We start from the raw sequence: 112,009 nt of genomic DNA on the forward strand, positions 1-112,009 counted from the left end.
CGCGACACCTTGCTCCCGCCGACCCGGTAGATGTGCGCGGTCCGGTCGCAGTCCTGATGCGCGAGGTAGACCACGACGGGGGTGACCTTTTCCGGATCCAGATCCTTCACCACATCGGCCATGGTGTCCTCGGTCATCCGGGTGCGGGCGATCGGTGAGACCGCATTGACGTGGATGTTGTTGCGAACCCCTTCGATGGCAAGCACATTCATCAAACCGATCAAACCGGCCTTGGCGGCGCCGTAGTTGGCCTGGCCGAATTGACCGAACAGGCCAGAGCCCGAGGTGGTCATGACGATGCGGCCGTAGTTCTGCTGCCGCATGGTTGGCCACACCGCGCGGGTCACATGGAAGGCGCCATGGAGGTGTACCTGCAAAACGGCGTCCACCTTTTCAGTGGTCAGATTTTTGAACGCGGCATCACGCAAAATGCCGGCGTTGTTGATCAACACGTCGATGCGGCCGAAGGCGTCCAGAGCGGCAGCGGCGATGGCCTGTCCACCCTCAAAGGTGGACACCGAATCGGTATTGGCGATGGCCGACCCACCTGCGGCGGTGATTTCCTCGACGACGGACTGCGCAGCCGATGACGACTGTCCGCTGCCGTCGACGGCAGCGCCGAGGTCGTTGACCACGACGTGGGCCCCGCGGCGGGCGAGCTCCAGCGCATGGCATCTACCCAGTCCGCCGCCGGCTCCGGTGACGATGGCCACGCGATCGTCGAAGGTCATGGTTGTCACGGCAGCTCCTTGGGTTCCGGTGATGATAACGTAGTTCTCGTTTTATGAGATGCATGTTCTTTACAGAGCTATATTGCATTACCACTTGCCGAACACCTGACGACGCTCGACATCGAATCGCAGGCCCAGGAAGGCAGAGCGTGATGACGTCCCCTCTTCAAACGTCCGATTTCTACCACGTCGGTATCGTCGTCCCCGATATCGATTCCGCCGCAGCACGATTGACCGCGGCCGCCGGCTACCAGTGGACAAAGCCCGTCGAGTACAGCCTGGCGGTCACCACCGTGGCGGGGGAAGTAGAACTTCGGAACCGCTTCGTCTATTCACTCCAGGCACCGCATCTGGAGCTGGTCCAAGAGGTGCCGGGCACGATCTGGACCGCACCGGCCCATCACCTTGGCTACTGGGTGGATGGGATCGGCTCGGCGGCTGCGCATCTGGAACAGCTGGGGTACGTCCAGGAGGCCCGTCCCGCTGGTGACACCCTGACGACGTTCGCCTACTACACCGACGTGGCCGGTATCCGGATTGAGCTCGTGGACCGTGCCTTGTTCCCGGACTGGCCCGCTTTCCTGGCCGCGATGTCGGCCTGAGGACGGATCTCGACGAGGGCACCTGACGAAACCATGCACAGGGGTTATCCACACTGTGGATGAATTACATCCATGTATTTTCGCCCGCTCGGCGTGTGCCCGCCCCAACATCGGGTGGCCGTCGTTCGGCGATTAACTGGTAGCGCAACTATCGTTTCGTCCGTACGGTGGTGTGATGACGCAGGCACCCGAAGTTCCCGTGTACATGCGGCGCGATGTCCTCGACCCAGACCCGGAGCTCGGTGAGATCCGCGAGACGACGGCGGTCCGTGAGCTCGTCACCGCCTTCGGAATGTCCGCCTACCTGGTGACTCGTTACGAGGATGTCAAGGCTGCGCTGGCTGATCCGCAGCGATTCTCCAACCAGAGACCGCCCGGTTGGGCCGGTGGTCCGCGCTTCGATCCCGAGCAGCACGCGAAGTTCACGGCGGGAAACCTGCTAGCCCTCGATCCGCCCGAGCATCAACGGGTTCGACGTTTGCTGACCGCGGAGTTCACCATCCGGCGGATGAAGCGCCTCGAACCGCGCATTGTCGAGATCGTCGATGAGCACCTGGACGCGATGGAACGCACCGGGGCACCCGCTGACCTGATTGCGGGGTTCGCGCTGCCGATCCCGTCGCTGGTGATCTGTGAGCTACTCGGCGTGCCGTATGAGGATCGGGCGGACTTTCAGCGGCGCGCCACCCGGCAGCTGAACTTCAGTGTTCCCATCAAAGAGCGGCTGGCGCTCGGCGAGGCCGCCCGCGAACACATGATGTCGTTGGTGCAGCGCGCCCGACGCGATCCCGGCGAGGACATGCTGGGGATGCTGGTCCGCGAACACGGCACCGAGGTGACCGACTGGGAGCTCGTCGGCATCGGCGGACTGCTCCTGTTGGCGGGACACGAGACGACGTCAAACATGTTGGGACTCGGCACGATTGCTCTGCTGCAACGGCCGGAGCAGTTGGCGGCCGTGCGAGACGACCCCGAGGCGATCGGGCCTGCCATCGAGGAGCTGATGCGCTACCTGTCGGTGGTGCAGAATGCGATCGCCCGCGTCACCACCACCGAGGTCGAGATCGGTGGGGTCGTCATCCCGGAGGGGCAGCTCGTCATTCTCTCGCTGCCGTCGGCCAATCGGGATCCGAATTTCATCGATGCGCCCGACACACTCGATATCAGCCGCGGTGCGGCCGGGCACCTGGGTTTCGGGCACGGCGTGCACCACTGTCTGGGCGCACCGCTGGCGCGGATGGAAATGCGGATCGCCTTCCCGGCGCTGTTCCGCCGGTTCCCGAAACTGGCTCTCGCCGAGGATGTTCACGACATCCGCTTCCACGCTTACAACCTGATTTACGGCGCGCAGGCTCTCCAGGTGACGTGGTAACCGCCGAGGCGCCCGCGCTGCGGTCGGACGCAGTGCGTAACCATCTGAGGATCGTGACCGCTGCCGCGGTGGCGTTCGAAGTGGATGGGCCCGCTGTCTCCCTCGACGATATCGCCCGTCGGGCCGGCGTCGGGATCGCGACGCTCTACCGCCGCTTCGGCACTCGCGAGATCCTGATCAAAGCTGTTGCCGAACACATATTCGCCGCGGAGATCGCCACCGCGATCGTCGAGGACGGCCCGGATCCCTGGGCTGATCTTGTCGCGACCATCACCCGCACCGTCGATGCTTTCGCCGCGCACCCCGTCCTGGTGTCATTGGCCAGGGAAAACGCGGTGATGGAGATGGACACCATGGCGGCCTACCGGGCCGCCGCGCAGCGGGTGCTGGTGCGCGCCCGGGACGCCGGTGTGGTGCGGCCAGACCTGACTGCGGCGGATCTGAAGGCTGTCGTCGTGATGGGGCTGGCTATCGCTCATAACGCGGGGTGCAGCGGTGTCGGTAGCCGCCGCTATCTGGCCCTGCTGGCTGACGGGTTGAAACCTACCGGTCGGCCTCTTCCTGAGGCGTAGGTTCTTACCCGTGCTTTCCAGGGGTTTACCCACAATGTTGGTGGTGTCCGGCGTGCTGCTGCTATCGGCCTGCGCAGGCCATGCGCCCGACCCGTCGGAGCCGTCATCGACCCCGCTGACGGCGGTGTCCGCCAGTGCCCTGCCTGCGCGGCAGGGCGAGCTGGGGGGATTGACCGCAAAAGGTCTGATCGACGCGCTCAACAAGGCCGGCCTGCCCGCCCCGAATCCGGTGAACGCGACGGCGCAGGACTGTCCGAACGCCGGGTGCGACCAGTCGGTCGTCACCGACACCGTGAGCGTCAAATCGTTCGACACGACCGGTAGGGCGGAGATCTATGCCAAGGATCTCGGTCTGTTCCAGGTGACCACTCTGGTGGTGTCATTCGCGCCACCGATGACATCTGCCGAACAGGACAGGTACCGGACCGAAATTGTGAAACTCGCCAACTGATTTGCGGCGCGGTCATAGGTCTGGCTGCGCGTCAACCCCGCCGCGCAATCATCCGGATAGGCAGGCGTTCGTGGCGTCGAATGATGTTGTTGACCGCCCAGACTGGACTACCGGTCAGCTCGATACGCTCCACCCTCTCGGCTAGTGCGCGCAACATGGCTGCCGTCTCAAGGCGCGCCAAACCCTGTCCAGCGCAGGCATGCGCGCCTTGGCCGAAACCGAGCTGACGGTTGGCGTCGCGGCGGATATCGAAGGTATCGGGGTCATCCCATTCGCGTTCATCGCGGTTGGCCGAGGCATAGATCACCAACAGTCGGGCACCGCCTGGAATCGGCATGCCTGCGATCTCGGTGTCGTGGCGGGTGTAGCGCGAGAAGGCGCGCAGCGGCGATTCGTAACGCAGGACCTCGTTGATGGCATTGGGGATCAGCGCGTGGTCGTCGCGTAGCAGCTGCCACTGCTGGGGGTGCAACGCAAACAGGTGCAGTGCACTGGAGATCGCACTGATGGTGGTGTCCAGTGATGGACCGATGTAGTCCACCATCAGTGGAGGACAGTCGGCGATGGAAATCCTGCCGTCGTCGGCGGCGAGCAGGACGTCATGGCCGAGGCTGCCCTCGGTGATCTCCCGGCGGCGCACCACCCGCCGGGCGAATCGCATCATTTGAAGGCTGCCGACGAACGAGGTCATGGCGTGCCGGTTGAAGGGGCCGAGGACATCGAAAGTGGCTCCGCCCCAATCTAATAGGCTGTCCCGCTGATCCTGGGGCCAGCCGACCAGATCCGGGACCACCGCCATCGGTAGAGCGGTAGCCACATCGGCGACGCCGTCGACCACCCCACGCGCCAGCGCCGCATCCACCACCGCGGCGGCCTGCTCGTCGACGCCGTCGCTGATGGCGCGTAGCGCTCGTGGCAGCATCCGGTGGGCGACGAGCTTGCGACGCTGATCGTGTTCGGCACCGTCGCTACTGAGGGTGGTCCCGCGGGACAGCCGATTGATCATCCGGTTGAGCGCCACCCCGTTGCCTGAGAGGAAGGTCTTATCGTCACGCAGGACGGCTTTGCACTCGGTGTAGCGCGGCAGTGCGTAAACGCGGTGCCGGGGCAGCCAGACCACCGGGCCGAGTTCACGTAACCGTGTGTAGTGCGGGTAGGGATCGACGATGGCATCGGTGCGGTAGATATCAGGGCGATAGGTGGGAACACCCTTTCTTGCCTTGATCATTGGTGGATCTGCTTCCGTCGTGGGCTGTTCGGCAAGACAGCACAGAGGGCGGCGATGTTGCGGCCGCAGGCCATGACAGTCCGGTCGGGGCGGACAAGGGCGGCGGTGGCGTGGCCTCGATGCAGCCAGGCCGCCAGTGCGGTGCCCGGTTCGACGATGTGCACGACGGCACCGCGCTGCTCGGCGACGGCGCGCTCGGGCGGCGTTGGTGATGTCAGGGTGAGCAGTGCGAAGCCGATGCCGAGGACGGCATCGAGACGCTGACCGTCGGCGAGTTCGGGGTTGGGGCACAACAGCCCGGCCAATTGCGTTGGCCGGTGGGTCTTGTGCACCAAAGCGGACCGGCGCAGCGCCGGGGTTCTGCTGTCGACGATTTTGCCGCTGAGACCTGGCAGCAGGTGTAGGCGCGGCACGATGAGCCGACGGGCCAGGCTGCCGACATCGCCACCAGCGGTCATCGCCCGTCCGACAACCAATGCCAGGTTGATCATGGCGCGCGCGTGCGGTTTTCGTTCCTGCTGATAGCTCTGCAGCACCGTCTCGGGCAGGGTGCCGTTGAGTACGCCGGCCAGCTTCCACGACAGGTTCATTGCGTCGCGAAGGCCGGCGCCCATGCCCTGGCCGATGAATGGCGGAGTCAGGTGCGCGGCGTCGCCGAGCAGAAAGACATTGTCTCGGCGCCAGTGGTCGGCCAATTGGGCCCGGAACGTGTACTCGGTGACACGTACCAGCTCCAGGTCGCTCACCGTGAGGTGCGCGACCCAGGGCTGGATCAGGGGCAGCAATGCATCGACGGTGCCGAAATCGGCCGAGGTTTCGCCGTCACGCAAGCGGAACTCCCACCGGTAACGGCGCTCACCGATGCGCATATAGGTGCCCGCGCGGTAGGGGTCGCAGACCTGGTGCACGCCTTCCCACTGCCTGAGGTCCGCGGCGGTCGCGATATCCACCACCAGCCAACGCTGTTCGAACTTCAGGTCGACCATGCTTGCGTCGATCCGCGAGCGCACGATGCTGTTCGCGCCGTCGCAGCCGAGCACATAGTCGGCCTCGACGACGTGTTCGGCGCCGTCGGCATCGTTGGTGGTGCGGTCGGTGTAGGTCACCCGGGTGGCACCACATGCAACCGAGATGTCGGTGACCTCGACGCCGCTGCGCAGCCGCGCCAGCGGGTAGTGAGCGAGATTGGCGCGCAAGAGCTCTTCGAGATCGGGTTGGTCGAACATATTGGCCTGGGGAAAACCGTTGCAGCTCAGACCTGTATCGCGGGTGAACTCCGACAGGGTGCGCATATCGCTGCCGAGCAGCCGTAAGCCGAGCGCGGGTCGGGAGATCCTGGTGAACGGTTCGGCGATTCCGATGCGGGCGATGATCCGGAAGACCTCGTCGTCGAGGTGGACTGCACGTGGTTGGGGGTAGACGCCGTGCCAACGGTCCAGCAGCAGACTCTCGATGCCGTACTGCGCGAGCAGGGTGGCGGCGGTGACGCCGGTGGGACCCGCGCCGACGATGACGACGGGGACGCGTTGCGGAGTGTTCATCAGTGCTCCACGACGGTGTACTCGATGGCGAAGCGCCCAAGGATGTCGTGGACGGCGACCTCGTCGATGGCTGAACTGACGATGATCCGCACCGCCGTGGAACCGTCCACCACGTCGGCTTCGACGGCCTCGATGCCGGCGATCCCGGCCAGTGCGTCGGCGACCGCGCTGCGGGTGGCGTCGGCGCGTAACGGAAGTTTGAAGGGCTTCCCGACCGCGGTCACGGGCAGTGTGCTCACGATCGTCACCGCCTTCGGGGCCGCAGCGCGTTCGATGACGTGGTCGCAGGCCCAGGCGGTGAGATCGTCGCCGGTCGTGCCGGCGCCGGGGCGAAGCGTCACATAGGCGACCGGCACCTCACCTGAGTGGACATCGGGTCGGCCGACTGCGGCGGCGCCGGTGACGTCGGGATGGGCGAGCAACGCATCTTCGATGACGGCCGGGTCGATATTGTGGCCGCCGCGGATGATCAGGTCCTTGGCCCGGCCGGTGAGGTGGATGAAACCGTCGTCATCGACCCACGCCAGGTCTCCGGTGTCTAGCCAGCCGTCGACCAGTTTGCCCAACCCGTCGAGCACGTAACCGTCACTGCCACAGGCGATCACGTAGCCGGGGAAAACCGTGGGACCACTGATCGCCAGGGTGCCGATTTCGCCGGCGGGCAGGTCTGTCCATCCGCCGCCGTCGTCGATGCGGACCGTCTTGACGCGTTGATACGGCAGCCGTTGGCCTACCGAACCCGCTCGGTGGTGGTCGGGAAAGCTGCGGGCGCTGGCGCAGGTGGCCTCGGTCAAGCCGTAGCCCTCGACCAGGGCTATCCCGGTGCGGGACTCGAAATCAATGCGCACCGAATCCGGCAGTGCTGCCGCACCGACCACGGCGAGGCGCATGCTGGAAATATCGGCATCGACGGGGCATTGCGCCAGCACGGCATATACCGTCGGCACTGCGCTCATCGTCGCAAGCCGGTAGCGCGCCACCATCTTCCAGAAGTTCCCGTACAGCGCCGGATCGCGGTAGCCGAGCGGACCGGCCCACACCACGTGTTGTCCACGAAGCAGCGCCGCGAGCAGGGTGACCACCAGGGCGTTGACGTGAAACAGTGGAAGTGCTGCGAAAAGCGTTGAGCCCTCCTCCAAAACGCCGCTGATGCCGATCATCCAGGCGTCGGCGACTTCATTTGCGTGGGTGTGCGCGGCCAGTTTCGGGGCGCCGGTGGTGCCGCCGGTGTGGAACAGCGCGGCAAGGTCACCGGCGACAGGAGGGGTGCCGATGAAGGCGTCACCGGCCTGATCGGCGGCCAGGTCGCGGAGGTATCCGACGAACACGCCGTCGATTACCGGGGCAGAGGTGCAAGTGTGGTCACCGGTAGCGCGAAGAAGCAGGATGGTGTCGATGAGACCGTTGGCGGCCAACCCGGCCGCGATCTGCCATGATCGCTCGTCAAATTTCGGCTCGGCCGCAATGACGACACGGGCGCCGGATCGGCGCAGCAGTTCTGCGACGTGCTCTTCGGACAGGCCACCGTTGATCGGTGCGGCGATACCGGCAAGTTGAGCCGCCAGCGAGGCGGTGATCAGCTCATCGCAGTTGGGTGAGAGTAGCGCGACGGCACTATTGCGTTGTACACCAAGATCTTTGAGAAGATTGGCGGCTTGGTGCACGTCGGTACGCAGTTGGGCGAAGGTGCGCCTCAGCGGGTGTTGCCAGTGCTCGGCATCGGGGAGCACAGATACCGCTGTCCGGTTGGGCCAAAGATCTGCCGCGCGGGACAGTACGGCATAGGTGGTCGTCGGCACGCCACGCCGCGCAAGTGGCACAGCTTCGATGGCTGCGAGATCCGTTGGGGCCGAGGCGGTTGGCCACAACAGGTCGTCGGTGATCACGCGTACCGCACGACGGAGCGTTGTGCGCCAAGATCGATGGCGCCGTCGTCGGTGGCGACACTGGCATGGACGACGTCGCCGTGCCGGAGATACTTGACGTTCTTGGCCTGGCTTTTGAAGAAGGCTTTCCACTTCAGCGCGGGCGGAAGCAGTGCGCCGATCATCTCGATGGGTTTCGGGGGAGCGCTCAGCGCTGTGCCGACAGGGGTTCCCGTCAGTACCAGATCGCCGGCATCGAGGTGCTGGAACCGGGTCAATGCCTGCAGGGCCTGCACCGGCGGATACAGCATATCGCCGCCGACGGTGGCGTTCTGGCGTTGCTCGTCGTTGACACTGAGGGTGAGTCGCAGATCGCGGAAGCGAGCGAGTTCTTCGGAGTTCAGCAGCACTAGGGCGGGCCCGACCGGGGTGAACGTCGGATACGATTTCGCTTCGTAGAACTGGGTTTTCGGCAGTTGGATATCGCGGGCCGAGACGTCGTTGGTGACTACGAGCCCGGCGATGAACTCCCCGAGGTTGGCGTCGGTGACCGCGGTCCCGACCGGGATGTCGCGACCGATGACCAGGCCGATTTCCACCTCGTAGTCCAGGAAGCGGACATGACCGGGTTTGACGATCTCATCGGTGGGCCCGACGATCGATCCGGAAGCCTTGCGGAAGAACGTCAGTGGCACCGACTTCGGGTCCATCCCGGCGTCTTTGACATGCGAGGCAAAGTTCGTCATCTGTGCGACCACACGGCAGGGTGCGGTCACCGGCGAGACGAGGTCCAGGCTTTCGACAGGGACCGGGCCGCCGGCAGCACCGGTGGTCGCCTCGATCGCCCGGCGATCGGCCAGCAGCTCCCGCGTTGTGGTTGCGGAGGTGTCGATCTTCGTTGCGGTGGAGCCGTTCTGGACGTACCAGGCATCGGCGGTGTGCAGGATGGTGGTGGTCATGACGTCGCTACTTTCAGGAAGCCGCGGAGGCGGTCGGGGGTGAATTCGTTATCGTGGGCGCGCACGGTGGTGAACATGGACCGGAGTTCGTCGAGGCCGTCGCGGCCAGCGGAGATGCCGAGGAAATCCTTGGTGACCGGCGGGCCCCACTGCGACAACCCGGAGGCGCTGAACTCGGCCCACCCCGGCTCGAGCGTGTTGTCGAACATGTCACCGTCGGCGAAATGCTCAACCAAGAATCCGTCGGAATCGCGCCAGTAGTCGAAGATTTGGCTGCCCTGGATATGACGGCCGATTCCCCATGAGCGTTGGTATCCGCGCTCACGCAGATATTCGCCACCGGCGGCCAGCGCGTCGAGATCGCACACCTGATACGCCGAGTGCACGTAGCGGTTCGACGGGCCGAGGGCAATGGCGAGGGTGTGGTGGTCGGCCGGGGTGGCGCCTCGGTCGCAGCGGATGAAACTCATGGTCGGGCCGAGCTCGCGCTGACCAGGGAAGTACAGGAAGTCGCTGACGATCATGCCGAGGTGGTCCAGATACCAGTTGAGTGTTTGGAGGTATTTCGTGCTTTGCAGCACCACATGACCGAGCCGCTGCACGCGGGCGGGCAGTCGCGGTGGCCGTTGGGTCGAATTGGTGCGCAGCAGTTGATGTCCGACGTTGACGGTGTGCTGGGTCTGCGCTGGCAGCGAAGCCAGCGCATGGGTGCCTGCGATCACGCGGACCGGGATACCGCTGGGGTCGGTCAGGTCCACCGCGAGACCGCCGATGCTCTCGGGTAATACCCGGGTGGGCGCACCGGTCGCATCCGCCAGTCGCAGCACGTCGACCTCGTCGTGCGCGCAGAACGCGACGCCGGTGAACTTCGATCGCGGGCCCTGGCGCACGATCACGCAGGGCGCACCGGGGTCGGTACCGCGCAGGTGGAGCTCGCCCGGTGTGCGCAGCTGCGTGGAGAACCCGAATGCCTGCGCGAACGCTTCGGCGCGAAGCAGGTCGGGTTTCTCGAATTCCAGCCAGGCGATATCCCGGATTTTGATCACCGGATTGCGGGACCGGCCAGGGTGCTCGCCGGCGACGGCGCCCTGTTCGCTGTGTAGATCCTGGTGTGCTTCGACAGTCTGGCTCATGCCGGACTCCTCTCAACTGACGAAATCGTCACATACGATGTTATCGTCAGTCAACCGTAACTGACGAAATCCTCATAACTGAGGAGATCGCGGTACCATCGGTTCGGCGTGGAGGGATGGCGCAGTGACAGCAGATGTGGACGACGGGCGCACCGGGTCGGCAAACCGGATGGACCGGCGCAAGCAGCGGACCCGTGCCGCGCTCATCCGGGCAGCTCAGGCGTTCATCGCCGCAGGGAAGATGAATGTGCCGGTCTTGGAGATCACCCAGGCCGCAGATATCGGGATGGGGTCGTTCTACAACCACTTCCAGACCAAAGAAGAGCTGTTCACCGCCGCAGTCGCGGACGTGTTGGACGTGCACGGCGCTCGTCTGGACAAGCTGACCGAGTCGTTGGACGATCCTGCCGCGGCGTTTGCGCAGAGCTTTCGCTTGACCGGGCGGCTGTTCCGGCTACGGCCGCAGGAAAGCCAGGTGCTGCTGAGCAACGGCATACCGCTGTTGAGCTCGGATCGCGGCCTGGCGCCGCGGGCACTGCGCGATATCGTCAGCGCCAACGCGGTCGGCCGCTTCCACGTTCGCGATCCTCAGGTTGCCCTTGCCGTGGCCGGTGGCGCACTGCTCGGTCTTGGTCAACTGCTACACCAACAACCCGAGCGTGACAGCGGGCAGACCGCGGACGCCGTCACCGAAGACCTGCTTCGGCTGTTCGGGATGACGGCCGACGACGCGCAGCTGTTGTGCCAATTGCGACTACCGGATATCGACGAGCTCGGTGTACCTGATTCCGCGGCTTGACACGTGCGCAGTACGCGGAATCAGGCAAATGCCCAGCAGCGGCGGATACACTTCGATTCCCTCGGTTAGGAGCCACCACATGCGGTATTGGACTCGGGCAGCGGTCGCCGCCATGTCGCTGGTGACTATCCCCGGCGCGATCGTCACAATCGCGCCGACCGGTGTGGCAGCGGCCGACGTGTGCGCCAGCGCCGGTCGGCGCGTTCAGGTCAGCGGCTGCGCCAGCCTTGCCGATGTGATGGCGCCGTACGTGCCGCCACCTGCGTACTACGCACCGATTCCCGAGGACTATTACGCGCCCCCACCGCCGCCGCCTCCGCCACCGCCGATCAACGGATGCATCGGCTACAACGGACGGCGTATCAACGTAGCTGGCTGCAACTAACGGCGAAACCTGGTCAAGCCCAAGCCTCGTGGAGGAGATTCGACACATGCCGCCGACGATGAGGTCCTGTGCTTTTGCTCTTATCCTGACGTGTCTCCCGCTGACGGCGGTGGGGATCGCCCCGCAGGGTCGTGCCGACGAGGTCTGTCCGGCCGGGATGTACTGGGACATCTACACCGAGCAGTGCCTGTACTACGACATCGACGTCTACATCGACCCCAACCCTGTCCTGGGGCCGGTAGGTCCCGTAGGGGTTGGCGGTCCGATCGGACCCGTCGGACCCGGACCCGTCGGACCCGGACCGATCGGGCCAATCGGCGGCCCCGGCCGACGCTGACGACCGCACGCTCGATCTGCACTCCCACTGGTGATCCCCATACCCTGTAGGGATGGGTTTCCTCGATCCTTCGGCGTCCGAACCAGTCATCACCGACCCCGGTGAGCTTCGAGCGCATCGCAAACGGCGACTTGCCTTGGCGTACCGCGTGTTCGGCGCCGCCGGCTGGGGCACTTTCGGTGACGGACACATCTCGGCGCGGGATCCGGAACGCCCCGACTGCTTCTGGTTGGGCCGCTACGGGGTGCCGTTCCGCCAGATGACCACAGATGATCTCGTCCTGGTCGGGCCCGACGGCAGCGTCACCGGCGGTGGCTTTATCAATCCGGCGGCGTATTACATCCACGCGCCTGTGCACGAGGCGCGTCCCGAGATCGTCGCCGCGGCGCACTGCCATACGCCCTACGGGACGCCGTTCTCGACGTCGGTCACCAGGCTGGAGCCGATCTCACAGGAGGCCTGCGCCTTCTTCGACGATCACGAGATATTCGATGACGAAGAGGTCGATATCAAGTCCACTGACGGCGGCAAGCGCATCGCGGCGGCGATCGGTGACGCCCGTGCGGTGATCCTGCGAAACCACGGACTGCTGACCGTCGGCACGTCCGTCGACGCCGCGGTCGGTTTCTTTCTCTTGATGGAACGGTGCGCGGAGGTACAGGTGAAAGCCCACGATCCCCAACTGATCAGCGCGCAGGCAGCTCGGCAGGCACATGACGGCTACGACGAGGGAGCCGCCTGGCAGGTCTTCCAGTGGGCTCAGCGCACCCTGGTTCCGGACGTGAGCGTCCGTTAGCTGGCATCTGCCCGGGCACGAAATTCACAGCGCCGTTTCCGTCAGACCCCAGGTTTCTCCAAGGTCGGCGGGGTGTTCTAACGCTCTAGGAGGGGCTTTCGTAGTGTGCGCAGCGTTGCGCGGCCTTCCTTTCGACGGAGCGAAGGAGATTTTCAGATGACACGCAGTAAGCGCAATGGGACGAAGTTGCTGGCCGCGGCCATGGGCGGGAGTGCACTGGTGGCGATGGGGGTTTTCACCGCGGTCGTCGGCGGCACGCCCGCCTCGGATGGTCCGTCCAGCATCGCAGGGCCGATGACTGTGGGCGCAACGGTTACCGAGGGTGTGGAGACAACGACGGCACCGGTATTCGTACTGGCCACCGAAAAGGCCGTGCCCCCGGTTAAGGCGCAGGCGTACAAGTAGGCGTTACGGCGGGCTAGACGGCGTCCATTGGGGGCCCGTTGCCGGCGTTCTGATCGGCGAGTGCGGTGGCCACGGGGATGCCGTTGTTCATCACGCCCAGGACGGTGATGGTCTCGTTGACCGAAAACAGCGGGCCGGTACCGGGATTGGCGCTACCGTCGGTGCTGATCTGCGCGGTGGTCGAGGTGATCGCGAAAGTCGTTGTGGTCCCGTCGGTTTGACGGGTGGTGATCGACTGCGGGGATATTGCTACCACCTGGCCGACCAGTTGCACCGTGCCACCTTGGGTGACGGAACTGGAGCGGGGTACAGCAGGTGACTGCTGCGTGATATCGAGCAGTGCCCAGACCGTAGCCGCGGTGACGCACGCGGGAAGCACGGTGAAGACGGCCAGACGCTTGGCGCGACCGATGCTCTGGGAAGCCGCTGACTCCATGGCCTCGCAGGTACCCGTGGCCACCGGGTGGCAAACATCAAGGACTGTTCACCCTGCCGGTCGCCTGCAGGCGGGTGATCAACAGCGTCTCGATCTCCGCGCGGCAGGCCTGCAGATCCACCTGTTCGTCGAGCAGTGATTCCAGTGCGACACCGCGCAGCATCGCCATCACCACGGTGGCCAAACCGGCTCCGTCGATATTGCCGGAGAACTCCCCGGCCTCGACGCCCCGGGTGATGCCGTCGATGAGTGCGTTGCGAAATTCCCTGTCGGCGGCGATCATCGCCTCGCGGACCTCAGGTGCCGGGGTCGCCACCGCATCGGCCCACAGCACCAGGCGCGCGCGGTTGATCGGTTGCAGGTCGGCCAGCGCTTCGAAGTAAGTATCGAGTAGGCCGACGAACTGGGCACGTGCCGAATCTGCCTGGTGGTCAAGGTATATCGACCGTTGAAATTGTTCGGTGACGGTATCGACCAGCCGCTGCATCATGGCCCCCTTTGACCCGAAGTGGTGGGTGGCCAGCCCCCGGCTGTACCCCGCCCGCTCGCCGATATTCGCCAGCGTCACCGCGGTCGGTCCAATCTCGCCGATCAACTCAGCGGCGGCACCGAGCAGTTTTTGCTCGGCTTCGGTGCGTCGCGCTTCCTGGGTTCGCCTGGCGGCTGTGACGCCATCAACCATGCGCGGTTGCCAGGAGTTCACTGCGGCCGATCTGGGTGACCAGGCTGGCCGAGTCGAAATAGATCCGCTCGTTGATGATCCGCTCACCGTCGAAGAAGAACACCGCGATGATCGGTACCCGGAACGATTTCCCGGTTGGCGGGAGTCCGTAGAACTCACCGAGATTTGTTCCAAGAAGGTCGAATTCGACGATGACAGTGTCATCGGAAACGTGGAACCGCGCGTTCTCATGGCGCTGGTCGGGAAACGCGGTGCGGGTGGTGCGGTAGTAGGTCATCACTTCGTCGTCACCGTCGAAGATCTGGCCGGTGGCCATGATCTCGTAGTGCGGGTGCCCGTTAAAGGTGGCCAACGTCTGGTCGAAGTCCTGCGTGACCTCGGTTTCCATGTGTTCTGCGATGACAGCAAGCCGAACCTGTCGTAGCTCGTCGGATATCACAGGGTCTCCTCGAAGGGCCGCACAGCACTAACTTGTTGATCAACAAGCTAGCATTCATTGTCCGGCTGTCCACAGGTCACATGCGTACTGTCGAAGCCATGCCAGCATTCGGTGATTTCAGCACCAACCGGCGGACGGTTATCACGGCTCTGCCCGGGGTGATGGTGCTGCCCTGCGTCATCGCGGGGTGCTCGTCAGGATCCCCCAGTTCGTCGCCCAGTTCCGCTCCCGCCGACGGCGGCACCAGCTCGCCGACCGAGTTGGGGGCGCATATTGACGCGGCCAAGGTTGCGGTTGGCTCGGCGGTCGTTGTTGCCGGGGAGAAACCGATTGTCGTCGCGCAGCCCACCGCCGGGACATTCGTAGCGTTCTCCGCCTCCTGCACTCATCGGGGTACCACGGTGGCCGCAGAACCCGGCAGCACCACTCTGGTCTGCCCCGCACACGGCAGCGAATTCGACGCCGCAACAGGACAAGTCCTCAAGGGGCCGGCCACGGCACCGCTCGCCTCGGTCCCGGTGGCGAACGCCGATGGAGTTCTAACCCTCGGGTAAGAGTCTGTTCCGTTTAGGCGTGCTCGCGTGTCACCGCGGGTACTAATTGCTCATGCAGTTCATGTCGCCCACAGACTCGGTGTTCCTTCTCGGTGAATCGCGTGAACATCCGATGCATGTCGGTGCGTTGCAGTTATTCGAGCCGCCCGCCGGCGCCGATGTGGACTTCATGCGTGTACTCCATGAAGGCATGGTTGCGCAGACCGATTTCCAGCCCACCTTCCGCAAGCACCCGGCGACCATCTTCGGGGGCATTGCCAATATCGGCTGGGCCTTCGAAAAAGAGGTCGACGTCGACTACCACCTGCGCCGCTCGGCGTTGCCGTCCCCGGGCCGGGTGCGCGACCTGCTGGAGTTGACCTCCCGGATGCACGGCACGTTGCTCGACAGGCATCGTCCGCTGTGGGAGGCCCACCTGATCGAGGGCCTGGCCGATGGCCGGTTCGCGGTCTACACCAAGGTTCACCACTCGCTACTCGACGGTGTCTCGGCCCTCAAACTGACTCAGCGCACCTTGTCGAAGGATCCGACCAATACCGAGATCAGAGTGCCCTGGAGTCTGCAGCCTGGACCTTCGACGGAACGCGAACATTCGGCGGGCCCGTCGCTGCTGCAGTCGATCACCGGTGCGGTGGGAACGCTTGCCGGCCTGGCGCCCTCGGCATTGTCCGTGGCCAGGGCCGGACTCTTGGAGCAGCAGCTGACTCTTCCATTCGGTGCGCCCAAGACGATGTTCAACGTCAAGATCGGTGGCGCCCGGCGGGTTGCCGCGCAATCGTGGCCGCTGGATCGCATCAAGCGGGTCAAGGACGCTGCGTCGGGGGTGACGATCAACGATGTGGTGCTCGGGATGTGTGCCGGCGCGCTGCGGACCTACCTGCTGGAACAGAGCGAACTGCCCGATGCTCCGCTGATCGCGATGGTGCCGGTGAGCCTGCGCTCGGAATCCGAAGCCGATGCCGGCGGCAATATGGTCGGCGCGATCCTGTGCAACCTGGGTACCGATATCGAGGATCCGGCGAAGCGGCTGGAAATCATCAGTGCGTCGATGCACCGCAACAAAAAGGTGTTTTCGTCGCTGCCACGGCTTGAGGCGCTGGCACTGTCCGCGTTGATGATCGCGCCCCTGGGGTTGTCGGCCGTCCCCGGGTTTGTCGGGTCGACGCGGCCGCCGTTCAATATCGTCATCTCGAATGTGCCAGGGTCGCAACAGTCCATGTATTGGAACGGTGCCCGGCTGGACGGTAACTACCCGCTGTCCATCGTGTTGGACGGGCAGGCGCTGAACATGACGTTGGCCAACAACGGGGACAATCTGGACTTCGGCCTGGTCGGCTGCCGGCGCAGCGTGCCCCATCTGCAACGACTGCTCGGCCATCTCGAAACCGCCATCAAGGACCTCGAACGCGCCGTCGGCGCCTGAACCGCCGGATGCCGAAACTCAGTGCAGCACTGCTGCTTTACCGTATCGCCGACGGCTTTGTCGAGGTCCTCATCGCCCACCCCGGCGGGCCGTTCTGGGCTCGCAAGGACGACGGAGCCTGGTCGATTCCCAAGGGGGAGTACAACATCGGCGAAGAACCGTGGGAGGCGGCTCGACGCGAGTTCGGTGAAGAGCTCGGCCTGCCCGTACCGGAGGCGGAGCGCATCGATCTCGGGGAAGTCCGCCAGGCCGGCGGCAAGGTCGTCACCGCCTTCGCCGTGCACGCCGACCTCGACATCGCCGACGCCCGCAGTAACACCTTCGAACTGGAATGGCCCAAAGGCTCCGGCCGGATCCGGGAATTTCCGGAGGTGGACCGGGTGGACTGGGTTCCGGTCGCCGTCGCGCGGGTCAAACTCCTCAAAGGACAGCTGCCATTCTTGGACGCCCTGATGGGCCACCCGAGCGTGGCAGGTCTAGGCGAAGCCTGACTGCTGAATCGACTCCGCTGAATCAACAAAGGCGGCGCCCGCGATGGGCGCCGCCTCTGTCAGAAAAGGCTGAATTATGGGCAGGTGACTGCGATTTCGAACGCCTTGGTTACCGGAGTCATCGGGTTTGCGACGTCGACGCCGGTGGCCTTGCCGGTGATCTTGTAGGTGCTTCCATCTTTGGTGGCGGACGCTTCACCGCCGGGCACGCCGGTGGTGTACCCCAGGACCACGCCGTTGACGTTGCCCAGACCCACCTGCTTGACCTCTGGCGGGTCGGCGTCGGACAGTTGGGCGCCGAGGCCACCCGTCGCATTTCCGATCGCGATCTGGATGTTGCCGCCCATGTTGGTGCACACCACGGTGCCGTCGACGTTCTGTGCCGCGCCGTCGATGCTCAACGTGGCCGCACCGGCGGGCGGATTCCCCTTGGCGGCGTCCGTCGCAGAGGTCACTGCGCTGGTCGCGGAGCTCGCGGCCGTCTTGGCGGTCTCGGTCGCCGAGCTGGCGTTCTCCGATACCGATTTGTCACTGGAACAGCCAGCCAGGCCACCTGCCACAATCGCCGCACTACCTACGGCGATGACTAAAGCACGCTTCACCACTGTTCTCCTTTGGTTTGTGATCCGTCAGTGGCGGCGGATCTGCATTGCAGTATGGGTCGCACTGGATATGCAAACCGGGAAATGGAGTAAATGAGTGTCTCTCCCAAGTCTCGCAATTTGCCGCGACCTGTGACATAGATCGCCAATTTGCGTAGATCTGAAACCTTGCACCAGTGCGCAAGCTTGCGCGAGGCTGTGACGATGACAGCAGGCCTGCGTGAGCGCAAGAAATCCGCGACAAAAGACGCGTTGAGCCGGGCCACGCTGGACCTGGCCCTCGAACGTGGGCTCGCGGGGGTGACCGCCGACGCCATTGCCAATGCCGTCGAGGTATCGCCGCGAACATTTCATAATTACTTCCCGAGTAAACAAGACGCCATTCTGTTCGTCCTGGAAAAGGCCGTGCGCTCACTGGTAAGTGCATTCTCCGCACGCGATCACACCGAATCGGTGCTCGATTCCCTAGAAGCGGTGTTATGCGAGCTGGTCGAATCCGCCGGCGCCCTGGACAGGATGGTCGCGGTGACCCGTCTGATGGTTGAGCATCCCGCCCTGGTCGCCCGCCACATCGGCACCCTCGAGGGCACCACCGACGAATTGCTGGCTGAAATCGGAAGGCGCACAGGGACGAATCCGGACACCGACCTCTACCCGCGACTGGTTTACCACGCCACCAACGCGGTGGTCAGGGCGGTGGTCGAGCTGCAGGTCAAGTCCCAGCCGGGTAGCGCCGCTAGGCCGACTCCTGTCGACGTTGTGCACGCCGGTTTTTCACAGCTGCGCAACGGCCTGCCGCAGCCGGTTTAGCACGCCACTTTGATGGTGAAGGTGCCGTTGCTCCGGAAGCTGGGGTTGTCGGTCTTGAAACCGTCGGCAGTTCCGGTGATCGAGTACGTCGAACCCGTCATGCTGACGGCGGCGTCGCCCGCCAGATCCTCGGTGTAGCTGCCGGTGAACCCACCAAGATCGGTGATGGTGACGGCCTTGACAGTCTGCTTATCGCCGTTGGCAATCAGTGCTGTGGTGCCGGAGGTCGAACTGCCGGTGCTGATGGTCATGGTGTCGCCCGCGGGTGTGCAGTCCACGGTTTTGAACTCGCCGAGCTTTTGATCGTTGATGGTGACCTCGGCGGTGCCCGGTATCAGGGCGCCGGCCTGGCGTTGCTGCTGTGGCGGTGATGAGCAGCCCGCGGCGATACCGACGACCAGCACGGCCCCGGCTAAAGACAGTGTCTTTTTCACCGGTCGAATGTATCGGCGCAGGCGGCGTAGCGACACCGGTTCGTCACATCGGGCTGCCGGGCGGTTGAATGACGGGGTGGGCAACTTCTTCACGCTGCGCGACGATCTACCGGGACAGCGCGGCCGGACCGGAGTGATCCATACGCCGCACGGTGACATTCACACCCCTGCGTTCGTGGCCGTGGGAACCAAGGCGACGGTCAAGGCAGTCCTGCCCGAGACGATGAAAGAGCTTGGTGTGCAGGCGGTTCTCGCCAACGCCTATCACCTGTATCTGCAACCGGGCCCGGATATCGTCGACGCGGCGGGCGGGCTCGGCGCGTTCATGAACTGGCCGGGGCCCACGTTCACCGATAGTGGCGGTTTCCAGGTGCTGTCGCTGGGGTCGGGGTTTCGCAAGGTGCTCGCGATGGATACCGGGCGCGTCCAAGCCGACGACATCATCGCCAAGGGCAAGGACAGGCTCGCCCGTGTCGATGACGACGGTGTCACGTTCACCTCCCATCTCGACGGTTCCACGCACCGGTTCACCCCCGAGGTGTCGATGCAGATTCAGCATCAGCTCGGTGCCGACATCATGTTCGCCTTCGACGAGCTGACCACGTTGGTCAATACCCGCAGCTACCAGGAACAATCGGTACGACGTACCCACGACTGGGCGGTGCGCTGCGTCGACGAGCACCGCAGGCTCACCCTGGAACGTGCCGACAAGCCGTATCAGGCGTTGTTCGGTGTGGTGCAGGGCGCGCAGTACGAGGACCTGCGGCGTGAAGCGACCAGGGGACTCGTCGGCATCAAGGACGCTGACGGCCGGGGCTTCGATGGCTATGGCATCGGCGGGGCGTTGGAGAAACAGAATCTGGCCACCATCGTCGGCTGGGTGACCGACGAACTCCCCGACGACAAACCGCGTCACCTGCTCGGGATCAGCGAGCCCGATGATCTGTTCGCCGCGGTCGCGGCAGGCGCCGACACCTTTGACTGCGTCTCACCGTCGAGGGTCGCCCGCAATGCCGCGGTGTATTCGAACGACGGCCGGTTCAATATCACCGGCGCCCGCTACCGGCGTGATTTCACCCCCATCGACGCCGAATGTGATTGCTACACCTGCGCGAACTACACCCGCGCCTACCTTCATCACCTGTTCAAAGCCAAGGAGATCCTGTCCGCGACGCTGTGCACCATCCACAACGAGCGGTTCATCATCCGGCTGGTCGACCAGATTCGGGACTCGATCACCAACGGCGAGTTCACTGAGCTGCGTGAACACGTGCTCGGTCGGTACTACGCGTAGGGCCCTGGCTGATCCGGTCGGGGATGTCGAGCCAGACTAATCGGTGTCACTTACACTGACGGCAATATTGACTTGCTGAGTCCGGCGCGCCGCGGAGAACTGCTTGCAGGGTGGGGATATGTCGTGAGCGCACCGGACCTGGTAAGGGTGTGCGGCAGTCGCGCGAATTCGCAGCGCACGACTGCCGTTCCGGTCGCCGTCGGCGTCGCGTTGGCTCTGACGTTCCTGTTGGTTTACGACTGGGGTGGCGGCGGAGTTCTCAACGTCAGCAGCCGCTTACCCCTGTTGGCGTTATCGATCTATGCCACAGTTTGTGCGGTGCTTGCCGCGCGATTCGCCCATGGGTCAGCGAGGCGAGCGTGGCAGACCATGGTGGTCGCGCTCGCAACCTGGGCCACGGGCGACGTCATCCAGGTCCTGTACGTGCTCGGACTGCCGAGTGCACCGTTTCCGGGCCCGTCGGCGTTCATCCATCTCATCTCCAGCTGGCTGATCGCCGTCGCGATGGTCGTATTCCTGGCCTCACAGACGTTGGGGTCGAGGCTGCGCTTCCTGCTCGACGGAGTGACCGCGGTGCTGTGCCTGTCATTGGTGTTCTGGGTGACTGCTTTGCACCGGGCGTTCGACGGTGGCCCGCGTCCGACCGCCGCGCTCGTGGTGGTGGCGCTCTTTCATGCGGGTGACCTGTTGGCGCTGACGATCAGTGTGCTGGTTGTCGTGCGTTCCAATGCCCATGATCGGGCTGCGCTGTGGTTGCTGACCGGTGCGATCGCTTTGGTGGCGATCACGCACAACGCGTTCGCGTACCTCGTCGTCAGCGGTGGCCGTACCGGCGGTGGCAGCCCGGCCGAAATCGTCTGGGCCGCAGCGCTGATCACCTTCGCCGCGGCCGCGTTACTGAGCCGGCGGGTGTCGCCACCACCGCCACCGGCGCCACCGGCACCCTCGAAGTCGTCGCTGTGGTTGCCGTACATCCCGTTGCTGTTGGCCGGCACCGTAGGACCCGCGCTTGTGATGTCGGGCTCGGCGCGATTCCTCGTGCCCCTGGTCATGGTGGTCGTCTGCCTGCGACAGACGATGGCGGCGTGGGAGAACCGGCGGCTGTTGGTGGCGGCGACCGAGCAGGCGCTGCGGGATCCGTTGACAGGTCTGGCGAACCGCATCCTGTTCCAAGACCGACTAGAGCGCGCAATGATGAGCCGTCAGCGAGACGGCCGTTCGGTGGCAGTCGTGTCGCTGGATCTCGACGACTTCAAGCTGGTCAACGACAGCCTTGGTCATGCGGCCGCGGACACCATTCTGATTCACGTCGGCCAGCGCATCAGCGCGTGTGTCCGCCCCGGCGACACCGTCGCGCGTCGGGGTGGTGACGAATTCGTCCTTCTCCTCGAGGGCCACGCCGAGGAGTGCCACCTGGTTGCCGAACACGTGGTCGACGCGTTCCGTGAGCCGTTTCTGATCGATGGGGAGAGATTGCTGCTACATCCCAGCGTCGGCATCGCGGTCGCATCGCCGGCCGAGCCGGAGCTGACAGCAGAGACGTTGGTCAAGCGCGCAGATGTCGCGATGTACGCGGCCAAGCGCGCACAGGCCAATATTTTGCGCACCTTCAGCCCCGACATGGCACTACCCACACCAGACCTGGTGCAGACGACCAACGGAATTACCGAAGGTCGGTCACTCGCCGGCGACGGGGCCGCGCAGGTTCGACTGCTGGGCGAGCTGCGCCACGCCACACACCACAACGGCCTGGACGTGGTCTACCAGCCCAAGGTGGACCTCAACACCGACCGGATCACCGGGGTAGAGGCGCTGTTGCGCTGGCCGCATCCACAGCTGGGTGAACTCCAACCTGCTGCGTTCATATCGCTGGTTCGAAAGCATGGCCTGATGCGGCCGGTGACCGATTTGGTGCTGGGTAGAGCCTTGGATGACGCCGCGAGCTGGGTGTCACAAGGAGTGCGCATGCCGGTCGCAGTGAACCTGTTCGCCCCGTTGCTCAGCGATGCCCAACTGCCCGATGAGCTGTGTGCTGCGCTCGATGAACGCAATCTTGCTCCTGATCTACTGACCATCGAGATCACCGAGGATCTGGCCCTTAGTGAGGTAGGTCGGGTGACCGCGATCTTGGCGCGGCTGCGTGAGTACGGCATCCGGGTGGCCATTGACGATTTCGGCAGCGGCTATTCGGCGCTGTCCTATCTGCGCGATCTACCGATCGACGAGGTCAAGCTGGATCGCCACTTCATCGAGTCGGTGACGCGCGGCGCGCGGGCCGCAGCGGTGGTGCGATCGGTGATCGACCTCGCTCGCGAGCTCGATATCACTGTCGTAGCTGAGGGCGTGGAGGACGCCGACACCGCGACCTGGTTGCGGGAGCACGGCTGCAATGTGGGGCAGGGCTACTACTTCGGCCGGCCAGTCACTGCCGCGGGGATCAGCCGGCTGATGCGGAAAGAAGGCGTCGTTCAGGGTTCGCGGGCTACTTACGAAGTGTAAGTTCCCGTCATGGGTGCAGATCAGCGGCAGTATGTGGTCATCGGCGGGGGATTGGCCGGGTTGGCGTCCGCTGTGTGGTTGGCCGAGGCGGGAAAGAAGGTCACCCTGCTCGAGCGTCGCGGGCAACTCGGTGGACGGGCACACGCGATGCGCGCCGATGTGGGGGGCTCGTCACCCAACAGCGATGTACCCGACAACGGGCAGCATGTCATCGCCAGCGGTTACGAGCATCTGTTTCGTTACCTGACAAGCATCGGGACCCGTCAGCATGTCGCCTTCCCGAAGCACTCCACGCTGCGTTGGCCGGACGGTCGCAAGGTGACCATGCAGACCACCGGGTTCGGTGCCGTGCGGACCTTGTTCGGGGTACATCCCGACGCCAGCGTCGGCGACCGGTTACGCGCCGCCCGCGCCACCCTGCGTTTGGGTTGGCAAGCGCTGCATCCGCCCGCCGATCTCGCTGACCTCACCACCGAACAATGGTTTGAGCGGGTAGGGATGCCCGCTCCTGCTCGAGAAGCGTTGTGGGACTGGCTGGCTCTGGGTATCGCGGCCGAGCCGGTGTCGCGCGAATCGGCGAAGGTGTTCGCCAATGTGCTGGCCACCGGTTTTCGGCTGGGAGTCAAGCATCGAACCCCGGTTACCATCGGCTATCCCACAGTGGATCTCGACACGCTGTACATCGCCGGTGCGCTGAGATTCTTCGAAGAGCACGGTGTTCAGCTGCGCTATCGCGCCGTTGCTCGCCGGATTCACATCGCCGACGGTGTGGTCACCGGAGTGCAACTGGCCGACGGAACGATGGTGGCGGCCGATGCTGTGGTGTGTGCGGTGCCCAACTCGAATATCGGCGGGCTACTGGACGATCTCCCTGAGCATGCCGAAATCTATTCCGCAGCAGATAAATTGGGGTCTACTCCGATTGTCAGCACCAATCTGTACCTGGATCGGCCATTGGGCACCGAGTCTGCATTCGAAGGACTGATCGGCGGGACCGGGGTCATCGACGAGGTATTCGACCGGCAGATCATGCACGGCAGGCGCACCGACGGCGGCGCCTGGTTGTACTGCCTGACCACCAGCGGTGCGTATGAACAGATCCACAAGACCAATGACGAGATCGTGGCGGAGCAGATGGCTCTTCTGCGCCGCTATTATCCCGCTGCTGCACAGGCCAAAGTCGTTGAGGCGCAGGTCGTGAAGATGCCAAAGGCGACCTTCTCCCAGGTGGTCGGGATGGATTCGCTACGGCCGCCGCAACGTACCTCGGTGCCCTCGCTGGTCCTGGCCGGCGACTGGACAGCCACCGACTGGTCGGCGACCATGGAGAGCGCGGTCCAAAGTGCTTCCAGGGCCGTTGATCTGCTCCTGAAGTCGCCGTCGGCGTGACAGTGCAGGGCACGGCCGCCCGCCGTCGCATGTCGGGTGCGCAGCGCCGAAACCAATTGCTGGACCTGGCAAGGGATATCGTCGCTGCCGATGGTTTCGCGTCGCTGAGCATCGACCGGCTCGCCCGCGCGGCGAACGTGACCCGAACCGTCGTCTATCAGAACTTCCAGGATCTGCCCGGGGTGATGGATGCGCTCCTGGAACGAGAATCAGCCATTGCCGTCGCGGGCATCAGCAGTGTCGACTGGTCGGAACCCGACGCAGCAGATGTCACAGACCGAGTCGGGCGCGGGATTCTGGCGTATCTGCGCGCGGCGCCGAACAGTTGGCGCATCATCCTGTATCCGTCCGACGGCGCGCCGCCACAACTACGGGGCCGCATCGAGATTGGCCGCTCCTACGCGCGAAGAGTCGCCGCGCGGCACCTCTCGCAGGCGATCGAGGCGCAGGTGGATCCCGACGGCGTTACAGTGCGGATCGTGCTGGCAGCCATCGAGGAGTTGGCTCGACTACATCTCGGCGACCCGCAGCGCTACCCCGATGACGTGGTTCTACGTTATCTGCAATCTCTTGTCAGTTGGGCTGCTCACACCGAAATGGGCTAGGCAACAGGACGATCCGAGATCTCCACCGTCGATCCCACTCGAATGGTGCCCGAGGTGAGGACCCGGCAGATCGAACCCGTACGCCCCCGCAGCGCTGCGCCGGCACCGAGTCCGATGGAGTCGTCCAACAGCCGGCATGGCGCTGACGGGCGGACGACTTCGAGTTCGACATCGTCGATCGTCAGGTGAGTACCGTGGCGGGTGGGGATGTCACCCGCGTCGACGGTGATATTGCGTCTGGTCCCGCTGGGATCGAATTCGTGACCCAGTGCCTCCACCGCACCGTCGAGCATCTCCTGCGATTGGATCGTCACTTGCAGGCGGCGACTACCGTGGTAGCGGTCGCCCACCAATCCGCTATCGGCTTCGGCCACCACCAGGTCGACCGAGCGCATTGGCAGCCTGCGGCCCGGCGCGATATGCAGTGCCGACACTTTCACGCCGCAATTCTACGAAAATGGGGACACAGCGCGGCGGCCAGGGCCCGGGCGCACTACCGCTAGACATCCCAGGTTCGTAAGTGTCAAGCGGCCTGGGTGTCAGGGTTAGTTTGGCGGTGCGCCCAGGCCTTGTGTTCGTTGTAGTGGGTGTGGTGGCGCAGACAGCCGTGGAGGATGCCGACGAATCGGTTTCCGACGGCTCGAAGGGCTTGGTGGTGAAGGTCGCCAGCTGCGCGGTGTTGGTCGTAGTAGGCGCGGGCCCCAGGGCTGGACCTCAGCGCGCAGAAGGCCCACATGTCGATAGCGTCGTAGAGGCGGCGATTACGTACGTGGCGGGCAAGCACAGCGCGTTTTCTGCCCGAGGCGATGGTCAATGGTGAAGTTCCGGCGTAGTTCTTGCGACACTTGGCGGTGGTGAATCGGTTCGGATCATCGCCGAGCTCGCCGAGCACCCGGGCGCCGAGGATGACACCAAGTCCTGGCAGGGAGAGGTAGATGTCGGCGTCCGGGTGTGTCTCAAAATGTGTTGCCAGCTCAACCTCAAGGTCGGCGACCTGATGGTTGAGCTCATTGATGATGCCGACCATGGCGCGGGTGCTCGCCGCGAACGCTGCGGTCACTGCGGCGGGGGCGGTCAGCTGTTCGCTGCGTAACGCAGCCTGAATCTCTTGAGCGCGAGTATCCAGATTGCGTTGTCGCCCAGCAGCTTTGAGTGCCGATCGGATTTTGGCGAGACTCAAGGTAGCGGCTTGAACCGGGCTCGGGGCGCGACCTAGAACTGCCAAGGCGTCGCGGTCGTGTAGATCGTCGAATGCCTCCAGTGCACCCGGGTAGTACTCCCGCAGCGCCGACCGCAGGGCGTTGGTGTGCTGGTTTCGGGTCCAGATCAGGTTCTGATGCGCCCGGGCCAACACCTTGACCGCTTCAGCTTCAGCGGTATCGCCAGCGACGAGTCGGTGGTTGTGCCGGTCGGTGCGCACGAGATCGGCCAGGAGTTTGGCGTCGGCGGCATCAGACTTGGCTCCCGAGACGTGGTGGCGGTCGCGGTAGCGGGCGGCCGCCATGGGGTTGATGGCATACACCTGGTAGCCGGCGGCTACGAGTGCGGTGACCCATAAGCCGCGGTCGGTTTCGATCCCGATGATCACCTGGCCGGGTTCTGCGGTGTGTCTGGCCAACAGTTCATGGAACTCGCCAATTCCGGCAAGTCCCTCGGGTAATCGACGCGAAGCCAGTCGCGTCCCGGTCTCGTCCATGAGATGGACGTCGTGATGGTCCTCGGCCCAGTCGTCGCCGACGAAGATCATGTAGCACCCTCCTTGGTCGTCAAACATGTTCGAGCCCAGGGGTGCCCGGCGACGAGCTAATGGATCAGTGCTCAGGTGGCACGACATCCCATCAGTGCTTGTAGGAACCCTTACCACCGGTCGGGGCGTGATCTAGCTTTAGAAGTCGATCATCGCTTCAGCAGGTAATGACGCTCACCGACCGGCGGCTCGGTGAACAGCGTCCCTCTCACCATTCGATATCACGAGGAGGCGCGCTGTTCAATACCCATTAGCAGGTACCCGATACTGGGCGTCAGCACGGGCGACGTCAGCCGTCGGTGACGGCATGATCGGTGACACACAGTTCCGACGCTCCGCCCGCCGAGAAGAGAAGAGTCATCTGATGAACTGGAACCCAAGCGACACCGCCGTCGTATTCATCGACCCGCAGAACGACGTCCTGAGCCCCACCGGGATCAACTGGGGGGCCACCGGCGCCAGCGTCACCGAGAATGACACCGTCGCGCACATGCTCGCAATCTTCAAGGCCGCCAAGGAAGCGTCGTTCGGGATGTTCATCTCACCGCACTACTTCTATCCCACCGATCATGGCTGGTTGTTCAACGGCGCACTGGAAGCCGACGAGTTGCGCACGGGCACCTTCGACCGGCCGGGCCCCTTGAACCTCGACGGGCTGACCGGCTCTGGCGCCGACTGGCTCGAGGAGTTCAAGCCCTATATCAACGATCCGGACACCGTTGTTGTCAGCCCGCACAAGGTATTTGGCTCGCAGACCAACGATCTGGTTCTGCAGTTGCGTAAACGACGAATCAACAAGGTCCTGCTTGGTGGCATGCTCGCCAACATGTGCGTCGAATCGCATTTGCGTGATCTGCTCGAGCAGGGGTTCGAGGTCTACGTGATTCGTGACGCCGTCGCCGGTCCCCGCCACCCTGAATGGGGTGACGGCTACCAGGCCGCGTTGGTCAACTATGCGTTCCTGGCTCACGGGGTGGTCTGGACCGAGGACGTTGTCACTGCGATGCACGCCACGGTCACAAGTGGCGCTCAGCCCGGCTGATAGATCCACGGCTGCCTGGGTAGCCGCCCTGGGTCGAACTCGTCGAGCATGCCCGAAAGCGTCCGGGCGCCGAAGCCCAGTGATTCGGCGATCTGCGATAACGCCTTATGCTGACCGATATCCGAAAGTGTCACCGCACCATCACGTTTCGCCAACCGCTTACGGGCAGCATTGAGCACCAGCGGTACATGCGCGTAGCTGACCGGCGGATAGCCCAGTAAGGATGCGAGGTACGCCTGCCGCGGCGACGAGGACAACAGGTCATCGCCGCGCACCACTTGATCGATGCCTTGCGCGGCGTCATCGACCACCACTGCCAGGTTGTACGCGATCACACCATCGCCGCGCCGCAGCACGAAATCATCGACCACCCCGGTGTAGTCGCCGTGTAGAAGGTCGGTCCCGGTGTACTCGTACGTGTCGGATCGCAAGCGCAGCGCCGGTGGCCGACCGCGGGCTCGTCGCTCGGCTCTGGCAGTATCGGTGAGGTCACGGCAGGTGCCGGGGTAGGCACCCTCCGGTGCGTGCGGCGCCCGCGGTGCCTGCAGGATATCCCTTCTGCTGCAATAACATTCGTAGGTCAGACCACGTGTAAGTAGACCGTCGACCACCGCTTCGTAACGCGCGATGTGCTGGTGCTGGTATTGCGGCGGTTCATCCCAGGTGACACCGATCGCGGTCAAATCGTCCAGCTGTCGCGCCGCGGTGCTGGCGGCGGCACGGTCATCGAGATCCTCGACCCGAAGCAGGAATCTTCGCCCGGTTGAGCGGGCAAACAACCAGGCCAGGGCGGCGGTGCGAAGGTTGCCGATGTGCAGATCAGCCGACGGGCTGGGGGCGAACCGGCCCCCGCCGGCGATCAGGTTCGGCACCACGTCTGGTGATCCGTCTCGACGAAGCCCGCGCACCCGTCGGCATCGGTCCGTGATATCGCGGAGTAGCCGGCGCCGTCGCCGGTGAAGTAGTAGTAGTTCGCGCTGTCCCTACCGTAAATCCAGTAGTTGCTTGAGCCTTCGTTGATGACGGTGGGGTCGAACGCCCACAACGACGACTCACGCGGGATGTGGTTGACCGGCTCGACGGCCAACAACCACAGGTTCGACCCGAGGTTAGTGCCGGCCAGGACTATCGCCGCGCAACAGATCACCGCGATGGAGATGGCGCGCAACATCGCCCGATGCTAGCAATCTCCTCCACCACTGCATCTGGACAGACCGTCGCAATGGTAGACAACAGGGGACAGTACCGGGGTTGGCACGGGAGGGTACCGATGAAAGTTCTTATCACCGGGGGCACCGGCTTCGTTGGGGCGTGGACAGCGAAGGCCGTGCAGGATGCCGGGCATCAGACCCGATTCTTCGTGCGCACGCCGGCCAAACTGGGTACCAGTGCCGAGCAGATTGGCGCCGACGTCAGCGACTACGTCGTCGGTGACATCGCCGACGCCGGAGCCACTGCGGCGGCGCTGGATGGCTGTGACGCTGTCATCCACTGCGCAGCAATGGTTTCCACGGACCCGGATCGCGCCGATGAGATGCTGCACACCAATCTAGAAGGTGCGCGCAACGTACTGGGCGGCGCGGTCGCGGCGAAGTTGGATCCGATCATCCACGTCTCGAGTTTCACTGCGCTGTTCCGTCCAGGACTGGAAGTGCTACACGCGGACCTGCCCGTTGTCGGCGGTTCAGACGGATACGGCAAGTCCAAGGCAGTGGTGGAGGCCTACGCGCGCGGTTTGCAGGACGCCGGTGCACCGGTGAACATCACCTACCCCGGGATGGTGCTGGGATCGCCTGCCGGCGACCAATTCGGCGAAGCTGCCGAGGGTGTGGAGGCCGCGGTGAAGATGCACGGCGTGCCGGGACGTGGGGCCGCCTGGATCGTGGTGGATGTCCGTGACCTGGCTGCCATGCACACCGCACTGCTGGAGCCCGGCAAGGGTCCGCGCCGCTACATGGCGGGTGGCCAGCGCATCCCGGTAGACCGGATTGCGTCGCTGATCGGCGCCGCGGCCGACCGCCACCTCGTGGTGGTCCCGGTTCCAGATGTCGCGCTGCGGGCACTGGGATCGCTGTTCGACGTCATCGGCGACCAGCTGCCCTTCGAGACGCCGATCAACTCGGCAGCAATGCAGTACTACACCCAGATGCCAGAATCGGATGACTCCCCGAGCGTCCGGGAACTTGGTGTCAGACAACGTGATCCGGCGGAGACGGTGGCCGATACCGTCGAGGGGTTGCAGCGGGTCGGCCGTATCTAGCCGCCAAGGCCGGAGACGATATCGCCGAGGCTGAACGCGGCCGGCTGTTCGAGCTGCGCATAGGTGCAGGACCGCGGGTCACGGTCGGACCGCCAGCGGTTGAACTGCGCGGTGTGCCGGAACCGCTCGCCTTCCATATGGTCGTAGCGAACCTCGACCACCAGCTCAGGTCGCAGTGGGACGAACGACAGGTCCTTTCCAGCGTTCCAGCGCGATCCTTCGTTCTTGCGTGGTGTGCGCTCCCCGCCCATGTGCGCGGCCCAGTTCCACGGATGGTCGTCGAAGGTGGTGACCAGCGGTTGAAGTTCGGTAAAAAGGTTGCGCCGCTTGGCCATCGGGAACGCACCGATGACCCCGACCGATGCCAGCACGCCATCGTCGCGGTAGAGCCCGAGCAGGAGCGAGCCGATCGCGTCGGGACCGGATTTGTGGAGTCGGTAGCCGGCCACCACACAGTCCGCTGTCCGCTGATGCTTGATCTTGAACATGACCCTCTTGTCCGGCTGATAGGTGCCGGTCAGCGGCTTGGCGACGACACCGTCGAGACCAGCCCCCTCGAACTCGGAGAACCATCGTCGCGCCGTGTCGATATCGGTGGTGGCCGGGGTGAGGTGTACCGACTGTCCGGCACCGCGCAGCGCCGACACGAGTGCGGCACGTCGCTCGGCGAATGGTCTCGTGGTGTAGTCGTCCTCGCCGAGGGCAAGTAGATCGAAGGCGATGAAGGAGGCCGGGGTCTTCTCGGCGAGCATCCGCACCCGCGAATCGGCCGGGTGGATGCGCTGTTGCAGCGCTTCGAAATCCAGTCCGCTGGCAGTGGCGACGACGATCTCGCCGTCGATGACACAGCGCGTCGGCAACTCGGCTTTGATGGCGGCAACCAGTTCAGGGAAGTAACGCGTCATGGGGCGCTCGTTGCGGCTGCCCAACTCCACCTCGTCACCGTCGCGGAAGCAGATCGACCGGAAGCCATCCCACTTCGGTTCATAGGAGGCATCGGCGGGAATGGTGTCGACCGACTTGGACAGCATCGGCGATACCGGGGGCATGATGGGCAGCTCCATCGGACCATTCTGGCCTCCTGGGATTGCGCCTACTGGGTGGCTTGGTTGAACAAGCCGGTGATGAAGCCGTTTTGGGCGTCGAAGAACCGTGGCCCGACCTGATCCCAGCCGCCCAGATCGGCGACCGTCCAGATCGTTTCGGGGGCGGGGAATTGGTCGGCGAACTCAGCGGCGATCTGGGGATTTGTGGGCCGATAACCCTGCTCTGCCCAGATGCGTTGGCCGGCGTCGCTGAACAAATAGTTGACGATGCGCGTCGCGTCTTCGTAATGGCGACTGGTCTTGACGACTGCGACGGGGGAATCCATCTGCAGCGTCTGCGGCGGCACTATGCGCTCGACTGGCAGGCCCTGGCGCTGCATGTCCAGGGCGATGCTCTCGGAGGCCAGGAGCACGTCACCGCGGCCGTGCTCGAACTCGTCGACGGCGGCCTTGACGGTGGTAGGACCCAACATGACGTGCTCGAGAATGAGGCGGCGAAGGTAGTCTTTGCCGGCTTCCGGGTTCTGGTTTCCAGCGCTGGTTGCCGCATAGGCCGCGAGCAGCGCCCATCGCCCGGAGCCGACTTTCACCGGGCTCGGGGTGAGCACCTCAAGGCCAGGCTGCAGCAGATCGGCCCACGTGGCTATGCCGCGGGGATTGCCCTTGCGGACCACGATGGTGGCGATCGAACCGAACGGGACTCCGCCCGTAGGCCCGCTGTTCCAGTCGGGGGAGATCAGATTCGCCCGCACCAGCGCGGTCATATCGGACTCAGTGCTCAGATGCACAACATCAGCCGGCTTGCCGGCCAGCACAGCGCTGACCTGGTCGCCGGAGGAAGCGAAGTTTGGTGCGAGCGCGATTCCGGCGCCCTCCGACGTGGCGTAGAAGGCATGCACGGTGGCATTCCAACCGGGCTCTGAGGCATTGAAGGCAACGATCTGCACCGCGGCGTCGTTGACCGGCGAGCTGGCCACGCTCGGCTTGTCGGCACACCCCGCCAGCACGGTCGCAGCTACCACGACCGCAGCAGCTCGAAACAAGAAAGTGCGGGACCTTATTCTCCGCATCTGTCCTCCGACAGCAACATGACAATTCACGATGCATCGGAGTCTACCTCGTAGTTAGCGCAATAATGTCGATGTAGCGAACTCTGAGCCCCCGGCGCTTTGTATGCACTTGATCGCGGGATTGCCCCATTGACGCCGTCAGCAATCTCATCCGATGAGATTGCCCGGTGTCGGCTGTCTAGGTAACTATGGACAACGTGCCCCTGCCGGTAATGCCGCCGATCGAGCCGATGCTGGCCAAGGCGGCCGCCCAGGTGCCGGTCGACCCCGGGGTGTGGTCCTACGAGCCCAAATGGGATGGCTTTCGGGCACTGGCCTTCCGTGACGGCGATGATGTGATGCTGCAGTCGCGCAGCGGTAAGGAATTGGGCCGGTACTTCCCCGAACTGCTGGTCGCGCTGCGCGACGAGCTCGCGCCACGCTGTGTGCTCGACGGTGAGGTCGTCGTCCCCCGTGAGATCGACGGACGGGTCAGGCTCGACTGGGAGTCGCTGAGCCAACGCATCCACCCGGCCCAGAGTCGCGTGAGCATGCTCGCCGAGCAGACGCCGGCGCATTTCATCGGCTTCGATGCCCTGGCCACTGGTGATCGATCGTTACTGGATCAACCGTTTCGGGTCCGACGTGATGCGCTGCGGGAACTTCTGACCGAGAAGAGCTGGTGTCATGTCACCCGCACCACCGAGGATCCTGAGCTGGGGACGACGTGGCTGCAGGAATTCGAAGGTGCCGGGCTGGACGGGGTGATCGCCAAACGGCTCGACGGTCACTACCTGCCGGGCAAGCGTGAGATGGTCAAGATCAAACACGCCCGCGATGCGGATTGCGTCGCCATCGGATACCGCATCCACAAGAGCGGTGAGGGTATCGGCTCCATTCTGCTTGGCCTCTACCGTGATGACGGCGAGCTTCAGATGGTGGGTGGCGCAGCATCATTCACTGTCAAGGCGCGTGCCGAGCTGCTTGCCGAACTCGAACCGTTGCGCGAGGGCGAAGACCTGGTCCGCGACGGAGAGCCGAGCAGATGGAACTCGGCGGCCGATAAACGCTGGATTCCGATCCGGCCCGACCGGGTATGCGAGGTGGCCTATGACCAGATGGAGGGCAACAGTGCATATGGGGTGCGGTTTCGGCATGCGGTGAAATTTCTTCGCTGGCGACCGGATCGCGATCCGTCGAGCTGCACCTTTGCTCAGTTGGACGTACCGCTGACCTACGACCTGTCCGACGTATTGGAGTCATAATGGCCACTGCTGCAGAAGAACTCGACGTCGACGGCGTCAAGGTGCGGTTGTCGAACCCCGACAAGATCTACTTCCCCAAGCTGGGGGCCGGCGGTACCAAGCGCACTCTTGTCGAGTACTACCGCACGGTGGCCTGCGGCCCGATGCTGGCGCCGTTGCGCGATCGCCCCACGCACCTGCAGCGTTTTCCCGACGGTATCGACGGCGAGGAGATTTACCAGAAGCGGGTGCCGCAAAAGCATCCCGACTATCTGCAGACGTGTGAGATCACCTTCCCGTCCGGCCGTACCGCCGATGCGCTGAAGGTGACGCATCCGTCGGCGATCGTGTGGGCTGCCCAGATGGGTACGGTCACGCTGCATCCCTGGCAGGTGCGCTGCCCCGACACCGAACATCCCGATGAGTTGCGCATCGATCTGGATCCGCAGCCGGGTACTGATTTCAGGAATGCCGCCGACGTAGCTGTTGGCGTGCTGAAGCCACTCCTCGACGAACTCGGTCTGGTTGGGTACGCCAAGACATCCGGCGGCCGGGGTGTCCACGTCTTCCTGCGGATCGCCACCGACTGGGATTTCATCGCGGTGCGCCGGGCAGGTATCGCCCTGGCTCGCGAATTAGAGCGTCGTGCACCGGATCTGGTGACATCGTCGTGGTGGAAGGAAGAGCGGGGCGAGCGCATCTTCGTCGACTTCAACCAGAACGCCCGCGACCGGACGATGGCCTCGCCGTACTCGGTGCGGCGCACTGCAATTGCCACCGTGTCGACGCCGCTGTCCTGGGACGATTTAGCCGACGCGGACCCTGACGACTACACGATGGCGACCGTGCCGAAAATCGTTGCCTCTCGCGATGATCCGTGGGCTGATATCGATTCCAACGCCCAGTCGATCCAGCCGCTGCTGGACATGGTCGCTGCCGACGAGGACCGCGGACTCGGGGACATGCCGTACCCGCCGTCGTATCCGAAGATGCCGGGGGAGCCGCCGCGCGTGCAGCCGAGCAAAAAGGTGGCAGCCAACTGGGATAAAGACGAGTAGCCCGAAATCGATTTCAGGCGGCGAAGCTGTACGTCGGGCGGGCATCCGATAGCCTCCCGCTGTGCTTGTGCTGCTGCCGCCGTCGGAGACCAAACGCGTGGGTGGCCATCGGCCCCCGCTGCAGCTGGAGTCGTTGAGCTTCCCCTCGCTGATGCCGCTTCGCGCAGCTCTGGTCGACGAGGTCGTCACGCTGGCGGCCGACGTGCCGGCCAGCCGCCGCGCCCTGAAGATCGCGGCCACCCTGGACGGCGAGATCGAACGGAACGCGGCGCTGCTCCATTCGCCGACGCTGCCCGCGATCAGCCGCTACACCGGGGTGTTGTACGACGCGCTGGACGTCGAATCGCTCAAAGGCGCCGCGGCCGAGCGGGCGCGCAGTCGGCTGGTCATCTCCTCGGCATTGTTCGGTCTGCTGCGGGCCGATGATTCGGTGCCCGGCTACCGGTTGTCCGCGACATCGGCCTTACCTGCCGGTGGCACGCTGGCGGCCCGCTGGCAGAGCGTGCTGGAACCAGAACTGGAACGGCTCGCCGCCGCCGAGCTGATCGTCGATCTGCGGTCGGGGTCGTATGTGTCGCTGGGCAGGCTGCCGGGCGCGGTGCGGGTCGACGTCGTCAACGAACACGCCGGTGGGACCCGAAGCGTCGTCAGCCATTTCAATAAAGCGCACAAGGGCCGGTTGGCCCGCGTACTGGCGGGCACCAAAGCCGAGCCAACGGATGCGGCCGCGGTCGCCACCATCGCCCGTCGCGCCGGCTTTCAGGTGGAGCGTCGCGGTAACGACCTGACGATCGTGCTACCTATCAGCTGACCGGACCGCTGCCCAGCGTCACCTTGGCCTGGCGATCTTGGCCCGAGGCGTCCCGCCATGTCATATCCACGACATTGCCCGGGTAGCGCTGGTCGAGCACATCGGTCAGGGCGTTGGCCGAGCCGATGGGAGTGCCGTCGATGGTCGTGAGTACGTCACCAGGGCGCAGTCCGGCCTGATCAGCGGGCCCGCCGCGCAGGATGGTCCGCACGGGAAGGCCGCCACCGTTATCGCCCGGCCCGGCGCTGATCCCGACGCCGAGGATGGCCGACGGGCCGATATGCACTGCCGGCGACGGTGTTCCCGAGCGGATCTGGTTGACGATGCCGAGCGCCTTGTTGATGGGGATCGCGAAGCCTTCGCCGCCAGGGGTGCTCCTGCCCATCTTGAAGTTCAAGGTGGCAGCGGCATTGAGCCCGACGACCTGGCCCGCGCTGTTGACCAGCGCCCCGCCCGAATCGCCGGAGCGCAGGTTGGTCGAGGACTCGATCAGGTCACCGAGCTGATGTGAGCTGCCGGTCAGTTCGTCGTGGGCATCGATGCTGCGCCCGAGTTGGGTGACCGCACCCTGCTCATGGGTCAGCGGGGCCCCTGTCCCGTTGGCGTTGCCGATCGTGATGACCGGATCCCCGATCGCGACGGTGGCCGAATCACCCAGCGGAGCGGTCGGCAGTCCCGAGGCGCCCCGCAGTTGTAGCAACGCGATGTCGTCGTCGCGGTCGTAGCCGACCACGTCGGCGTCGAACGTTTGTCCCGTCGCGATGCTGAGCACCTGGATGGTGTTCGCGCCCTGGATGACGTGGTGGTTGGTCAGAATCTGGCCATCCGGGCTCAGGATGATGCCGGTGCCGTTGCCGATCACACCCTGGTAGTCGACGGTCGTGGTGATCTGGACCAGACCGGGCTCCACCATGGCGATCAGGGCGGCCGGATCGACCGGGGCCGCCGGTGCCAGATCGATTCCGCCCGCAGTGAGTGCAATATCGCGGTGCGTTCCAGCTGGGGCACCCAAGGCCAGGACGGTCAGCGCCATTGCGGGCACTGCCCAACGAAGCAGACGTGTTCGCGCGGTCATGCCCTGCCTCTCGGCGATCCGGGGTGGATCGTTACCCCCTCCTATATAACCTGACCCCGGTGAAATGAATCAGCTGGCTAACTTGTGGGCACCACGCCGCGGGGCAGGATCAGCGGTAGATCGTTGTAGGTGACGATGCCCGGCGCCGCGGCGACGACGGCAGGGATCGCGTTCAGCGGGGGTGTCGCGGTCATGATGTGCCCCAGCACCATGAACTCTTCCAGCGTGGTGGCCTCGAAATCCGGCGGCGGCAGGAAACCGACCTTCATCGTCACCGTCGGGCGGCCCGCGACCTCGATCACCCAGCCGTCCTGCTCGATAGGCCAGTCCGGGTCCAGCGTCTGGCCCTTCTTCCACAGCAGGGAGAGTTCGACCCGGGTGACGCCGCCCACGATGCCTTTCCACACGGCGTGCACCCCGGCGACCCCGCCCGCGGGAATGGTCCATGAGCCCAGGTCGAGATCGGCTGTCGTCTGGGCGTACTCGGCATCGCAGCGCACCTCGTCGAATTCGATACCGAGCGCGTCACCGATCATCCGGACCGCCTCGCCGAACACCCCGGTGCCGTGGGCGGTCATCGCCTGCAGATCCGGGTGGTCGATGGGTTGGCCGAAGCCGACCGGTTTCTCGGTGTCGGGGGAGTCGTAGAAGGTGGTGTCGGCGGCCTCGTTGACAGTGATCTTGTCGACGCGGTCGCAGATCCCGGCCGCCACGATGGCCAGTTGGTTGACGTAGCCGGGGCTGATGCCGGAGCCGAACATCGTGGCTCCGCCACGCTCGCAGGCCTGCGCGATCCTGTCGCGGCCCTCGCCCTGGTTGTGTCCGGTGATGAACGACGCGGTCGCGACGACGTTGACGCCCGCGGACAGGATCTGGACCAGCTCGTCGACGTCGATCCACATCGGGTTGTAGACGACGACATCGGGTTTCAGCGCAAGTAGCGCGTCGATATCGTTGGTGGCGCTGACGCCGAGCGGTCCGATACCGACCAGTTCACCGACGTCCTTGCCCGTTTTGTCCTTCGACCAGGCGTAGCAGCCGACGAGTTCGAGGCTGGGGTTGATGGCGATGGCCGCGACGGAGCTTTTGCCGACGTTGCCGGTGGTCCACTGAACGACCCGGTAGGGAGCGTTATTGCGCGTGTTGTTGAGCACTCGCACAGCATAAGGTCGCCCGACGGATTAGCGAGGCTAAATGATTGGCGATTTTCAGTCGTCGGAAACGGCCACAGATCCTGAGCCGCCGACACCACGACGCGGTTTGGCGTTGACGCCACGGGTCTTGCCCAGCGGGCGGCGGTTGCGCAGCCCGGCCGGTGTCTTCTCGTCAGCCTCGACTTCTTCGGCCTCGACTCCGGGGGCTTCCTCGGTCTCGAGGTCGGTCTCTGTCTCGGCGGCGGGCTGGGCGTCGTCGGTGGTGTCGTCTGCGTCGGAGGCGTCAACATTTGTTGACGCCGTTTCGGGGGACGCCTTCGCCTTCTTCGGTTTGAGCGGCTTCGGCGGCGGTGGCGGCAATTCGGCGACGAATGCCAGGTAGAACGCCAACGCACCGAGGACGGCGATGGCGGCGGCGCCGCCGTAGACCCCGAAGATCCAGCGGCCGACGTTATCGAGGTTGAGCCAGATCTCGGCGATGGCGGTCCCCACGATCAGCACGGCAGCCAACACGTGAGCCACGATCGACCACAACCGCAGCGACAGCGCCAGCTGCGGCGTCCCGAACTCCGGCCTGCGGGTCTTGATCAGGGTGAAGACCACCGGAAGGGCGGTCAGCCCGATCAGTGCGCCGGTGACGATCCGCATCGTCGTGCCAAGTCCGTGGGAAACATCACCAGTCAGCTCCCACCAGCGCGGGAGGACGAACAAGAAGAACAGAACGGCAGCGACGAGGAAGGACAAGCCATGCCACGACATCGCGAGACCGCGCCGCATACCCCTCCTTGGGTTTGTGTGTGCCCGGGGTGTCAACCGCATCCGCTGGCCTCAGCCAGACACACGGTCGACACCCCGGGAACTGTGCGCGGAGGATAGGGGATTTGAACCCCTGAGGGCGTTAACCCAACCCGCGTTCCAGGCGAGCGCCATAGGCCACTAGGCGAATCCTCCGTCGGCAATGGTAGCCGAGGCTGCTGAGTGCACCGTCACGGCTGCGGTGCATCCGCGTCTTGAGAGGCATCGGAGCCGTATTAGACTCGCTGTGGACCCCGCGCGGCGTCTATCCTGTGAACTCCCCCAGGGCCGGAAGGCAGCAAGGGTCAATGGGCTCTGGCGGGTGCGCGGGGTCCCCTGGATTTTGGTTCCGGATCCCCCGTCTTGACGGTGAAAGGCCCACGGTGTCGTTCCTCTCCCTTGGCCTCGCGGAACTTCAGGCCGAACACGAACAGCAGCAGCGCAACTATGTCGAGCTGCAGGCCAAGAAGCTCACGCTGGACCTGACTCGCGGTAAACCGTCACCGGCGCAGCTCGACCTGTCGAACGCGCTGCTCGGATTGCCCGGGTTAGCAGAAGGGGCATATCGCGACGGGGAAGGCACCGATACCCGCAACTACGGCGGGCAGCACGGGTTACCCGAGTTGCGGGCGATATTCGGTGAGCTGCTGGGCATTCCGGTGCCGAACTTGATCGCGGGCAACAACGCCAGCCTCGAAATGATGCACGACATCGTGGTGTTCTCCCTTCTGCACGGCGGGGTCGACTCGCCCAGGCCGTGGCTGGATGAGGTCCGCGATGGAAGCGCACTCAAATTCCTGTGCCCGTCACCGGGTTACGACAGGCATTTCGCCATCACCGAGACCATGGGTTTCGAGATGATTGCGGTGCCGATGCTCGAAGACGGCCCCGATCTCGACATGATCGAAGAGCTGGTTGCCGTCGACCCCACCATCAAAGGCATGTGGGCTGTGCCGGTGTTCTCCAATCCCACCGGTGCGGTCTATTCCTGGGAGAAAACCCGCCGTCTGGTTCAGATGCACACGGCGGCAAAGGATTTCCGAATTTTCTGGGATAACGCCTATCCCGTGCACACGCTGACCCACGATTTCCTGCGCCAGATCGATGTACTGGGGCTGGCCGCGAAGGCCGGGAACCCCAACCGGCCTTACGTATTCTCGTCGACGTCGAAGATCACCTTCGCCGGCGCCGGGGTCAGCTTCTTCGGTGGATCGCTGGGCAACATCGCCTGGTATCTGCAGTACGCCGGGAAGAAGTCGATCGGCCCGGACAAACTCAACCAGTTGCGCCACCTGCAGTTCTTCGGTGACGCCGACGGGGTGCGGCTGCAGATGCAGCGTCACCAAGAGCTGCTGGCCCCGAAGTTCGCCTTGGTTGCGGAGATCCTCGAAGACCGACTCGGTGAGTCGAAGATCGCGTCGTGGACCGATCCCAAGGGTGGCTACTTCGTCAGCCTCGATGTACTGCCGCGCACGGCGCGACGGACCATCGCCCTGGCCAAGAACGCCGGTATCGCCGTCACGGAAGCGGGCGCAGCGTTTCCTAACCGGAAAGATCCGGAGGACAAGAATATTCGGATCGCGCCCTCATTCCCGTCGCTACCGGAGCTGCAGGCGGCGATCGACGGCCTTGCCACGTGCGCGCTGCTGGCCGCCACAGAGTCCATGCTCTCGGAATAATCGCCAAGGCGGTCTGGCTATTCTGCGTGCGGTAAATCGGTAGCTCCGCGGAGATGCAGACCATGACGATTGCTTACGCCGTCCTCGTCGTCCTGACAGTGGCGGTCCATTTCGCCTTCATCGCCTACATGGTGACAGGTGGATTCCTGGCCCTGCGGTGGCCGAAGACCATTTGGGTGCACGTTCCTGTGGTGATCTGGGGGATCGCGATCGAGCTGATCGATTTCGTCTGCCCGTTGACCGCGTTGGAACGATGGGCCCGCCCCAGGGCGGGTTTGGGTCCCATGCCCGCCGACGGTTTCATCGAACACTATCTGACCGGCGTGGTGTACCCCGCGAGCTCGGCCAACCTGGTGCTCCTGCTGGCGCTCGTGACCGTTGTGACGTCGTGGGTGATGGTGTCGCGGTCACGGCGACGGCAGCCGGTCCCGGCCGGGCGGAACTAGTCGGCCGGGGTAGGTAGCCTTCTCCCGTGGCTCTCTACCGCAAGTATCGACCGGCAACCTTCGCCGAGGTGGTGGGGCAGGAGCATGTCACCGCACCACTGTCGATTGCGCTGGAGGCGGGGCGGATCAACCATGCCTATCTGTTCTCCGGTCCGCGCGGCTGCGGCAAAACCTCATCTGCGCGCATCCTGGCCCGCTCGCTGAACTGTGAGAAGGGGCCTACTGCTACCCCCTGCGGTGTCTGCGACTCGTGCGTGGCGCTGGCACCCAACGGGGGAGGCAGCGTCGATGTCACCGAACTCGACGCGGCCAGCCACGGCGGCGTCGATGACACCAGGGAACTGCGCGACAGGGCCTTCTATGCGCCTGCGCAGTCGCGATACCGCATCTTCATCATCGACGAAGCGCATATGGTCACCACCGCCGGTTTCAACGCCCTTCTCAAGATTGTCGAAGAGCCGCCGGAGCACCTGATCTTCGTCTTCGCCACCACCGAACCCGAGAAGGTGCTGCCCACCATCCGGTCGCGCACACACCACTATCCGTTCCGGCTGCTGGCGCCGCGCACCATGCGCACACTGATCGAGAAGATCTGCGTCGCAGAGAATGTCGACGTCGACGACGCGGTGTACCCGCTGGTGATTCGCGCCGGCGGTGGCTCACCGCGTGACACCCTCTCGGTCCTCGACCAGCTGCTTGCCGGTGCCGACGGTAATCGGGTGATCTATCAGCGGGCGTTATCGCTGCTCGGTGCCACCGATATTGCGCTCATCGACGATGCCGTCGAGGCATTGGCCGCCGGGGATGCCGCTGCGTTGTTCGGCGCCGTCGAGTCGGTGATCGATGCCGGTCACGATCCGCGCCGCTTCGCTATCGACCTGTTGGAGCGTTTCCGCGATCTCATTGTGCTGCAAGCGGTTCCGGATGCGGCGGCCCGCGGGGTGGTGGATGCCCCCGAGGACGTGCTGGAGAAGATGCGTGGACAGTCAGAACGGATCGGGACCGCGACCCTGACCCGATATGCCGAGGTAGTGCATGCCGGGCTGGGCGAGATGCGGGGCGCCACCGCGCCACGGCTGCTACTCGAAGTGGTGTGCGCCCGACTCCTGTTGCCCTCGGCCAGCGATACCGAGGCTGCGCTGCTGCAGCGGGTCGAGCGCATCGAAACCCGGTTGGACATCTCCATTCCCGCCGACCAGACGGTGGCCGCGGCGCCGCCGCCGGTCGCCCGGCCCAAGTTCGTCCGCAAGACGGTCGCCGAGGCGACGGCTCCGACCCCCGCGGTCCCGACGCCTGCGGCCCCGACCCCTGCGGCCGCGGTGGTTCCCAAAGTTGTTGAACCAGAACCAGAACCAGAGCCAGTTCCAGAAGAACCTGACTTCGAACCAGCACCGCCCCCGGAGTCCGATCCTGCCCCGGTGACACCGCGACCCGTGACACCGCGACCCAACGTCGAACCACCGCCCGCACCGGAACCGGAGCCGCCGGCCCCGCCGGTGCCGCCACCGCCGCCGGTGGCCGGGGAGCCCGACGCGGCCGCCGTGCGCAGTATGTGGACCACGGTGCGCGAGAAGGTGCGCCAACGCAGTCGCACCACCGAGGTGATGCTGTCTGGCGCGACGGTGCTCGCGATCGACGGTGACACCCTGGTGTTGGCCCACGAGTCCGCGCCGCTGGCCAGACGGTTATCCGAACAGCGCAACGCCGACGTCATCCGGGAGGCACTCAAGGATGCGCTCGGGGTGGCCTGGCGGGTGCGCTGCGAGCTGGGTACCGGTGCAGCCGCTGCCCCGGTGACCGCCACGACGCCGACCGCCGCGCCCGTGGTCGACGCGGGAGCCGTCGTGCGCGCCGAAGAAGAACGGATGCTGGCCGAGGCTGCTGAAGCAGGCGAGGTCGGGCCCCGCCGCGATCCTGAGGAAGTGGCGCTGGAACTACTTCAGGCAGAACTGGGCGCGCGCAAAATCGACGGGTAGCCCCCCGTCAGGCCGACCACCAGGGGCGTAACGGCAGTCCGCCGTCGCCGCCGTGGGCGTCCAGTTTGACCGCCAACACCTGGTGCAACTGGACGACGTTGGTCTCGAAGCCGACTCGTGAGCCGGCCATGTACACCCCCCACACCTTGGCGGTGGGCAGGCCCACCTCGGCGACCGCTTCGTCCCAGTGTTCGACGAGATTGCGGTTCCAATCGCGCAGCGTCATGGCGTAGTGGTGCCGAAGGTTCTCCTCGTGGATGACTTCGAACCCGACGTCCTGGGCCTCGGTGATGATGCGTCCTGACCCGGTGAGTTCGCCGTCGGGGAAGACGTACCGGTCGATGAATCCGCCCGCACTGGCCGTGGCCCGGTTGTCCGGTCTGGTGATGCAGTGGTTGAGCAGCAGGCCGCCGACCCGCAGTTTCGACTGAAGGAACCGGAAGTACGCCGGGTAGTTGGCCACCCCGATGTGCTCGGTCAGCCCAATTGACGAGATGGCGTCGAACTGGGTCTCCCTGACATCGCGGTAATCGCTGTGCCGGATCTCGGCGAACTCTCCCAGGCACTGCTCGTCGATAGCTTTCTGGCCCCAGGCGGCCTGTTCGGCCGACAGCGTCACACCGATCACCTTCACGCCGTGCTTGGCGGCGTAGCGCACCATGCCGCCCCAGCCGCAGCCGACGTCGAGGAGCCGGTCGCCGGGTTGCAGGCGCAGCTTCTCGAACACCAGCCGGTACTTGTTCTCCTGCGCCTCCTCGAGCGATGCATCCGCCGTCGGGTAGACCGCGCAGGTGTAGGTCATCGACGGGCCGAGCACCCACTCGTAGAAGGTGTTGGACACGTCGTAGTGGTGGTGAATTGCCTCAGCGTCACGAGTCTTGCTGTGGCGCAGTCCTTCTGCCATCCGGCGCCAGCGCGGCAACACCTCCTGCGGAGGCGGGGCGATCGGCAGCAGATGCTCGACACCGATCGACCGGATGATGTTGGCGAGCACCCGGGCTGGCGGCCGCCTGAATTGCAGCTTGTCCGACAGCGCGGCAAGTAGGTCATAGGGGTCGCCAGGATGCACGCCGCGCATCTCCATGCCGCCCGAGACGTAGGCGCGGGCCATGCCGAGGTCACCGGGGGCCGTCGCCAGGTATGTCGTGCCCTGTGGGGTGACCAGATCCAGCCCCAGCGACGCGTCGTCGGGTCCCGCGCTGCTCCCGTCGTACGCGGTGAACTTCAGCGGCAACCGGCTGCCCTCGGCGAAAATCTGCAGGATTTCTGCCAGCGAGAGCTTGCCTGCCTCATTGGGCACCTGGTCTTTGAATGTCGTCATCGTCGTTGAACCGCCTTCGCATAGAGATCGAGCAGCCGTGAGTCGGGATCGTAGGCCTTTTTCACCGTCGTGTAGGCCTCGCCGCCATAGAGTTCGTCGAATTCCTCGTGTGAGTAGTAAGCGTCGGAGTACAGCGATTTATGTCCGTCGAGTTCGCTGACTTTGTGCTCGATGAGCCGGTTGGTGTAGCCCTCGTCAGGCCCCATCGGTACCGACGACCAAAAGCCGACATTGACGTAGGTGTGGTCCGCGCGGATGGGATACAGCGGCCAGGTGCCTGCGTGACCGTGGTCCCGCAGCCGCAGGGGGCACAGCCAGAGCGGCTCGATCGGTACTTCGTCGAGGAACCACTGCAGGAATTCCGCAGTGCGTTCGATCGGCAGTTCGACATCCTGCACGACCCGCTCCCGCGGCGGTCGGCCGTTGCGTTTCTCGATCCGGTCGGCGATGTTGAAGCGCTGGTCGTAGCCGATCAGCTTCCAGTAGAAGCTGCTGCGCCTCAGTCGCCGCGGCCACAGTCTGCGGATCGCCGGGTTCTGCGCGCCGAATGCCCGTGAACACCAAAACCAGTCGGTGTCCCAGCGCCACAGGTAGTCGTGGATGGTCAGGCGGTCGTCTTTTTCGGCCCCATCGTCGCCGGGGTGCTGGATCGACCGGTAGTAGATGTCCTTTCCGGTGTAATCGCTGACCGGCCCTGGCGTGGAGGTCTGCATGCCAAGGCACAGGTAGGACTCGTCGGCACTGAACACGACACCGTCGAGGTAATCGACGCGGACCCCGTTGTAGCCACCGGTCTCGATGATGCGATCCATCGCCGATATCAGGTCATCAAGTGCGTTGAACCGTAGATGCTTGAGCGAGACAAAGGGCCGCACCGGCTCGAGTTCGATCCGCAGTCGAACTGAATAGCCCAATGTGCCATAGGAATTGGGAAAACTGCGAAACAGGTCGGGGTGTTGGTCCGCCGATGCCGTGATGACCTCGCCGGTGCCGGTCAAGATGTCCATCTCCAGCACCGATTCGTGCGGTAGACCGTTGCGGAACGACGCCGACTCGATACCGAGCCCGGTCACCGCGCCGCCGAGGGTGATGGTCTTCAGCTGCGGGACTACCAACGGGGACAGGCCAAAGGGCAGTGTCGCCGCCACCAGATTCTCATAGGTACACATGCCCGCAACGTCGGCGGTGCGTGCGTCCGGATCGACCGAAATCACTCCGGTCAGGCCGGAGACGTCCAGACCCGGAGCATTGACCTTGGCACGGGCGCGGAACAGATTGGACGTCGGCTTGGCCAGTCGGACGGTGGCATTCGACGGGATGGCGCGATAGCTAGCGAGCAGTCGCTCGACGCCAGCGGCGTGAGCGGCCAGTGCCTCAGATGCAGGAACAGACACAGGGATACGCTAGTCCGCAGCAGCAGCCGATGCGACTGCACGGCTAGAGAATCACAGTGCGGCAGAGTGCCGCGGCTATCGCAACACAAGGAGTCTTCCCCGATGGGACAGGTCAGCGCGTCCAGCACCATTTTGATCAACGCGACGCCGGATGCGGTGCTCGCCGCGGTCGCCGATTACAACGTGGTGCGCCCGAAGATTCTGTCGCCGCAGTACAGCGAATACAAGGTGTTGCAGGGCGGGGTGGGTGCCGGGACTGTCGCAACGTGGAAACTGCAGGCGACCAAGTCGCGGGTCCGCACCGTGCAGGCTTCGGTCGACATTGCGGGCCACACCGTCATCGAGAAGGACGCGAATTCGTCGATGGTGACCAACTGGACCGTCGCGCCCGCCGGACCCGGCTCCAGCGTCACCGTCAAGACCTCATGGAACGGCGCAGGTGGAATCGGGGGCTTCTTCGAGAAGACCTTCGCCCCGCTCGGGCTGAAGAAGATCCAGGGCCAGGTGCTGGAGAACCTCAAGAAAGATGTCGAAGGCTAGCTTTCGGTATTGAGATAGAGCTGAGTGCGAAGAATTGCGAGTAACTCTCGCAGCCAGCTCTATCTCAATGACACACTCGTCGGTTGTGACCGACTTCGCGCTGTCAGAATCGATTCTTGTTGCGGCAACGCCGGACGAGCTCTACGCCATGGTGTCCGATGTGACCCGGACGGGCGAGTGGAGTCCGATCTGCAAGGCGTGTTGGTGGGACGACGGTCCGGCTGGGCAGGTCGGGTCGTGGTTCACCGGCCGCAACGAGACATCCGAGCGCACCTGGGAGACTCGCTCCCAGGTGGTGGTGGCCGATCCTGGGCGGGAGTTCGCCTGGGAGGTCAACAACGGCTGGGTGCGGTGGGGCTACACCTTTGAGCCCGACACCACTGAGTCGGGCACAGCAGGCACCCGGCTCACCGAATCCTGGGTGTTCCACCCCAAGGGTCTCGCCGGCTTCCGCGAGCGGTTCGGCGAGGTGGCGGACGAGCAGATCCAGGCGCGCCGCGAGGCTGCCGTCAGCGGTATTCCGGTGACTTTGGCCGCGATTAAGCGGGCCGCCGAAGCAACTTAGGCCGTCCGGGCTGGCTGGGTGGCCAGGAATCCGGCGATCCCCTTGACCACCGCGTCGGCATATTTTTGCTGGCCCTCTGCGCTTTGCATCAGGCTGGAGTCGGCCGGGTTCTTCATATTGCCCAACTCGACCAGGATCGACGGGAACTGCGCCAGGTTCAGACCGGTCAGGTCGGAGCGTCCGTAGAGCCCGTTCGAGCCGATGTAGTTCGCCGCCGGGATACCGGAGGCCACCAACTGGTCACGCATAATCTGAGCGAACCGGACCGACGGGCCTGCCTGGGCGTTGTTCAGCGGCGGGTCCGAGTAGTTCACATGGAAGCCACGACCGGTGGCAGGGCCGCCGTCGGCGTGGATCGACACGATGGCGTTGGGTTGCAGCGCGTTTGCCATCGTGGCGCGTTCGTCGACGCACGGTCCCAGACCGGTGTCATCGCCCCTGGACATCGCCGTCCGCACGCCGAGCGCGCTGAGCTCCTGCCTGATGCGCAGGACCGTCTGCCAATTGAAGGTGTGCTCGGGGAAACCGTTATCGGTGGCGGTGCCACTGGCCTGGCAGTCCTTGGTGCCGCCGCGGCCGGTGGTGACCTGGCGGCTGATCGAACTGTCGTTGGATCCGTTGTGGCCGGGATCGAGGAAGACGATCATGCCGGCGATATTGGCGGGGGCCGCGTGGGCAATGGGGCTGGCGGCCGGTCCGGCGACGATTGTCGAGGCGGCGACGACGATGCCGACGGCGAACGCCGCGCCGACACGAAGGCAGGCTGGTACGTGCACGGCGCCACCGTAGCCCGGCCGCGTCTAGGCTTGAAGACCTGAGCGTGTGAAAACGCAGATGCGCAACCAAGTCGAGACCAATACGCAAGGGGACTGTCATGCAACCGGGTCAACCCGACATGTCGGCGCTGCTGGCCCAGGCACAGCAGATGCAGCAGCAGTTGATGGAAGCTCAGGAGAAACTCGCCAACACCGAGGTGCACGGACAGGCCGGCGGCGGCCTGGTGCAGGTGACTATGAAGGGCAGCGGCGAGGTGCTGGCCGTCGCGATCGACCCGAAGGTGATCGACCCCGACGATCCCGAGACGCTGCAGGATCTCATCGTCGGCGCGCTGGCGGACGCCTCCAAGCAGGTGACCATCCTGGCGCAGACGCGGCTCGGGCCGCTCGCCGGCGGGATGGGCGATGCACTGGGTATCCCGGGGTTTTGAGTGTTTGAAGGCCCGGTCCAGGATCTGATCGACGAGCTGGGCAAATTGCCGGGCATCGGCCCTAAAAGCGCGCAGCGCATCGCCTTTCATCTGTTGTCGGTGGAGCCGCCCGATATCGACCGGCTGACGGCGGTGCTGAGCCGGGTGCGTGACGGGGTGACGTTTTGTGCGGTCTGCGGCAACGTCTCCGACGATGAGCGTTGCCGCATCTGCAACGATCCCCGCCGCGATGGCACGCAGGTGTGCGTCGTCGAGGAACCCAAGGATGTTCAGGCCGTCGAGCGCACCCGCGAATTCCGCGGGCGGTATCACGTACTCGGCGGCGCGCTGGACCCGCTGTCGGGTGTCGGGCCCGAGCAGCTGCGGATCCGCGAACTGCTCAACCGCATCGGTGAACGCGTTGATGGTGTGGATATCGCCGAGGTCATCATCGCGACCGATCCCAATACCGAAGGCGAGGCCACCGCGACGTATCTGGTGCGGATGCTGCGCGATATCCCCGGGTTGACCGTCACCAGGATCGCGTCCGGTCTACCGATGGGCGGTGACCTGGAGTTCGCCGACGAGCTGACCCTGGGCCGCGCCCTGTCCGGCCGCCGCCAAATGGTCTAGATCCCCGTTTACGCCCAAACCAACAAACGGGCGTGAAAGTGCGAGTAAAACCCACCATTTCGTCGGTCTCGGCGAGCTGTCGGACCCGTCGGCCACGATGCGGCCATGACTGAAATATTTCTTGGACGCGAGGCACTCGGCGACGGGCTGAGCCGGAACGACTTACGTCGCTGGTACCGCCCCCTCTACCGGGGTGTGTACATCCCAAAGGGGGCGACGCCGACGCTGCAGGACCGAACGGTCGGGGCATGGCTGACGTCGGACCGGCTCGGTGTGATCGCGGGAGTAGCCGCATCAGCACTGCACGGAGCGGACTGGGTTGATCGCCTGGAGCCGATCGAGATTCTCGAGCCGGAACGTCGGCGGCAGGCAGGATTGATTGTCCGAATGGATCGCGTGACGGATGACGAAGTCATGATGATCGACGATCTTCTCGTGACTACCGCGGCCCGGACCGCATTCGATATGGGGCGCTATCGCAAGCGCTACGAAGCCATCGGCCGTCTCGACGCTTTGATGCGGGCTGCGCCGTTCGAATTCGAGGAGGTGGCGACCCTGATACATCGGTACGGCCCGGTCCGCGGCGTTCGTCAGCTACGCGAGTTGATGCCCTTGGTCGATGCCGGTGCGGAGTCGCTTAAGGAGAGCTGGCTGCGACTTCTGTTGATCGACAACGGATTTCCGATACCCGAGACCCAGATCCCGGTGTTCGACGGCAGCGCTGACGAACCGTTCGCGTTCCTCGACATGGGTTGGCGTGCGATACAGCTCGCCGTGGAGTACGACGGCGATCAGCATCGGACGTATCGGCCGCAGTATGTGAAGGACATGCGGCGGCTACCGAAGGTCGAGAAGCAAAACTGGGAAGTGATCCGCGTGATCGCCGAGGATCGTCAGTCCGAGATATTGGAGCGGGTACACGAGGCGTTCGTTCGGCGAGGCGGCGCCGAGATCGACGAAATGGTGCGATCCACTCGACGTTTCGCACCCAAACGTTGGTTTGGGCGGGAAAATAGAGAGGCGGCCTAGACCCGGCGGGGGGCCGCCAGGCGTTCGCGGCGCAGCAACTCGACTTCGGACAGCTGCAGTGGCGGCAACTCACCGACCACCCTCGACAGCAGCAGGTCAGCCAGTTCGGGATTGCGGGCTAGGCACGGACCGTGCAGATAGGTGGCGACGACACTGCCCTGGACGGCGCCGTCATACCCGTCGCCCAGACGGTTGCCCGCGCCCTTCGTGACCGCCGCCAGCGGCCGGGCGTCAGGGCCCAAAACCGTTCCGCCGCGGTGGTTTTCGAAACCGGTCAGGGGCTGGGTCAGGCCATCTACCAACGGATTCGACGCCACCTCCCCGATGGTCCGGGCCGCCTGTGGCGAGGTGGTCACGTCGAGCATCCCGACGCCTTCCACTCGTTCACCGGCGGAAGTTTCATACCAGTGGCCCAGCACCTGGATGGCCGCACAGATCGCCAGCACCGGCGCCCCTCGCAAGGCCGCCTGTTGCAGTCCCGGATAGCGCAGCAGATGTTTGGTGGCGAGGCGCTGTGCGTAATCCTCTGCGCCACCGAGGGTGTAGAGATCCAGCGAGTCGGGGACCGGGTCGGCCAGGGTGATGTCCACGATCTCGGCGTCAAAACCCCTCAGCCGCAACCGTTGTCGCAGCACTACAGCGTTGCCGCCGTCACCGTAGGTGCCCATCACGTCGGGCAGCACCAGTCCGATCCGGATCGTTGAGTCAGCCACTGCGTTCCACCACCCGGTTCAGCGCGAGGAAGGCGGTGTAGTTGGCGACGACTTCGACGTGCCCGGGCGGGCAGGAAGCGATAGCGGCCACGGTGTCGTGGATCAGGGTGTGCTCGACGCCGGCGTAGCCCAGCCGCACCGCGAGGTCGGTGCCGCGCTCGCCGGCGGCCACCACTGGTGTCTTTTGTGAGTGCGCCTCGAACTCCTCGAAGTGGACGTCCCAGAGCCAGGACAGGTCTTCCCCGTCGGGCACCTGGCCGTTGGCGGCGATGACCACACCGGCGGCGTCTTTGTCGACCATCGACAGCGCTTCCTGCCAGCCGGCCGGGTTCTTGGCCAGCAGCATCCGCACGGTATGCGTGCCGAGTTGGACGGTTCGGTAGCGACCGGCCACCTCGTCGACCAACGACACCGCGGCGACGGCCTCGGCCGCGGAAGCGCCCAGCGTGACGGCGGCGGCGACAGCTTGCGCCGCGTTGCCCCGATTGATCGAGCCGGGCAGCGCGAGCCTCATGGGGAGGGTCAGGCCGTCGGGCCCGTAGAGGGTGTCATCGTCGAACCACCACTGCGGGTTGGGGCGCTTGAAGTCGGTGCCGGTCGAGTACCAATGCTGCCCGCCATCGCCGGCCTCGCGCACGATGATCTCGCCGCTACGTGGGCAGCTCACCGAATCGGCCGCCCAGCCGCCGCTGGCCGCCACCCACACCACATTCGGGCTGTCGTATGCGGCCGATGTCATCAGGACGTCGTCACAGTTGGCGATCACCACCGCCCGCGGATGCTTGGCCAGACCGGCTCGCAACGTCCGTTCGATGTGGTTGATCTCACCGACGCGGTCGAGCTGATCACGAGAGAGGTTGAGCAACACGATGACCGCCGGATCCACCGCATCCGCCACATGCGGCACATGCATCTCATCCACCTCAAGAGCGGCCAATGACGCATCGCGTGCGGCGGCCAAGGCGGCGATCAAGCCGGCATCCATATTCGCGCCCTCGGCATTGGTCGCGACGGGCCCTATGGTCGCCAGCGCTGCCGCGGTCATCCGCGTGGTGGTGGACTTGCCGTTTGTGCCGGTCACGACGACGGAACGGCGTTCACGGCCAAGTTGGCGCAGGATCGATTTGTCCAGTGTCATTGCCACCAGGCCACCGATCATGGCGCCCGCGCCGCGACCGCTGACCCGCGACGCCCACCGCGCGCTGGCGCCGGCGGCGAGCGCGAGACGTCCACGGGTGGTGATCACCCGGGCAGTTTAGTGCGACGGCGCCGACACGCATTTGTGCAGCGCTGGATTGTCGGCGGCCCGTGCCATTCTGAGTTTGTGAGTCACTTGTGGGGCCGGCCTTCCGCAGAGCCGGGTGACGGCTGGGCGGTGATCGATCTCGAGACGTCCGGTTTCCAGCCCGGGAATGCGCGGGTGATCAGCCTGGCGGTCCTGGCTTTGGATGCCGATGGGTGTGTCGAGCAGTCCGTCGTCAGCCTGCTCAACCCGGGCGTCGATCCCGGACCAACACATGTGCACGGCCTGACCACTGCGATGCTCGAAGACCAGCCCACCTTTGACGAGATTGCCCCCGATGTCATCGCCCTGTTGAAGGGCCGGACGCTGGTCGCGCACAACGTGGGCTTCGACTACGGGTTCCTGTCGGCCGAAGCAGAGCTGGCCGGCCTCGAGCTGCCCACCGACACCGTGATGTGCACTGTCGAACTCAGCCGCCGCCTCGCGCTCGGGCTGGAGAACCTGCGGCTGGAAACGCTCGCCAAACACTGGGGTGTTGCCCAGACCCGGCCGCACGACGCGTTCGACGATGCGTCGGTGCTCGCGCGGGTGCTCACCCCCACGCTGCAGCGGGCGGCCGACCATGACGTTTGGCTCCCGGTCCGGCCGGTCAGCCGTCGACGGTGGCCCAACGGTCGGGTTACCCATGACGAGCTGCGCCCGCTGAAGATGTTGGCGTCGCGGATGCCCTGCCAGTATCAGAACCCCGGCCGGTATGTCCGGGGCCGGCCGCTGGTCCAAGGCATGCGGGTAGCACTGTCCTCGGAGTGCGGCCGCACCCATGAGGAACTCGTCGAGCGCATCCTGCACGCCGGACTGGCCTACTGCGACGGTGTCGATCCCGAGACGTCGCTGGTGATTTGCAATGACGTTGCACCTGAGCAGGGCAAGGGATATCTGGCCCGCGAGCTCGGGGTGCCGGTGGTGCCCGACGCCGAGTTCATGGCCAACGTGAATCGCGTCATCGGTGGCACCGGTATCGAGGAATTCGCCGATGCCACTGTGAGCGGCGACCAGTTCGCTTTGTTCTGATTGTCCGATTCCTCCGCCCGGCTCGTACCTCGCCGCGACTCGTCATCGGACGGTTCTGATTGTCCGATTCCTCCCCCCGGCTCGTACCTCGCCGCGACTCGTCATCGGACGGTTCTGATTCTTTGATTGCCAGGCCGTGTTGAAGGGGTTATCGATTGCGCCATTCGCGCGGTGAGCGACCATAGGTGCGTCGGAACTGCCGGGCGAAGTATCCGGGGTCATTCATCCCGACGCGTCGGGCCACGTCGGCGATCGCCAGATCGGTCTCTTCGAGTAGTGCCCGGGCCCGCGACATCCGACCCTCGATGATCCAGTCCTGAACCGTTCGCCCGGTCCGGCGCCGCACCAGGGTGGTCAGGTGCCCGGGCGTCATCCCCACCTCATCTGCCACGTCGCGCAGCGAGAGCGGTGCATCGATGCGGCGCTCGATGACCGAGAACACCTCGGCCATCAGGGGTTCGCCATTGCGCCGGAGATCACCGACCACGTCAACAGCCAAGCGAGCCAGGTCGATCAGCAACAACGTCACGTGGGCAAGCGCGGCCTGCCGATGCCCCTCGAGACGGTCGGTCAATTCGACATCGATCGCCAAAATGGTGGAATCCCAGAAGGATCGCCGTTCAGGGGGCACCTGCAACCGCAGCACGCCACCTGAGCGGTTATGGAGAAACGGGAACAGCAGCGGATGCGTCCGCCATGCCGGCGCGGGTAGCCGTGCGTCGTCGCCGAGCGCCGCGGGGTCGAAGTACACACCGATACCCCCGCCGAACTCGTGGAGCGCATCGGGTTCGAGGGTCTTGCCGGCCGCCGCGATGGCGACCAGACCGGTCTCGGGCTGGTAAGACAGGGCCGGGAATTCGTGAATATGGCGACCGCGTCCGTCGGGGGTGCCTGTGGGCATTCTCAGCACCGACACTGGCGGCATGTCCAGATCGACGGGGTACCGATAGACCGGGATGCCATCACGATTGTGAACCAGTCGAGCCATCTCGGCCATCTGCCAAAGATAATCCCAGTAACGGCGAAGATGGCCCAACATCGTTGACAGTAACCAGGCCACGATGGGAACCATGACCGAAAATGATCCATCTTCCGCGACTCGCGATTCAGGCCACGGGCACGATTACCTGCCTGCCGCCGGCCTGCATGTCCTGCTGCCCGGATATGACCTCTTGACCCGGGTGCTGGGGTCGGGCCGGGTATACGACGCGCTGGCGACCTGTCAGGAAATGACTGGCGCCCGCCGCATCCTCGAGATCGGCTGCGGAACCGGCAATGTGGCGCTGCGGGTCGGTGAGGTGCACTCGGCGGCGCAGGTAACGGGTATCGACCCCGACCCCCGTGCCCTGGCAATCGCCCGACGCAAAGCGCGTGCCCGCACCGGGCTCACCTTCGACCAGGGGTACGCGCAGGAACTGCCCTACCCCGATGGCGCGTTCGACCGAGTGCTGTCGTCGATGATGCTGCACCACCTCGATGACCGCGCGAAGGCCGCCGCCGTGGCGGAGGCATTCCGGGTGATCGAGCCGGGAGGGATGCTTATCGTCGCCGATATCCATGCCAGCGGCGACGCCGTCCCTCGGCTGTTCGAGGGTGCCGGGTTCGATCACCGCGCAATCGGCCGTACCCGGTTGCGGGTATTCGGCGATGTCGTGATCCATTGCGGCACTCGCCCGGCCTGACGATGTCTGTCGAGGCCGGGCGGCGCCGCTTCTCATCGGAGCTAGGCGAGCGCCTTCGTCTTCAAACTCTCGAACTCGCCCTGCGTGATCGTCCCTGCTTCGAGTAATGCCTTCGCGTCGGCGATCTCTTGAGCGGGGGAGCGACCAGCGGCCGCCTTGATGTAATCGTCGCTGGCCTGCTTGGCATGCATCGCGGCCGCACGGGCCCGCTCGGCCATGCCGTTACCGCGGGCGATCAGATAGACGATCGCGGTCAGGTAGGGCAACAGGATCAGGAAGATCACCCAGATGGCCTTGATGAAACCGGACGTCTTGTGATCACGCCAGAACAGGTCGGTCAGGATGTTGAACAGGATCATCAGGTACGCGATGAACGCGAAGATGACGATCGTCGACCACAAAAAATGCCAGAAGGTATCCCACATGTCGGCTACTCCTTAACCGTTGAGCAGGCGCAGAGCAATTCTGACGCCGGCGCAAAGTCTAGTCAGACCTCCGCGTTATCGAACTAGCCAGCGACTAGCGCGACGCCCGGTTCGCCGCCGACACCACTGCTCGCAGCGATGCCGTGGTGATCGATGTAGCGATGCCGACACCCCAGACGGTCTTACCGCCGACGGACGCCTCGACGTAGGCCGCGGCTTGCGCTTCCTCACCGGCGGACATCGCGTGTTCGGAGTAATCGAGAACGTTGACATCGAAGCCGACCGTCGACAGCGCATCGACGAAGGCCGCCAGCGGGCCATTGCCCTCGCCGGTGATCTCCCGCTCCTCGCCGTCGACCTTGACCACGGCGCTGATGGTGTCCGTTCCACCGTCGACCTCGGCGGCATCGACGCGTTGACGGATGCGCTCCAGCGGCCGGATCGGCGCCAGGTATTCCTCGGCGAACGCGTCCCACATCTCCTTGGGCGACACCTCGCCACCCTCACCGTCGGTGATCTTTTGGATGGCCTGGCTGAACTCGATCTGCAGCCGACGCGGCAGCGACAGCCCGTGATCGGCCTTCATGATGTAGGCGACGCCGCCCTTGCCGGACTGCGAATTCACCCGGATGACGGCCTCATACGTGCGCCCGACGTCCTTGGGGTCGATGGGCAGATACGGCACCTGCCACAGCAGGTCGTCGACATCGGTATCGGACTCGTCGGCGGACACCTTCATCGCGTCCAGGCCCTTGTTGATGGCGTCCTGATGGCTGCCCGAAAAGGCCGTGTACACCAGATCGCCGCCGTAGGGGTGCCGCTCGGGGACGGTCAGCTGATTGCAGTACTCCACGGTGCGGCGGATCTCGTCGATATTGGAGAAATCGATCTGCGGGTCGACCCCACGGGAGAACAGGTTCAGCCCCAGCGTCACCAGGCACACGTTGCCGGTGCGCTCACCGTTGCCGAACAGGCAGCCCTCGACCCGGTCGGCCCCGGCCTGATAACCCAATTCCGCTGCCGCGACGGCAGTTCCACGGTCATTGTGGGGATGCAGCGACAGGATGATCGAGTCCCGCCGCGCCAGGTTGCGACTCATCCACTCGATGGAATCGGCATACACATTCGGTGTCGCCATCTCGACGGTGGCAGGCAGGTTGATGATCAGCGGCGCCTCGGGGGTGGGGTCGATGATCGCGGCGACCGCATCGCAGACCTGCTTGGCGTATTCCAGCTCGGTACCGGTGTAGGACTCCGGTGAGTACTCGAAACGCCATTGTGTACCAGGGTGTTTGGCGGCTTCCTCGACGCACAGCTGGGCCCCGTCGGTGGCGATCTTCTGGACCGCCGCCCGGTCGGCCCGGAACACCACCCGCCGCTGCAGGATGGACGTCGAATTGTAGAAGTGCACGATCGCCTTGGGTGCGCCTGCGCACGCCTCGAAGGTGCGGGTGATCAGCTCGGGGCGGCACTGGGTCAGCACCTGGATGGTGACGTCGTCGGGAATCGCACCTTGCTCGATGATCTCGCGGACGAAGTCGAAGTCGGTCTGTGACGCCGACGGGAAGCCGACCTCGATCTCCTTGTAGCCCATCCGGACCAGCAGATCGAACATGCGGCGCTTACGGGCCGGGCTCATCGGGTCGATCAGGGCCTGGTTACCGTCGCGCAGGTCGACGGCACACCACATCGGTGCCGCAGTGATGACACGGTCCGGCCAGGTCCGGTCGCTGACGGAAACGGGTTCCACCTCGGCGGCGAATGGGCGGTACCGGTTGACCGGCATCGACGACGCACGCTGGGTGTTCCACGCAGGCTGGCCGGGATTGGGCTGGCCGGCCGGGGTCTTGATGGCGCGGACTGACGAGAAGGCGTCAGAGGAATCTGAGGTGTTGGCAGAACCTGAGAAGTTAGTCATGGTTGCTCCGGGTGGTCGAGGGGGGACACTCAGACCGGCGGATCGTCAAACACCCGCGACGGGAAGCCGGTCTGGTTCAGACCCCGCCGCGGCGTCCGAGGAGGAGCACCCGCTGCACGCAAAGGACTGTACTCGCCCCCGCGGTTTCGCCAAAACCCGGTCGATCACCGGCTATGCCAGACTGAGCCGGTGAAGCGGCTGGTCGCTGGTCTGGGCGCCGCAGCCATCGTGGTCACCGGGTGTGGGCACGATGTCGACGGGGCGGCCCGGGCCGGCCCGCGCGCCGCCGATGCGGGCTTCTTCTTCGCCGGCGATGTACCGGTGTACGGGCAGACGGTCAGCGCCAACGATAAGACGGTGCTGGCCTATCTGCGCGCGATGCGGCGGGTCGACATCTGCGGGTTGGCTGACCAGAAGTCGTTCGCGAGAATCGGCGAAATAAGCTCTATGGGAACGCTTTACGCGCTCGACGAGTGCGACATCGAGGTCAAGACGCCCGGGGTGGCGGCGACCAGATTTGTCAGTGTGCAACTGACGTTGAGCCGCGCCAAGGGCGCGCCTGCTTTTCGTGCGGCGGGGTCGCCGGTCTATGAGACCGCACAGGATTCGTGCGAGTACCAGCTTCCGCTGGACCTCTCGGGCCTGCCGGGTGCGACTCCGCTGCGCAAACCAGACCAGCCGTTTGTCCGGTTCGGCTCGATCGGGACGCCGGACTGCGAGCTGGTCAAGAAGGTGGCCCACGCCGTCGCCGAACGCCTTGACACCGCGCCGCTACCGGCACGCGACGGTGCCGCGGTCTATCCCACCCCGCTGGCTGAGCGGGACCCATGTGAGGTGCTGGCTCCGCTCGGGGCCGAGATTGACCACTGGGATGTCAGCCGGACGCGACCGTATGAGTGCGAATTCGGGATCTGGCGCGACGGCATGACCGACGTGCTCTCCACGCGGGTGGCCCTGGAGCCCAAGATCGTCGATATCGCCACCGCCCAGAAGGAACACCGGGTCACCGGTGGCACCGATGTCTACCTGGATACGACTTTCTGCTCGGCGCTGGCCTTCGTCGGGCCGCCCATGCAGCGTCGGTTGGGCGGTGGCGACTTCGTCGATGTCGCCAACGTCGTGGTCCGCCCCGCGGTCGTCGTGGACAGTGGCGGTCAGAACTGCCAAGCCGTGGTCGATATCGCGGCGGTGGCCGCCAAGCTGTACCGCTAGACGTGCGAATCCGGGAACGCGATCACCGACAGGAACCGGATCGGCAACTGCACCAGATCGATCGGCCCGTGGGCGCCTTCGCCGTCCATCTGTAGCGAATCGCCGGGACTGAGCCGATACACCGAGCGGCTGTGGCTGTAATCCATCACGCCCTCGATCATGTAAATGAACTCGGTGCCCGGGTGCTGGAACATCGGGTACGTCTTGCTCTTGGCCGTCAGGGTGACCATCAGGCATTCCAGCCGCTTGTGTTCGCCGCGCAGCGACCCCAGCAGTTCGTATTCGTGGCCCTCGCGGGTCCCGTTGCGAACGATGCGCGCACCCGTTCCGGCCGTGACGAACGCGGCGGGCCGCTCCACCTCCGCGCCGCGGAACAGGCTGGTGACCGGCACGTCGAAACCCTTGGCCAGCAGGGCAAGGGTGGACAGGCTGCAGGAGGTCTGCGCGTTCTCGATCTTCGACATCATCGCCTTGGAGATGCCGACCCGGGTGGCCATCTCCGCGACGGAGAGTCCCTGCTGTTGGCGCAGTAACCGCACGTTGCGCCCGATCGCCGCCTCGAATTCGAGCTCGCCGACGTCCTGCTGCGGGTCGCGGTCACGGGCGGTGCCGGACTGGTTGCGCAGCAGGTCGGTCACGGCACAAGCCTAAGCACTAGCGCATCTCCCCGGCGCCGACGTACGGGTACGGCGTTTTCAGCAGATCGCCGTCGGCGAACCGGGACGACCGGAAGTCCGATTCCGGGATGCGGGCGTCGGTGCTGTGACCATCGATCACCAGGTCGGCGATCAAGCGGCCGACCGCGGGCGAGATCTTGAAACCGTGTCCGGAGAAACCGGCGGCGACGATCAGGGCGTCGAGGCCGGTCCGGGAGATCACCGGATTCCAGTCCGGGGTGATGTCGTAACAGCCGGCGTAGCTGCTGGTGATCGCCGCGCGGGGGAAGCCGGGGAACCGGGTGCCGACCTTGTCCACGGTGATGTCGACGAAGGCTTCTCCTGCGCGGTTGAGGTAGTTGTCCGGATCGACCACCTCGATCTCGGCCAGATCGCTGTTGCCGAACAGGATCTCCCCACCAACTTCCGGACGGACGTATTGCAGTGACACCAGGTCGGAGAAGACGGGGACGGGTCCGAGCTCTATGCCGGGGGAGATCATCACGATCTGTTCGCGGTGCACCTGGATCGGGACGTCGAGATCGTGTTGCGCCAAGAACGGTCGGGTCCAGACGCCGGTGGCGACGATGACGGTGCCTGCCGACACCTCGCTGCCGTCGAGCAGTCGGACGCCGGTGACGCGGTCGCCGTCGATCATCAAACCCGCCACCGGCGTGCCCTGCCGGATCCGGGCACCGGCAGCTCTGGCGGCGACGGCGAACGCCTGGGCGGTCCGGTAGGCGTCGCCGTACCCGCCACGCGCCTCCCACCCGAAGGCCGCGAACGGTGACAGATCGGCGAACGGCCACAGCCGGGCGACCTCGTCGGCGTCGATCTCTTCGGTCTGCACTCCGACCGCACGCTGGGCGGCCAGGCTCTTGCGCATCGATTCGACGTTGGGTTCGCCGACGCCGACGACGTAACCGGTCTGCCGGAAGCCGATATCGGTGCCGAAGATGTCTTCGGCATTCTCGAAGACGTCGAGCCCATCGGTGGCCATCGCCGCCAGCGAGCTGACCCCGTAATGGCACCGCACGATACCCGAGGACTTACCGGTCATTCCCGAGCCGACGGTATTGCGTTCCAGGACAAGTACATCGGTGACGCCGCGCTGGGTCAACGCCCAGGCCGCCGCAGCCCCTTCGAGTCCGCCGCCGACGATCACGACCTCAGCGGTCTCCGAACTCATGTACCCGGAATCCAGGACGTCCCGGCCAGCGGCACCCGGGCCATCGCGGCCGCCTCGATCGTCACGGCGACGAGATCCTCTGGCTCCAGATGCAGCAGATGTGCCTTACCGCAGGCGCGGGCGATGGTTTGGGCTTCCATGGTCAGCACCCGAAGGTAGTTGGCCAGCCTTCGACCGCCTTCGAGCGGATCGAACCGGGCGGCCAGCTCGGGGTTCTGCGTGGTGATCCCGGCCGGATCATTACCGTCCTGGAAGTCGTCGTAGAAACCCGCTGCGCTGCCGATCTTTTCGTACTCGGCGGCGTAGCGCGGGTGGTTATCCCCGAGTGCGATCAGCGCGGCGGTGCCGATTGCCACTGCGTCGGCGCCGAGTGCCATCGCCTTGGCCACATCGGCTCCGGTCCGGATTCCGCCGGAGACGATGAGCTGGACAGATTTGCGGTGCACACCGAGTTCCTGCAGCGCCTGCACGGCCTGCGGAACGGCGGCCAGGGTGGGGATGCCGACGTGTTCGATGAAGACGTCCTGGGTGGCCGCGGTACCGCCCTGCATACCGTCGACCACGACGACGTCGGCACCGGCGGCCACGGCCAGCTTGACGTCGTAATAGGTGCGGGTGGCACCGACTTTGACGTAGATCGGTTTTTCCCAGTCGGTGATCTCGCGCAGTTCGTTGATCTTGATGGTCAGGTCATCCGGGCCGGTCCAGTCGGGGTGGCGGCACGCCGAACGCTGGTCGATGCCTTGGGGCAGGGTGCGCATACCGGCGACCCGCTCGGAGATCTTCTGTCCCAGCAGCATGCCGCCGCCGCCGGGTTTGGCGCCCTGGCCCAAGACGACCTCGATGGCGTCAGCCTTGCGCAGGTCATCGGGGTTCATCCCGTAACGCGACGGAAGATACTGGTAGACCAGGTGTTTGCTCTGACCGCGCTCCTCGACGGTCATCCCGCCGTCGCCGGTGGTGGTCGACGTGCCGACCTCGCTGGCGCCGCGGCCCAACGCCTCCTTGGCCGGGCCGGACAACGCGCCGAATGACATCCCGGCGATGGTGACCGGAATATCGAGGTGCAGTGGATATTTTGCGGCCCGATTACCCAGGATGACATCGGTCCCGCATTTCTCGCGGTACCCCTCCAGTGGATAGCGGGACATCGACGCGCCGAGGAAGAGCAGGTCATCAAAATGGGGAAGCGGCCTCTTCGCGCCCCAGCCCCGAATATCGTAGATACCCGTATCGGCGGCGCGCTGGATGGCGGCAATCGTGGCGCGGTCGAAGGTGGCGGATTCGCGTAAACCGCGAGCAGCGTAATCAGTCATCAGTAGGCACTCGCATTGTCGACGTGGAAGTGGTAAAGCGTGCGGGCCGATCCGTAGCGGGTATACGCGGCGGTGTCGTCATCGTCGAAACCCGCTGCCTTGAGCAGGGATTCGAGCTCTTGATGGTGATGCGGCAGCATTTCTTTGGCAACACAGTCAGCGCCGAGTGAGGTGACGGTGCCGCGCACATAGATATGCGTCTCATAGATCGAGTCACCGAGCGCCTCACCGGCATCACCACGGACCACCAGGCGACCGGCCTGGGCCATGAACGCGCTCATATGACCGATGTTGCCGCCGACGACGATATCGATGCCCTTCATCGAAATACCGCACCGCGCAGCGGCATTGCCCTCGATCACCAGTAGGCCACCCTGACCGGTGGCGCCCGCGGACTGCGAGGCGTTGCCCTTGACCCACACGGTGCCGCTCATCATGTTCTCGGCCACCCCGGTGCCTGCGTTGCCGACGATCGTGACCTCGGCCTGCTGGTTCATCCCGGCGGCGTAGTACCCGACGTGGCCTGCCACGGTCACGGTGACGGGGGCGTCGAGGCCAACGGCGACGTTATGCGCACCCGCGGGATGTTCGATGACGAAATCACCGGCCAGGTCCTTGGCGTGCAGCGCCGCATTGACCTCACGCAGTGGGGTGGTCGCCAGATCGAAAACTATCGGGTCCATGCTCACCTCGTCCATGCGTACACCACCTCGGGCTCGGGTTCCCAGATGGTGGCGTTCTCGACACCGGGAAGTCCTGCCAGCGCGCGATATTCGCTGGCCATCGCCACCCAGTCGTCAGTTTCGGCGATCACCGCCGGCTTGCAGGCGATGGCATCGCGCACGACGGCAAAGGAGTCGTGGTTGGACACCAGCAGGGTGTAGAAGCCATCGAAGGTGGCGCAGAGCTCCTTGAGCGCTGTCTCCACGTCGCGTCCGGCGGCCAACTGCTGCGCCACAAACCGGGCACCGACCTCGGTGTCGTTCTCGCTGTCGAAAACCACTCCGGCAGCGCGCAATTCCCGCCGGATGGTGGCGTGATTGGCGAATGAGCCGTTGTGCACCAGGCATTGGTCCGGCCCGACGGCGAAGGGGTGACAGCCAGAGGCCGTGACCGCCGATTCGGTCGCCATCCGGGTATGCCCGACCCCCTGCCAACCCTGCGCCTTGGTCAGGTCCCAGGATTCGGCCAGCCGGGCGGGATGCCCGACGCCTTTGAGGACAGCGAGGTCGGCGCCGAAACCGGCGACCAGCGCGTCCGGGTAGGCCACCCGGGCAGCGGCTAGCAGCGTTTCGGAATCAGCGTCGGCTGACAGCAGTGAGGTGATATCTACCGTCTTAACCGTTACCGCAGAACCCAATTCGGCCCCGACTGCCGCCGCGATATCGGCGTCGGGAACACCGACGTCGACCAGTGACACACACCCTCGGCCGACGGGTGACCAGGACGGGTCGCCGTAGACGGCAACACCGGTGGAATCCGAGCCGCGGTCGCCCATCTCGCACAACATTGCGGCCAGCAGCTCGCCGAGGCGTGGGTGCAGTTCAGGATTGCGCAGGTGCAGTCCGACGATGCCGCACATCAGAAGGCCGTCAGATACTGGTCGATCTCCCACGCACTCACCGTGGCGTGATAGGCGAAGAACTCCTCGCGCTTGAGCGCGGCGAAGTATTCGGCAATACCGTCTCCGGCTGTGTTGAGCACCCCGGAGATCACCGAATCGGCCGCCAGTTCGTCGGCGGCATGTAACAGGGTGGCGGGCAAGGCAGCGCGTCCCGCTGCCACCGAACCCACCCCACCGGGATCCAGTGAACGTTTGATGCCGTCGATCCCTGCGCCGAGTGCGGCGGCGATCGCCAGGTAGGGATTCGCCGATCCGTCGCCACCGCGAAGCTCGACGCGCTGGTCATCGGGTACCCGCACGTAGTGGGTGCGGTCGTTACCGCCGTAGGTCGCACTGCGCGGTGCCCATGAGGCACCGGACGCCGTCGTCGTCGCACCGGTTCGCTTGTAGGAGTTGACTGTTGGCGCAATGACGGCCTGGAGCGCGCAGGCGTGCTCCAGGATGCCGCCGATGAAGGAGTATGCCGTCGGCGACAGCCCCAGACCCCTTTCATCGGGGGTGCTGTCGGGTCCCGCACCACCGGGGAACACCGGTGTGCCGCCACTGGTGAGCGACAGGTGTAGGTGCAGGCCGCTGCCCGTCCGGTCGGCGAACGGTTTCGGCATGAAGGTGGCGATCATGCCCCGTTCGGCGGCGATCATCGACAGCAGGTAGCGCAACGTGATGACGCGGTCCGCGGTGGTCAGCGCGTCGGCGAATTGGAAGTTCTGCTCGAACTGGCCGTTACCGTCTTCGTGATCGTTGGCGTAGTTCGACCAGCCGAGGGTGTTCATCGCCGTCGAGATCGCCGTCAGGTGGTCATACATCCGGGTGACGCCGCGGGCGTCGTAACAGGGCTGGGCCGCGGTGTCGTCGGCATCGGCGGTGACCAGGGTGCCGTCGGCGCCGCGGGTCAACAGAAAGTACTCGACCTCGGCGCCCACCCACGGCTCGAAACCGGCGTCAGCGGTGCGCTCGATCAAGGATTTGAGGATGACGCGTGGCGCGTACGGCCATGGCGCCCCCAGGACGTGCGGGTCGCAGTGCACGATGGCGAGCCCGTCCTTGACGAACGGGATGGGCGTGAACGACGCGGTGTCCGGCATGGCCATCAGGTCGGGATCTTTGGGCTCCTGGCCCATTGCGCCGACCGCATAACCGGCGAATCCCACACCCTCAGTGGCTAATTGGTCGACGGCTTCGACGGGGACCAGCTTGGCGCATGGTTTGCCGCGAAGGTCGACGAATAGCGCCAGAATGAACTTGGTGCCAGATTCCGCGGCGAGCGCGGCGAGCTCGGAACTATCGGCCATCTACGTCCTGTCTCTTGTCAGGAATCAAAATATAACAGCAAGAAACACACCTCGCGAGCCGAAAGCCCCGGCGTTGAGCGCATGCGCCAACGGCCGGGGCTTTCAGTTCAGGTTGAGCCGAGCTCAGGCGTATTCGAGCTCGTACGCCGAATCGCGGTGGGCATGGGAGTCGATGCCCTTCTCCTCTTCCTCTGCCGAGATGCGGATGCCGATCGTCTTCTTGATGGCGAACGCGATGATGAACGACACCACGAACGAGTACGCGAGCACCGCACCTGCGGCCACCGCTTGGCGCCACAGTTGATCGAAACCGCCGCCGTAGAAGACACCGCTGACCGCGCTGGGCATCCCGTCGCTGGCGAAGAAGCCGATCAGCAGGGTGCCGATGACGCCACCGACGAGGTGGACGCCGACGACGTCAAGGGAGTCGTCGTAGCCGAACTTCGACTTCAGGCCGACCGCGTAGATGCAGATGGCGCCGGCGATGGCACCGACCGCGATGGCGCCGAGGGGCGTGACGGCACCGCAGGCGGGGGTGATGGCGACCAGGCCGGTCACCGCGCCTGAGGCCGCACCGACACCGGTGACGTGGCCGTCCTTGAACTTCTCGACTGCCAGCCAGGCCAGGGTGGCCGCGCAGGTCGCGACGAACGTGGTGACCATGACGATGGATGCGGAATTGCCCGCAGCCAGCGCCGAGCCGCCGTTGAACGCATACCAACCGGCCCACAGCAGGCCGGCACCGAGCAGCGTCAGGGGCACGTTGTGCGGCTTGCGCAGCTGACCGAACATGGCGGACTTGCCCAGCACGATGGCCACTGCCAGCGCGGCGGCACCGGCGTTGATGTGCACTGCGGTACCACCCGCGAAGTCGACCGCGTGCAGCTTGTTGGCGATCCAGCCGCCGACGGAGTCCTCGGTGACCACACCGTCGAACGCGAACACCCAGTGTGCGACGGGGAAGTACACCAGTACGGCCCAGATCGCCGCGAACAGCATCCACGCGCCGAACTTCATCCGGTCCGCTGCGGCGCCGGAGATCAGGGCGACGGTGATGGCCGCGAACAGGGCTTGGAACAGTGAGAACAGACTTATGGGCAGCCCGGAAATGGTGGTCTGCGATTCCAGGAGGTCCTTCATGCCGGCGAACTCGGTGAAGCTGCCCACGAACCCGCCGTAGGACGTTCCGAAGACCATCGAGAAGCCGAACAGGACCCAGAGGACGCCGACGATGGCGACTGCGCCGAACGTCATCATCATCATGTTGGTCGAGCTCTTGACCGAAACCATGCCGCCGTAGAACAGCGCGAGTCCCGGAATCATCAGCGTCAGGCCAATGATGCAACACAGCATGAATGCTGTGGTGCCTGTGTCAACTGGATCCATTACTTCTCCTGGGTGGTGCGGCCGCCCCTCGGCCGTTCACCCCAAGTGACCGATGTTTCTGTTACGTGGACAGGCGTTCAATGTTGCGGGCGCGTTAAAGTCCACAGTCAATCCACAGCGACATCCACAGCGACGACGCCCGTGTACGTTCGGGACTCTCGGCCAACGTGCGGCCCGTAGGCGGATGAGGACGGTATGAGAATCGATCGGCGCTGGTGGCTTGCGATTGTCGTCGCCGTAATCGTTGCCGGTGTCACGCTGTGGCAGACCGTCTTCAATAGACCGTCCGAAGACTGCAAGCCGGTCCGGGATCTGCTGGACTTCAACCACGCGCAGGCGGGCATCATCGCCGAGAAGACCGGTGACGGGGATGCGCCCATCGCCAACTATCAACTGTGGGCCGATGGGCTGACCCAACGCGCCGAGCGGGTGAACTCCGCAGACCTGTCACAGCACGCCATCCGGGTGGCCGAGCTGGCGACGCAGTTCGTCACCAAATTGCCCCAGGTGCAGAACCCGGCGCCCGGGCAGAAGGCGCCGCCGGCCGCCTACGAGATGATCGCGCTCAACGACCAGATCACCGCCGAGCTCAAAGAGCTCACCGATAAGTGCCCGGCCTGACGGACGCGGTTTACCGCGGCCAATTGAGCACGATCTCGTCCAGCCCCAACCGCTCCCTGGGTGCAGCGTCGCGCTCGGCGATGTCCGGTGCGACGGCGGCGTAGTCGCCGAGTGTGCCGACGGCGATGATCATCAGCGGCCGCATCCCGTCGCTCAGCGCGAAAGCCGTCCGGGCGCCATCGACGTCGAAGCCGGCCATCGGATGTGCGACGAGACCGCGCGCGACCGCCTCGGTGAGCAGATTGGCCATCGCGGCCCCAGCGTCGACGCCGGAGTACAGGACCGTCTTCTCGTCCGGGCCCTCGTCGGCGCATAACAGGATCAGTGCGCTCGCCGCGGTCGCGTAGCTGTTTCCACGCCTGAGCAGGCCGGCCAGCGTGAGGAAACTCTCCGTGCCACGGATTCCGACGAGAAAACGGACCGGCTGTCGTTTACCCCAGGTGGGTGCCCAGCGCGCGGCCTCCAGTAGGCCGGTCAGGTCATCACGAGACAATTCCGCGACGGGATCGAACGCCCTGGGGCTCCAGCGTTGGGCGATCAGCGGGTGGACCGGGACTTCGGTTTTAGCCAGGCGATCGCCTGGGGCATCGGGCACTCGGCCAAGCTATCGGCATATGCGCGGGCCGCAAGGGCAGCCGGGAAAAACGAGCAGGAAAAAGCGGTCGCTGTCCTCCTTTATCCTTATTGCGATCAGAGTTCGGACTGAAAGGGCAGATAGTGGCGCTCGTCGTGCAGAAATACGGGGGATCCTCGGTGGCTGACGCCGAGCGCATCCGTCGCGTCGCCGAGCGAATCGTCGAGACCAAGAAGGCGGGCAACGACGTCGTCGTCGTCGTTTCTGCGATGGGCGACACCACCGATGACCTGCTGGATCTGGCCCGTCAGGTATCTCCGGCGCCGCCGGCGCGGGAAATGGACATGCTGCTGACCGCGGGGGAGCGGATCTCCAACGCGCTGGTCGCGATGGCCATCGAATCCCTCGGCGCCCAGGCCCGGTCGTTCACCGGATCGCAGGCCGGTGTGATCACCACCGGTACCCACGGCAACGCCAAGATCATCGACGTCACCCCGGGCCGGTTGCGGTCCGCGCTGGACGAGGGCCTGATCGTCCTGGTCGCCGGATTCCAGGGCGTCAGCCAGGACAGCAAGGACGTCACCACGCTTGGCCGTGGTGGCTCGGACACCACGGCGGTCGCACTGGCCGCGGCCCTGCACGCCGATGTGTGTGAGATCTACACCGACGTCGACGGCATTTTCACCGCTGATCCGCGGATCGTGCCCAACGCCAGGCATCTGGACACGGTCAGTTTCGAGGAAATGCTGGAAATGGCGGCCTGCGGCGCGAAGGTGCTGATGCTGCGCTGTGTGGAATATGCACGCCGCTATGACGTTCCCATCCACGTCCGGTCGTCGTACACCGACAGGCCCGGCACCATCGTCACCGGATCGATAGAGGATTTGCCCATGGAAGACGCCATCCTGACCGGAGTTGCCCACGACCGCAGCGAGGCCAAGGTCACCGTGGTCGGCCTGCCGGACGTGCCCGGCTATGCAGCCAGGGTGTTCCGTGCTGTCGCCGATGCCGACGTCAACATCGATATGGTGCTGCAGAACATTTCGAAGATCGAAGACGGCAAGACCGACATCACGTTCACGTGCTCGCGCGACAGCGGTCCCGGCGCGGTAGAGAAGCTTGCCTCATTGCAGGACGAAATCGGTTTCACCCGAGTGCTTTACGACGATCACATCGGCAAGGTCTCGCTGATCGGTGCCGGTATGCGTAGCCACCCCGGTGTGACGGCGACGTTCTGCGAGGCGCTGGCCGAGGTCGGGGTGAACATCGACTTGATCTCCACCTCCGAGATCCGAATTTCGGTGCTGGTCAAGGACACTGAGCTCGACAAGGCTGTCGTCGCTCTCCATGAGGCGTTCGGCCTCGGTGGCTCGGAAGAGGCGACGGTGTACGCGGGAACGGGACGGTAAGCATGGTCAACATTGGAGTAGTGGGCGCGACCGGTCAGGTCGGCCAGGTGATGCGCACTTTGCTCGAAGAGCGCGATTTCCCGGCCACCTCGGTGCGGTTCTTCGCCTCGTCGCGCTCGGCCGGTAAGAAGCTGTCCTACCGGGGGCAGGAGATCGAGGTCGAGGACGCCGAGATCGCCGATCCGACCGGCCTGGATATTGCCCTGTTCTCGGCGGGCGCGACCATGTCGCGGGTGCAGGCGCCGCGATTCGCCGCCGCAGGCGTCATCGTGATCGACAATTCGTCCGCGTTTCGCAAGGACGATGACGTGCCGCTGGTGGTCAGCGAAGTCAACTTTGCGCGGGACGCGGGTAACCGTCCGAAAGGCATTATCGCCAACCCGAACTGCACCACCATGGCCGCGATGCCCGTGCTCAAGGTGCTGCACGACGAGGCGGGTCTGACTCGGCTGATCGTGTCGAGTTATCAGGCTGTCTCCGGTAGCGGACTGGCCGGTGTCGAGGAGCTCGCGGGCCAGGTGCGGGCGGTTATTGACGGCGCCGAGCAGCTGGTGCATAACGGAGGGGCACTGGACTTTCCGGCGCCGAACAAGTACGTCGCCCCTATCGCGTTCAACGTGATTCCGCTGGCCGGGTCATTGGTCGACGATGGCTCCGGTGAGACCGACGAAGATCAGAAGCTGCGCAACGAAAGCCGCAAGATTCTCGGGCTGCCCGACCTGGCGGTCAGCGGAACCTGTGTGCGGGTACCGGTTTTCACCGGCCATTCGCTGTCGATCAACGCAGAGTTCGCCCGGCCGCTCTCGCCGCAGCGGGCCCGGGAGATCCTGGCCGATGCTCCTGGGGTGACGCTGGCCGATGTGCCGACGCCGCTGGCCGCCGCCGGTATCGACGACTCTCTGGTTGGCCGGATCCGCCAGGATCACGGTGTGCCGGACGGCCGCGGGCTGGCGCTGTTCATTTCGGGTGACAACCTTCGTAAGGGCGCTGCGCTCAACACGATTCAGATCGCCGAACTGCTGGCCGCGCAGGCTTAACGACGAATGTGGACTTTTTCCACGGCCGGGAACCTGGCCGCGTGTATGAAGTCCACGCTCGCGGTGATGTTGGTGGCGTCGGCGCCCGCCCACGCAGACCCGGCTGATCCTGCACCCGAGCCGATCCTGGGGCCGTTGGCGCCCGGGCAGGTGGTGCGCATCGGACCGACTGCAGGCACCGGAACCCCCACCCGTGATTACGGTATCGGCGCCACCGATCTGTGCGAGTTCATGGAGTTCCCGACCGAACTGCTGCAGGTCTGCGGGGACAGTTTCGCCGGCCAGGGCGTCGGCTTCGGCGGCTGGTTCTCACCGATCGCCCTGCATGTCGAGCGCTCGTCGATCGCCGACCCTGATGGGGTGCGCTACACCGGTGTCACCGGCGTCGACACGCCGCTGTTGGCCGACCCCACGCCGCCGGGGGCATCGCAGTTGCCCGCAGGGGTGGTCTCGATCAACCGGCAGAACTACCTGTTGGTGACAACCACGAAAAGTCTGGTCCCCGCAACGTCGCGGTTGGTGAAGGCCGAAGCAGCGCAGGGTAATTGGCAGACGATCAAAGGCTCCCAGCGGGACGCGGGCTTCGCCGGCGGCGGGCAGTCGCAGATCAGCGGTTACTACGATCCGATCCCGACGGCGGAATCGGCAAGCGGCTGGGTGTTCGTCATCGCCAACAATTTCGACCGCACCGGCCCGGTCACGTTGTACCGGGTGGCGCCCCAAGATTTCACCGACCGCGCGAAATGGCAGGGGTACTCCGCAGAGCCGGGGCGCAACGGCGGCTGGAACCGGAAGCCGACACCACTGTGGGATGACCGGGTCGGGGAAATGAGCGTCGAGCAGATCGACGGCAAGACCGTGCTGTCGTATTTCAATGCCAGCAACGGCAACATGGAGATGAGGGTGGCTGATGATCCGACATTGCTCGGCAGCGCGCCCGTCACGACAGTGGTCCGGGCGTATGCCTGGCCCGACCCCGCCGAGAGTCTGCCATCGTCGGACGACAATCAGCTCGCGCAACCGTACGGCGGGTACATCTCGCCAGGCTCCACGCTCGATGAGGTGCGGGTGTTCGTCAGTCAGTGGAATACCGAATCGCGGGACCGCGCGCCGTACCGAGTTCTGCAATTCGCCGTGAACCCGGTCAAGCCGGATTCACCGCCGAGCCCCTAGTCCATTGAATGGTTCGGCCCCGCCACGGGGGGACTGGCGGGGCCGAACCGGTGCCCGCTTCGGGGGGGAGTCGGCGGGCACCTGTTGACCAGTGTGGCACCGCTGGCAGTGCGTGAGCTGGCATCTGACTGTGCGCAAGCTGTGAGCTGCTCAGTTAACCAACATTGCAGGGAACTGTGAGAAAAGTTGCCAGATCCTTAATGGTGGACATCTTTGGGCAAACGAGGGATAGTTGCTGAATTAGCTGTGGAGGCCGAGAATTGCAGTTGACGCTGAAGTCAATATTGCAGGTCAACGTTATTTTCGCCCAGGATAATTTGTGAGCGAGGAGATCGAATGACCAATGTCATGCAATTGCCGAGCTTCAAGCGGCAAACATCGCGACCCGAAAAAATTGGCTCCCCCGAACGCCTGCGCGAACTTGGCGATGTTTATCTAGGATCCCTGGCCAGGGCCAGGGAACTCAGCGCCGAGCTGGAGCGCGAAATAGTGGTGGCACGGGATGCCGGGCAGTCATTGGCCGAGGTGAGCACATCCTCGGGCCTGTCCATCTCGCAGGTGGAGTACGTGCTGGCCTCCATAGATTTCCAGCGCCGGGCCCCCTCGCTCTGACGCTCATCTCCTGCGCTTACTGCCCGGGCGATGGTCGTTGAGGGTCTGCACCAGCTGCCACGATCCGGGGCCGTAGTACGTGACTTTCAGGCCCTCGGTCACCCGCAGGATGCCGTCTGTCAAAAACTCGAAGGAATCGTCGTCGCCGAACTCCTTGCCGGCCATCGTCAGATCGTTGAGCTTGAGTGCGAAGGACATGCTCGGAGTGTGGCACGAGCATGCGCGCGGCCTTTCACAGCAAGTTCATAACGGGGACCTAACCGGTGCATGAGGTACTGCGAGGATCATGCAGGCATGAGCGAAACACCCGAACACGTGACCGAACCGGCGACGGGGCCGGTTGTCACCGCGCACCCGGCGACAACCTACGACGAGCGGCCCGCCTACGTTGAGCCGACGACACGCAAATCCAACCGGCTGTATCAGGCCGCAGCGTGGGTTGCCATCGTGGCGGGTTCGGTTTTCATCGTGGCGGTCATCTTCTTCACGGGGTTCGCCCTGGGCGCGCATTCCGGTGGCGGGCACCATGGCGGGGGCCGTCACCAGGAGATGGACAACGATCGTGACGGCGGCCCGCCGATGATGCCGATCCGGCCCGGCTTCATCTTCCCGGGTGGACCTGGCGGATTTGGGCCAGGAGGCGGTCCAGGAATGTTCCCCGGTGGTCCCGGCCCCGGTAATTTCGGCCCTGGCCAGGGGCAGCAGCCGCCCTCGCCCAGCACGCAGCAGCGTCCGTCGTAGCCATCGGGTAGCTCTTTTCTTGACTCATTCCAGAAAAGGGGCATACTCGAAAAGGTGACCACGACGACCCACGAGCCCAGCTCCCTGTTGAAGGGCGCTGGGCTTCGTGTTACCCGGCCCAGGGTCGCCGTGCTCAATGCCGTTGCAGCCCAGCCTCATTCGACGGCGGATGAGATTGCCGCGCAGGTGCGGGACACCCTCGGCTCGGTGTCCACCCAGGCCGTCTACGACGTGCTGCGCGTATGTATCGGCGCCGGCCTGGTTCGCCGGATCGAACCCGCGGGTGCCTCCGCGCTGTATGAGACGCGGGCCGGCGATAACCACCACCACCTGATTTGCCGGGCGTGCGGTGGGGTAACCGATGTCGATTGTGTAATCGGCGCTGCCCCGTGCTTGGACCCCAATGATCTAGGCGATTTTGAGCTTGACGAAGCGGAGGTCCTGTTCTGGGGCACCTGCGGATCGTGTCGGATCAGTCAACCAGTTGAAGGAGACCGAAGATGACCGGAAGTTTCACCACCAGCAATACCGGCGTACCGATCGAGGACGACAATCAATCGCTGACCGCCGGTACGCAGGGCCCGATCCTGCTGCACGACTGGTACCTCATCGAGAAGCTCGCGCAGTTCAACCGCGAACGGGTTCCGGAGCGGATCGTGCACGCCAAGGGATCTGGTGCCTATGGCGAACTCGTCGTCACCAGTGACGTCAGCAAGTACACCAAAGCCAAGCTGTTCCAGCCCGGTGCCAAGACCGAGTCGTTGGCCCGGTTCTCCACCGTCGCCGGCGAGCAGGGCAGCCCCGATACCTGGCGCGACCCGCGCGGATTCTCGCTGAAGTTCTACACCGAGGACGGTAACTACGACCTCGTCGGCAACAACACCCCCGTCTTCTTCATCCGCGACACCATCAAGTTCCCGGATTTCATCCGCAGTCAGAAGCGCCTGCCGGGATCGGGACTGCGCGACCACAACATGCAATGGGACTTTTGGACGCTGCGTCCGGAATCTGCGCACCAGGTGACCTGGCTGATGGGTGACCGCGGAATTCCAAAGTCCTACCGCCACATGAACGGTTACGGTAGCCACGCTTACCAGTGGATCAACGAAGCAGGTGAGCGGTTCTGGGTGAAGTATCACTTCAAGACCGATCAGGGCATCGACTTCCTCACCCAGGAAGAGGCCGACAAGCTGGCGGGCAGCGATCCGGACCTGCACCGCGCGGATCTGTACAACTCGATCGAAAAGGGAGATTTCCCCAGCTGGTCGCTCAAAGTCCAGATCATGCCCGTCGACGAAGCCGAGGGTTACCGGGTCAATCCGTTCGATCTGACCAAAGTGTGGTCGCACAAGGACTACCCGCTGATCGACGTCGGCACCTACACGCTGAACCGCAACCCGGAGAACTTCTTCGTCGAGATCGAGCAGGCGGCCTTCGAGCCGTCGAATATCGTTCCCGGCGTGGGCTTTTCGCCGGACAAGATGCTGCTCGGCCGGGTGTTCGCCTACGCCGACGCGCATCGCTACCGGATCGGAACCAACTACGCGGAACTGCCCCCGAACCGGGCCCGCGCCGCCGAGGTGAACTCCTATGCCAAGGAGGGTTCCATGCGGCACACCTTCAACGCACCCGACGTGCCGGTGTACGCGCCGAACTCCTACGGCGGGCCGCATGCCGACCCGTCGCGCGCCGGTGACGGCGGTCTGTGGGACTTCGACGGTGCGGCAGTCCGGGCCGGCTACATTCAGCACCCCGAGGATGACGACTTCAGCCAAGCCGGCGTTCTGGTCCGTGAGGTGATGGACTCCGCGGCCCGGCAACGGTTGGCGGACAACATCATCGGGCACGCATCGAATAATGTGACCGAAGAAGTGTTGGCCAGGGTCTACCAATACTGGACCAATGTCGATGCCGACCTCGGCGCCAAGGTGGAGGCCGGCGTGCGGGCCAACCTCGCCAGTGCGGAAGGCGGCGATTCTCCAGCGAAGCCGCAGGAGGGTCAGAGCTCCGCTCCTGGTACCTCCGAGGAGCGCAGCGCCGTGCAGGTCGGCGCACAGGCTTAACTTCTCTGCAGCCACGATGGTGCCCCGGTCCGATGCGGACCGGGGCACCGTTACGTTGCGGGCTGGCATTATCGAAGCCATGACTATCGAAGCCATTTACACCGCAGAGTCGACAGCCACCGGCGGTGGCCGGGACGGCCACGTGAAGTCATCGGATGACCGACTGGACCTCGACACCCGTCCGCCCAAGGAAATGGGCGGTAGCGGCGAGGGCACCAACCCCGAGCAGCTTTTCTCGGCTGGCTACGCTGCCTGCTTCCTCAGCGCACTGCGGCTGGTTGCGGGCAAGGCCAAGATCAAACTGGACGACGCCACCGGCATCACCGTGCGGATCGGCATCGGCAAGACACCCGAAGAGGGTTTCGGCCTGACGGCGGAGATCGTCGGATATCTGCCGGGCCTTGAGCAGGACGTTGCCGACGACCTCCTGGAGCAGGCGCACGAGGTGTGCCCGTATTCGAACGCGACGCGCGGCAATATCGACGTCGACATCTCGGCGAAGGTCTAGCGCGCTGATGCGGGTCGCTGTCACCGCCGTGGTCATCGGTGTCGCGCTGACGCTGGCCGCCCCGGTCACGGTCGCGGGGGCCCGGCCGTCTGACCCCGGCGTGGTGTCCTACGCGGTGCTCGCCAAGGGGTCGGTGGGCAATATCGTCGGCGCTCCGATGACAAGCGAATCGGTGTTCACCGACCCGTTTCAGGCCTATTCGGTCGATATTCCGGTGTGCAACAACTGGGCTGATATCGGACTGCCCGAGGTGTATGCCGACCCCGACCTGGCGTCCTTCAACGGTGCCACGGCGCAGACATCGCCCACCGATGACACCCATTTCGTCAAACAGGCGATCGGGGTGTTCGCGACGGTCGACGCCGCGGCGCGGGCGTTTCACCGTGTTGTCGACCGGACGGTCGGGTGCGCCGGGCAGACCGCGGTGATGCGCCTCGACGACGGTAGCTCGCAGGTGTGGACATTCAGTGGTGGCCCGGCCGGGCCCAATGACAGCGCGTGGACCAAACAGGAAGCCGGCACGGATCGACGCTGCTTCAGCCAAACCCGGCTGCGCGAGAATGTTCTGCTCCAAGCGAAAGTCTGCCAATCTGGCAACGGTGGTCCTGCAGTGAACGTGCTGGCTGGAGCCATGCAGAACACTTTGGGGCAGTAGCCAGCAAGGTACGGCTGCCGGGATTTGGGTATGCGTCAGCATCTCGTCACCCATATCAGGGGGAAATTTGTCGGTCGTCTCACCCAAGATGGACAGATGACGTTCCCTGCCACGTCACAGCTGGACCACCTGCCCCGCACTGAGGTGCGGGAACTCGCCAGTGCTACCGATGCCGCGGGCCTGATCGCCAGCGCCAGTCTCATCGACGCACCGCTGGGCCGGGTCGGGTTGGAGATCGAAGCGCACTGTTTCGACCTGACCGAGCCCGGACGCCGGCCCAGCTGGACAGAACTTCGTGAGGTCATCGATGGGTTGCCGGCCCTACCCGGCGGCAGTGCGGTCACTGTCGAGCCTGGCGGCGCCGTCGAATTGTCCGGTCCGCCCTGGGAGGGCGTGGTGCCCGCTGTGTCGGCGATGGCCGCCGACCGGGCCGTGCTGCGATCGGCGTTCGCCGACGCGGGGTTCGGCCTGGCGCTACTGGGCGCGGATCCGCTTCGGCCGCCCAAGAGGGTGAACCCCGGCGCCCGCTACGAGGCCATGGAGCAGTTTTTCGCCGCCAGCGGCACCGCGGATGCGGGCGCCGCGATGATGACGTCGACGGCGTCGGTGCAGATCAACCTCGATGCCGGACCTCAGGAGGGCTGGGCGGGAAGGGTTGCGCTGGCACACGCGTTGGGACCGGTGATGATTGCGATAGCCGCGAACTCGCCGCTGCTCGACGGGCAGTTCACCGGCTGGCAGTCCAGTCGCCAGATGGTGTGGAGTCAGCTGGACTCTGCCCGGTGCGGACCGATCCTGACCGCCAGCGATGACGATCCCGTAACGGACTGGGCGCGGTACGCGCTGAAAGCACCGGTGATGCTGGTCCGCACGCCACCCGACGATGCTGCCCCGGTGCTGGAATGGGTGCCGTTCGCTGAGTGGGCCGACGGCGCCGTGGCGCTCGATGGGCGTAAACCCACCACAGCCGACCTGGAGTACCACCTGACCACTCTCTTTCCGCCGGTCCGTCCGCGCGGCTGGCTGGAGATCCGCTACCTCGACAGCGTGCCCGACGAGCTGTGGCCCGCGGTGGTGTTCACCTTGACCACCCTTCTGGACAATCCGGCTGCCGCTGATATCGCCGCCGAGGCCGTCGAACCGGTTGCCACCGCCTGGGATACCGCGGCGCGGGCCGGCCTGGCCGATCGGCACATCGCTGCCGCCGCCAACACGTGCGTGGCCACCGCCGCGCAACTCGCGCCACCGGAGCTCCTCGACTCGATGCAACGGTTGACCCGACTTGTCGAGCAGGGCCGCTCGCCCGGTGACGACTTCTCTGACCTCGTCATCGATATCGGCATGGTGCCCGCGGTGACCCGGGTCGCGAGGGGGCAGGCGTGAGCGACCGCCAGGCACTGGCTGACGGGTTGAGTAGGGCACGGGAGCGCACCCTGCGGCTCGTCGATTTCGACGACGGCGAATTGCTCCGCCAGTACGACCCCCTGATGAGCCCGTTGGTGTGGGACCTCGCCCATATCGGGCAGCAAGAGGAACTGTGGCTGCTCCGCGGTGGAAACCCGGACACGCCAGGAATGCTGCCGCCGGCGATCGAAGATCTCTATGACGCCTTCGTGCACTCCCGCGCCAGTCGTGTCGCGCTACCGCTGCTCTCAGCTGCCGACGCGCACAGGTACCTGCAGACAGTTCGCGCCAAAGCGCTCGACTCGCTCGATGTGCTGCCGGCCGAGAGGGCGGATAACCCGCTGCTGGGTGGACCCGATCCCGCTTTTGCCTTCGGGCTGGTGATCAGCCACGAAAATCAGCACGGCGAGACCATGCTGCAGGCTCTGAACCTGCGCGCGGGCGCACCGATACTCGACGCAGGGGCACGGTTGCCGACGGGCAGACCGGGTGTTGCCGGAACGTCGGTAGTGGTTCCCGGCGGCCCCTTCGTGCTTGGCGTCGACGCGCGGGACGAACCCTATTCGCTGGATAACGAGCGGCCCGCACACGTCGTCGATGTTGCCGGTTTTCGGATCGGCCGGGTACCGGTCACTAACGACGAATGGCGGCAGTTCATCGCCGACGGGGGCTATCACCGCGAGGAGTTGTGGTCGGAACGCGGTTGGGAGCACCGCCGCCAGGCCGGGTTGGTCGCTCCTGGGTCCTGGCTGCCGGACGGCGCCCGCGTCCGGTTCGGCCACGTCGAGTCGATTCCCGGTGACGAGCCGGTGCAACACATCACGTTCTTCGAAGCCGAGGCTTACGCGACGTGGGCGGGTGCGCGGCTGCCCACCGAAATCGAATGGGAAAAGGCCTGCGCCTGGGATCCGGCCACCGGAACCCGACGGCGCTATCCGTGGGGTTCGGCGCGGCCGGATACCGATCTCGCCAATCTGGGCGGGGACGCCTTGCGCCCGGCCCCGGTCGGTGCCTACCCCGCAGGGGCGTCCGCCTACGGTGCCGAGCAACTACTCGGAGACGTCTGGGAGTGGACCACGTCGCCGCTGCGGCCATGGCCCGGCTTCACACCGATGATCTACGAGCGGTACTCGCAGCCCTTCTTCGACGGTGACTACCGGGTGCTGCGCGGCGGGTCCTGGGCGGTGGGCACCGATGTGCTGCGTCCGAGCTTCCGCAACTGGGACCACCCGATCCGTCGGCAGATCTTCTCCGGTATCCGCCTGGCCTGGGATCTCTGATGTGCCGTCACCTCGGTTGGCTGGGTGCACCCGTGTCGGTGGGCAGCCTCGTGCTCGACCCGCCGAGTGGTCTGAGCGTCCAGTCATATGCACCGCGCAGGCAGAAACACGGTGTCGTCAACGCCGACGGATGGGGTGTCGGTTTCTTCGACACCGCAGGCGGGGCACCACGGCGCTGGCGCAGTGCGTCGCCCATCTGGGGGGATGCCTCGTTCGCATCGGTAGCGCCCGCACTCTCCAGCGGCTGCGTGATCGCCGCGGTCCGCTCCGCCACCATCGGCATGCCGATGGATGCCAGCGCCGCGGCCCCGTTCACCGACGGCCAATGGCTGCTCTCGCATAACGGTGTGGTGGACCGCGCCGTGCTGCCGACGAGTCGGACGGCGGAGTCGGTGGTCGACAGCGCCCAGCTGGCTGCGCTGATCTTCGACCGTGGCCTCGACGTGTTGGGTGAGACCGTCAGCGAGGTCGGCGCCGCGGATCCGTCGGCCCGACTGAACATCTTGGCCGCCAACGGTTCCCGGCTGCTAGCCACCACCTGGGGCGACACCCTGTCGATCCTGCGCCGCAGTGACGGCATCGTGCTGGCCAGCGAACCCTACGATGACCACCCCGACTGGCAGGACCTGCCCGATCGTCACCTCATCGAGGTATGCGGTGACGACGTGACGTATGTGCCCCTGACCGCGTAACGAAAGGCTCTGATCGATGGCGAGTCGCACCAACCTGTCCTTGGCGAATCACCTGGCGGCCGATTATGCCGCCCAGGCACTGCGCCGTGATGTCGCGGACGGTTTGACGCAGAACCCGAAGTCGTTGCCGCCCAAGTGGTTCTACGATGCCACCGGCAGCGATCTGTTCGACCAGATCACCCGGCTGCCCGAGTACTATCCGACCCGAGCCGAGGCGTCGATCCTGGCCGAGCAGGCTGGGGCCATCGCGGCGGCCAGCGGTGCCGACACCCTTGTCGAACTCGGCAGCGGCACCTCGGAGAAAACTCGGATGCTGCTCGACGCGCTACGCGAGCAGGGGTCGCTGCGCCGATTCATCCCGTTCGATGTCGATGCCTCGGTGCTGGAAATGGCGGGTGCGGCACTGCAGGACGAATATCCCGGTGTCGAGATCGACGCGGTATGCGGCGATTTCGAAGAGCATCTCGGCGAGATACCTGGCGGCGGAAGGAGATTGGTCGCTTTCCTGGGGTCCACGATCGGCAATCTGACCAGTGAACCGCGCGCTGAGTTCCTTGGCACCCTCGCCGATGTGCTGCAGCCTGGTGACTCGCTGCTGCTCGGTACCGATCTGGTCAAAGATGCCAGCCGGCTGGTGGCCGCCTATGACGACAGTGCGGGGGTGACGGCCAGGTTCAACCGCAACGTGTTGGCCGTGGTGAACCGGGAACTGCACGCAGACTTCAATATCGACGCCTTCGAACACGTCGCGAAGTGGAACACCGAGGAGGAGCGCATCGAAATGTGGCTGCGGGCCCGCGGCGCGCAGCAGGTTCGCATCGCCGATCTCGACCTGTCCGTCGACTTCTTCGATGGTGAGGAGATGCTGACCGAAGTGTCGTGCAAATTCCGGTCCGACGGGGTGGCTGCCGAGCTGGCCGCGGCCGGACTCAGGCGAACCCACTGGTGGACCGACCGCGCCGGAGATTTTGCGCTCTCGCTGGCCACGAAGTGAACCTCGCCGGTCGATGATCACCGAAAACGACCTCGCCCGCGAATGGCGGGCCGCGCGGCCCGTCGCGGCCGGCGTGCATGTGGATTCGGCGGCCTGCTCCCGGCAGGCCTTCGCCACCATCGACGTGGCGGCCCAGCATGCCAGACACGAAGCCGAGGTCGGTGGCTATGTGGCAGCGGCCGCAGCGCAGGCGGTCCTCGACGCCGGCCGCGCCGCAGTCGGTGCGCTCACCGGGATGGCTGCGGCCGATGTCGTGTTCACCACCGGGTCGAACCATGCGCTGGATCTGTTCCTGGGCAGCTGGCCGGAACCACGCACAGTTGCCTGCGTCCCCGGCGAATACGGCCCGAACCTCGCGCTGATGATGGCCAACGGCTATCGCGTGTCAGCACTTCCGGTCGACGGCGAGGGCCGGCTGCGGGTGGACGAGGCCGCGACCGCATTGCGCGCCGACCCACCGGCGTTGGTGCACGTCACAGCCATCGCCAGCCATCGGGGGATCGCGCAACCGCTGGCCGAGATGGCGCATGTGTGCCGCGCTGCCGGGGTGCCGCTGGTGGTGGACGCCGCCCAGGCACTCGGGCAACTCGACTGCGCGGTGGGGGCCGACGCGGTCTACTCGTCGTCGCGGAAATGGATCGCCGGACCACGCGGGGTCGGATTCCTGGCGGTGCGCCCCGAGTTGGCGCAGCGGCTGCGTCGTCGTATCCCGCCCCCGGAGTGGGACCTGCCGATCTCAGCTCTGCAGAGTTTCGAGCAGACTGAGGCAAATTTGGCTGCGCGCGTGGGTTTTTCGCTCGCGCTGGGACAGCACCTGGCTGCCGGGCCCGCCGCGGTGCGCACCAGACTTGCCGCCGTCGGTTTGGCCACCCGGACGCTACTCGACGGGATCGGCGGCTGGCACGTGATCGAGCCGCGTGACGAGCCGACCGCCATCACGACGCTGACCCCGCCGGAGGGTGTCAATGCGCATGCGGTGCGCGAGTGGCTGATCCGCGAGCGCGGTATCGTCACCACCGTGGCTGACGTCGCGCGTGCACCGTTCGAACTGCACGGCGCGGTACTGCGGATATCACCGCACGTCGACGTCACGGCGGCCGATCTCGACGCGTGCGCCGCGGCGCTGGCCGAGGTTGGTAGTGCCTTAAAGGTGTGATCGGGGCCACTTATGGGCACCCTCCTCGCACCCTGACGAGGAGTGGCGATGAGCAACGATGTGGATTCTGGGCGGGACAGCAAGGCTGAGCCGCCATCGGACCCGAAACCCAAGCGTAAAGACCGGACACACTGGCTCTACATCGCCGTGATTATTGCGGTGGTCGGCGGCGTCATCGTCGGCCTGGTCGCACCTGAGCTGGGCACCTCGCTCGGCGTTCTGGGCACCCTGTTCGTGAACCTGATCAAGATGATGATCAGCCCGGTCATCTTCTGCACCATCGTGTTGGGCATCGGCTCGGTCCGCAAAGCCGCCTCCGTCGGCAAGGTCGGCGGCCTGGCTCTGGGGTATTTCCTGGTCATGTCGACCTTCGCCCTCGGAATCGGCCTGCTGGTCGGCAATCTGATCAGTCCGGGAACGGGACTGAATCTGCAGGGCGACCCGGCAGCCGGAGCGGACCTGGCCGGCGAGGCCTCGTCCGAGGGCGGCATGCTGGAGTTCTTCCAGAACATCATCCCGACGTCGCTGTTGTCCTCGTTGACCGAGGGCAATGTGTTGCAAACGCTGTTCGTGGCGCTGCTGGTCGGATTCGGGCTCCAAGCCATGGGTACCGCGGGCGTGCCGCTGCTACACGGTGTCGCGCTGCTCCAGAAGTTGGTGTTCCGGATTCTGGCCGGCATCCTGTGGCTGGCGCCCATCGGTGCGTTCGGGGCGATCGCAAAAGTGGTCGGCGACACCGGGTTCGAAGCGGTGATCCAGATGGGCGTCCTGATGCTGGCGTTCTACCTGACGTGCGCCATCTTCGTCTTCGGTGTCCTGGGACTGCTGTTACGGCTGGTGGCGGGCACCTCCATCTTCAAGCTGGTGCGGTATTTGGCGCGCGAATACCTGCTGATCGTGGCCACCTCATCGTCGGAGTCGGCGCTGCCCCGGCTGATCGCCAAGATGGAACACGCCGGTGTCGAGCCGGCGACCGTCGGAATTGTTGTCCCAACCGGATATTCGTTCAATCTGGACGGTACGGCCATCTACATGACCATGGCGTCACTGTTCATCGCCGACGCCATGGGCAACCCACTGGCCATCGGCGAACAGCTTTCGCTGCTGGTCTTCATGATGGTGGCCTCCAAGGGTGCGGCAGGAGTCAGCGGGGCCGGACTGGCCACCCTGGCCGCCGGGCTGCAGAGCCACCGCCCCGAACTGCTGGACGGTATCGGCTTGATCGTCGGTATCGACAAGTTCATGTCCGAAGCCCGTGCGGTGACCAACTTCTCCGGTAACGCGGTGGCAACGGTCTTGATCGGAGCCTGGACCAAAACCTGGGATCCCGCGCGAATGGCGGCGGTGCTCAGCGGGGAGAAGCCCTTCGACGAGCAGACCATGGTCGATGATCATGACGCCCCGTCGAAGACGTCGGCGACAGAACTCCCGCCCGAGCGGCGGGAGGCGGCGGTGTGAGGTCCCTCAGGACGCCCAGACGTACCTGACCTGGGGGCGGCCCGCGCGGCCGTACTCGGTGGTGCGCCCTACGGCACCGTCGTCGGCGAGGCGTTCCAGGTACCGCCACGCGGTTACCCGCGAAATACCTAGTCGGGCAGCAGCTTCAGAGGCATTGAGGCCTTCCGGTGTTTCCCGTAGCGCTCGCGCGATGAGATCGAGAGTGTCCGCCGAGACCCCCTTGGGCATCGACGAGCGCTGATCGGCGGCGCGCAACGTGTTGATAGCCCGGTCGATCTCGTGCTGGCCCGCGGCGGGGCCACCGGCACCCAGAGCTGCCCGGTACTCGCGGTAGTGCTCCAGCTTGTCGCGAAATGCCGCAAACGTGAACGGTTTCAACAGGTACATCGCCACGCCGTGGGCGACGGCGGACCGGACCACCGCCAGATCGCGCTCCGAGGAGATCGCGATGATATCCGGGGCGGGTCGGATACCGCCGAGTGCTGACGCCACATCGATACCGCTGGCGTCGGGCAGCCCGATATCGAGTAAGACCAGATCGATCGGGGTCTCGGCGGCCGCCGCCGAGGCAGCTGCACGCAGCGCGGCCTTACCGGTGCCCGCGGTCGCATGCACGACGAAACCCGTTATGCGTTCGGTGTATTGGCGATGGGCCTCGGCGATCAGCGGATCGTCCTCGACGATCAAGACACGGATCACCGCTTCGGCGCCGCTGGCAGGTGGGCGGGAATCACCGCGGTGATCACCGAGCCGTAGGTGTTCTCGGCTTCGATGGTGCCGCCGTGCGCGGCGATGACCTGCCACACCAACGCGAGCCCGAGACCGCGCTCACCCGATTTTGTGGAGTAGCCGCGGATGCGGGCCAAGTCGAACGCATCGGGGGACATTCCGGGTCCGCTGTCGGCGACCACGACCACCAGTTCCGATTCGGTGCCGCGCACAGTGACCTCCACCCAGCCGGGAGCTTCCGTTCTAGCGGCGGGTCCTGTTGCGCCCGGCCCTTCCTCGCCCTCGTTCCTCGGGCTCGTTGACCGGGCGGGGTCTGTTGCGCCCGGCCCTTCCTCGCCCTCGTTCCTCGGGCTCGTTGACCGGGCGGCGTCGATGGCGTTGTCGACCAGATTGCCTACCAGCGTGACCAATTCGCCCTGCGTCAGCGCCACCGTGGCAGGGTCGTCGAGCATCGACTCCTCGGTGACGGTCAATTCGACACCGTGATCACGGGCCTGGCTCATCTTGCCGAGCAGCAGTGCCGCCAGGGCGGGCTCGGCCACCGTCGACATCAGGCGGTCGATCAGATGTTGAGACACCGCCAATTCGGCAGTGGCGAAATCGACCGCATCGGCGGATCTGCCGAGTTCGACCATGGTGACGACGGTATGCAGCCGGTTGTCGGCTTCGTGGGCGCGTGATCGCAACGATTCGGCAAATTGGGTGACCGAGTTGAGCTCACCTGAAACACGTTGCAGCTCAGTGCGATCCCGCAACGTCATCACCGTGCCCACGGTGCGGTTCTCCCATCGGACCGGCTGCTGGTTGACCACCAGCACCCGGTCGGCGGTGACATGTGTTTCGTCGGTGAGAATCTGATCTCCCGCGGCCTGTAGGGACGCCGGCAGCCCGGACCGGGTCAGGGGGCCGGGGTTCAGCGAAAGTAACCGGCGCGCTTCGTCGTTGACGATTTCCGCGGTGCCGTTGTTGTTGAAAACCAGCAGGCCTTCGCCGATCGCATGCAGTACCGCCTCGCGTTGCTCATAGAGCGCACGTAGATCGGTGAACGACAATCCCATCGTGCGTCGGCGCAGGCGCCGCTCCAGCGCGATGGCGCCGACGAAGGCCAGCACCAGTGCTGTGCCCACCGCGAGCCCGATCGCAGGCAGGGTGGCCAGCACGCTGGCCGAGACTTTCGTTTGGGTGACGCCCGCCGACACCAGCCCGACGATGGTCCCGTCGGGGCCGCGCACCGGTGCCACCGCGCGAATCGACGGCCCGAGCGTGCCCGGGTAGGTCTCGGTGAATGTCTCACCCGCCAACGCCCGATCGATATTGCCGGTGAATTGCCCGCCGATGCGGGTGACATCGGTGTGGGTGAAGCGGGTCCGGTCGGGTGCCATCACGACGATGAAGTCCATCCCGGTGGCCTTGCGGATGGATTCGGTCTGCGGTTGCAGCACGGCCGTCGGGTCGGGGCCCTCGATCGCTGCCGCCGTCGACGTCATTCTTGCCACCGACTCCGTCACCGCGATCACGTTCTGCCGGGTCTGCTCGTCGGCGTCCCGGCGGGCATCGAACACCGCAGCCGCTCCCGCACCCAGGATCAGGATCAGCAGCAGCGCCAGCTGCCAGCCGAACAGCTCGCGGGCCACACTTCTGTCCACCGCCGGATTGCGGTTCCGGTTCTGTGCCCGCATGGCGTCGCTCCTCTCACGTGATCGTGAACGAAATGAACTTATTAGTGACTTGGCTCACGTCTCATTCGAGCATTGCATCACCGCACGTGATCCACCCGACACTAGGAGTACCGATGGCTGACCGAACACCCACCAAGGCGCCGCCGCAAAAGCGGGACAAAACCCACTGGCTCTACATCGCGGTGATCGTCGCCGTCATCGCCGGAATCGTGGTGGGGCTGGTCGCACCGGACACGGCGTCGAGCCTCGGCGTCCTTGGCACCCTGTTCGTCAGCCTGATCAAGATGATGATCGCTCCCGTCATCTTCTGCACGATCGTGTTGGGCATCGGATCGGTCCGCAAGGCCGCCTCGGTCGGCAAGGTGGGTGGCATCGCGCTGGCCTACTTCCTGGTGATGTCCACGATCGCCCTGGGTATCGGCCTGCTGGTCGGCAATATCATCAGCCCCGGAACCGGTCTCAACATCGGCGCCGACCCGGGCGCGGGTGCGAAACTGGCCGAGAAGGCGCACGCCTCGGGCGGGACGATGGAGTTCATCACCGGCATCATCCCCACGTCGCTGCTGTCCTCGCTGACGGCGGGCAACATCTTGCAGGCCCTGTTCGTGGCGCTGCTGGTCGGGTTCGGGCTCCAGGCAATGGGTTCCACCGGTGAGCCGGTCCTGCGCGGTATCGGGCTGATCCAGAAGTTGGTCTTCCGGATCCTGGCGGGCATCCTGTGGCTGGCACCGATCGGTGCCTTCGGCGCCATCGCCAAGGTGGTCGGCGATACCGGATTCGACGCGGTCATCCAGCTCGGCGTGCTGATGCTGGCGTTCTATCTGACCTGTGCGATCTTCGTCTTCGGCGTGCTGGGTCTGCTGCTGCGATTCGTCGCGCACACCTCGATCTTCAAGCTGGTCCGCTACCTGGCCCGCGAATACCTGCTGATCGTGGCGACATCCTCGTCCGAATCGGCGCTGCCCCGGCTGATGGCGAAGATGGAGCACGCCGGTGTCCAGCCTGCGACCGTCGGCATCGTGGTCCCGACCGGATACTCGTTCAACCTGGACGGCACCGCGATCTACCTGACCATGGCCTCGCTGTTCATCGCCGACGCGATGGGCAACCCGCTGGCGATCGGCGAGCAGCTGGCACTGCTGGTGTTCATGATCGTCGCGTCCAAGGGTGCCGCTGGTGTCAGCGGTGCCGGCCTGGCCACCCTGGCCGGCGGACTGCAGGCGCACCGGCCCGACATGCTCGACGGCCTTGGCCTGATCGTCGGGATCGACCGGTTCATGTCCGAGGCCCGCGCGGTCACCAACTTCTCCGGTAACGCCGTGGCCACCGTGTTGGTCGGGGCGTGGACGAAGTCCATCGACCATCGCAAGCTCGCCGACGTCCTCGACGGTAAGGACCCGTTCGACGAGCAGACCATGGTCGATGACCACGCGGCACCCAAGGAAGAGCCCGCGAAAGACCCTGTGCCGGCCTAACTCTTTTCCCGCGAGCAGACGTATAGAACCCCCGACACCCGGCGTGTCGGGGGTTCTATACGTCTGCTCGCGCAAGGGAAAGTGCCGCCCCTGCCCGATCGGGTAGGGGCAGCCCTGTCCGGTCGTGCCGACTTTCGCTGTCTGCGGACGAGTATTGACTGCAGAGTGTTCCCCACGTCACACCTCGCTGCCTACGTTGAGCCCCACGCACGATTCCCCACGCAGAGAGGACGACCGCATATGAAGGTCGAAGATCTACTCAAGCCGTTCCCCATCAAGGAGTTTCATCCCTTCCCTCGCGCCATGATGGGACCGGGTGCACATGAAATGGTCGGCCCGGAAGCCCTCAAGATGGGCTTCAAGAAGACCCTGCTGATGTCGTCGGGCCTGCGCGGCACCGACATCGTGCACAACATGGCCGAGTCGCTGAAATGGCACGGCCTTGAGGTCGTGGTGTACGACCAGGTCGAGTCGAATCCCAAGGACTACAACGTCATGGATTCGGTGAAGCTCTACCAGGAGAACGAGTGCGACAGCTTCATCTCCATCGGTGGCGGGTCCACCCACGACGCCTGCAAGGGCGCAAGGATTTCCGTCGCGCACGACGGGCGCAATGTCAACGATTTCGAGGGCTTCAACATGTCCGAGAATCCGAAGAACCCGCCGCACATCGCGATCTCGACCACGGCAGGCACCGGATCTGAAACCTCGTGGGCCTACGTGATCACCGACACCACCACCGATCCCGATAACCCGCACAAATATGTGGCCTTCGACGACGCCTCGGTGGCGACCCTCGCAGTCGACGATCCGGTCCTCTACTACAGCTGCCCGATCGACTACACCGCGCAGTGCGGGTTCGACGTGTTGGCCCACGCCTCTGAGCCGTATGTCTCCCGACTGAATTTCGAGCCGTCGCTGGGCAACGCGATCCGCGCCATCAAGCTGACCGCCGAGAACCTGCGGGAAGCCACCTGGAACGGCCAGGATCTCAAGGGCCGCGAAGGCATGATGTACGCGCAATACATTGCCGCGCAGGCATTCAACTCCGGCGGTCTTGGCATCATCCACTCCATCTCGCATGCGGTCAGTGCGTTCTACGACACCCACCACGGGCTGAACAACGCGATCGCCCTGCCACGGGTGTGGGCGTTCAACATGTCGGCGGCCTACAAGCGGTTCGCCGATATTGCCCAAGCGATGGGGGTGGACACCTACGGCATGACCGACGTCCAAGCCGCCGACGCCGCGCTCGCCGCCGCCATCCGCCTGCTGCGCGATGTGAACATCATCGAGAAGTTCACCGACGTCAAACAAGACAGCTACTCCAAGAACCGGCTCGGTCAGGGCCCGACCAAATACTACGAGAACGCGCCGGTGATCAAGGGTGACAAGGCCGACGTCGACCGCATCACCAACCACGTGCTCGGTGACGCCTGCACCCCCGGCAACGCCAAAGAATGCACCTTCGACCTTGTCCGCCCCGTGGTCGACCACTGCATGAACGGCGACCTCGACGATCTCCTGTCCTGATGCTGGAATCCATCGAAGAAGTGCGTGAGGCGCTCGCCGGCGAGGCTTATATCGCCGACGAGCGGCTCGCCACAACGGTTTTCCTGCAGATCAAGCTCGACAAACCGCTGCTGATCGAAGGGCCGGCCGGGGTCGGAAAGACCGAATTGGCCAAGGCGCTCGCCCTGGCGACCGGGCGACGTCTATTGCGGTTGCAGTGCTATGAGGGCCAGGACGAGACCAAGGCGCTTTACGAGTGGGACTACGGCAAACAGCTCCTGTACACCCAGATCCTGCGGGAGAAGATCGGTCAGATAGTGGCCGATGCGACCGACCTCGACGAGGCCGTCGATCGGATCGGCAAGCAGGAGAGCGTCTTTTTCTCCGACCGGTTCCTGGCGCCACGGCCACTGCTGGAGGCGGTGCGGTCCGAGGAACCGGTGGTGCTGCTGATCGACGAGATCGACCGGGCCGACGAGGCGTTGGAAGCAGTACTGCTGGAACTGCTTGGCGAATACCAGGTTTCGGTGCCCGAGATCGGCACCTTCAAGGCCAAGCATGCGCCGTATGTCATCCTGACCTCAAACAACACCCGTGATCTGGCCGCTGCGCTCAAGCGCCGCTGCCTGCACCTGTTCCTCGACTACCCTTCGGCAGAAAGGGAATTAGAGATCGTCCGGTCCAAGAAGACTGGCCTCACCGAGGCGCTGGCTGCGCAGCTCGTCGACGTGGTCCGTGGGCTGCGCGATCTCGACCTACGCAAGGCGCCCAGCATCTCCGAGACCATCGACTGGGCCCGCACACTGGCCGTCCTCGGTGTCGACGAGCTATCGGCCAAGGTGCTGTCCGATACCGTCGCGGTGGTGGTCAAATACGACAAGGACGTCCGCAAAGCCCTCGACGCCCTGCCCCGGTTGATCGATCCGAATGCCAAAATACCTGCCGCACTGCATAACAACCATGATCACGGTCACGATCACGGCCACAACCATGATCACGGTCATGACCATGACCATGGGCACGACGAGCCTGAACCGGATGGTAAAGCGGTCCGCGAAGCCAAGGACAAGCCGGGGCGGTTCAAGGATGGCTACTACGGAACACCCAGCAAGACAGCCACTCTGGGCCGTCGGCGACCTTTCTAGGTGGTGTAGATGGAAGCGACCCTGCACCGTTTTGTCAGGTTGCTGCGTCTGGGTGGGCTCCGCGTGTCGATCCCCGAGGCACTCGACGCGATGAGGTGCGCAGGGCAGCCCGGTGTCCTGTCGTCGCGAGCTGTCCTGCGGACCGCGCTGCGGGTGGCGCTGGTCAAGGACCAGCGAGACGAGCCGATGTTCGACGAGATCTTCGACGCGTTCTTCGCCCTGGTCCGGGTCGGTAGAGAAGGAGAAGCCGATGGAGACCACAGTCATGCCCACGACGACCTCGTCGACACCGGTGAACTGGAATCCTTCACGCTGTCGCAAGAGCCCAGTGACAAACCCCAGGAGGGCCACGAACACGGCAAGCCCACCAGCATCAAGGATTACTTCAAACAGGAAGACCTGGCCCAGCAGTACAACCTGCACCAGGAGGCCAACAAGATCGACCTGGCGGCACTGACCGATCAGATTGTCTTCTCCAAGGAAAGCGCGGGTGAGGACGCCAACAAGTACCGGGTCGAGTTGTCTGCTGACCGTCTGCACGGCGCGGGACCGCCGGGCACGCTGGCCTCGGGGAGCGGGACCAGCGTGGATGCGTCCCTGACGATCGCCGAACAGGATGCGCTGCTGGGCTGGCTCAGTGATCTCGACGATGCCGAGAACGAAGGCGACGAGGCGGACGCCGCCGCCTTGCGGGCCCGGCTGACCGGGGTACTGGAGAACCTGCCCGCAGCGCTCAAACGCCACCTTGAGGCGCTGCTGGCGCTGGAGAACACCATCATCGAAGGGCGTGAGCTGCGCGAGGCGAGAGTGGAGAGAATCGGCGAGCCCGAGCGCGCCGAACTCGAGGAATCTTTGCGCCGGTTGGCGCGCAGCCTGCATGGCGCACTGACCCATCGACGCCGGACCGCCGCCGCGGGCCGGGTGGACTCTGGTGCGACGATGCGGCGCAACATGCGGTTCGACGGTGTGCCATTCATGCCGGTGACCGTGCGCCGCGCTGAGGACCGGCCCCGGCTGGTGGTACTGGCAGATGTGAGCTTGTCGGTGCGGGCCACCTCGCGATTCACCCTCAACCTGGTCCACGGCCTGCAGGACCTGTTCACCCAGGTCCGCTCCTTTGCGTTCGTCGCGGATATTGCCGAGACGACCGAGCTGTTCCGCGAGTACACCAGCGAACGGGCGTTGGGGTTGATCTTTGGCGGTGATGTGATCGACGTCGATGCGAACTCCGATTACGGCAGCACCTTCGGGGAGTTCCTGGCCGAGCATGCCTCCGCGGTGACCCGGCGCACCACGCTGGTGGTACTCGGCGACGGCCGCAACAACGCCAACGATCCCAATCTGGCCGCCTTCGAAGAGATCACCAGGCGGGCCCGCGAAACCGTCTGGCTCACGCCCGAACCCCGGTATTCCTGGGGGCTGGGCAGCTGCGATCTGCCCGCCTATGCGGAATTCTGTGATCGGGTCCGGGTGGTACGCGATCTGACCGGACTCGAGCACGCCGCCCAGGAATTCGCCGTCGCGGCGGTCGGTCGGTGAACCGTGAGCGGTTGGACCAGCACCTGCGAGGTCGTAGGGTGGAACCCGAGGTGTTACCCGGGTCACAACCGGTGCACCCAAGGCGCGGTGGGCGAGGTGAAGTATTGAGCAATAAGGACGTCAACGACGACTCGGTGCGCACCCGGTACCCGGCCCTGCTGCCCGAAAGTGCCCGCGCCGCCGTCGCGAAACCCCCGGCGCGGCTGCTGAAGTTTCACGCGCCCGAGATCGTCTTCGGTATCGACTCGATGGTGGAGGCAGCGCACGCTGCGGTTCGCCTCGGGGCGCTGCGGCCGATGCTCGTCACCGATCCCGGTCTCATCGAAGCCGGCTGGGCCGATGAAATGCTCAGCCACCTCAACGGTCAATGCATCGAGGCCAGGGTCTGGAGTGCACTGACACCCAACCCCAAAGACCACGAGATCGCCGCCGGTTACGAGATGTACGCCGAGCAGGGTTGCGATGTGATCGTCGCGGTCGGCGGTGGATCGGTGATCGACGCGGCCAAAGGTGTCGCGATCCTCGCGGCCAACGGCGGCCACATCCTTGACTACGAGGGTGTGGACAAGGCCCAGATGCCGATTCCACCGCTGGTCGTCGTGCCGTCGACATCGGGGACCGGTGCCGACGTCTCGCAGTTCTGCATTGTCACCGACACCTCGCGCAATGTGAAGATCACCATCCTGGGCCGGGCGTTGGTACCCGATATCACCGTGATCGATCCGCGCCTGCTCACCACGATGCCCTCCTGGCTGAACGCCGCAACAGGTCTCGACGCCCTCACGCACGGCATCGAAGCCTTTGTCTCCCTTGGGCATAACCAACTGACCGACCACCACGCACTACGCGCCATTCAGCTGGTCACCGAGAATCTCGCGTGCACCATGGAGCGGCCTACCGATATGTCCTCGCGGGTACTGATGGCCCAGGCGGCGTTGGAGGCCGGGCTGGCTTTCACCAACGCCATTCTTGGTGCGGCACATGCGATGAGCCACCAGGTCGGTGGTCTTCTCGACCTGCCACACGGGGTGATCAACGGCATCCTGCTGCCGCACGTGATCCGGTTCAACGCGGAAACCGACCCAGCGCCGTACGCGGTGATCGCATCGTGTCTTGGCGTTGCCGATCCGGCCGCGCCCGCCGCCGAGGCTGCGTTGGCGCTGGCTGATCGCATCGACCGGTTGGCCGTCGCCGTCGGCGTGCCGCGCGGGCTGGCCCAACTCGGCGTCAGTGCGCAGGACCTGCCGATACTGGCGCACAACGCGCTACACGACGCCTGTATGAGCACCAATCCGCGTGCCGCCGACGAAGCCCAGATGCACGCACTGTTCCTGGCGGCGATGTGACCGTCGCGGCTGGCCGCCCTGATCGAAGAAACCAGACCAGAGCACCGGATCTGGAGCAGCTCACCGGACTGCGCTCCGGCAAGGGCACGTTCTATCCCGAATTTCGCGTCACCGTCAAACGGCTGGACCGCGTCATGGCGGCGCTCGACACCATCTCGCGCGCACTGGTCCAGACCACCGAAGGACCCGAGAACTTGGTCCGCGCGGTCGCGGAGGCGGCGCGCACGCACCTCGACGCCGACTGGGTGCTGCTGGCCCTGGCCGACGGCGCACTGCCCGAGGCCAGCCCACGGCACCTCATCCTGGACTCGGCGGGCGTCCCGTATGCGTTCGAAGGCCTTGCCGGGGCTAAGGATCCGGGCTCGCATCTGCCTGATGTGGTACTCAATCGGCTCAACGATATTCTGCGTGGCCGACTCGGCCAGTTCCGGCTACCGGTGATCGAGAAGCAGCACGCGCACGTACCGATCGAACTCGACGGCGGAGTGATCGGTGCCTTTGCGGCCTGGACACCGCCGCACCGCAGCCTCGATCCGACCGACGGTTCGGTCATGCGGATCCTGGCCAGCCAGACCGCAGTCGCTCTGCAGAATTCCGCGCTGTACTCGAAATCGGTTTCCTTGCTGGCACATTCGGAGGCGCGGAACGCCGAACTGCTGGCCACCCAACGTGAGCTCGGTGCGGTGCAGCGCCACCAGGTACTGGACTCAGAACGGCACCGCATCGCCCGTGAACTCCACGACAGCGTGGCGCAGACGGTGCTGTCGGCAGGTATGCAGATCGAGGTGTGTCGTAGCGAAGCCGGATCACTGCCTTCAGCAGGCGATCTCGTCGACCGGCTGGACCTGGCCAAGGGCCTCACCCGGTCGGCAACAGAGCAGTTGCGGTCCGCGATCTACGCACTCAACCACCCCGACGACGCCGACCGATCGAGTCTGGCTGCGTTGCTCGGCCAGCTCGCAACAGTGCATATGCCGGAGGATCTGCGAGTCAGCTTGCGGGTCAATGGTCCCGCAACCGAACTACCGAGCGACGTCGAGCACGCGCTGTTGCGGATCGCCGGCGAAGCGCTGTTCAACACCGCCATGCACGGTAACGCCACCCGGGCCGTCATTCGACTGTCTTACGGCGCCAACGCCGTAACCCTCTCCATCGCCGACGACGGTATCGGTGACCCGGACAAGCTGCGACTGGTGTTGCGGCTGGCCGAGGCTGCCGACGTCGACGGACGCCATCGGGGGCTGGCGAATATGCGCGCCAGGGCCCGCGAGCACGGCGGGACCTTCGTGGTGCAGCGAGCCCGCATCGGCGGGGTACGCGTGGTGGCTCGCATCCCCCGCACGGCGGAAGGTCAAATCCCATGAGTCCCATCCGGCTCGTCCTCGTCGACGATCACGCGATTCTGCGTCAGGGCCTGCGTTCACTGCTGGAACGCGACGAGGACCTCGTCATCGTCGGTGAGGCATCCTCCGAGGGTGAGGCAGAGGCAGTCGTGCGGGCCACCGCACCCGATGTGGTGCTGCTCGATCTGAAGCTGTCCGCAGGTTCGGACTTCGAGGGATTATCGCTGTGCGCCACGTTATCCGGCGCCTATCCGGACCTCGGCCTGCTGGTTCTCACCACGTTCCTGGATGAGGATCTGGTGGTGCGTGCGGTGCACGCCGGTGCTCGCGGATACGTCGTCAAGGACGTCGACACCACCGAGCTGGTGCGGGCCATCCGGGCGATCTCGGGCGGCGAGAGCGCGTTCGACGCGCGCAGTGCGGCTGCGGTGGTGCGGTCGATGTCGGGGCGGAGCACCCAGCGGCAGCAGCTCACTGATCGTGAGTTGGAAGTGCTTCGACTGCTGGCAGCGGGCTTGTCCAACAACACCATTGGCGAGAAACTGTTCATTTCCGCTACGACGGCGAAGTTTCACGTCAGCAACATCATGCGAAAACTCGAGGTGAGTCGGCGCGCAGAAGCGGTCTACGCGGCCAGCAAGCGCGGCCTGATCTAGCGGTCCAGAACCAGCCAACCGCCGTGGAATTCCGATACCGTCGCGGTGATTCCGGGATTCTTGGCGCACACATTGGTCGCCAACGCGTGCAGCGTATGGAGGTCAAATCGCTGGACATGCCCGTAACAGGTCCGCGGCTCGTCTTCGAAAGGAACTGCGATCACCACGCGCCGCCGGGCCAATCGCAGCGCCTCGTCCACTACCGCAGAGGCCAGCTCTGGTGTGAGATGTTCGATCAGATGCAGCGCGGTGACAGTCTCAGCCGCGCCGGCCGGTAGTGGCACCGCAGCCGCATTGCACGTCAATGTGCGCACCGGCCGCCCGAGTCGGATGCTGATGTGATCGAGCAGATCCATCGTGGGAGCGCTCAGATCGGTTGCCAAAACGTCGATTCCCTGCTTAGCGAGGCGCAAAGGGAAGAAGCCGAAACAGGATCCAAGATCGATGAGGTGGGGCCCATTGACCTGCGCGGCCGCGTATTGATGGATCGGTGCGAACGCCGTGTCGTGGGATTCCAGCTTGTGCAGCGAATTGCGGTAGAAGCGAAGCCAGGCCGAAAGGCCACCATCGACCGTGGAGCGGACCACTCCGGTGAACACCAGCTCGAACTCCGATCGGCCGCGCAGCGCACCCGTCTGGACGAGCTCCTCCACCAAGAGCACGGCGAGTTCGTCGCTGAGCTCCTCGGGGGTCAGATCGTGGTCGACGGTGAGCTGGGTTCCGCGACGCTGCACGCAGAACCTTCTCGTGCACAGCCCTTCTCGGTGATCGTGGCTGTAGTGGAGGCTGGCTCGTCTGGTGACCGAGACGTTGTGTCCAGTCCACGTCCCGCGTGGTGTCGGGCCGAGGGGATCGATCGGCACAGCGCCGAGATCTGGCTCATGCACCGTTACCGTCATGCTAGACAAGGCTATTGAGCTCAGGTATGTCTACGCGCGCACCGAACGGGTGCGATCTAACGCCATTCGGAGGGGCGGGTGACTACCCGATCGGTGAGTTCAGCTGCGGTACGGCAGGATCGCGGCGCTCAAAGATCGCTGTCGAGTAGCGCGGTGAACGCCTTCACGGCCAGATTGGGAGTGCTGACGCCCTCGAGAGTATGGGCGGTGATCGCGCCGGTCAGGACCATCAGCAGGGCGGCGGCCAGTGGTTCGGGATGGTGATGTCCAAGTGCGCTGACCTGCTCGGTGATAAAACCGATGTACCACTTGCGTAGCTCGATGACCGTCGTCCGGAGCGGGTGCTCCAGTTCGGCGGCTTCCGCCGCGAAGTGCACGAACATTCCTTCGCGCCTGTTGCCATCGCTGCCTGAGTCGTCGACGAACTGCGCGATGGCCATCAGGACGGCCCTGGGATCACCTGGATGCGCGGCCCGCAACATGTCGATCTCTGCCCGTCGCTGCCGGGCGCGGTAGAGGGCGTAGGCGTTGATCAGTTCGCGCTTGCAGCTGTAGTGGCGATGCAGCTCTGCGAAGCTGACCCCTGACTGGCTGACAAGTTGCTCGACGCTGACGGCGTTCACGCCGAATTCGTCGAAGAGCAGACCTGCTGCAGTAAGGATCCGTGCCCGGACGCTGTCAGCGCTCTCGGTCGCGTCGGCTAACGGAGATGTTGTTGCTGAATGCACCACGAGACACCCCCTCTTGCTGCTGAATTGCTGCCTAGAGTAGAGCATAGCCACAGCTAGAGGGCATCGACTGCCCTGATATTGAATACAAAAGGTGACCGCTATGAATTTAAGACGAGTTCGCTGCGGAGATCACGTGGGTCCGCTCCAGGTGTGCACGGGCTCGTTGCTGTGCATGCCCTCGCAGTACAGCCGCAGCATTTCGGCTAACGCCTGCGGCCTGGCCATTCCGCGTTCCTGTAGTGCCGCCACCGTGGCCACCTGCCATGTCGCACCGTTGCGGCCCGTCTTTGCGCGACCCTCTATGACGCCGAGGAACCGCTCCCGCACTTCGGCGGCGACGCCCCAGCGGCGCAACCCCTCGTGCGCCATCGGGAGCAGCTGACGTAGTACCAGCTCGTCGGCCGTCACCTCGCCCAGTCCGGGCCAGTACAGCCGGGCATCCAGCCCGTAACGGGCCGCCGAGTCGAAATTGGCTTCTGCCGCAGCGAAACTCATCTTCGTCCAGATGGGACGGTCCTCCTCGGACAGTGCCCGCAGCAGCCCGTAGTAGAACGCCGAATTGGCCATCATGTCTAGGACCGTTGGTCCTGCGGGCAGCACCCGGTTCTCCACCCGCAGATGCGGGCGGCCGTCAACCACGTCGTATACCGGGCGGTTCCATCGGTAGACCGTGCCGTTATGCAGCCGTAGCTCAGACAATTTCGGCGTGCGCCCAGCCGCGAGCTCGGCGACTGGATCCTCCTCGGAGAGCTCGGGCAGCAGTGACGGGAAGTAGCGGACGTTCTCCTCGAACAGATCGAAGATCGAGGTGATCCAGCGCTCGCCGAACCAGACCCGCGGTCGGACACCTTGGGCTTTGAGTTCGTCGGGCCGGGTGTCGGTCGCTTGGGCGAACAGCTCGATGCGGGTCTCGGCCCAGAGATGGTGGCCAAAGAAATACGGGGAGTTCGCGCCCAGCGCCAGCTGCGGTCCGGCCAGCACCTGTGCTGCGTTCCAGTTATTCGCGAAGTCCGCGGGCGAAACCTGAAGGTGCAGTTGCATACTGGTGCAGGCGGACTCCGGCGCGATGGTGGCTGTCTGCAGGCTCAACCGTTCCGGACCGCTGATATCGATCACGATGTCCTCGCCGCGGGCGGTGAAGATCGAATCGTTGAGCGCCTGGTACCGCGTCGACTCGCTCATCCAGTCATCGTCAAGATGCTCGGGCATCAAGGTCGGCAAGATGCCCACCATCACGATGTGGGCGCCGCTGGCGTTGGCTTTGGTTTCGGCAGCGTTGAGGCTGGTGCGGACTTCAGCTTCGAGCTCCAAGGCCGAACGTCCTGGCAACGGCTTTGGCGGGACATTGAATTCGATGTTGTAGGCGCCCAATTCGGTCTGGTAGGCGGGGTCGGCGATCGAGGCAAGGACGTCCTGGTTGGTCATGACAGGCTGGTATTCGTCATCGACGAGGTTGCACTCGATCTCCATGCCGGTCAGTGGCCGGTCGAACTCGAAGCTGGACTGGGCGAGCATCGTCTCGAAGACGTCAAGGCACAGTTGCACCTTGCGTCGGTAGTCCTGCCGGTGCGCCCGGCTGTACTCCGTCTGCTTGACCTCTTCGCCCACGGTGTCCGTCCTCCCGTTTGTGAATCGTTGGTGGAAATCTGGCCCGAGAATCGCCGAGGACTCACGAACGCGGGCGCCTACCCGTCAGCGACCCTGCGCGCGACCACGATCTGCGGGCTCACTAACCCGCCGCGAAGCTCCACGTCGATCGCCGGATCGGCGTGCCGCGCCAACTCGCGCAGTGCCGACGGACTGTATGACCGCAGCGAGCTGATGACGCCGTCGTGCACGAAGGGCACGAACGGGGCAAACGGCAACATCGAGGCCAGCCGCAGCAGATGCAGCGGTGCCGGCGGCCGGGGCAGGTCGATGATCAACAGCTGCTTGGCCACCCGGGTGCCCTCGGCGAATACCCGTGCCGCCTGCTCGGGCGCGAGGTGATGAAACGACAGTGCGAACAACGCCAGATCGAAGCTGTCGTCCTCGGCATCGATGTCAGTGGCATCCATCTCCCGAACGACGGCCCGGGGATCGCTCCCGAGCGCGCCCGCTGCCATATTGGCCACCGAGATGGGGTCGACATCGGTGACCGTCACCTGCGCGGTCGGGTGGTTCTCCAGCAGCAGTCGCGAGACCGCGCCGTGGCCGGCACCAAGCTCCAGGATCTTCGGGTCGGCGACATCGGCGAGCAAGTCCAGCGCGATGGTCGCGAACTGCTCATGGTTCTTGAAGAACCGACCCGCCCAGTCCAGGCCGTCGATGACCTGGCGTTTGATGCTGTCGTCGACGTCATCACGGTCGAGATATTCGGGCTGATCGGTCTGCAGCCAACGGTCCAGGCAGGAAGCGTTGAAGCCGCCGCGCGGCATGCTTGCGATATCGACGCCGGGCGCTTCGGTAGCCATGCTCTCTACGATGCCAGCATGAGCGCGCCGTTTTCATGGGACTTGCCGTATCGCTGGCCGCGCACACCGGTCCTGGCCCGCAACCTCGTCTGCACATCGCAGCCATTGGCGGCGCAGGCGGGGTTGGCGATGCTGGCCGATGGGGGCAATGCGGTCGATGCGGCACTGGCCGCCGCGATCACGCTGACGCTGGTCGAGCCGGTATCGAACGGTATCGGCTCGGACGCCTTCGCCATCGTGTGGGATGGCACCGAGTTGCATGGTTTGAACGCCTCCGGACGCTCGCCGGCCGCCTGGACTCCGGAGTACTTCGGCGGCGGCCCGGTACCCGAACGTGGCTGGAACGCCGTCACGGTGCCCGGTGCGGTGTCGGCCTGGGCCGAATTGCACACGCGTTTCGGCAGATTGCCCTTCGAGCGACTTTTCCAGCGGGCGATCCGGTATGGCCGCGACGGGTTCCTGGTGTCACCGACGGTGGCCAGTCAGTGGGCAAGGCTGGCGCCCGGTGTGCGCGATCAGCCTGGCTTCGCGGAAGCGTTCCTGCCGGGCGGACAGCCACCAAAGCCCGGGCAGCTCTTTACTTTTCCTGCCCACGCAGCGACATTGGAGCGGATTGCGGCCACCGGTGGTGCTGACTTCTATACCGGCGACCTGGCTGAGCGGATGCAGGCACACTCGTCGTCACACGGTGGGGCGATGACGAAAGCCGACTTGGCCGCGCACCACGCCGACTGGGTCGAGCCGATCGCAAGAGACTACCGCGGGTACACCGTGCACGAGATACCGCCGAACGGGCAGGGCATCGTCGCATTGATCGCGCTGGGGATCCTGTCGCACTTTGAAATGGGCGCGTTGGCAGTCGATTCCGCCGAGAGCGCGCATCTGCAGATCGAGGCGCTGAAGCTGGCATTCGCCGATGCCCACGCCTACGTCTCCGACCCGGCCGCTATGAACGTCCGGCCGGCTGACCTGCTCGAAGCGGACTATCTGCGGCAGCGCGCGTCGCTGATCGATCCCACCAGGGCGACGCCGATGACCGCGGGTACGCCGCGCGGTGGCACCGTGTACCTGGCGGCAGCCGACGCCGAAGGCATGATGGTGTCGATGATCCAGTCGAATTACGACGGATTCGGTTCTGGTGTGGTGGTTCCGGGCACAGGCATTTCCCTGCAGAACCGCGGCACGAATTTCGTTGCAAAACAAGGACATCCAAATCGGGTGGGGCCGAACAAGCGGCCGTATCACACGATCATCCCGGCCTTCGTCACCAAGGACGGCGCCCCGGTGATGAGCTTCGGCGTGATGGGCGGGCCTATGCAGCCCCAAGGTCACCTGCAAGTTCTCGCCCGCATCGCCGACCACGGACAGAATCCCCAAACCGCCTGTGATGCCGCGAGATTCCGGGTTGTCGGGGGACTGCACGTCAACGTCGAAGCAGGATTCCCGGCGGAAGCGGTGGACGGGTTGCGTGACCGCGGCCATCAGATTGCGATGGCCGACGGTCACGACGAGTTCGGCAGCTGCCAGGCGATCTGGCGCCTCGATGACGGCTACCTTGGCGTCACCGATCCCCGCCGCGACGGCCAGGTGGCCGCGTTCTAACGTGTGATTTGGGCGCGCTGAGCCGCGCTCACCGCGGCTCAGCGCGCCGAAATCGCAAGGCTAGGGGGCGAAGTCGGCGGGTAGCTCGATATCGGCCACCGCCATGTTCTCTTCGAGGTGTGCCACCGACGACGTGCCGGGGATCAGCAGCACGTTCGGGGCGACCGCCAGGGTCCAGGCGAGTGCGATCTGCGCGGGCGTCTTGCCCAGGTCGGCGGCGGCCTTCTTGACCGCGGCGTTGCCCAGCACCGGATTGTCGGCGTTGAAGGCCGAGCCCAGTGGGAAGAACGGCACGAAAGAGATGCCGCGTGCCGTGCACTCGTCGAGCACCGGTTGGGAGGTTCGGTCGACCAGGTTGTAGGCGTTCTGGACGGTGACGATCTCGGTGCGGTCCAACGCGATCTGCAGGTGTTCGAGCGAGATGCTGGACAGCCCGATTCCCCCGATCAGGCCTTCGTCGCGGGCCGCAATCATCGCGGTGAGCTGGCGATCGAATAGGTCGCGGTCGACGGCGCCGGCCGCGGATGGGTCGTCACCGTGGATCCGGAGGTTGACGGCGGCCAGTTGGTCCACGCCAAGCTCGCTGAGGTTGAGCTCGATATCGGCGCGCAGGTCACCGGGTTGCGACGCCGGAATCCAATTGCCTTTATCGTCGCGGCGGGCGCCGACCTTGGAGACCAACGCAAGGTTGTCGGCGTAGGGGTGCAGCGCCTCGCGGATGAGTTGGTTGGCGACGTCGGGACCGTAGAACTGGGCGGTGTCGATGTGGTCGACACCGAGTTCGACGGCGCGCTGCAGCACGGCAATGGCGTGGTCATGGTCGCGCGGCGGGCCGAAAACCCCAGGTCCGGGGAGTTGCATAGCTCCGAACCCGATCCGGCTGACAATGAATTTGGCGAGCGGAAACTTCGTCATGACTAGCAGCAACGACAAAGGGGGCGCATTCAGTTCCGAATGCGCCCCCTTCGTTTTTGTCGCTACTCCTCGCCGAGGATCTGGTAGATCTCGCGGCGGGCGTTGTTGACGATGTCGATGATCCGCTGCTGCTGCTCGGAAGTCCCGGCCTGAGCGCCCTGGCGCACCGCGCCGAACAACTGGCCAACGGCAGTCCGCAGGTTGACCGCAGCGGGGTCTGCACCCTCGGCGATCTCGTCCCACGGAGCCGTCTCGATCTTCTCGGCGGCGGCACGGCCTTCGTCAGTGAGCTCGAAAAGCTTTTTGCTGCCATCGTTTTCGCCTGCGACGAGCAGTCCTTCGTCGACCAACAGTTGCAGGGTGGGGTAGACCGAGCCGGGGCTGGGCTTCCACAGGTCCTTACTGCGCTCGGCGATCTCCTGGATCATCTCGTAGCCGTGCATCGGCCGCTCGGTGAGCAGCGTCAGGATGGCGGCGCGGACGTCGCCGCGCTTACCGCGGCCGCGTCCACGGCCGGGGTGTCCCGGTCCGCCGCCGCCGCGTCGGCCACGAGGGCCTGGACCAAAGCCGAAGCCGGGTCCGCCGAAACCGGGACCGAAGCCGCCGGGTCCACCGGGACCGAAGCTGCGACCGAAGCCGCGCTCGAAATCGCCGCCTTCGGCGACGTGTTCACGGACGTGGTCGCGGAAGTCGCGACGGGCATTGCGGCGGTGTTCGTGCAGCGCACGACGGTCATCTGGACCGAAACCGAAACCGAACGGGCCGCCTGGGGGTGTGAATGGGGGAGTCATGGTGAGTCTTCTTTCCTGTAAGAAGGAAGCACGAATCTGGCTTCCGATACGTTGACGATATATCGGAAACTATCGTGATGCAACCATTAATCCGTCTAGATGGCGTCTGGCGTCCGTTTATCCAGTTCAGCGAGCAGCCAGCGGGCCCAGGTGCCTTCCGTGACGGCGTTCCGGAGACCGAATTCCAGGGCGGCACGGGCGAAGAAGCTGGCGTCGCCGTCATCCCAGATCGGGGCGTCGCGCAGTTCGCCGAGTCGGTCCAGTTCGGAATCCGCGTACTCGGCCATGGCCATCACGTGCTTGCGGGCTTCGTCTGTAGGAATGTTGTCGAGCAGGAACACCCGCAACAGATCGGGCAGCCGCAGCGGCGGGTCATCGCTGGGATCGGTGATCCAGCGCAGCAATTCGGTGCGGCCGGCGTCGGTGACCTGGTACTCCTTGCGGCCCCGCGGTCCGATCTCGCTGACCTCGATCAACCCGGCGTTGGCGAGTTTGTTCAATTCGCCGTAGAGCTGGCTCTGCGTCGCGGGCCAGACGTTGGCCATCGACTTCTCGAAACGTTTGAGAAGGTCATACCCACTGCCGGGGTGCTGGGCCAGTAACCCGAGTGCGGCGATCCGAAGGCTCACGGGAAAAGTCTACGGCCCGACATTCCAGTTGTGGAATGTCGGGCCGTAGCGTGAGTGTCGTCAGTTTTCGACGAGGGTGGCACCTTCTGGGACGCGCAGCGCGCTCATCCGCCACGGGCCGTTCAATGCCAGCAGGTAGTACAGGCCGAAGGCCACGGCGCAGCCGATGAACCAGCTGTACTGCGCAGCACCGGCCATTCCGAAGATCATGCCGCCGGTCAGCACCGGGATGACAGCCAGCACCGCGCCCGCGATGGTGGCGACCACGGCCACCGGGTTGTAGCCACCCTTGTACCAGTAGTTCGAGGTCTTGGACATGGTGAACAGATCGTCGACCACGATCTTCTGCTTGCGGATCAGGTAGAAGTCGGCGATGAGCACGCCGAACAGCGGACCGATGAACGCGCCGAGCGTCTCCAGGGTGTAGTGGATGACCTCGGGATTGCTGTAGAGGTTCCACGGCGTCAACAGCACCGAACCGACGGCGGCGATCATGCCGCCCATGCGCCAGCTGATCTTCTGCGGGCTCACGTTGGAGAAGTCGAATGCGGGGCTGATGAAGTTGGCGACGATGTTGATACCGATGGTGGCGATGGTGAATGTCAAGGCGCCCAAGATGATTGCGGTCACGCTGTCGATCTTGGCGACGGTGGAGACCGGGTCGGTGATCAGCTCGCCGAAGACCGGTACGGTCGCAGCCGCGGTGACCACGACGAGCAGCGAGAACACCAGGAAGTTGACCGGCAGGCCGAGGAAGTTGCCCTTCTTGACCGCGGCGTAGGACTTGCCGTAGCGGGCGAAGTCGCCGAAGTTCAGCATCGGGCCGGAGAAGTACGACACCACCAGGGCGATGGCGCCGAGCATGATCACCAGCGTGTTGCCCTTCTTCTCGCCGCCCAGGCTCAGGCTGACGTGCCAACCCGACTTCCACAGCAGGTAGCCACAGAGGATGAACATCACGACGTAGACGGCGGGGCCACAGAAATCGATGAACTTGCGGATGGATTCCATGCCGCGCCAGAACACCGCGGCCTGCAGGATCCACAGCAACGTGAAGCTGCCCCAGCCGAGCAGCGATAGCCCGGTGAAGCCGTACTGGTCGACATCGGCGTACGGCGCCAAGCCGGGAAACAGCTTGAGTAGCACCACATCCAGCGCCGCCGAGGCCAGGTAGGTCTGGATGCCGTACCACGCGACGGCGATCAGACCGCGAATGATGGCGGGGATATTGGCGCCGAGGACGCCGAACGGGCTGCGGCATACCACCGGATATGGCACGCCAGCCTGCTGGCTGGGCTTAGCGACCAGGTTGCATAGGAAGTAGACGATGACGATGCCCACCAGCAGGGCGATCAGCACCTGCCAGCTCGCCAGCCCGAGGGCGAAGAGGCTGCCTGCCGTGACATAGCCGCCGACGCTGTGCACGTCGGACATCCAGAAGGCGAAGATGTTGTAGGTCGACCAGGACTGTTTGGCCAGCGGAGCCAGATCCTCGTTGGTCAGCCGCGGGTCGTAGTGTTCTTTGATCAGTCCGCCGCCGACCGGATGACCCGCGGCTTCGACGATGTCACCAGCGCCGACCACGGCACTCGGCGGTAGATCTCGGGTGTCTGTCATGGAACTGCTTCCTGTCAAAGAGAAAACTCGATGGACGGAAAGTAGCCAGCAGATATTTCACAACCGTTGCCCCGAGAATATATTTTCGGAAGCTCAGTCCCGGTGATCGTCGACAATCAGACCCGAATCGGCAGGCAGGGTGGCGACCACCGCATTGAGACGGGTGTGGTGAATGGCGGCGGTGGCGAGCAGTCGGTCGACGTCGCGCGCGAGGAACGCGTCGAGCATATCGTTGTGATCCTCGTGCAGCAGGCTTCGGTCGGCGCTCGGTACATGCACCATCAACTGCACGGGTTCGGTTATATTCCAAGCTGATTCGAGCATGTGCACCAGTCGGTGCATGCGCGAAGGTCGAGTCAGGCCGAGGTGGAAGTGCCGACTCTGCCGGTGGTAGGCCTGCGAATCATTTTCCTGGACAGCCTTTTCCAATAGCCGATTGACCTCGGCGACGTGATCGCGCTCAGCGTCGGATGCGTTTGCCACCGCCGCGGCCAATGCCGCAGACTCCAGTGTTTCCCGCACGACGTACATCTCGGCCAACTCACTGACCGTCAGCTGGGCCACGGTGTACCCGGCGTTGGTGCGGTGCTGCACCAGGCCTTCGCCTTTGAGGGTTTTCAGGCTTTCGCGCACCGGGATGGCGCTGACACCGAACATCTCGGCGATCTCGCCGACCGGTATCGGTGTGCCCGGTGGAACGGCACCGTCGAGAATGACACGGCGGAGTTCGTCGACGATGGTCTGCTGCGAGGTGCCGGTGGTGTTCATGGCGATCTTGAACAACACCCCGGAGGAGTGGCGGCGGATCGACATCTCGCGATTTTCCTACGTTTGTGCCGACCGCGCCGAGCGAAACACATTCCACTCTTGACATGTCAATCCTGGAGTGTGAAAGTGGTGTGCATGACCGAGACGACCAAAACCGAGGACACCGCCTCTGCAATCTTCGGCACCGGCGAGTTTTTTCAGCGGGGCAATTACGCACCCGTCGCTGACGAATTGACTGCCTTCGACCTACCCGTCGAAGGTGCCATCCCGGCCGAGATCGAGGGCTGGTACCTGCGCAACGGCCCCAACCCCCGCGAGGCGTCCGGGCACTGGTTTACCGGCGACGGGATGATCCACGGGGTTCGCATCGAGAACGGCCGTGCCGCCTGGTACCGCAACCGCTGGGTGCAGACCGACAGCTTCAAGGAAGACTTTCCGCTCTACAACGCCGACGGCACCCGAAATCTGCGCGCCGCGAAGGCCAACACCCACGTCGTCAATCACGCCGGTAAGACCCTGGCGCTGGTGGAGTCATCCCTGCCCTATGAGATCAGCAATGACCTGGAGACCATCGGCGCGTACGACTTCGGCGGCAAGCTCGTCGATTCGATGACGGCGCACCCCAAAATCTGCCCCACCACCGGCGAGCTGCACTTCTTCGGCTACGGCAACCTCTTCGAACCGCATGTCACCTATCACCGCGCGGACGCGGCAGGCGAATTGATCATCAACCGTCCGCTCGAGGTGAAGGCGTTGACGATGATGCACGACTTCGCCATGACGGCCGAGCACATCATCTTCATGGACCTGCCGATCGTGTTCAACCTCGAGCTCGCCGGAACCGGGGACATGCCGTACCGGTGGGATGACACCTACGGGGCCCGGCTGGGTGTGATGCGACGCGATGATCCGTTCGGTGATGTGCGGTGGTTCGACATCGACCCGTGCTACGTCTTCCACGTCGCCAATGCGCACGATACCGCCGACGGGAAAGCGATTGTGCTCCAAGCGGTTCGGTATGAGGAATTGTGGCGCAACAATGGCGGATTCGAAGCCGACGGCGCGCTGTGGAGCTGGACCATCGACCTTGCCACCGGCCGAGTCGCAGAGCGGCAGCTCGATGACCGGCCCGTGGAGTTCCCCCGCATCGACGACCGGCTGGCCGGTCTGCCCGCGCGCTACTCGGTGACGCCCGCCGAGCACAGCGTGCTGCGCTACGACCTGAGCACCGGCGCCGCCCAGGAGCATCAGCTCGGAGCCGGCGTCCCGGGTGAGGCGGTGTTCGTCCCGGCCACGTCGGGTCCCGCAGATGAGAGCAACGGCTGGTATCTCGCCTACGTCTATGACCCGGGCCGCGACAGCAGTGATCTGGTGATCCTCGATGCCGCTGATTTCACCGGCGCACCGGTCGCGCGGATCCGGATGCCGCAGCGGGTGCCGTTCGGATTCCACGGCAACTGGATCGCCGCGTGAACTAGCACGGCGTGAACTAGCACCGCCTGAAACCAACAACAGATGAACGGCTTCCCGCACTAGGGTGTCCGGATGGCTGTCACCTGGCTGGGCGAACCCGAGGCGCACGACTACGACGCCGCCGCCGATTATCTGAGCCTGCTCGCCGACCCGGACACGGTCAGCAAGACCGTCGCGAATCTCAAGGCCGCGAAGCCGGTCTATCGCAAGGCCAAGGATATTCTCCGGGCCGCCAGCCTGGCCCTGCTGCCGGAGACCAATGTGCGGGTGCGGGGCGATCTGAAGAAGATCAGCGACGGTAAGAAGCTATCGCCGATCCTGCTGGTCCGCGGCAACGGACCCAAGGCAGTCAATCTCCAGATCGCCGACGGCTACCACCGGGTGTGTGCCAGCTACCTGACCGATGAAAACACCGACATCCCCTGCCATTTGGCCCCCTGGGGATGACATTCGGGTTCGGCACCCTGGCCCTGCTCGTCATCGTCGGGCTGACCGGACCGGTGCTGTCGGTGGTTCCACATCTGCGGGTTCCGGTGGTGGTCGGCGAGCTCCTGGCCGGTGTGGTGCTCGGTAAGACCGGCTTGGGGCTCATCGATCACACCGACCCGACGTTCACGCTGTTCGCCGATATCGGCTTCGCGCTGGTGATGTTCGTCGTCGGCACCAATGTTCCGGTCCGCGACAAGGCAATGCGGTCGTCGGTACCCGGGGCGTTGGCTCGCGCGGTGCTGGTCGGGGCGGTGGCGGCCGGTCTCGGGGTGGGTATCGCGTCGGTGTTCGATACCGGGCATGCGGCGCTCTACGCGGTGTTGATGGCGTCATCGTCGGCGGCCCTTGCGCTGCCGATCATCGAGAACCTCGGGCTGACCGGACCGCCGGTGCTCTCGGTGACCGCCCAAATCGCCGTCGCCGATACGGCCTGCATTGTGCTGCTGCCGTTGGTCATCGACCCCAGCCGGGCACCACGCGCCGCACTCGGGTCACTGGCCGTCGCGCTCTGCGCGGCCGTCCTGTTCGTGATCCTGCGCCGCGCCGACACCACGGGCCTGCGAAGGCGGTTGCACAAATACTCGCGTAAACACCAGCTGGCGTTGGAGCTGCGGCTGAGCCTGGCCATTCTTTTCGGCCTCGCAGCGCTGGCGGTCAGCACCCACGTCTCGATCATGCTGGCGGGCTTCGCCCTCGGCCTGGCCATCGCCGGGATCGGCGAACCCCGCCGACTGGCCCGCCAATTGTTCGGTGTGACAGAGGGTTTCTTCGGTCCGCTGTTCTTCGTCTGGCTCGGCGCGTCCCTACAGGTGCGTGATCTCGCCGCCAACCCCGGCTTCATCCTGCTCGGTGTGTGCCTCGGCGCGGGCGCGGTGCTGGCCCATGCCGTCGGCAGGGTGCTGCGGCAGCCGCTGAACCTGGCCATCTTCTCTGCTGCGCAACTGGGGGTGCCCGTCGCAGCGGCAACCATCGGCACCCAGGAACAACTGCTGCAACCGGGGGAGCCTGCCGCTCTGATGCTCGGGGCAATCCTGACCATCGCCGCCACGTCGATCGCGGGCATATTCGCCGCGCGGCGTCAGACGAGGGCTACAACGCCGTCCGGTCCGATAACCCCGCCCCCGCCCGATGGGCGTTCGGACTCACCCCAAAAGCCCGTTTGAAGGCGCTGCTCAGCGCGAACGGGGTGCTGTAACCCACCTGCCTGGCCACCGCGGCGATGGTGGTGTCCCCGCGGCGCAGCAGATCGGCCGCCAGCGCCAACCGCCAGCCGGTCAGGAAGGCGATCGGCGGTTCGCCGACCAGTTCGGTGAACCTGCGGGCGAACACTGCACGTGAACAGCCCACTGCCGCAGCAAGATTCGCCACCGTCCAGCCGTGCTCCGGATTGTGGTAGATCAACCGCAGCGCCGGGCCGACGATATCGTCATCCGCCGCCTGCCACCAGCGGGGCGCGTTCCCGGCGTGGTCGAACCACGTCCGCACCGCGCCGATCAGCAGCAGGTCGAGCAGTCGGTCCAGGAATGCCTCCTGGCCGTTCGTATCCCGGCCGGCTTCGGCACTGAGCATGTCGATCAGCGGGGTGTCCCACTCATCGGCCCGCACAACCACCAGCGCCGGCAATGCCTCAAGCAACCGGGATCCGACCGCACTGTGGCCCTCGTAGGCGCCGATCACCGCGCGAGCCGACCCGGCGGCGCTGTTGCCCCAGGTGCGAACACCCACCGCCATCTCGAAGCGCAGATCCGCACCGGTGCCGGTCGTACAGCGCTGCCCGGGGTGGATGACAACCTGCGGCGGGGTATCAGGATCGTCGGCGAAGAGGTAGTGCTCGGTACCGCGCGCCAGCGCTAGATCACCGGGCCCGAGCCAGGTTTGGCCGCCATCCTGCCCGACGATCACCGACGATCCGTGGGTCTGACAGATCAGCGTCAACGGCGCCTCGTCCTGAATGCGCATCGACCACGGTGGCTCGAGTGAGAGCCGCAGAATGAATGCCCCGCGGGCCCGCACTCCGTCGAGCAACCCGACCAGCGCGTCCACGTCGGGAGCCTAACTCCAAGCGGGTTCGTCACGTCCGTACATGGGTAGGCCCAAACGATGAATTCAGTGACACCCGAACGCACCGGTCGCCGGACTACCGTCACCAATTGGGTGTTGGCGCTGTTGACGATCCCCGGTGCCGCCGCCGTCATGCTGTTTTCCTATGGCGCCGTCATGGGGGCCGCGGCGTGCAGCACTCAGGGGTGCGATCACCTGCCGTCCGAAGCCGTCTACACCGTGATGCTCTACGCACCGCCGGTGATCGCCGTGGTGACCGTGGTGCTGAGCTTCTTCACCGCCCGACGCCCCCGCGGCTTCGTGGTGCCCGTGGTGGCGTGGCTTCTGCTGATCGCGGACGTGGCGGCGATGGCGTTCGCGTTCCAGCATTGAGGGCGAGACGATCGCGTATGTCATCGAGACCGTAGGCCATGTTGCGTCTTGGCCGTGAGCGGTTGGCTGGTGTGATGAGCACCAGCCCCTACCTCGTCCTGACGGCCACGGCAGCCATCGGAAGCGCCGCCGTCGGCGGCCTGTTCTACGCCTTCTCGACATTCGTCATGCGGGGCCTCGACCGCGTCGACCCGACGGCCGCCGTCACCGCAATGCGCGGTATCAACGCCGAAGCCCAGGCCAACCCCGCGTTCCTGCTGATGTTCTTCGGGTCCACGCTGCTGGCGCTGGCCGTCGGGGTCGTCGCGGCGCTGCACCTGCGTCAACCGGGCTCCGGTTATCTCCTCGCCGGCGCGGCCCTGACGTTGGTGGCCGCCGTGGTGACGATCGCGTTCAACGTGCCGCTGAACGACCGGCTGCAAGCGCTGGACCCGGCCACCCTCACTGGCGCCGAGGTCGCCACCGCGTGGCAGGCCTACCTCGGGCCGTGGACCGCGTGGAACCACCTGCGCACAGTGGCACCGCTGCTCGGATCGGCGCTGCTGCTACTGGGTCTGCGCTACCGCTGAGGCAGCACGTGCTTACCGCGGAACGTCCGGCCCACCACCAGGGCGGCGATGAGGGTCAACGAGCCGGCGATCGCCGCGGTGGGCGCGATACCAGAGTCGAACGCGACCCGCGCTGAGTCCATCAGCATCTGCGACCCACCCCCGGGCAGTGTCTTGGCGACCGAGCTGGCACCGCTGATGCTCTCTGCTGCGTCGGCCGTCTGGGTGGGCGTGAGACCGCTGGGGACAACGACATTGGCGCGGTAGAAGGCGCTGAAGATGGTGCCGAGCATCGCGGTGCCCACGACGGCCCCCAGCTCATAGGCGGTCTCGGACACCGCCGACGCCGCCCCGGACTTCGCGGCAGGCACCGATGCCACGATGACATCGTTGGAGATGGTCTGCGACAACCCGACGCCGAACTCCAAGACGATGAACGAGATGATCACCGCGGTGATCGACAGATCGTGGCGGAAGACCAAGATCATGAAGAAGCCGACGGACACCGCGAGCAGTCCCGTGACGATAAGAGTCTGGGGGGCATAGTGTTTCGCCAGCTTGACCACGCCGATACCAGCGATCATCGATACCACCGCGCCTGGCAGCGTCACCAAACCGGCCGCCAGCGGGCTCAGCCCGAGCACCAGCTGAAGATGCTGGGACATGAAGAAGATGAACCCGATAAGCCCGACGATGGACAGGAAGTTCGCCAGCACCGAGGAACTGAATGGCGCGTGCTTGAACAGATCCATATCGAGCATCGGTGTTGCGCTGCGCTTCTGGCGGCGTACGAACAGGACGCCAGAACTGATCCCGACGACGAACGCGGCGAGCACGGCAACCGAGGGGCCGTCGTGCGCGACGGTTTTGATCGCCCAGACGAACGGCAGCATCGCCACGAAGGACAGCACGATGCTGATCGGGTCTAGTGGGCCGGGGTTGGGGTCACGCGATTCAGGCACCAGCCGCGGTGCGAGCACCAGCAGTGGCAGCAGGACCGGGATGGCGATCAGGAACACCGCGCCCCAGTGGAAGTGCTGCAGCAGCACGCCACCGATGATCGGGCCCAGCGCTGAGCCGGCGGTGAAACACGACGCCCAGATCGCGATCGCGAGCCGTCGCGCGGAGGCGTCGGCGAAGATGTTGCGGATCAGCGACATCGTCGATGGCATCAGCATCGCGCCGAAGACACCGAGCGCGGCGCGCGCGATGACCAGGAATTCAGCGCTCGGCGCGAAGGCGGCCACGGCCGATACCACCGCGAAACCGCTGGATCCGATGATCAGCAGCCTGCGCCGACCGACCCGGTCACCGAGACTGCCCATCGCGACCAACAGTGCGGCAAGCACCAGCGAGTAGACGTCGACGATCCACAGCTGGGTGGAGGCAGCGGGTCGGAAATCTTCGGCGATCACCGGCAGGGCAAACGCCAGCACGGTGTTGTCGATGGCGACCAACAGCACCGGCAGCAGCAGAACGGACAACGCCAGCCACGCACTGCGCGGCGTGTGTGGGGTAGACGAATTCGCCACGGCGTCGAGGCGGGTAGACATGTGGTGCTCCTGTAGTGCAGATGATGCGTATGTGGGAGGTCGGATCAGACCTGCTGGGGGTTGATGGTGCCTTCGGTCAGGCTGTCGATGATCGCGTCGACGATCTGGTGCTTGGGTGTGTGGTCGACGCGGGCCGCTTCGGACCCGGCATCGATCAGCGCCCAGAACACCCGTCGGGCCCAGCCTGGCGGTATCGCCGTACACGACATCCTGGTGAGCACCTCCCCGATGGCCTCGTCGCCGGTGTCGAGGTGCGCCCGCAGTTCGGGGTCCGCCCGCACGCTCGGCTCGTTGTAGACGAAAAGAAAAATCTGGCCCAGATCGAGGTGGCTTTCGACCACGCGTCGCAAGGCGGCGATCGGCGGGCCGCAGGTCGGGTCCGCCTCTTCGATGGCGGCGGTGCTCAGCGCGTGCACGTGCAGGGCCAGCGCGCGGATCAGGTCGCTGCGCTCGGGGTAGTGCCGATGCAGGGTGCTGCGCCCAACGCCCGCGGCGGCGGCGATATCGCTCAGAGCGGCGGCGGGGTTCTCGACCAGCACCGTCATGGCGGCCTCGAGAATTGCCTTCCGGGTGCGGGCGCGCGGCCCGCTATCCTCCAGCAATTGCTCGGTCATGAGCCAAAATATAACACAAAAACCTCAAAATGAGACAGTCATGTCCCATTCATGGTTTATTCATGTCGGCGGTGCGAAACCGGTGCTCTCCGATGGTGGCGCGCTGGGTCCAGGTCCCTGTTGACCTGATGGCGGCGCCGGCGGACCCCAGTACGGCGGCGGGGGTCCCTGCTGGGCCGGGGCATACGGCTGTGGCGCGGCCGCGGCCAGCCTGGTCAGTTCACGTCGATGCCGTTCGGCCAGCACCGCGGCGAGGACGAACTGCGGGGGCGTCCCCGGTGGCGGTGGCGGCGATATCTGAGCGGTCACCTCACCCGCGATCCGGTAGGCCATCTGATCGCGCAGTGCAGGTTCGAGTTGTGTTGCACGGGAGAGGAATTGGCGGGCCAGCTCAACCTGCTCCTGGCGCAGGCCCGACAGCTGCAACGATGAGGCCCACCATCCCAGCGACGGCGGCATAACCGGTGGCGGGCCCAGCTTCGGTCCGCGCTCGCTGATCACCAGGGTGCCGGCGAAAACGTCGCCGATCCGTTTGCCCTTGGACGACAGCAGGCTGCAGATGACTGCGGGTCCGCCGGTGAACGTCCAGATCTCGATCACCGAGGCCAACGCCCGAAAGAGAGCCTGGCGGAAGCGTTCCGGCCCACCGTCCTCGGCGACGACGCGCAGGCCCATTGCCATCTTGCCCAGCGATCGGCCCCTGGTGGCGACCTCGAATACCAGCGGATACCCGACCAGTACCAGCACCGTATAGATGATCAGCACCGCAGCCGAGAGCGCTGAATCGAATTCGCTCAGGCTGGTCGCCCACAACACCACGCCGAGGATGTAGAGAAACACCATCACGGATACGTCGATCAGCGCACCGACGGCCCGGACCGGCAGTTGAGCGATCTGCACATCGAGGACGACGGCGTCGCCGGTCACCACCGTGCCCGCCGGCGGCGGTGACGTGTACGGCGTTGCCATACCGGCGACGCTACTAGACTTCGTCCGGTGGATGTCGACGCGTTCGTGCTTGCCCACCGGGCGACGTGGGATCGACTGGAGGCACTGGTCAAACGGCGTCGACGGCTCACCGGCGCAGAGGTCGACGAACTCGTCGAGCTGTACCAGCGGGTGTCGACGCACCTGTCGTTGGTGCGGTCCACCTCATCGGACTCGGTTCTTATCGGGCGTCTCTCGACATTGGTCGCCCGCGCCCGCTCGGTGGTCACCGGCGCGCACGCACCGCTGTGGCGCGAATTCGTCCGCTTCTGGACGGTGTCCTTCCCGGTTGTCGCCTATCGGTCGTGGCGCTGGTGGCTGGGGTCAGCGGTGGGGTTCTTCGTCGTGGTGTTCGTGATCGGTATCTGGGTGGCGCACAACCCAGATGTGCAATCCGCGATCGGGACACCTTCGGATATCGACCAATTGATCAATCACGATGTCGAGTCGTACTACAGCGAGCACCCGGCAGCATCGTTCGCACTTCAGGTGTGGCTGAACAACTCCTGGGTGGCCGCCCAGTGCATCGGCTATTCGATCGTGCTCGGCATCCCGATCCCGCAGGTGCTGTTCGATAACGCGGCCAACCTCGGCGTCATCGGCGGATTGATGTTCCATGCTGGTAAGGGCGGGTTATTTGTCGGGCTGCTGCTACCGCACGGGCTGCTCGAATTGACCGCGGTGTTCCTCGCCGCCGCCGCCGGGATGCGGCTGGGCTGGTCGGTGATCGCCCCTGGAAACCGGCCGCGCGGACAGGTTCTGGCCGAACAGGGTCGGGCGGTGGTGTCTGTCGCGGTCGGACTCGTTGTCGTGCTGCTGATATCAGGTCTGATCGAAGCGGTGGTCACACCGTCGCCGCTGCCGACCTTCGTACGCATCGGGATCGGCGTCCTCGCCGAGGCCGCCTTCCTCAGTTACGTCATCTATTTCGGCCGCCGAGGGGTGCGGGCCGGGGAGACCGGCGATATCGAGGACGCCCCCGACCTCGCGCTTGCCCGCTAGCGCCATCCCGCGAGCAGTCGCAAATGACCCCCGACACGCCGGGGGTGAAGGGATGCTTGCGTCTGCTCGCGCAAAAGAAGGACTGGGACGGGC

At 65.0% G+C, this 112,009-nt stretch carries 116 protein-coding genes, 1 tRNA gene and 1 other RNA gene (2 of these 118 only partly in view); 64 read left to right on the forward strand and 54 right to left on the reverse strand.

What is annotated here, in order from left to right; all coding sequences use genetic code 11:
* Positions 1-731, reverse strand: partial view of an SDR family NAD(P)-dependent oxidoreductase gene (locus ADBZ9O_RS04575; RefSeq protein WP_526532831.1) — the 5' portion only. Its footprint begins 124 nt before the window's first position; the window shows 731 of its 855 coding nt (coding positions 1-731); its start codon is at positions 729-731; its stop codon lies off the left edge, out of view.
* 152 nt (positions 732-883) lie between these two features.
* Here ADBZ9O_RS04575 and ADBZ9O_RS04580 point away from each other — a divergent pair, with 152 nt between their 5' ends.
* The 4 genes from ADBZ9O_RS04580 (at position 884) to ADBZ9O_RS04595 (ending at position 3,728) form a co-directional block, all read left to right on the forward strand.
* The gene (locus ADBZ9O_RS04580) at positions 884-1,333 is read left to right on the forward strand and encodes a VOC family protein (RefSeq protein ID WP_526528818.1); all 450 of its coding nucleotides are present in this window, start codon (positions 884-886) and stop codon (positions 1,331-1,333) included.
* 175 nt (positions 1,334-1,508) lie between these two features.
* Positions 1,509-2,705 carry a cytochrome P450 gene (locus ADBZ9O_RS04585; protein ID WP_526528820.1) on the forward strand — a complete coding sequence of 399 codons (1,197 nt, stop codon included), beginning with the start codon at positions 1,509-1,511 and terminating at the stop codon, positions 2,703-2,705.
* Positions 2,699-3,277 (forward strand): TetR/AcrR family transcriptional regulator, encoded by a 579-nt coding sequence (locus ADBZ9O_RS04590; protein ID WP_526528822.1) that lies wholly within the window; start codon positions 2,699-2,701, stop codon positions 3,275-3,277. The genes ADBZ9O_RS04585 and ADBZ9O_RS04590 overlap by 7 nt, the downstream gene beginning before the upstream one ends.
* Positions 3,278-3,320: 43 nt before the next feature.
* The gene (locus ADBZ9O_RS04595) at positions 3,321-3,728 is read left to right on the forward strand and encodes a hypothetical protein (RefSeq protein WP_526528824.1); all 408 of its coding nucleotides are present in this window, start codon (positions 3,321-3,323) and stop codon (positions 3,726-3,728) included.
* A gap of 31 nt (positions 3,729-3,759) precedes the next feature.
* Here the strand turns inward: ADBZ9O_RS04595 and ADBZ9O_RS04600 are convergent, their stop codons facing one another.
* Genes ADBZ9O_RS04600 through ADBZ9O_RS04620 form a run of 5 tightly spaced genes read right to left on the reverse strand, consistent with a single transcriptional unit; the run spans position 3,760 to position 10,454 of the window.
* Complete coding sequence (locus ADBZ9O_RS04600; protein ID WP_526528826.1) at positions 3,760-4,956, reverse strand: cytochrome P450; 1,197 nt, start codon at positions 4,954-4,956, stop codon at positions 3,760-3,762.
* On the reverse strand, positions 4,953-6,497 hold the full coding sequence (locus tag ADBZ9O_RS04605; RefSeq protein WP_526528828.1) for an FAD-dependent oxidoreductase: 1,545 nt from the start codon (positions 6,495-6,497) through the stop codon (positions 4,953-4,955). Before ADBZ9O_RS04605 ends, ADBZ9O_RS04600 begins: the two co-directional genes overlap by 4 nt.
* On the reverse strand, positions 6,497-8,383 hold the full coding sequence (locus ADBZ9O_RS04610) for an acyl-CoA synthetase (protein WP_526528830.1): 1,887 nt from the start codon (positions 8,381-8,383) through the stop codon (positions 6,497-6,499). Before ADBZ9O_RS04610 ends, ADBZ9O_RS04605 begins: the two co-directional genes overlap by 1 nt.
* Complete coding sequence (locus ADBZ9O_RS04615) at positions 8,380-9,321, reverse strand: fumarylacetoacetate hydrolase family protein (protein WP_526528832.1); 942 nt, start codon at positions 9,319-9,321, stop codon at positions 8,380-8,382. Before ADBZ9O_RS04615 ends, ADBZ9O_RS04610 begins: the two co-directional genes overlap by 4 nt.
* Positions 9,318-10,454 carry a VOC family protein gene (locus ADBZ9O_RS04620; RefSeq protein WP_526528834.1) on the reverse strand — a complete coding sequence of 379 codons (1,137 nt, stop codon included), beginning with the start codon at positions 10,452-10,454 and terminating at the stop codon, positions 9,318-9,320. Before ADBZ9O_RS04620 ends, ADBZ9O_RS04615 begins: the two co-directional genes overlap by 4 nt.
* A gap of 169 nt (positions 10,455-10,623) precedes the next feature.
* Here ADBZ9O_RS04620 and ADBZ9O_RS04625 point away from each other — a divergent pair, with 169 nt between their 5' ends.
* The 5 genes from ADBZ9O_RS04625 to ADBZ9O_RS04645 all read left to right on the forward strand — a co-directional run bounded on the left by ADBZ9O_RS04625 (position 10,624) and on the right by ADBZ9O_RS04645 (position 13,176).
* Entirely contained in the window at positions 10,624-11,253 is a 630-nt protein-coding gene (locus ADBZ9O_RS04625) for a TetR/AcrR family transcriptional regulator (RefSeq protein ID WP_526532833.1), read from the forward strand.
* A 79-nt stretch (positions 11,254-11,332) separates the two neighbouring features.
* A complete protein-coding gene (locus tag ADBZ9O_RS04630; RefSeq protein WP_526528836.1) occupies positions 11,333-11,638 on the forward strand; it encodes a hypothetical protein in 306 nt (101 codons plus the stop codon).
* A gap of 46 nt (positions 11,639-11,684) precedes the next feature.
* Positions 11,685-11,975, forward strand: a complete 291-nt coding sequence (locus ADBZ9O_RS04635; protein WP_526528838.1) for a hypothetical protein — start codon at positions 11,685-11,687, stop codon at positions 11,973-11,975.
* A 52-nt stretch (positions 11,976-12,027) separates the two neighbouring features.
* The gene (locus ADBZ9O_RS04640; protein ID WP_526528840.1) at positions 12,028-12,771 is read left to right on the forward strand and encodes a class II aldolase/adducin family protein; all 744 of its coding nucleotides are present in this window, start codon (positions 12,028-12,030) and stop codon (positions 12,769-12,771) included.
* A gap of 156 nt (positions 12,772-12,927) precedes the next feature.
* Entirely contained in the window at positions 12,928-13,176 is a 249-nt protein-coding gene (locus ADBZ9O_RS04645; protein ID WP_526528842.1) for a hypothetical protein, read from the forward strand.
* A gap of 13 nt (positions 13,177-13,189) precedes the next feature.
* Here the strand turns inward: ADBZ9O_RS04645 and ADBZ9O_RS04650 are convergent, their stop codons facing one another.
* Genes ADBZ9O_RS04650 through ADBZ9O_RS04660 form a run of 3 tightly spaced genes read right to left on the reverse strand, consistent with a single transcriptional unit; the run spans position 13,190 to position 14,733 of the window.
* Positions 13,190-13,612 (reverse strand): hypothetical protein, encoded by a 423-nt coding sequence (locus tag ADBZ9O_RS04650; protein ID WP_526528844.1) that lies wholly within the window; start codon positions 13,610-13,612, stop codon positions 13,190-13,192.
* 37 nt (positions 13,613-13,649) lie between these two features.
* Complete coding sequence (locus tag ADBZ9O_RS04655; RefSeq protein WP_526528846.1) at positions 13,650-14,294, reverse strand: TetR/AcrR family transcriptional regulator; 645 nt, start codon at positions 14,292-14,294, stop codon at positions 13,650-13,652.
* Positions 14,287-14,733, reverse strand: a complete 447-nt coding sequence (locus ADBZ9O_RS04660; RefSeq protein ID WP_526528848.1) for an ester cyclase — start codon at positions 14,731-14,733, stop codon at positions 14,287-14,289. Before ADBZ9O_RS04660 ends, ADBZ9O_RS04655 begins: the two co-directional genes overlap by 8 nt.
* 98 nt (positions 14,734-14,831) lie before the next feature.
* On the opposite strand from ADBZ9O_RS04660, the gene ADBZ9O_RS04665 reads away from it, so the two are divergent.
* From ADBZ9O_RS04665 to ADBZ9O_RS04675, 3 genes are read left to right on the forward strand one after another with little or no spacing between them, the layout of a single operon-like run.
* Positions 14,832-15,287, forward strand: a complete 456-nt coding sequence (locus ADBZ9O_RS04665) for a Rieske (2Fe-2S) protein (RefSeq protein ID WP_526528850.1) — start codon at positions 14,832-14,834, stop codon at positions 15,285-15,287.
* A 52-nt stretch (positions 15,288-15,339) separates the two neighbouring features.
* The gene (locus ADBZ9O_RS04670) at positions 15,340-16,710 is read left to right on the forward strand and encodes a WS/DGAT/MGAT family O-acyltransferase (RefSeq protein ID WP_526528852.1); all 1,371 of its coding nucleotides are present in this window, start codon (positions 15,340-15,342) and stop codon (positions 16,708-16,710) included.
* 8 nt (positions 16,711-16,718) lie between these two features.
* Complete coding sequence (locus ADBZ9O_RS04675; RefSeq protein ID WP_526528854.1) at positions 16,719-17,201, forward strand: NUDIX hydrolase; 483 nt, start codon at positions 16,719-16,721, stop codon at positions 17,199-17,201.
* 74 nt (positions 17,202-17,275) lie between these two features.
* Here the strand turns inward: ADBZ9O_RS04675 and ADBZ9O_RS04680 are convergent, their stop codons facing one another.
* Entirely contained in the window at positions 17,276-17,803 is a 528-nt protein-coding gene (locus tag ADBZ9O_RS04680) for a lipoprotein LpqH (protein WP_526528856.1), read from the reverse strand.
* A 204-nt stretch (positions 17,804-18,007) separates the two neighbouring features.
* Here ADBZ9O_RS04680 and ADBZ9O_RS04685 point away from each other — a divergent pair, with 204 nt between their 5' ends.
* Positions 18,008-18,613, forward strand: a complete 606-nt coding sequence (locus ADBZ9O_RS04685) for an acyl-CoA-like ligand-binding transcription factor (protein WP_526528858.1) — start codon at positions 18,008-18,010, stop codon at positions 18,611-18,613.
* Here ADBZ9O_RS04685 and ADBZ9O_RS04690 read toward each other — a convergent pair.
* Positions 18,610-19,047 carry a lipoprotein LpqH gene (locus tag ADBZ9O_RS04690; protein ID WP_526528860.1) on the reverse strand — a complete coding sequence of 146 codons (438 nt, stop codon included), beginning with the start codon at positions 19,045-19,047 and terminating at the stop codon, positions 18,610-18,612. The two genes, ADBZ9O_RS04685 and ADBZ9O_RS04690, sit on opposite strands and share 4 nt — an antisense overlap.
* 94 nt (positions 19,048-19,141) lie before the next feature.
* Here ADBZ9O_RS04690 and tgt point away from each other — a divergent pair, with 94 nt between their 5' ends.
* The 4 genes from tgt (at position 19,142) to ADBZ9O_RS04710 (ending at position 24,834) form a co-directional block, all read left to right on the forward strand.
* Positions 19,142-20,341, forward strand: coding sequence for a tRNA guanosine(34) transglycosylase Tgt (tgt, locus tag ADBZ9O_RS04695; RefSeq protein WP_526532835.1), 1,200 nt, complete (start codon positions 19,142-19,144; stop codon positions 20,339-20,341).
* 123 nt (positions 20,342-20,464) lie between these two features.
* On the forward strand, positions 20,465-22,840 hold the full coding sequence (locus ADBZ9O_RS04700; protein ID WP_526528862.1) for a putative bifunctional diguanylate cyclase/phosphodiesterase: 2,376 nt from the start codon (positions 20,465-20,467) through the stop codon (positions 22,838-22,840).
* A 9-nt stretch (positions 22,841-22,849) separates the two neighbouring features.
* Positions 22,850-24,229, forward strand: coding sequence for a hydroxysqualene dehydroxylase HpnE (gene hpnE, locus ADBZ9O_RS04705; RefSeq protein ID WP_526528864.1), 1,380 nt, complete (start codon positions 22,850-22,852; stop codon positions 24,227-24,229).
* Positions 24,230-24,258: 29 nt separating this feature from the next.
* Positions 24,259-24,834 carry a TetR/AcrR family transcriptional regulator gene (locus ADBZ9O_RS04710; protein ID WP_526532837.1) on the forward strand — a complete coding sequence of 192 codons (576 nt, stop codon included), beginning with the start codon at positions 24,259-24,261 and terminating at the stop codon, positions 24,832-24,834.
* Here ADBZ9O_RS04710 and ADBZ9O_RS04715 read toward each other — a convergent pair.
* A complete protein-coding gene (locus ADBZ9O_RS04715) occupies positions 24,831-25,274 on the reverse strand; it encodes an MOSC domain-containing protein (RefSeq protein WP_526528866.1) in 444 nt (147 codons plus the stop codon). The genes ADBZ9O_RS04710 and ADBZ9O_RS04715 overlap by 4 nt on opposite strands.
* 83 nt (positions 25,275-25,357) lie before the next feature.
* Positions 25,358-26,581: an IS110 family RNA-guided transposase gene (locus ADBZ9O_RS04720; protein ID WP_526528397.1), complete on the reverse strand. Its 1,224-nt coding sequence runs from the start codon at positions 26,579-26,581 to the stop codon at positions 25,358-25,360.
* A gap of 364 nt (positions 26,582-26,945) precedes the next feature.
* Here ADBZ9O_RS04720 and ADBZ9O_RS04725 point away from each other — a divergent pair, with 364 nt between their 5' ends.
* Positions 26,946-27,623 (forward strand): cysteine hydrolase family protein, encoded by a 678-nt coding sequence (locus ADBZ9O_RS04725; RefSeq protein ID WP_526528868.1) that lies wholly within the window; start codon positions 26,946-26,948, stop codon positions 27,621-27,623.
* On the opposite strand, the gene gluQRS is transcribed toward ADBZ9O_RS04725, so the two are convergent.
* Both gluQRS and ADBZ9O_RS04735 read right to left on the reverse strand, forming a co-directional pair.
* Complete coding sequence (gene gluQRS / locus ADBZ9O_RS04730) at positions 27,611-28,498, reverse strand: tRNA glutamyl-Q(34) synthetase GluQRS (RefSeq protein ID WP_526528870.1); 888 nt, start codon at positions 28,496-28,498, stop codon at positions 27,611-27,613. The genes ADBZ9O_RS04725 and gluQRS overlap by 13 nt on opposite strands.
* The gene (locus tag ADBZ9O_RS04735) at positions 28,483-28,794 is read right to left on the reverse strand and encodes a hypothetical protein (protein WP_526528872.1); all 312 of its coding nucleotides are present in this window, start codon (positions 28,792-28,794) and stop codon (positions 28,483-28,485) included. The genes gluQRS and ADBZ9O_RS04735 overlap by 16 nt, the downstream gene beginning before the upstream one ends.
* A 99-nt stretch (positions 28,795-28,893) precedes the next feature.
* Between ADBZ9O_RS04735 and ADBZ9O_RS04740 the strand changes: the two genes are divergently transcribed.
* Positions 28,894-29,883, forward strand: coding sequence for an NAD-dependent epimerase/dehydratase family protein (locus tag ADBZ9O_RS04740; RefSeq protein WP_526528874.1), 990 nt, complete (start codon positions 28,894-28,896; stop codon positions 29,881-29,883).
* On the opposite strand, the gene ADBZ9O_RS04745 is transcribed toward ADBZ9O_RS04740, so the two are convergent.
* On the reverse strand, positions 29,880-30,947 hold the full coding sequence (locus ADBZ9O_RS04745; protein ID WP_526528876.1) for an ATP-dependent DNA ligase: 1,068 nt from the start codon (positions 30,945-30,947) through the stop codon (positions 29,880-29,882). The two genes, ADBZ9O_RS04740 and ADBZ9O_RS04745, sit on opposite strands and share 4 nt — an antisense overlap.
* Before the next feature lie 29 nt (positions 30,948-30,976).
* The gene (locus ADBZ9O_RS04750; RefSeq protein WP_526528878.1) at positions 30,977-31,951 is read right to left on the reverse strand and encodes an extracellular solute-binding protein; all 975 of its coding nucleotides are present in this window, start codon (positions 31,949-31,951) and stop codon (positions 30,977-30,979) included.
* A 236-nt stretch (positions 31,952-32,187) separates the two neighbouring features.
* Between ADBZ9O_RS04750 and ADBZ9O_RS04755 the strand changes: the two genes are divergently transcribed.
* The 3 genes from ADBZ9O_RS04755 (at position 32,188) to yaaA (ending at position 35,091) form a co-directional block, all read left to right on the forward strand.
* Positions 32,188-33,243 (forward strand): ATP-dependent DNA ligase, encoded by a 1,056-nt coding sequence (locus ADBZ9O_RS04755; RefSeq protein WP_526528880.1) that lies wholly within the window; start codon positions 32,188-32,190, stop codon positions 33,241-33,243.
* A complete protein-coding gene (ligD, locus tag ADBZ9O_RS04760) occupies positions 33,243-34,280 on the forward strand; it encodes a non-homologous end-joining DNA ligase (RefSeq protein WP_526528882.1) in 1,038 nt (345 codons plus the stop codon). The genes ADBZ9O_RS04755 and ligD overlap by 1 nt, the downstream gene beginning before the upstream one ends.
* 61 nt (positions 34,281-34,341) lie before the next feature.
* Positions 34,342-35,091, forward strand: a complete 750-nt coding sequence (yaaA, locus tag ADBZ9O_RS04765; RefSeq protein WP_526528885.1) for a peroxide stress protein YaaA — start codon at positions 34,342-34,344, stop codon at positions 35,089-35,091.
* Here the strand turns inward: yaaA and ADBZ9O_RS04770 are convergent.
* The 4 genes from ADBZ9O_RS04770 to ADBZ9O_RS04785 all read right to left on the reverse strand — a co-directional run bounded on the left by ADBZ9O_RS04770 (position 35,084) and on the right by ADBZ9O_RS04785 (position 38,271).
* The gene (locus ADBZ9O_RS04770; protein WP_526528887.1) at positions 35,084-36,166 is read right to left on the reverse strand and encodes a S1C family serine protease; all 1,083 of its coding nucleotides are present in this window, start codon (positions 36,164-36,166) and stop codon (positions 35,084-35,086) included. The genes yaaA and ADBZ9O_RS04770 overlap by 8 nt on opposite strands.
* 77 nt (positions 36,167-36,243) lie before the next feature.
* The gene (locus tag ADBZ9O_RS04775) at positions 36,244-37,320 is read right to left on the reverse strand and encodes an NAD(P)H-dependent amine dehydrogenase family protein (RefSeq protein WP_526528889.1); all 1,077 of its coding nucleotides are present in this window, start codon (positions 37,318-37,320) and stop codon (positions 36,244-36,246) included.
* A gap of 54 nt (positions 37,321-37,374) precedes the next feature.
* A complete protein-coding gene (gene lucA, locus ADBZ9O_RS04780) occupies positions 37,375-38,097 on the reverse strand; it encodes a lipid uptake coordinator LucA (RefSeq protein WP_526528891.1) in 723 nt (240 codons plus the stop codon).
* Between the two features lie 89 nt (positions 38,098-38,186).
* Positions 38,187-38,271, reverse strand: a tRNA-Ser gene (locus tag ADBZ9O_RS04785).
* A 90-nt stretch (positions 38,272-38,361) separates the two neighbouring features.
* On the opposite strand from ADBZ9O_RS04785, the gene ffs reads away from it, so the two are divergent.
* The 4 genes from ffs to ADBZ9O_RS04805 all read left to right on the forward strand — a co-directional run bounded on the left by ffs (position 38,362) and on the right by ADBZ9O_RS04805 (position 42,216).
* Positions 38,362-38,456, forward strand: an RNA gene (ffs, locus tag ADBZ9O_RS04790) — signal recognition particle sRNA small type.
* 42 nt (positions 38,457-38,498) lie between these two features.
* On the forward strand, positions 38,499-39,794 hold the full coding sequence (locus ADBZ9O_RS04795; RefSeq protein WP_526528893.1) for an aspartate aminotransferase type Ic: 1,296 nt from the start codon (positions 38,499-38,501) through the stop codon (positions 39,792-39,794).
* 62 nt (positions 39,795-39,856) lie between these two features.
* Entirely contained in the window at positions 39,857-40,240 is a 384-nt protein-coding gene (locus tag ADBZ9O_RS04800; protein ID WP_526528896.1) for a DUF2784 family protein, read from the forward strand.
* Between the two features lie 26 nt (positions 40,241-40,266).
* Positions 40,267-42,216, forward strand: coding sequence for a DNA polymerase III subunits gamma/tau (locus ADBZ9O_RS04805; protein WP_526528898.1), 1,950 nt, complete (start codon positions 40,267-40,269; stop codon positions 42,214-42,216).
* Between the two features lie 7 nt (positions 42,217-42,223).
* On the opposite strand, the gene ADBZ9O_RS04810 is transcribed toward ADBZ9O_RS04805, so the two are convergent.
* Complete coding sequence (locus ADBZ9O_RS04810; protein WP_526528900.1) at positions 42,224-43,537, reverse strand: SAM-dependent methyltransferase; 1,314 nt, start codon at positions 43,535-43,537, stop codon at positions 42,224-42,226.
* Positions 43,534-44,931, reverse strand: a complete 1,398-nt coding sequence (locus ADBZ9O_RS04815) for an FAD-binding oxidoreductase (protein WP_526528902.1) — start codon at positions 44,929-44,931, stop codon at positions 43,534-43,536. The genes ADBZ9O_RS04810 and ADBZ9O_RS04815 overlap by 4 nt, the downstream gene beginning before the upstream one ends.
* A 102-nt stretch (positions 44,932-45,033) precedes the next feature.
* On the opposite strand from ADBZ9O_RS04815, the gene ADBZ9O_RS04820 reads away from it, so the two are divergent.
* Complete coding sequence (locus ADBZ9O_RS04820) at positions 45,034-45,471, forward strand: SRPBCC family protein (protein ID WP_526528904.1); 438 nt, start codon at positions 45,034-45,036, stop codon at positions 45,469-45,471.
* 85 nt (positions 45,472-45,556) lie between these two features.
* Positions 45,557-46,036 carry an SRPBCC family protein gene (locus ADBZ9O_RS04825; RefSeq protein ID WP_526528906.1) on the forward strand — a complete coding sequence of 160 codons (480 nt, stop codon included), beginning with the start codon at positions 45,557-45,559 and terminating at the stop codon, positions 46,034-46,036.
* On the opposite strand, the gene ADBZ9O_RS04830 is transcribed toward ADBZ9O_RS04825, so the two are convergent.
* The gene (locus ADBZ9O_RS04830; RefSeq protein ID WP_526528908.1) at positions 46,033-46,812 is read right to left on the reverse strand and encodes an Rv3717 family N-acetylmuramoyl-L-alanine amidase; all 780 of its coding nucleotides are present in this window, start codon (positions 46,810-46,812) and stop codon (positions 46,033-46,035) included. The genes ADBZ9O_RS04825 and ADBZ9O_RS04830 overlap by 4 nt on opposite strands.
* 98 nt (positions 46,813-46,910) lie before the next feature.
* Here ADBZ9O_RS04830 and ADBZ9O_RS04835 point away from each other — a divergent pair, with 98 nt between their 5' ends.
* From ADBZ9O_RS04835 to ADBZ9O_RS04845, 3 genes are all read left to right on the forward strand, one after another.
* A complete protein-coding gene (locus tag ADBZ9O_RS04835) occupies positions 46,911-47,243 on the forward strand; it encodes a YbaB/EbfC family nucleoid-associated protein (RefSeq protein WP_526528910.1) in 333 nt (110 codons plus the stop codon).
* Positions 47,244-47,855 carry a recombination mediator RecR gene (recR, locus tag ADBZ9O_RS04840; protein ID WP_526528912.1) on the forward strand — a complete coding sequence of 204 codons (612 nt, stop codon included), beginning with the start codon at positions 47,244-47,246 and terminating at the stop codon, positions 47,853-47,855.
* Between the two features lie 105 nt (positions 47,856-47,960).
* Positions 47,961-48,884, forward strand: a complete 924-nt coding sequence (locus ADBZ9O_RS04845) for a type IV toxin-antitoxin system AbiEi family antitoxin (protein WP_526528914.1) — start codon at positions 47,961-47,963, stop codon at positions 48,882-48,884.
* Here ADBZ9O_RS04845 and ADBZ9O_RS04850 read toward each other — a convergent pair.
* Both ADBZ9O_RS04850 and ADBZ9O_RS04855 read right to left on the reverse strand, forming a co-directional pair.
* Positions 48,881-49,582 carry a type 1 glutamine amidotransferase gene (locus ADBZ9O_RS04850; protein WP_526532839.1) on the reverse strand — a complete coding sequence of 234 codons (702 nt, stop codon included), beginning with the start codon at positions 49,580-49,582 and terminating at the stop codon, positions 48,881-48,883. The genes ADBZ9O_RS04845 and ADBZ9O_RS04850 overlap by 4 nt on opposite strands.
* Before the next feature lie 7 nt (positions 49,583-49,589).
* Positions 49,590-50,843, reverse strand: a complete 1,254-nt coding sequence (locus tag ADBZ9O_RS04855) for a MurT ligase domain-containing protein (protein WP_526528916.1) — start codon at positions 50,841-50,843, stop codon at positions 49,590-49,592.
* 78 nt (positions 50,844-50,921) lie between these two features.
* Here ADBZ9O_RS04855 and ADBZ9O_RS04860 point away from each other — a divergent pair, with 78 nt between their 5' ends.
* Positions 50,922-51,911, forward strand: a complete 990-nt coding sequence (locus ADBZ9O_RS04860; RefSeq protein ID WP_526528918.1) for a DEDDh family exonuclease — start codon at positions 50,922-50,924, stop codon at positions 51,909-51,911.
* A 148-nt stretch (positions 51,912-52,059) separates the two neighbouring features.
* Here the strand turns inward: ADBZ9O_RS04860 and ADBZ9O_RS04865 are convergent, their stop codons facing one another.
* Complete coding sequence (locus ADBZ9O_RS04865) at positions 52,060-52,908, reverse strand: helix-turn-helix transcriptional regulator (RefSeq protein ID WP_526528920.1); 849 nt, start codon at positions 52,906-52,908, stop codon at positions 52,060-52,062.
* Positions 52,909-52,981: 73 nt separating this feature from the next.
* Here ADBZ9O_RS04865 and ADBZ9O_RS04870 point away from each other — a divergent pair, with 73 nt between their 5' ends.
* Positions 52,982-53,593: a class I SAM-dependent methyltransferase gene (locus ADBZ9O_RS04870; RefSeq protein ID WP_526528922.1), complete on the forward strand. Its 612-nt coding sequence runs from the start codon at positions 52,982-52,984 to the stop codon at positions 53,591-53,593.
* Positions 53,594-53,634: 41 nt separating this feature from the next.
* Here ADBZ9O_RS04870 and ADBZ9O_RS04875 read toward each other — a convergent pair whose 3' ends face one another.
* Together ADBZ9O_RS04875 and leuA are read right to left on the reverse strand one after the other, a co-directional pair.
* Complete coding sequence (locus tag ADBZ9O_RS04875) at positions 53,635-54,018, reverse strand: PLDc N-terminal domain-containing protein (RefSeq protein ID WP_526528923.1); 384 nt, start codon at positions 54,016-54,018, stop codon at positions 53,635-53,637.
* A gap of 94 nt (positions 54,019-54,112) precedes the next feature.
* Positions 54,113-55,936 carry a 2-isopropylmalate synthase gene (leuA, locus tag ADBZ9O_RS04880; RefSeq protein ID WP_526528925.1) on the reverse strand — a complete coding sequence of 608 codons (1,824 nt, stop codon included), beginning with the start codon at positions 55,934-55,936 and terminating at the stop codon, positions 54,113-54,115.
* Between the two features lie 189 nt (positions 55,937-56,125).
* On the opposite strand from leuA, the gene ADBZ9O_RS04885 reads away from it, so the two are divergent.
* Positions 56,126-57,148: a hypothetical protein gene (locus tag ADBZ9O_RS04885; protein WP_526528927.1), complete on the forward strand. Its 1,023-nt coding sequence runs from the start codon at positions 56,126-56,128 to the stop codon at positions 57,146-57,148.
* Here ADBZ9O_RS04885 and ADBZ9O_RS04890 read toward each other — a convergent pair.
* The 7 genes from ADBZ9O_RS04890 to ADBZ9O_RS04920 all read right to left on the reverse strand — a co-directional run bounded on the left by ADBZ9O_RS04890 (position 57,145) and on the right by ADBZ9O_RS04920 (position 64,611).
* A complete protein-coding gene (locus ADBZ9O_RS04890; protein WP_526528929.1) occupies positions 57,145-57,786 on the reverse strand; it encodes a helix-turn-helix domain-containing protein in 642 nt (213 codons plus the stop codon). The genes ADBZ9O_RS04885 and ADBZ9O_RS04890 overlap by 4 nt on opposite strands.
* Positions 57,787-57,802: 16 nt before the next feature.
* A complete protein-coding gene (locus ADBZ9O_RS04895; RefSeq protein ID WP_526528931.1) occupies positions 57,803-58,993 on the reverse strand; it encodes an NAD(P)/FAD-dependent oxidoreductase in 1,191 nt (396 codons plus the stop codon).
* Positions 58,990-60,309 (reverse strand): FMN-binding glutamate synthase family protein, encoded by a 1,320-nt coding sequence (locus ADBZ9O_RS04900; RefSeq protein ID WP_526528933.1) that lies wholly within the window; start codon positions 60,307-60,309, stop codon positions 58,990-58,992. Before ADBZ9O_RS04900 ends, ADBZ9O_RS04895 begins: the two co-directional genes overlap by 4 nt.
* A complete protein-coding gene (locus ADBZ9O_RS04905; protein WP_526532841.1) occupies positions 60,309-60,992 on the reverse strand; it encodes a protein glxC in 684 nt (227 codons plus the stop codon). The genes ADBZ9O_RS04900 and ADBZ9O_RS04905 overlap by 1 nt, the downstream gene beginning before the upstream one ends.
* Before the next feature lie 2 nt (positions 60,993-60,994).
* On the reverse strand, positions 60,995-61,891 hold the full coding sequence (locus tag ADBZ9O_RS04910) for a class II glutamine amidotransferase domain-containing protein (protein ID WP_526532843.1): 897 nt from the start codon (positions 61,889-61,891) through the stop codon (positions 60,995-60,997).
* Positions 61,891-63,225 carry a type III glutamate--ammonia ligase gene (gene glnT / locus ADBZ9O_RS04915; RefSeq protein WP_526528935.1) on the reverse strand — a complete coding sequence of 445 codons (1,335 nt, stop codon included), beginning with the start codon at positions 63,223-63,225 and terminating at the stop codon, positions 61,891-61,893. Before glnT ends, ADBZ9O_RS04910 begins: the two co-directional genes overlap by 1 nt.
* Before the next feature lie 123 nt (positions 63,226-63,348).
* Positions 63,349-64,611, reverse strand: coding sequence for an ammonium transporter (locus tag ADBZ9O_RS04920; RefSeq protein ID WP_526528937.1), 1,263 nt, complete (start codon positions 64,609-64,611; stop codon positions 63,349-63,351).
* A 195-nt stretch (positions 64,612-64,806) separates the two neighbouring features.
* Between ADBZ9O_RS04920 and ADBZ9O_RS04925 the strand changes: the two genes are divergently transcribed.
* The gene (locus ADBZ9O_RS04925) at positions 64,807-65,232 is read left to right on the forward strand and encodes a hypothetical protein (protein WP_526528939.1); all 426 of its coding nucleotides are present in this window, start codon (positions 64,807-64,809) and stop codon (positions 65,230-65,232) included.
* 10 nt (positions 65,233-65,242) lie between these two features.
* On the opposite strand, the gene ADBZ9O_RS04930 is transcribed toward ADBZ9O_RS04925, so the two are convergent.
* Positions 65,243-65,827, reverse strand: a complete 585-nt coding sequence (locus tag ADBZ9O_RS04930) for a nitroreductase family protein (RefSeq protein ID WP_526528941.1) — start codon at positions 65,825-65,827, stop codon at positions 65,243-65,245.
* A gap of 122 nt (positions 65,828-65,949) precedes the next feature.
* On the opposite strand from ADBZ9O_RS04930, the gene ADBZ9O_RS04935 reads away from it, so the two are divergent.
* From ADBZ9O_RS04935 to ADBZ9O_RS04950, 4 genes are all read left to right on the forward strand, one after another.
* Positions 65,950-67,215 (forward strand): aspartate kinase, encoded by a 1,266-nt coding sequence (locus tag ADBZ9O_RS04935; RefSeq protein ID WP_526528943.1) that lies wholly within the window; start codon positions 65,950-65,952, stop codon positions 67,213-67,215.
* Positions 67,216-67,217: 2 nt separating this feature from the next.
* Positions 67,218-68,252, forward strand: a complete 1,035-nt coding sequence (locus ADBZ9O_RS04940) for an aspartate-semialdehyde dehydrogenase (protein ID WP_526528945.1) — start codon at positions 67,218-67,220, stop codon at positions 68,250-68,252.
* Between the two features lie 45 nt (positions 68,253-68,297).
* Positions 68,298-69,425: a DUF4185 domain-containing protein gene (locus ADBZ9O_RS04945; protein ID WP_526528947.1), complete on the forward strand. Its 1,128-nt coding sequence runs from the start codon at positions 68,298-68,300 to the stop codon at positions 69,423-69,425.
* A gap of 336 nt (positions 69,426-69,761) precedes the next feature.
* The gene (locus tag ADBZ9O_RS04950; protein ID WP_526528949.1) at positions 69,762-70,037 is read left to right on the forward strand and encodes a hypothetical protein; all 276 of its coding nucleotides are present in this window, start codon (positions 69,762-69,764) and stop codon (positions 70,035-70,037) included.
* Between the two features lie 3 nt (positions 70,038-70,040).
* Here ADBZ9O_RS04950 and ADBZ9O_RS04955 read toward each other — a convergent pair whose 3' ends face one another.
* Positions 70,041-70,235, reverse strand: a complete 195-nt coding sequence (locus tag ADBZ9O_RS04955) for a hypothetical protein (protein ID WP_526528951.1) — start codon at positions 70,233-70,235, stop codon at positions 70,041-70,043.
* Between the two features lie 96 nt (positions 70,236-70,331).
* Here ADBZ9O_RS04955 and ADBZ9O_RS04960 point away from each other — a divergent pair, with 96 nt between their 5' ends.
* From ADBZ9O_RS04960 to ADBZ9O_RS05010, 11 genes are all read left to right on the forward strand, one after another.
* A complete protein-coding gene (locus tag ADBZ9O_RS04960; protein WP_526528954.1) occupies positions 70,332-70,778 on the forward strand; it encodes a hypothetical protein in 447 nt (148 codons plus the stop codon).
* A gap of 54 nt (positions 70,779-70,832) precedes the next feature.
* Entirely contained in the window at positions 70,833-71,282 is a 450-nt protein-coding gene (locus ADBZ9O_RS04965; protein ID WP_526528956.1) for a Fur family transcriptional regulator, read from the forward strand.
* Positions 71,279-72,841 (forward strand): catalase, encoded by a 1,563-nt coding sequence (locus ADBZ9O_RS04970; RefSeq protein ID WP_526528958.1) that lies wholly within the window; start codon positions 71,279-71,281, stop codon positions 72,839-72,841. Before ADBZ9O_RS04965 ends, ADBZ9O_RS04970 begins: the two co-directional genes overlap by 4 nt.
* A gap of 79 nt (positions 72,842-72,920) precedes the next feature.
* Positions 72,921-73,349, forward strand: a complete 429-nt coding sequence (locus ADBZ9O_RS04975; protein ID WP_526528960.1) for an organic hydroperoxide resistance protein — start codon at positions 72,921-72,923, stop codon at positions 73,347-73,349.
* Between the two features lie 7 nt (positions 73,350-73,356).
* Complete coding sequence (locus ADBZ9O_RS04980; protein WP_526528962.1) at positions 73,357-74,004, forward strand: sensor domain-containing protein; 648 nt, start codon at positions 73,357-73,359, stop codon at positions 74,002-74,004.
* Positions 74,005-74,100: 96 nt separating this feature from the next.
* Positions 74,101-75,387: an ergothioneine biosynthesis glutamate--cysteine ligase EgtA gene (gene egtA / locus ADBZ9O_RS04985; protein WP_526528964.1), complete on the forward strand. Its 1,287-nt coding sequence runs from the start codon at positions 74,101-74,103 to the stop codon at positions 75,385-75,387.
* On the forward strand, positions 75,384-76,688 hold the full coding sequence (gene egtB, locus ADBZ9O_RS04990; RefSeq protein WP_526528966.1) for an ergothioneine biosynthesis protein EgtB: 1,305 nt from the start codon (positions 75,384-75,386) through the stop codon (positions 76,686-76,688). The genes egtA and egtB overlap by 4 nt, the downstream gene beginning before the upstream one ends.
* Entirely contained in the window at positions 76,688-77,380 is a 693-nt protein-coding gene (egtC, locus tag ADBZ9O_RS04995; protein ID WP_526528968.1) for an ergothioneine biosynthesis protein EgtC, read from the forward strand. The genes egtB and egtC overlap by 1 nt, the downstream gene beginning before the upstream one ends.
* A gap of 16 nt (positions 77,381-77,396) precedes the next feature.
* Positions 77,397-78,374, forward strand: coding sequence for an L-histidine N(alpha)-methyltransferase (gene egtD, locus ADBZ9O_RS05000; RefSeq protein ID WP_526528970.1), 978 nt, complete (start codon positions 77,397-77,399; stop codon positions 78,372-78,374).
* A gap of 13 nt (positions 78,375-78,387) precedes the next feature.
* Positions 78,388-79,530 (forward strand): ergothioneine biosynthesis PLP-dependent enzyme EgtE, encoded by a 1,143-nt coding sequence (egtE, locus tag ADBZ9O_RS05005; RefSeq protein WP_526528972.1) that lies wholly within the window; start codon positions 78,388-78,390, stop codon positions 79,528-79,530.
* Positions 79,531-79,578: 48 nt separating this feature from the next.
* Positions 79,579-80,988 carry a dicarboxylate/amino acid:cation symporter gene (locus ADBZ9O_RS05010; protein WP_526528974.1) on the forward strand — a complete coding sequence of 470 codons (1,410 nt, stop codon included), beginning with the start codon at positions 79,579-79,581 and terminating at the stop codon, positions 80,986-80,988.
* Between the two features lie 6 nt (positions 80,989-80,994).
* On the opposite strand, the gene ADBZ9O_RS05015 is transcribed toward ADBZ9O_RS05010, so the two are convergent.
* Positions 80,995-81,687, reverse strand: coding sequence for a response regulator (locus ADBZ9O_RS05015; protein WP_526528976.1), 693 nt, complete (start codon positions 81,685-81,687; stop codon positions 80,995-80,997).
* Complete coding sequence (locus ADBZ9O_RS05020) at positions 81,684-83,396, reverse strand: sensor histidine kinase (RefSeq protein ID WP_526528978.1); 1,713 nt, start codon at positions 83,394-83,396, stop codon at positions 81,684-81,686. The genes ADBZ9O_RS05015 and ADBZ9O_RS05020 overlap by 4 nt, the downstream gene beginning before the upstream one ends.
* Before the next feature lie 113 nt (positions 83,397-83,509).
* Between ADBZ9O_RS05020 and ADBZ9O_RS05025 the strand changes: the two genes are divergently transcribed.
* From ADBZ9O_RS05025 to ADBZ9O_RS05055, 7 genes are all read left to right on the forward strand, one after another.
* A complete protein-coding gene (locus ADBZ9O_RS05025) occupies positions 83,510-84,871 on the forward strand; it encodes a dicarboxylate/amino acid:cation symporter (RefSeq protein WP_526528980.1) in 1,362 nt (453 codons plus the stop codon).
* 240 nt (positions 84,872-85,111) lie between these two features.
* The gene (gene mdo, locus ADBZ9O_RS05030; protein WP_526528982.1) at positions 85,112-86,404 is read left to right on the forward strand and encodes an NDMA-dependent methanol dehydrogenase; all 1,293 of its coding nucleotides are present in this window, start codon (positions 85,112-85,114) and stop codon (positions 86,402-86,404) included.
* Positions 86,404-87,528 carry an ATP-binding protein gene (locus ADBZ9O_RS05035; protein WP_526528984.1) on the forward strand — a complete coding sequence of 375 codons (1,125 nt, stop codon included), beginning with the start codon at positions 86,404-86,406 and terminating at the stop codon, positions 87,526-87,528. The genes mdo and ADBZ9O_RS05035 overlap by 1 nt, the downstream gene beginning before the upstream one ends.
* Before the next feature lie 9 nt (positions 87,529-87,537).
* Positions 87,538-89,067 (forward strand): VWA domain-containing protein, encoded by a 1,530-nt coding sequence (locus tag ADBZ9O_RS05040; protein WP_526528986.1) that lies wholly within the window; start codon positions 87,538-87,540, stop codon positions 89,065-89,067.
* A 158-nt stretch (positions 89,068-89,225) separates the two neighbouring features.
* Positions 89,226-90,413 (forward strand): iron-containing alcohol dehydrogenase, encoded by a 1,188-nt coding sequence (locus ADBZ9O_RS05045; protein WP_526532845.1) that lies wholly within the window; start codon positions 89,226-89,228, stop codon positions 90,411-90,413.
* Complete coding sequence (locus tag ADBZ9O_RS05050) at positions 90,410-91,777, forward strand: MadS family sensor histidine kinase (protein WP_526528988.1); 1,368 nt, start codon at positions 90,410-90,412, stop codon at positions 91,775-91,777. Before ADBZ9O_RS05045 ends, ADBZ9O_RS05050 begins: the two co-directional genes overlap by 4 nt.
* The gene (locus ADBZ9O_RS05055; protein WP_526528990.1) at positions 91,774-92,412 is read left to right on the forward strand and encodes a MadR family response regulator transcription factor; all 639 of its coding nucleotides are present in this window, start codon (positions 91,774-91,776) and stop codon (positions 92,410-92,412) included. Before ADBZ9O_RS05050 ends, ADBZ9O_RS05055 begins: the two co-directional genes overlap by 4 nt.
* On the opposite strand, the gene mftM is transcribed toward ADBZ9O_RS05055, so the two are convergent.
* From mftM to ADBZ9O_RS05075, 4 genes are all read right to left on the reverse strand, one after another.
* Complete coding sequence (gene mftM / locus ADBZ9O_RS05060) at positions 92,409-93,311, reverse strand: mycofactocin oligosaccharide methyltransferase MftM (protein WP_526528992.1); 903 nt, start codon at positions 93,309-93,311, stop codon at positions 92,409-92,411. The genes ADBZ9O_RS05055 and mftM overlap by 4 nt on opposite strands.
* A 128-nt stretch (positions 93,312-93,439) precedes the next feature.
* Positions 93,440-94,039, reverse strand: coding sequence for a TetR/AcrR family transcriptional regulator (locus ADBZ9O_RS05065; RefSeq protein ID WP_526528994.1), 600 nt, complete (start codon positions 94,037-94,039; stop codon positions 93,440-93,442).
* 132 nt (positions 94,040-94,171) lie between these two features.
* Positions 94,172-95,650, reverse strand: a complete 1,479-nt coding sequence (locus ADBZ9O_RS05070; protein WP_526528996.1) for a glutamate-cysteine ligase family protein — start codon at positions 95,648-95,650, stop codon at positions 94,172-94,174.
* 77 nt (positions 95,651-95,727) lie between these two features.
* The gene (locus ADBZ9O_RS05075) at positions 95,728-96,495 is read right to left on the reverse strand and encodes a class I SAM-dependent methyltransferase (RefSeq protein WP_526528998.1); all 768 of its coding nucleotides are present in this window, start codon (positions 96,493-96,495) and stop codon (positions 95,728-95,730) included.
* A gap of 18 nt (positions 96,496-96,513) precedes the next feature.
* On the opposite strand from ADBZ9O_RS05075, the gene ADBZ9O_RS05080 reads away from it, so the two are divergent.
* Positions 96,514-98,097 (forward strand): gamma-glutamyltransferase family protein, encoded by a 1,584-nt coding sequence (locus ADBZ9O_RS05080; protein ID WP_526529000.1) that lies wholly within the window; start codon positions 96,514-96,516, stop codon positions 98,095-98,097.
* Between the two features lie 60 nt (positions 98,098-98,157).
* On the opposite strand, the gene ADBZ9O_RS05085 is transcribed toward ADBZ9O_RS05080, so the two are convergent.
* The 5 genes from ADBZ9O_RS05085 to ADBZ9O_RS05105 form a co-directional block, all read right to left on the reverse strand.
* Positions 98,158-99,012 (reverse strand): aldo/keto reductase, encoded by an 855-nt coding sequence (locus ADBZ9O_RS05085; protein WP_526529002.1) that lies wholly within the window; start codon positions 99,010-99,012, stop codon positions 98,158-98,160.
* Between the two features lie 62 nt (positions 99,013-99,074).
* A complete protein-coding gene (locus ADBZ9O_RS05090) occupies positions 99,075-99,803 on the reverse strand; it encodes a PadR family transcriptional regulator (RefSeq protein WP_526529004.1) in 729 nt (242 codons plus the stop codon).
* A 95-nt stretch (positions 99,804-99,898) separates the two neighbouring features.
* On the reverse strand, positions 99,899-100,432 hold the full coding sequence (locus ADBZ9O_RS05095; protein WP_526529006.1) for a PadR family transcriptional regulator: 534 nt from the start codon (positions 100,430-100,432) through the stop codon (positions 99,899-99,901).
* Positions 100,433-100,492: 60 nt separating this feature from the next.
* Positions 100,493-102,049 carry an NCS1 family nucleobase:cation symporter-1 gene (locus tag ADBZ9O_RS05100; RefSeq protein WP_526529008.1) on the reverse strand — a complete coding sequence of 519 codons (1,557 nt, stop codon included), beginning with the start codon at positions 102,047-102,049 and terminating at the stop codon, positions 100,493-100,495.
* 93 nt (positions 102,050-102,142) lie between these two features.
* A complete protein-coding gene (locus ADBZ9O_RS05105; protein WP_526529010.1) occupies positions 102,143-102,862 on the reverse strand; it encodes a GntR family transcriptional regulator in 720 nt (239 codons plus the stop codon).
* A 90-nt stretch (positions 102,863-102,952) separates the two neighbouring features.
* Here ADBZ9O_RS05105 and ADBZ9O_RS05110 point away from each other — a divergent pair, with 90 nt between their 5' ends.
* The 3 genes from ADBZ9O_RS05110 to ADBZ9O_RS05120 all read left to right on the forward strand — a co-directional run bounded on the left by ADBZ9O_RS05110 (position 102,953) and on the right by ADBZ9O_RS05120 (position 105,942).
* Positions 102,953-104,290 carry a carotenoid oxygenase family protein gene (locus tag ADBZ9O_RS05110; RefSeq protein ID WP_526529012.1) on the forward strand — a complete coding sequence of 446 codons (1,338 nt, stop codon included), beginning with the start codon at positions 102,953-102,955 and terminating at the stop codon, positions 104,288-104,290.
* A gap of 72 nt (positions 104,291-104,362) precedes the next feature.
* Positions 104,363-104,737, forward strand: a complete 375-nt coding sequence (locus ADBZ9O_RS05115; protein ID WP_526529014.1) for a hypothetical protein — start codon at positions 104,363-104,365, stop codon at positions 104,735-104,737.
* The gene (locus ADBZ9O_RS05120) at positions 104,734-105,942 is read left to right on the forward strand and encodes a cation:proton antiporter (protein WP_526529016.1); all 1,209 of its coding nucleotides are present in this window, start codon (positions 104,734-104,736) and stop codon (positions 105,940-105,942) included. The genes ADBZ9O_RS05115 and ADBZ9O_RS05120 overlap by 4 nt, the downstream gene beginning before the upstream one ends.
* Here ADBZ9O_RS05120 and ADBZ9O_RS05125 read toward each other — a convergent pair.
* Positions 105,869-106,822, reverse strand: a complete 954-nt coding sequence (locus ADBZ9O_RS05125; protein WP_526529018.1) for a helix-turn-helix transcriptional regulator — start codon at positions 106,820-106,822, stop codon at positions 105,869-105,871. The genes ADBZ9O_RS05120 and ADBZ9O_RS05125 overlap by 74 nt on opposite strands.
* A gap of 57 nt (positions 106,823-106,879) precedes the next feature.
* On the opposite strand from ADBZ9O_RS05125, the gene ADBZ9O_RS05130 reads away from it, so the two are divergent.
* Together ADBZ9O_RS05130 and ADBZ9O_RS05135 are read left to right on the forward strand one after the other, a co-directional pair.
* A complete protein-coding gene (locus ADBZ9O_RS05130) occupies positions 106,880-107,212 on the forward strand; it encodes a hypothetical protein (RefSeq protein ID WP_526529020.1) in 333 nt (110 codons plus the stop codon).
* Positions 107,213-107,286: 74 nt separating this feature from the next.
* Positions 107,287-107,781: an anthrone oxygenase family protein gene (locus ADBZ9O_RS05135; RefSeq protein WP_526529022.1), complete on the forward strand. Its 495-nt coding sequence runs from the start codon at positions 107,287-107,289 to the stop codon at positions 107,779-107,781.
* Here ADBZ9O_RS05135 and lfrA read toward each other — a convergent pair.
* Genes lfrA through ADBZ9O_RS05150 form a run of 3 tightly spaced genes read right to left on the reverse strand, consistent with a single transcriptional unit; the run spans position 107,772 to position 110,896 of the window.
* Positions 107,772-109,313 carry an efflux MFS transporter LfrA gene (gene lfrA / locus ADBZ9O_RS05140; RefSeq protein WP_526529024.1) on the reverse strand — a complete coding sequence of 514 codons (1,542 nt, stop codon included), beginning with the start codon at positions 109,311-109,313 and terminating at the stop codon, positions 107,772-107,774. The two genes, ADBZ9O_RS05135 and lfrA, sit on opposite strands and share 10 nt — an antisense overlap.
* A 44-nt stretch (positions 109,314-109,357) precedes the next feature.
* A complete protein-coding gene (locus ADBZ9O_RS05145) occupies positions 109,358-109,927 on the reverse strand; it encodes a TetR/AcrR family transcriptional regulator (RefSeq protein ID WP_526529026.1) in 570 nt (189 codons plus the stop codon).
* Positions 109,928-109,987: 60 nt separating this feature from the next.
* Positions 109,988-110,896, reverse strand: coding sequence for an RDD family protein (locus ADBZ9O_RS05150; protein WP_526529028.1), 909 nt, complete (start codon positions 110,894-110,896; stop codon positions 109,988-109,990).
* Positions 110,897-110,923: 27 nt separating this feature from the next.
* Here ADBZ9O_RS05150 and ADBZ9O_RS05155 point away from each other — a divergent pair, with 27 nt between their 5' ends.
* Positions 110,924-111,916: a stage II sporulation protein M gene (locus tag ADBZ9O_RS05155; protein WP_526529030.1), complete on the forward strand. Its 993-nt coding sequence runs from the start codon at positions 110,924-110,926 to the stop codon at positions 111,914-111,916.
* Between the two features lie 92 nt (positions 111,917-112,008).
* Here the strand turns inward: ADBZ9O_RS05155 and ADBZ9O_RS05160 are convergent, their stop codons facing one another.
* Position 112,009: a 1-nt sliver of a DUF58 domain-containing protein gene (locus tag ADBZ9O_RS05160; protein WP_526529032.1), read on the reverse strand. Its footprint extends 1,322 nt past the window's final position; only 1 of the gene's 1,323 nt is visible here; the start codon falls outside the window, past its right edge; the stop codon is cut by the window's right edge — 1 of its three bases falls inside, at position 112,009.

The organism is Mycobacterium sp., from assembly GCF_965229105.1.
Classification (GTDB): Bacteria; Actinomycetota; Actinomycetes; order Mycobacteriales; family Mycobacteriaceae; genus Mycobacterium.

Bases quoted from the DNA above. Each gene is read 5' to 3' on its own strand.
- ADBZ9O_RS04580 (WP_526528818.1), top strand. From the start codon at position 884: ATGACGTCCCCTCTTCAAACGTCCGATTTCTACCACGTCGGTATCGTC.
- ADBZ9O_RS04585 (WP_526528820.1), top strand. From the start codon at position 1,509: ATGACGCAGGCACCCGAAGTTCCCGTGTACATGCGGCGCGATGTCCTC.
- ADBZ9O_RS04600 (WP_526528826.1), bottom strand. From the start codon at position 4,956: ATGATCAAGGCAAGAAAGGGTGTTCCCACCTATCGCCCTGATATCTAC.
- ADBZ9O_RS04605 (WP_526528828.1), bottom strand. From the start codon at position 6,497: ATGAACACTCCGCAACGCGTCCCCGTCGTCATCGTCGGCGCGGGTCCC.
- ADBZ9O_RS04615 (WP_526528832.1), bottom strand. From the start codon at position 9,321: ATGACCACCACCATCCTGCACACCGCCGATGCCTGGTACGTCCAGAAC.
- ADBZ9O_RS04620 (WP_526528834.1), bottom strand. From the start codon at position 10,454: ATGAGCCAGACTGTCGAAGCACACCAGGATCTACACAGCGAACAGGGC.
- ADBZ9O_RS04625 (WP_526532833.1), top strand. From the start codon at position 10,624: ATGGACCGGCGCAAGCAGCGGACCCGTGCCGCGCTCATCCGGGCAGCT.
- ADBZ9O_RS04630 (WP_526528836.1), top strand. From the start codon at position 11,333: ATGCGGTATTGGACTCGGGCAGCGGTCGCCGCCATGTCGCTGGTGACT.
- ADBZ9O_RS04635 (WP_526528838.1), top strand. From the start codon at position 11,685: ATGCCGCCGACGATGAGGTCCTGTGCTTTTGCTCTTATCCTGACGTGT.
- ADBZ9O_RS04640 (WP_526528840.1), top strand. From the start codon at position 12,028: ATGGGTTTCCTCGATCCTTCGGCGTCCGAACCAGTCATCACCGACCCC.
- ADBZ9O_RS04645 (WP_526528842.1), top strand. From the start codon at position 12,928: ATGACACGCAGTAAGCGCAATGGGACGAAGTTGCTGGCCGCGGCCATG.
- ADBZ9O_RS04650 (WP_526528844.1), bottom strand. From the start codon at position 13,612: ATGGAGTCAGCGGCTTCCCAGAGCATCGGTCGCGCCAAGCGTCTGGCC.
- ADBZ9O_RS04655 (WP_526528846.1), bottom strand. From the start codon at position 14,294: ATGGTTGATGGCGTCACAGCCGCCAGGCGAACCCAGGAAGCGCGACGC.
- ADBZ9O_RS04665 (WP_526528850.1), top strand. From the start codon at position 14,832: ATGCCAGCATTCGGTGATTTCAGCACCAACCGGCGGACGGTTATCACG.
- ADBZ9O_RS04670 (WP_526528852.1), top strand. From the start codon at position 15,340: ATGCAGTTCATGTCGCCCACAGACTCGGTGTTCCTTCTCGGTGAATCG.
- ADBZ9O_RS04675 (WP_526528854.1), top strand. From the start codon at position 16,719: ATGCCGAAACTCAGTGCAGCACTGCTGCTTTACCGTATCGCCGACGGC.
- ADBZ9O_RS04685 (WP_526528858.1), top strand. From the start codon at position 18,008: ATGACAGCAGGCCTGCGTGAGCGCAAGAAATCCGCGACAAAAGACGCG.
- hpnE (WP_526528864.1), top strand. From the start codon at position 22,850: ATGGGTGCAGATCAGCGGCAGTATGTGGTCATCGGCGGGGGATTGGCC.
- ADBZ9O_RS04710 (WP_526532837.1), top strand. From the start codon at position 24,259: ATGTCGGGTGCGCAGCGCCGAAACCAATTGCTGGACCTGGCAAGGGAT.
- ADBZ9O_RS04720 (WP_526528397.1), bottom strand. From the start codon at position 26,581: ATGATCTTCGTCGGCGACGACTGGGCCGAGGACCATCACGACGTCCAT.
- ADBZ9O_RS04725 (WP_526528868.1), top strand. From the start codon at position 26,946: ATGAACTGGAACCCAAGCGACACCGCCGTCGTATTCATCGACCCGCAG.
- ADBZ9O_RS04735 (WP_526528872.1), bottom strand. From the start codon at position 28,794: ATGTTGCGCGCCATCTCCATCGCGGTGATCTGTTGCGCGGCGATAGTC.
- ADBZ9O_RS04740 (WP_526528874.1), top strand. From the start codon at position 28,894: ATGAAAGTTCTTATCACCGGGGGCACCGGCTTCGTTGGGGCGTGGACA.
- ADBZ9O_RS04745 (WP_526528876.1), bottom strand. From the start codon at position 30,947: ATGGAGCTGCCCATCATGCCCCCGGTATCGCCGATGCTGTCCAAGTCG.
- ADBZ9O_RS04755 (WP_526528880.1), top strand. From the start codon at position 32,188: ATGGACAACGTGCCCCTGCCGGTAATGCCGCCGATCGAGCCGATGCTG.
- ligD (WP_526528882.1), top strand. From the start codon at position 33,243: ATGGCCACTGCTGCAGAAGAACTCGACGTCGACGGCGTCAAGGTGCGG.
- ADBZ9O_RS04770 (WP_526528887.1), bottom strand. From the start codon at position 36,166: ATGACCGCGCGAACACGTCTGCTTCGTTGGGCAGTGCCCGCAATGGCG.
- lucA (WP_526528891.1), bottom strand. From the start codon at position 38,097: ATGCGGCGCGGTCTCGCGATGTCGTGGCATGGCTTGTCCTTCCTCGTC.
- ADBZ9O_RS04800 (WP_526528896.1), top strand. From the start codon at position 39,857: ATGACGATTGCTTACGCCGTCCTCGTCGTCCTGACAGTGGCGGTCCAT.
- ADBZ9O_RS04810 (WP_526528900.1), bottom strand. From the start codon at position 43,537: ATGACGACATTCAAAGACCAGGTGCCCAATGAGGCAGGCAAGCTCTCG.
- ADBZ9O_RS04820 (WP_526528904.1), top strand. From the start codon at position 45,034: ATGGGACAGGTCAGCGCGTCCAGCACCATTTTGATCAACGCGACGCCG.
- ADBZ9O_RS04835 (WP_526528910.1), top strand. From the start codon at position 46,911: ATGCAACCGGGTCAACCCGACATGTCGGCGCTGCTGGCCCAGGCACAG.
- ADBZ9O_RS04845 (WP_526528914.1), top strand. From the start codon at position 47,961: ATGACTGAAATATTTCTTGGACGCGAGGCACTCGGCGACGGGCTGAGC.
- ADBZ9O_RS04865 (WP_526528920.1), bottom strand. From the start codon at position 52,908: ATGGCCGAGATGGCTCGACTGGTTCACAATCGTGATGGCATCCCGGTC.
- ADBZ9O_RS04870 (WP_526528922.1), top strand. From the start codon at position 52,982: ATGACCGAAAATGATCCATCTTCCGCGACTCGCGATTCAGGCCACGGG.
- ADBZ9O_RS04875 (WP_526528923.1), bottom strand. From the start codon at position 54,018: ATGTGGGATACCTTCTGGCATTTTTTGTGGTCGACGATCGTCATCTTC.
- leuA (WP_526528925.1), bottom strand. From the start codon at position 55,936: ATGACTAACTTCTCAGGTTCTGCCAACACCTCAGATTCCTCTGACGCC.
- ADBZ9O_RS04895 (WP_526528931.1), bottom strand. From the start codon at position 58,993: ATGAGTTCGGAGACCGCTGAGGTCGTGATCGTCGGCGGCGGACTCGAA.
- ADBZ9O_RS04900 (WP_526528933.1), bottom strand. From the start codon at position 60,309: ATGACTGATTACGCTGCTCGCGGTTTACGCGAATCCGCCACCTTCGAC.
- ADBZ9O_RS04905 (WP_526532841.1), bottom strand. From the start codon at position 60,992: ATGGACCCGATAGTTTTCGATCTGGCGACCACCCCACTGCGTGAGGTC.
- ADBZ9O_RS04910 (WP_526532843.1), bottom strand. From the start codon at position 61,891: ATGTGCGGCATCGTCGGACTGCACCTGCGCAATCCTGAACTGCACCCA.
- glnT (WP_526528935.1), bottom strand. From the start codon at position 63,225: ATGGCCGATAGTTCCGAGCTCGCCGCGCTCGCCGCGGAATCTGGCACC.
- ADBZ9O_RS04920 (WP_526528937.1), bottom strand. From the start codon at position 64,611: ATGGATCCAGTTGACACAGGCACCACAGCATTCATGCTGTGTTGCATC.
- ADBZ9O_RS04925 (WP_526528939.1), top strand. From the start codon at position 64,807: ATGAGAATCGATCGGCGCTGGTGGCTTGCGATTGTCGTCGCCGTAATC.
- ADBZ9O_RS04940 (WP_526528945.1), top strand. From the start codon at position 67,218: ATGGTCAACATTGGAGTAGTGGGCGCGACCGGTCAGGTCGGCCAGGTG.
- ADBZ9O_RS04945 (WP_526528947.1), top strand. From the start codon at position 68,298: ATGAAGTCCACGCTCGCGGTGATGTTGGTGGCGTCGGCGCCCGCCCAC.
- ADBZ9O_RS04950 (WP_526528949.1), top strand. From the start codon at position 69,762: ATGACCAATGTCATGCAATTGCCGAGCTTCAAGCGGCAAACATCGCGA.
- ADBZ9O_RS04955 (WP_526528951.1), bottom strand. From the start codon at position 70,235: ATGTCCTTCGCACTCAAGCTCAACGATCTGACGATGGCCGGCAAGGAG.
- ADBZ9O_RS04960 (WP_526528954.1), top strand. From the start codon at position 70,332: ATGAGCGAAACACCCGAACACGTGACCGAACCGGCGACGGGGCCGGTT.
- ADBZ9O_RS04970 (WP_526528958.1), top strand. From the start codon at position 71,279: ATGACCGGAAGTTTCACCACCAGCAATACCGGCGTACCGATCGAGGAC.
- ADBZ9O_RS04975 (WP_526528960.1), top strand. From the start codon at position 72,921: ATGACTATCGAAGCCATTTACACCGCAGAGTCGACAGCCACCGGCGGT.
- ADBZ9O_RS04980 (WP_526528962.1), top strand. From the start codon at position 73,357: ATGCGGGTCGCTGTCACCGCCGTGGTCATCGGTGTCGCGCTGACGCTG.
- egtA (WP_526528964.1), top strand. From the start codon at position 74,101: ATGACGTTCCCTGCCACGTCACAGCTGGACCACCTGCCCCGCACTGAG.
- egtC (WP_526528968.1), top strand. From the start codon at position 76,688: ATGTGCCGTCACCTCGGTTGGCTGGGTGCACCCGTGTCGGTGGGCAGC.
- egtD (WP_526528970.1), top strand. From the start codon at position 77,397: ATGGCGAGTCGCACCAACCTGTCCTTGGCGAATCACCTGGCGGCCGAT.
- egtE (WP_526528972.1), top strand. From the start codon at position 78,388: ATGATCACCGAAAACGACCTCGCCCGCGAATGGCGGGCCGCGCGGCCC.
- ADBZ9O_RS05010 (WP_526528974.1), top strand. From the start codon at position 79,579: ATGAGCAACGATGTGGATTCTGGGCGGGACAGCAAGGCTGAGCCGCCA.
- ADBZ9O_RS05020 (WP_526528978.1), bottom strand. From the start codon at position 83,396: ATGCGGGCACAGAACCGGAACCGCAATCCGGCGGTGGACAGAAGTGTG.
- ADBZ9O_RS05025 (WP_526528980.1), top strand. From the start codon at position 83,510: ATGGCTGACCGAACACCCACCAAGGCGCCGCCGCAAAAGCGGGACAAA.
- mdo (WP_526528982.1), top strand. From the start codon at position 85,112: ATGAAGGTCGAAGATCTACTCAAGCCGTTCCCCATCAAGGAGTTTCAT.
- ADBZ9O_RS05035 (WP_526528984.1), top strand. From the start codon at position 86,404: ATGCTGGAATCCATCGAAGAAGTGCGTGAGGCGCTCGCCGGCGAGGCT.
- ADBZ9O_RS05040 (WP_526528986.1), top strand. From the start codon at position 87,538: ATGGAAGCGACCCTGCACCGTTTTGTCAGGTTGCTGCGTCTGGGTGGG.
- ADBZ9O_RS05055 (WP_526528990.1), top strand. From the start codon at position 91,774: ATGAGTCCCATCCGGCTCGTCCTCGTCGACGATCACGCGATTCTGCGT.
- mftM (WP_526528992.1), bottom strand. From the start codon at position 93,311: ATGACGGTAACGGTGCATGAGCCAGATCTCGGCGCTGTGCCGATCGAT.
- ADBZ9O_RS05075 (WP_526528998.1), bottom strand. From the start codon at position 96,495: ATGGCTACCGAAGCGCCCGGCGTCGATATCGCAAGCATGCCGCGCGGC.
- ADBZ9O_RS05080 (WP_526529000.1), top strand. From the start codon at position 96,514: ATGAGCGCGCCGTTTTCATGGGACTTGCCGTATCGCTGGCCGCGCACA.
- ADBZ9O_RS05085 (WP_526529002.1), bottom strand. From the start codon at position 99,012: ATGACGAAGTTTCCGCTCGCCAAATTCATTGTCAGCCGGATCGGGTTC.
- ADBZ9O_RS05090 (WP_526529004.1), bottom strand. From the start codon at position 99,803: ATGACTCCCCCATTCACACCCCCAGGCGGCCCGTTCGGTTTCGGTTTC.
- ADBZ9O_RS05100 (WP_526529008.1), bottom strand. From the start codon at position 102,049: ATGACAGACACCCGAGATCTACCGCCGAGTGCCGTGGTCGGCGCTGGT.
- ADBZ9O_RS05105 (WP_526529010.1), bottom strand. From the start codon at position 102,862: ATGTCGATCCGCCGCCACTCCTCCGGGGTGTTGTTCAAGATCGCCATG.
- ADBZ9O_RS05110 (WP_526529012.1), top strand. From the start codon at position 102,953: ATGACCGAGACGACCAAAACCGAGGACACCGCCTCTGCAATCTTCGGC.
- ADBZ9O_RS05115 (WP_526529014.1), top strand. From the start codon at position 104,363: ATGGCTGTCACCTGGCTGGGCGAACCCGAGGCGCACGACTACGACGCC.
- ADBZ9O_RS05120 (WP_526529016.1), top strand. From the start codon at position 104,734: ATGACATTCGGGTTCGGCACCCTGGCCCTGCTCGTCATCGTCGGGCTG.
- ADBZ9O_RS05130 (WP_526529020.1), top strand. From the start codon at position 106,880: ATGAATTCAGTGACACCCGAACGCACCGGTCGCCGGACTACCGTCACC.
- ADBZ9O_RS05135 (WP_526529022.1), top strand. From the start codon at position 107,287: ATGAGCACCAGCCCCTACCTCGTCCTGACGGCCACGGCAGCCATCGGA.
- lfrA (WP_526529024.1), bottom strand. From the start codon at position 109,313: ATGTCTACCCGCCTCGACGCCGTGGCGAATTCGTCTACCCCACACACG.
- ADBZ9O_RS05145 (WP_526529026.1), bottom strand. From the start codon at position 109,927: ATGACCGAGCAATTGCTGGAGGATAGCGGGCCGCGCGCCCGCACCCGG.
- ADBZ9O_RS05150 (WP_526529028.1), bottom strand. From the start codon at position 110,896: ATGGCAACGCCGTACACGTCACCGCCGCCGGCGGGCACGGTGGTGACC.